This window comes from Rhizobium sp. Leaf384, from assembly GCF_001424065.1.
Taxonomy (GTDB): domain Bacteria; phylum Pseudomonadota; class Alphaproteobacteria; order Rhizobiales; family Rhizobiaceae; genus Ferranicluibacter.
The window spans coordinates 230,687-346,029 of the sequence record NZ_LMQE01000005.1; the positions used below are offsets into that span (position 1 = coordinate 230,687).

Annotated in this window: 88 protein-coding genes, 9 pseudogenes and 1 riboswitch (1 of these 98 cut by a window edge); of the genes and pseudogenes, 41 read left to right on the forward strand and 56 right to left on the reverse strand. The window is 63.3% G+C overall.

Annotation, left to right across the window (positions count from 1 at the left end; genetic code table 11):
• The first annotated feature begins 290 nt into the window (after positions 1-290).
• Both ASG25_RS09520 and ASG25_RS22210 read left to right on the forward strand, forming a co-directional pair.
• Complete coding sequence (locus ASG25_RS09520; protein ID WP_244479356.1) at positions 291-2,918, forward strand: response regulator; 2,628 nt, start codon at positions 291-293, stop codon at positions 2,916-2,918.
• A gap of 871 nt (positions 2,919-3,789) precedes the next feature.
• Positions 3,790-6,468 (forward strand): EAL domain-containing protein, encoded by a 2,679-nt coding sequence (locus tag ASG25_RS22210; protein WP_082480035.1) that lies wholly within the window; start codon positions 3,790-3,792, stop codon positions 6,466-6,468.
• Between the two features lie 235 nt (positions 6,469-6,703).
• Here the strand turns inward: ASG25_RS22210 and ASG25_RS09530 are convergent, their stop codons facing one another.
• The 12 genes from ASG25_RS09530 to ASG25_RS09595 form a co-directional block, all read right to left on the reverse strand.
• Positions 6,704-7,399, reverse strand: a complete 696-nt coding sequence (locus tag ASG25_RS09530; RefSeq protein WP_062472894.1) for a hypothetical protein — start codon at positions 7,397-7,399, stop codon at positions 6,704-6,706.
• A gap of 493 nt (positions 7,400-7,892) precedes the next feature.
• The gene (locus ASG25_RS09535; protein WP_062472895.1) at positions 7,893-8,711 is read right to left on the reverse strand and encodes a hypothetical protein; all 819 of its coding nucleotides are present in this window, start codon (positions 8,709-8,711) and stop codon (positions 7,893-7,895) included.
• Between the two features lie 488 nt (positions 8,712-9,199).
• Positions 9,200-11,110 (reverse strand): AAA family ATPase, encoded by a 1,911-nt coding sequence (locus ASG25_RS09545; protein ID WP_082480041.1) that lies wholly within the window; start codon positions 11,108-11,110, stop codon positions 9,200-9,202.
• 39 nt (positions 11,111-11,149) lie between these two features.
• On the reverse strand, positions 11,150-11,740 hold the full coding sequence (locus tag ASG25_RS09550; RefSeq protein ID WP_244479357.1) for a hypothetical protein: 591 nt from the start codon (positions 11,738-11,740) through the stop codon (positions 11,150-11,152).
• A gap of 861 nt (positions 11,741-12,601) precedes the next feature.
• On the reverse strand, positions 12,602-13,660 hold the full coding sequence (locus tag ASG25_RS09555) for a hypothetical protein (protein WP_062472901.1): 1,059 nt from the start codon (positions 13,658-13,660) through the stop codon (positions 12,602-12,604).
• A 507-nt stretch (positions 13,661-14,167) separates the two neighbouring features.
• Positions 14,168-14,593: a hypothetical protein gene (locus ASG25_RS22220; RefSeq protein WP_162242177.1), complete on the reverse strand. Its 426-nt coding sequence runs from the start codon at positions 14,591-14,593 to the stop codon at positions 14,168-14,170.
• 1,237 nt (positions 14,594-15,830) lie between these two features.
• The gene (locus tag ASG25_RS09575) at positions 15,831-17,117 is read right to left on the reverse strand and encodes a serine protease (RefSeq protein ID WP_082480043.1); all 1,287 of its coding nucleotides are present in this window, start codon (positions 17,115-17,117) and stop codon (positions 15,831-15,833) included.
• A 240-nt stretch (positions 17,118-17,357) separates the two neighbouring features.
• A complete protein-coding gene (locus ASG25_RS09580; RefSeq protein WP_244479358.1) occupies positions 17,358-19,058 on the reverse strand; it encodes a hypothetical protein in 1,701 nt (566 codons plus the stop codon).
• 494 nt (positions 19,059-19,552) lie between these two features.
• The gene (locus ASG25_RS22670; protein WP_210168461.1) at positions 19,553-20,158 is read right to left on the reverse strand and encodes a hypothetical protein; all 606 of its coding nucleotides are present in this window, start codon (positions 20,156-20,158) and stop codon (positions 19,553-19,555) included.
• Positions 20,155-20,649 (reverse strand): transposase, encoded by a 495-nt coding sequence (locus tag ASG25_RS22675; protein WP_062472911.1) that lies wholly within the window; start codon positions 20,647-20,649, stop codon positions 20,155-20,157. The genes ASG25_RS22670 and ASG25_RS22675 overlap by 4 nt, the downstream gene beginning before the upstream one ends.
• Before the next feature lie 708 nt (positions 20,650-21,357).
• Complete coding sequence (locus ASG25_RS09590) at positions 21,358-22,554, reverse strand: MFS transporter (RefSeq protein ID WP_062472913.1); 1,197 nt, start codon at positions 22,552-22,554, stop codon at positions 21,358-21,360.
• A gap of 298 nt (positions 22,555-22,852) precedes the next feature.
• A complete protein-coding gene (locus ASG25_RS09595; protein WP_082480131.1) occupies positions 22,853-23,935 on the reverse strand; it encodes an ABC transporter substrate-binding protein in 1,083 nt (360 codons plus the stop codon).
• A 178-nt stretch (positions 23,936-24,113) separates the two neighbouring features.
• Between ASG25_RS09595 and ASG25_RS09600 the strand changes: the two genes are divergently transcribed.
• Complete coding sequence (locus tag ASG25_RS09600; RefSeq protein WP_280136448.1) at positions 24,114-24,746, forward strand: TetR/AcrR family transcriptional regulator; 633 nt, start codon at positions 24,114-24,116, stop codon at positions 24,744-24,746.
• A gap of 226 nt (positions 24,747-24,972) precedes the next feature.
• Here the strand turns inward: ASG25_RS09600 and ASG25_RS09605 are convergent, their stop codons facing one another.
• Positions 24,973-26,520 (reverse strand): FAD-dependent monooxygenase, encoded by a 1,548-nt coding sequence (locus ASG25_RS09605; RefSeq protein WP_062474423.1) that lies wholly within the window; start codon positions 26,518-26,520, stop codon positions 24,973-24,975.
• An 805-nt stretch (positions 26,521-27,325) separates the two neighbouring features.
• On the opposite strand from ASG25_RS09605, the gene ASG25_RS09610 reads away from it, so the two are divergent.
• Positions 27,326-27,508, forward strand: coding sequence for a hypothetical protein (locus ASG25_RS09610; RefSeq protein WP_062472917.1), 183 nt, complete (start codon positions 27,326-27,328; stop codon positions 27,506-27,508).
• 428 nt (positions 27,509-27,936) lie between these two features.
• Here the strand turns inward: ASG25_RS09610 and ASG25_RS09615 are convergent, their stop codons facing one another.
• The 9 genes from ASG25_RS09615 to ugpC (ASG25_RS09660) form a co-directional block, all read right to left on the reverse strand.
• Entirely contained in the window at positions 27,937-28,911 is a 975-nt protein-coding gene (locus ASG25_RS09615; RefSeq protein ID WP_062472919.1) for a CBASS cGAMP-activated phospholipase, read from the reverse strand.
• Between the two features lie 47 nt (positions 28,912-28,958).
• Entirely contained in the window at positions 28,959-29,381 is a 423-nt protein-coding gene (locus tag ASG25_RS09620; protein WP_062472921.1) for a hypothetical protein, read from the reverse strand.
• A gap of 3 nt (positions 29,382-29,384) precedes the next feature.
• A complete protein-coding gene (locus ASG25_RS09625; RefSeq protein WP_062472923.1) occupies positions 29,385-29,783 on the reverse strand; it encodes a hypothetical protein in 399 nt (132 codons plus the stop codon).
• 516 nt (positions 29,784-30,299) lie between these two features.
• Entirely contained in the window at positions 30,300-31,160 is an 861-nt protein-coding gene (locus ASG25_RS09635; protein ID WP_062472927.1) for a YsnF/AvaK domain-containing protein, read from the reverse strand.
• A 921-nt stretch (positions 31,161-32,081) separates the two neighbouring features.
• Positions 32,082-35,048: a glycoside hydrolase family 2 TIM barrel-domain containing protein gene (locus ASG25_RS09640; RefSeq protein WP_244479359.1), complete on the reverse strand. Its 2,967-nt coding sequence runs from the start codon at positions 35,046-35,048 to the stop codon at positions 32,082-32,084.
• A complete protein-coding gene (locus ASG25_RS09645; protein ID WP_244479360.1) occupies positions 34,967-36,283 on the reverse strand; it encodes an extracellular solute-binding protein in 1,317 nt (438 codons plus the stop codon). The genes ASG25_RS09640 and ASG25_RS09645 overlap by 82 nt, the downstream gene beginning before the upstream one ends.
• Before the next feature lie 74 nt (positions 36,284-36,357).
• Positions 36,358-37,206 carry a carbohydrate ABC transporter permease gene (locus ASG25_RS09650; protein ID WP_062472931.1) on the reverse strand — a complete coding sequence of 283 codons (849 nt, stop codon included), beginning with the start codon at positions 37,204-37,206 and terminating at the stop codon, positions 36,358-36,360.
• Positions 37,207-37,208: 2 nt separating this feature from the next.
• Entirely contained in the window at positions 37,209-38,123 is a 915-nt protein-coding gene (locus ASG25_RS09655; RefSeq protein ID WP_244479361.1) for a sugar ABC transporter permease, read from the reverse strand.
• Entirely contained in the window at positions 38,120-39,235 is a 1,116-nt protein-coding gene (gene ugpC, locus ASG25_RS09660; protein ID WP_062472933.1) for a sn-glycerol-3-phosphate ABC transporter ATP-binding protein UgpC, read from the reverse strand. Before ugpC (ASG25_RS09660) ends, ASG25_RS09655 begins: the two co-directional genes overlap by 4 nt.
• Before the next feature lie 106 nt (positions 39,236-39,341).
• Here ugpC (ASG25_RS09660) and ASG25_RS09665 point away from each other — a divergent pair, with 106 nt between their 5' ends.
• Together ASG25_RS09665 and ASG25_RS09670 are read left to right on the forward strand one after the other, a co-directional pair.
• Positions 39,342-40,382 carry a LacI family DNA-binding transcriptional regulator gene (locus ASG25_RS09665; RefSeq protein WP_244479363.1) on the forward strand — a complete coding sequence of 347 codons (1,041 nt, stop codon included), beginning with the start codon at positions 39,342-39,344 and terminating at the stop codon, positions 40,380-40,382.
• Positions 40,383-40,636: 254 nt separating this feature from the next.
• Positions 40,637-42,277, forward strand: coding sequence for a cache domain-containing protein (locus ASG25_RS09670; RefSeq protein WP_062472937.1), 1,641 nt, complete (start codon positions 40,637-40,639; stop codon positions 42,275-42,277).
• Between the two features lie 245 nt (positions 42,278-42,522).
• Here ASG25_RS09670 and ASG25_RS09675 read toward each other — a convergent pair whose 3' ends face one another.
• A complete protein-coding gene (locus ASG25_RS09675; RefSeq protein WP_062472940.1) occupies positions 42,523-42,885 on the reverse strand; it encodes a response regulator in 363 nt (120 codons plus the stop codon).
• A gap of 696 nt (positions 42,886-43,581) precedes the next feature.
• Between ASG25_RS09675 and ASG25_RS09680 the strand changes: the two genes are divergently transcribed.
• Complete coding sequence (locus ASG25_RS09680; protein WP_062472942.1) at positions 43,582-44,823, forward strand: histidine kinase dimerization/phosphoacceptor domain -containing protein; 1,242 nt, start codon at positions 43,582-43,584, stop codon at positions 44,821-44,823.
• A gap of 7 nt (positions 44,824-44,830) precedes the next feature.
• Here the strand turns inward: ASG25_RS09680 and ASG25_RS09685 are convergent, their stop codons facing one another.
• The 3 genes from ASG25_RS09685 to ASG25_RS09695 form a co-directional block, all read right to left on the reverse strand.
• On the reverse strand, positions 44,831-45,217 hold the full coding sequence (locus tag ASG25_RS09685; protein ID WP_244479364.1) for a response regulator: 387 nt from the start codon (positions 45,215-45,217) through the stop codon (positions 44,831-44,833).
• A 483-nt stretch (positions 45,218-45,700) separates the two neighbouring features.
• Positions 45,701-47,716, reverse strand: coding sequence for a diguanylate cyclase (locus ASG25_RS09690; protein ID WP_082480048.1), 2,016 nt, complete (start codon positions 47,714-47,716; stop codon positions 45,701-45,703).
• Positions 47,717-47,856: 140 nt separating this feature from the next.
• Complete coding sequence (locus ASG25_RS09695; protein WP_062472946.1) at positions 47,857-49,587, reverse strand: PAS domain-containing methyl-accepting chemotaxis protein; 1,731 nt, start codon at positions 49,585-49,587, stop codon at positions 47,857-47,859.
• A 239-nt stretch (positions 49,588-49,826) separates the two neighbouring features.
• On the opposite strand from ASG25_RS09695, the gene ASG25_RS09700 reads away from it, so the two are divergent.
• Complete coding sequence (locus tag ASG25_RS09700; RefSeq protein WP_062472949.1) at positions 49,827-50,162, forward strand: hypothetical protein; 336 nt, start codon at positions 49,827-49,829, stop codon at positions 50,160-50,162.
• A gap of 11 nt (positions 50,163-50,173) precedes the next feature.
• Here the strand turns inward: ASG25_RS09700 and ASG25_RS09705 are convergent, their stop codons facing one another.
• From ASG25_RS09705 to ASG25_RS09745, 13 genes and pseudogenes are all read right to left on the reverse strand, one after another.
• Positions 50,174-52,450 carry an EAL domain-containing protein gene (locus tag ASG25_RS09705; protein ID WP_062472951.1) on the reverse strand — a complete coding sequence of 759 codons (2,277 nt, stop codon included), beginning with the start codon at positions 52,448-52,450 and terminating at the stop codon, positions 50,174-50,176.
• A 1,306-nt stretch (positions 52,451-53,756) separates the two neighbouring features.
• Positions 53,757-54,128, reverse strand: a complete 372-nt coding sequence (locus tag ASG25_RS09710) for a hypothetical protein (RefSeq protein WP_062472953.1) — start codon at positions 54,126-54,128, stop codon at positions 53,757-53,759.
• A gap of 392 nt (positions 54,129-54,520) precedes the next feature.
• On the reverse strand, positions 54,521-56,158 hold the full coding sequence (locus tag ASG25_RS09715) for an FGGY-family carbohydrate kinase (RefSeq protein WP_082480050.1): 1,638 nt from the start codon (positions 56,156-56,158) through the stop codon (positions 54,521-54,523).
• Between the two features lie 55 nt (positions 56,159-56,213).
• Positions 56,214-56,630 (reverse strand): SDR family NAD(P)-dependent oxidoreductase (locus ASG25_RS09720; protein WP_156466895.1); only part of this gene is annotated, 417 nt, incomplete at its 5' end.
• A 1-nt stretch (position 56,631) separates the two neighbouring features.
• Positions 56,632-57,055, reverse strand: a pseudogene (locus ASG25_RS09725) (SDR family NAD(P)-dependent oxidoreductase); the annotation flags it as partial.
• A gap of 123 nt (positions 57,056-57,178) precedes the next feature.
• Positions 57,179-57,489, reverse strand: a pseudogene (locus tag ASG25_RS23420) (sugar ABC transporter permease); the annotation flags it as partial.
• A 1-nt stretch (position 57,490) separates the two neighbouring features.
• A pseudogene (locus ASG25_RS23225) lies at positions 57,491-58,112 on the reverse strand (sugar ABC transporter permease); the annotation flags it as partial.
• Between the two features lies 1 nt (position 58,113).
• Positions 58,114-58,505 (reverse strand): annotated as a pseudogene (locus tag ASG25_RS23230) (sugar ABC transporter permease); the annotation flags it as partial.
• On the reverse strand, positions 58,481-58,798 hold the full coding sequence (locus ASG25_RS22235; RefSeq protein ID WP_082480051.1) for a hypothetical protein: 318 nt from the start codon (positions 58,796-58,798) through the stop codon (positions 58,481-58,483). The gene ASG25_RS22235 and the pseudogene ASG25_RS23230, both read right to left, overlap by 25 nt.
• A pseudogene (locus ASG25_RS09735) lies at positions 58,795-59,698 on the reverse strand (ATP-binding cassette domain-containing protein). The gene ASG25_RS22235 and the pseudogene ASG25_RS09735 overlap by 4 nt, the downstream one beginning before the upstream one ends.
• Positions 59,699-59,770: 72 nt before the next feature.
• Positions 59,771-59,899, reverse strand: a pseudogene (locus ASG25_RS23425) (ABC transporter substrate-binding protein); the annotation flags it as partial.
• 1 nt (position 59,900) lies between these two features.
• A partial coding sequence (locus ASG25_RS09740) for a substrate-binding domain-containing protein (protein ID WP_156466896.1) occupies positions 59,901-60,527 on the reverse strand: 627 nt, incomplete at its 5' end.
• A 1-nt stretch (position 60,528) separates the two neighbouring features.
• Positions 60,529-61,143 (reverse strand): annotated as a pseudogene (locus ASG25_RS09745) (substrate-binding domain-containing protein); the annotation flags it as partial.
• Between the two features lie 257 nt (positions 61,144-61,400).
• Between ASG25_RS09745 and ASG25_RS22685 the strand changes: the two are divergent.
• From ASG25_RS22685 to ASG25_RS09760, 3 genes and pseudogenes are all read left to right on the forward strand, one after another.
• Positions 61,401-61,553 (forward strand): annotated as a pseudogene (locus tag ASG25_RS22685) (LacI family DNA-binding transcriptional regulator); the annotation flags it as partial.
• Positions 61,554-61,633: 80 nt separating this feature from the next.
• On the forward strand, positions 61,634-62,014 hold a 381-nt coding region (locus tag ASG25_RS09755), incomplete at its 3' end, for a LacI family DNA-binding transcriptional regulator (protein WP_162242192.1).
• A gap of 1 nt (position 62,015) precedes the next feature.
• Positions 62,016-62,814 (forward strand): annotated as a pseudogene (locus ASG25_RS09760) (LacI family transcriptional regulator); the annotation flags it as partial.
• A 238-nt stretch (positions 62,815-63,052) separates the two neighbouring features.
• Here ASG25_RS09760 and ASG25_RS09765 read toward each other — a convergent pair.
• On the reverse strand, positions 63,053-63,952 hold the full coding sequence (locus ASG25_RS09765) for an EamA family transporter (protein WP_062472958.1): 900 nt from the start codon (positions 63,950-63,952) through the stop codon (positions 63,053-63,055).
• 121 nt (positions 63,953-64,073) lie between these two features.
• Here ASG25_RS09765 and ASG25_RS09770 point away from each other — a divergent pair, with 121 nt between their 5' ends.
• Positions 64,074-64,787, forward strand: coding sequence for a helix-turn-helix transcriptional regulator (locus tag ASG25_RS09770; RefSeq protein WP_082480053.1), 714 nt, complete (start codon positions 64,074-64,076; stop codon positions 64,785-64,787).
• Positions 64,788-64,968: 181 nt separating this feature from the next.
• On the opposite strand, the gene ASG25_RS09775 is transcribed toward ASG25_RS09770, so the two are convergent.
• Positions 64,969-66,588 (reverse strand): isocitrate lyase, encoded by a 1,620-nt coding sequence (locus tag ASG25_RS09775; protein WP_200942777.1) that lies wholly within the window; start codon positions 66,586-66,588, stop codon positions 64,969-64,971.
• Between the two features lie 125 nt (positions 66,589-66,713).
• Here ASG25_RS09775 and ASG25_RS09780 point away from each other — a divergent pair, with 125 nt between their 5' ends.
• The 4 genes from ASG25_RS09780 (at position 66,714) to ASG25_RS09795 (ending at position 71,258) form a co-directional block, all read left to right on the forward strand.
• The gene (locus ASG25_RS09780) at positions 66,714-68,114 is read left to right on the forward strand and encodes a helix-turn-helix transcriptional regulator (protein WP_062472960.1); all 1,401 of its coding nucleotides are present in this window, start codon (positions 66,714-66,716) and stop codon (positions 68,112-68,114) included.
• Positions 68,115-68,464: 350 nt separating this feature from the next.
• Positions 68,465-69,664 (forward strand): amidohydrolase family protein, encoded by a 1,200-nt coding sequence (locus tag ASG25_RS09785; RefSeq protein ID WP_062472962.1) that lies wholly within the window; start codon positions 68,465-68,467, stop codon positions 69,662-69,664.
• A gap of 110 nt (positions 69,665-69,774) precedes the next feature.
• On the forward strand, positions 69,775-70,092 hold the full coding sequence (locus ASG25_RS09790) for a hypothetical protein (protein WP_062472964.1): 318 nt from the start codon (positions 69,775-69,777) through the stop codon (positions 70,090-70,092).
• Positions 70,093-70,385: 293 nt separating this feature from the next.
• Positions 70,386-71,258, forward strand: coding sequence for a DMT family transporter (locus tag ASG25_RS09795; RefSeq protein WP_062472966.1), 873 nt, complete (start codon positions 70,386-70,388; stop codon positions 71,256-71,258).
• 105 nt (positions 71,259-71,363) lie between these two features.
• Here ASG25_RS09795 and ASG25_RS09800 read toward each other — a convergent pair whose 3' ends face one another.
• A complete protein-coding gene (locus tag ASG25_RS09800; RefSeq protein WP_062472968.1) occupies positions 71,364-71,963 on the reverse strand; it encodes a TetR/AcrR family transcriptional regulator in 600 nt (199 codons plus the stop codon).
• 151 nt (positions 71,964-72,114) lie between these two features.
• Between ASG25_RS09800 and ASG25_RS09805 the strand changes: the two genes are divergently transcribed.
• On the forward strand, positions 72,115-72,504 hold the full coding sequence (locus tag ASG25_RS09805; RefSeq protein WP_062472970.1) for a RidA family protein: 390 nt from the start codon (positions 72,115-72,117) through the stop codon (positions 72,502-72,504).
• Between the two features lie 22 nt (positions 72,505-72,526).
• Here ASG25_RS09805 and ASG25_RS09810 read toward each other — a convergent pair whose 3' ends face one another.
• A complete protein-coding gene (locus ASG25_RS09810; RefSeq protein WP_244479403.1) occupies positions 72,527-73,474 on the reverse strand; it encodes a LysR family transcriptional regulator in 948 nt (315 codons plus the stop codon).
• Positions 73,475-73,710: 236 nt separating this feature from the next.
• On the opposite strand from ASG25_RS09810, the gene ASG25_RS09815 reads away from it, so the two are divergent.
• Positions 73,711-74,583, forward strand: coding sequence for an aldo/keto reductase family oxidoreductase (locus ASG25_RS09815; RefSeq protein ID WP_062472972.1), 873 nt, complete (start codon positions 73,711-73,713; stop codon positions 74,581-74,583).
• 130 nt (positions 74,584-74,713) lie between these two features.
• Here the strand turns inward: ASG25_RS09815 and ASG25_RS09820 are convergent, their stop codons facing one another.
• Together ASG25_RS09820 and ASG25_RS09825 are read right to left on the reverse strand one after the other, a co-directional pair.
• On the reverse strand, positions 74,714-76,216 hold the full coding sequence (locus tag ASG25_RS09820; RefSeq protein WP_062472974.1) for an FGGY-family carbohydrate kinase: 1,503 nt from the start codon (positions 76,214-76,216) through the stop codon (positions 74,714-74,716).
• 170 nt (positions 76,217-76,386) lie between these two features.
• Complete coding sequence (locus ASG25_RS09825; protein ID WP_062472976.1) at positions 76,387-77,385, reverse strand: sugar-binding transcriptional regulator; 999 nt, start codon at positions 77,383-77,385, stop codon at positions 76,387-76,389.
• Between the two features lie 123 nt (positions 77,386-77,508).
• Here ASG25_RS09825 and ASG25_RS09830 point away from each other — a divergent pair, with 123 nt between their 5' ends.
• The 10 genes from ASG25_RS09830 to ASG25_RS09875 all read left to right on the forward strand — a co-directional run bounded on the left by ASG25_RS09830 (position 77,509) and on the right by ASG25_RS09875 (position 90,109).
• Positions 77,509-78,843, forward strand: a complete 1,335-nt coding sequence (locus ASG25_RS09830; protein WP_244479365.1) for a sn-glycerol-1-phosphate dehydrogenase — start codon at positions 77,509-77,511, stop codon at positions 78,841-78,843.
• Between the two features lie 4 nt (positions 78,844-78,847).
• The gene (locus tag ASG25_RS09835; protein WP_062472982.1) at positions 78,848-79,660 is read left to right on the forward strand and encodes an HAD-IIB family hydrolase; all 813 of its coding nucleotides are present in this window, start codon (positions 78,848-78,850) and stop codon (positions 79,658-79,660) included.
• Complete coding sequence (gene glpD, locus ASG25_RS09840; protein ID WP_062472984.1) at positions 79,657-81,294, forward strand: glycerol-3-phosphate dehydrogenase; 1,638 nt, start codon at positions 79,657-79,659, stop codon at positions 81,292-81,294. The genes ASG25_RS09835 and glpD overlap by 4 nt, the downstream gene beginning before the upstream one ends.
• A 155-nt stretch (positions 81,295-81,449) precedes the next feature.
• The gene (locus tag ASG25_RS09845; RefSeq protein ID WP_062474442.1) at positions 81,450-82,337 is read left to right on the forward strand and encodes a sugar ABC transporter permease; all 888 of its coding nucleotides are present in this window, start codon (positions 81,450-81,452) and stop codon (positions 82,335-82,337) included.
• 1 nt (position 82,338) lies between these two features.
• Positions 82,339-83,214 carry a carbohydrate ABC transporter permease gene (locus tag ASG25_RS09850; protein ID WP_062472988.1) on the forward strand — a complete coding sequence of 292 codons (876 nt, stop codon included), beginning with the start codon at positions 82,339-82,341 and terminating at the stop codon, positions 83,212-83,214.
• Positions 83,215-83,295: 81 nt separating this feature from the next.
• A complete protein-coding gene (locus ASG25_RS09855) occupies positions 83,296-84,792 on the forward strand; it encodes an extracellular solute-binding protein (RefSeq protein ID WP_062472990.1) in 1,497 nt (498 codons plus the stop codon).
• Between the two features lie 123 nt (positions 84,793-84,915).
• Positions 84,916-85,641, forward strand: coding sequence for an SDR family oxidoreductase (locus ASG25_RS09860; RefSeq protein ID WP_062472991.1), 726 nt, complete (start codon positions 84,916-84,918; stop codon positions 85,639-85,641).
• Positions 85,642-85,687: 46 nt separating this feature from the next.
• Positions 85,688-86,752 carry a sn-glycerol-3-phosphate ABC transporter ATP-binding protein UgpC gene (gene ugpC / locus ASG25_RS09865; protein WP_062472993.1) on the forward strand — a complete coding sequence of 355 codons (1,065 nt, stop codon included), beginning with the start codon at positions 85,688-85,690 and terminating at the stop codon, positions 86,750-86,752.
• Positions 86,753-86,890: 138 nt separating this feature from the next.
• Positions 86,891-88,939: a bifunctional aldolase/short-chain dehydrogenase gene (locus ASG25_RS09870; RefSeq protein WP_062472995.1), complete on the forward strand. Its 2,049-nt coding sequence runs from the start codon at positions 86,891-86,893 to the stop codon at positions 88,937-88,939.
• Between the two features lie 129 nt (positions 88,940-89,068).
• Positions 89,069-90,109 (forward strand): 2-dehydropantoate 2-reductase N-terminal domain-containing protein, encoded by a 1,041-nt coding sequence (locus ASG25_RS09875; protein ID WP_062472997.1) that lies wholly within the window; start codon positions 89,069-89,071, stop codon positions 90,107-90,109.
• 44 nt (positions 90,110-90,153) lie between these two features.
• On the opposite strand, the gene ASG25_RS09880 is transcribed toward ASG25_RS09875, so the two are convergent.
• Positions 90,154-90,858 carry a GNAT family N-acetyltransferase gene (locus tag ASG25_RS09880; RefSeq protein ID WP_200942797.1) on the reverse strand — a complete coding sequence of 235 codons (705 nt, stop codon included), beginning with the start codon at positions 90,856-90,858 and terminating at the stop codon, positions 90,154-90,156.
• Positions 90,859-90,913: 55 nt separating this feature from the next.
• Positions 90,914-92,206, reverse strand: coding sequence for an ROK family transcriptional regulator (locus ASG25_RS09885; RefSeq protein ID WP_062472999.1), 1,293 nt, complete (start codon positions 92,204-92,206; stop codon positions 90,914-90,916).
• 209 nt (positions 92,207-92,415) lie between these two features.
• On the opposite strand from ASG25_RS09885, the gene ASG25_RS09890 reads away from it, so the two are divergent.
• The 5 genes from ASG25_RS09890 to ASG25_RS23430 all read left to right on the forward strand — a co-directional run bounded on the left by ASG25_RS09890 (position 92,416) and on the right by ASG25_RS23430 (position 97,767).
• Positions 92,416-93,375, forward strand: a complete 960-nt coding sequence (locus ASG25_RS09890; RefSeq protein WP_062473001.1) for an extracellular solute-binding protein — start codon at positions 92,416-92,418, stop codon at positions 93,373-93,375.
• A complete protein-coding gene (locus tag ASG25_RS09895) occupies positions 93,372-95,381 on the forward strand; it encodes an iron ABC transporter permease (RefSeq protein WP_062473003.1) in 2,010 nt (669 codons plus the stop codon). The genes ASG25_RS09890 and ASG25_RS09895 overlap by 4 nt, the downstream gene beginning before the upstream one ends.
• On the forward strand, positions 95,371-96,435 hold the full coding sequence (locus ASG25_RS09900; RefSeq protein ID WP_062473005.1) for an ABC transporter ATP-binding protein: 1,065 nt from the start codon (positions 95,371-95,373) through the stop codon (positions 96,433-96,435). The genes ASG25_RS09895 and ASG25_RS09900 overlap by 11 nt, the downstream gene beginning before the upstream one ends.
• A 3-nt stretch (positions 96,436-96,438) precedes the next feature.
• Complete coding sequence (locus tag ASG25_RS09905) at positions 96,439-97,245, forward strand: inositol monophosphatase family protein (RefSeq protein WP_062473007.1); 807 nt, start codon at positions 96,439-96,441, stop codon at positions 97,243-97,245.
• Between the two features lie 243 nt (positions 97,246-97,488).
• Positions 97,489-97,767, forward strand: coding sequence for a sigma factor (locus ASG25_RS23430; protein ID WP_244479366.1), 279 nt, complete (start codon positions 97,489-97,491; stop codon positions 97,765-97,767).
• Between the two features lie 191 nt (positions 97,768-97,958).
• On the opposite strand, the gene ASG25_RS23435 is transcribed toward ASG25_RS23430, so the two are convergent.
• The 4 genes from ASG25_RS23435 to ASG25_RS09930 form a co-directional block, all read right to left on the reverse strand.
• A complete protein-coding gene (locus ASG25_RS23435; RefSeq protein WP_244479367.1) occupies positions 97,959-98,327 on the reverse strand; it encodes a hypothetical protein in 369 nt (122 codons plus the stop codon).
• A 115-nt stretch (positions 98,328-98,442) separates the two neighbouring features.
• On the reverse strand, positions 98,443-98,844 hold the full coding sequence (vapC, locus tag ASG25_RS09920) for a tRNA(fMet)-specific endonuclease VapC (protein ID WP_062473011.1): 402 nt from the start codon (positions 98,842-98,844) through the stop codon (positions 98,443-98,445).
• Positions 98,844-99,074: a type II toxin-antitoxin system VapB family antitoxin gene (gene vapB, locus ASG25_RS09925; RefSeq protein WP_062473013.1), complete on the reverse strand. Its 231-nt coding sequence runs from the start codon at positions 99,072-99,074 to the stop codon at positions 98,844-98,846. The genes vapC and vapB overlap by 1 nt, the downstream gene beginning before the upstream one ends.
• 83 nt (positions 99,075-99,157) lie before the next feature.
• On the reverse strand, positions 99,158-99,913 hold the full coding sequence (locus tag ASG25_RS09930) for a metallophosphoesterase (RefSeq protein ID WP_062473015.1): 756 nt from the start codon (positions 99,911-99,913) through the stop codon (positions 99,158-99,160).
• A gap of 400 nt (positions 99,914-100,313) precedes the next feature.
• On the opposite strand from ASG25_RS09930, the gene ASG25_RS09935 reads away from it, so the two are divergent.
• The 4 genes from ASG25_RS09935 (at position 100,314) to ASG25_RS09950 (ending at position 104,683) form a co-directional block, all read left to right on the forward strand.
• Positions 100,314-101,660 (forward strand): LLM class flavin-dependent oxidoreductase, encoded by a 1,347-nt coding sequence (locus ASG25_RS09935; protein ID WP_062473017.1) that lies wholly within the window; start codon positions 100,314-100,316, stop codon positions 101,658-101,660.
• Between the two features lie 132 nt (positions 101,661-101,792).
• Entirely contained in the window at positions 101,793-102,737 is a 945-nt protein-coding gene (locus ASG25_RS09940) for an ABC transporter permease (protein ID WP_244479368.1), read from the forward strand.
• Positions 102,738-102,839: 102 nt separating this feature from the next.
• Positions 102,840-103,841: an ABC transporter substrate-binding protein gene (locus ASG25_RS09945; RefSeq protein WP_062473019.1), complete on the forward strand. Its 1,002-nt coding sequence runs from the start codon at positions 102,840-102,842 to the stop codon at positions 103,839-103,841.
• 104 nt (positions 103,842-103,945) lie between these two features.
• On the forward strand, positions 103,946-104,683 hold the full coding sequence (locus ASG25_RS09950; protein ID WP_062474444.1) for an ABC transporter ATP-binding protein: 738 nt from the start codon (positions 103,946-103,948) through the stop codon (positions 104,681-104,683).
• A 194-nt stretch (positions 104,684-104,877) separates the two neighbouring features.
• Here the strand turns inward: ASG25_RS09950 and repC are convergent, their stop codons facing one another.
• From repC to ASG25_RS09970, 4 genes are all read right to left on the reverse strand, one after another.
• Entirely contained in the window at positions 104,878-106,089 is a 1,212-nt protein-coding gene (gene repC, locus ASG25_RS09955) for a plasmid replication protein RepC (protein ID WP_062473020.1), read from the reverse strand.
• Positions 106,090-106,466: 377 nt separating this feature from the next.
• A complete protein-coding gene (gene repB, locus ASG25_RS09960; RefSeq protein WP_244479369.1) occupies positions 106,467-107,744 on the reverse strand; it encodes a plasmid partitioning protein RepB in 1,278 nt (425 codons plus the stop codon).
• A gap of 86 nt (positions 107,745-107,830) precedes the next feature.
• On the reverse strand, positions 107,831-109,102 hold the full coding sequence (gene repA / locus ASG25_RS09965; protein WP_062473022.1) for a plasmid partitioning protein RepA: 1,272 nt from the start codon (positions 109,100-109,102) through the stop codon (positions 107,831-107,833).
• A gap of 494 nt (positions 109,103-109,596) precedes the next feature.
• The gene (locus tag ASG25_RS09970) at positions 109,597-109,875 is read right to left on the reverse strand and encodes a WGR domain-containing protein (RefSeq protein ID WP_062474447.1); all 279 of its coding nucleotides are present in this window, start codon (positions 109,873-109,875) and stop codon (positions 109,597-109,599) included.
• 155 nt (positions 109,876-110,030) lie between these two features.
• Positions 110,031-110,142, forward strand: a riboswitch (TPP riboswitch).
• Between the two features lie 89 nt (positions 110,143-110,231).
• Between ASG25_RS09970 and thiC the strand changes: the two genes are divergently transcribed.
• A complete protein-coding gene (thiC, locus tag ASG25_RS09975) occupies positions 110,232-112,073 on the forward strand; it encodes a phosphomethylpyrimidine synthase ThiC (RefSeq protein WP_062473024.1) in 1,842 nt (613 codons plus the stop codon).
• A gap of 298 nt (positions 112,074-112,371) precedes the next feature.
• The gene (locus ASG25_RS09980) at positions 112,372-113,190 is read left to right on the forward strand and encodes a transporter substrate-binding domain-containing protein (protein ID WP_062473026.1); all 819 of its coding nucleotides are present in this window, start codon (positions 112,372-112,374) and stop codon (positions 113,188-113,190) included.
• Between the two features lie 283 nt (positions 113,191-113,473).
• Here ASG25_RS09980 and ASG25_RS09985 read toward each other — a convergent pair whose 3' ends face one another.
• Positions 113,474-113,863: a RidA family protein gene (locus ASG25_RS09985; protein ID WP_062473028.1), complete on the reverse strand. Its 390-nt coding sequence runs from the start codon at positions 113,861-113,863 to the stop codon at positions 113,474-113,476.
• 209 nt (positions 113,864-114,072) lie between these two features.
• Between ASG25_RS09985 and ASG25_RS09990 the strand changes: the two genes are divergently transcribed.
• Both ASG25_RS09990 and ASG25_RS09995 read left to right on the forward strand, forming a co-directional pair.
• On the forward strand, positions 114,073-114,606 hold the full coding sequence (locus ASG25_RS09990; protein ID WP_062474450.1) for a TetR/AcrR family transcriptional regulator: 534 nt from the start codon (positions 114,073-114,075) through the stop codon (positions 114,604-114,606).
• A gap of 72 nt (positions 114,607-114,678) precedes the next feature.
• A protein-coding gene (locus ASG25_RS09995) for an MFS transporter (protein WP_062473031.1) crosses the window boundary here: on the forward strand, positions 114,679-115,343 show its beginning. 766 nt of this gene lie beyond the right edge of the window; 665 of the gene's 1,431 nt are visible here — the first part of the coding sequence; it begins with the start codon at positions 114,679-114,681; its stop codon lies beyond the right edge, outside the window.

Genomic DNA, 115,343 nt, shown 5'->3' on the forward strand with positions numbered 1-115,343 from the left:
CAGCGAGATTCTGCTGCTAGACCATGGTCAAGCAGTCATATGTCCGTTTCCCAATCCGATCCATTGCTGAGCTGCTGCTGGTTAAGCTTCGCGAGGTGTCGACGCTATGTCGAGCACGAGCGGCAGTTCGCTCTGCGAATTGTTCCGGCCCGGATCAGCCACCGCGCCGCACGTCGTAAGCAGGCGCGCCTCGGGCTTTCGCGAATTCCGGATGTCGCACCTCATGCGGTGGCCTTTCAATCTTCTCGTTTCCCTTTATAGATCGGTCATCCGCAACGACGACGCGACGAATGACCTACCAAACGTTCCCCTCCTCCACCGGACCGATGGCTGACCGGGTGCGCGTCTTTCCCTGGCAGGACACGGCTCTTGGTCCGATTGGCACTTGGCCAGCCGCTCTAAGGATAACCGTGGACGCGATGCTCGCGTCCAAGTTTCCCCAATGCCTGTTCTGGGGGGACGATTTGATCGCGATCTACAACGACGGGTATCAGCCGATGCTCGGCGAGAAGCCGGAGGCGCTCGGCATCCCGCTTCGCGTCACCTGGGCTGAGACATGGGAGTCGTTGAGGCCTATCGCCGAGACCGCGATGGCCGGCGAAGCAGTCTATTACGAGGACTTCCCTGTCGAAACCACGCGACATGGACATCGGGAGACTGCCTATTTCACATTCTGCTACAGCCCTGTCCGCGATGACGACGGCATGGTTCTGGGAATGATGGACACCGTGATCGAGACAACGGAGGCCGTACGCGCACGGCAGCGCATCGAGTCCGAGAGTGAGCGTTTCAGACAGATGTTCGAGAACGCGCCCGGCTTCATGGCGATGCTGTCCGGTCCCGAGCACGTTATCAGGTATGCCAACCCGGCGTATCAACGGCTCGTCGGTGGACGCGACGTGGCCGGGAAGTCCGTCGCGGACGCCATCCCGGCAGCAGTAGCCGAAGGTTACACGCGACTTCTCGATGAAATTCGTCACACCGGACAGCCTCACTCCGCGTTCGGAGCACTCTCGTCTTTCCACGACAGCGACGGCTCAGTGCGCGAGCGGTATCTGGACTTCGTCTACCAGCCGATCAAAGACGAAAGCGGAAGCGTCACCGATATTTTCGTGTCCGGGATCGACGTCACGCAAAGACAAATCGCGGACGAGGCCGTCCGCAGGTCCGAGGCCCGCTTGCGGTTCCTCGACGACCTCGCCAGGGAGACGAGCGATACACGTGATGCCGATGCGATATTGGCCACGACCACGCGGATGGTAGCGCAGCATCTAGGGCTTTCGAACTGCGCCTATGCCGACATGGACGAAGACGAGGACGGCTTCACTATCAGGGGCGACTGGGCGGCGGAGGGCTCGCCTTCCATTGTCGGCCACTACAGCTTAGCGGATTTCGGACAGCTTGCGGTCTCAAACCTAAGCCGTGGTCTCCCTCTCGTCATCAACGACAACCTCTCCGAACTCGCCCCCGAGGAGGCTCGGACATTCCAGAACATCGGGATCGCGGCGACGATCTGCATGCCGCTGATCCGCGCCGGCAGGCTCACGGCGCTTATGGCCATCCACGACAAGGTTCCGCACCATTGGTCGGAGGAGGAACTCGCTCTTATCAAGGAAGTGACCGAGAGATCGTGGGCGCACATCCAGCGCGTCAGGTCGGAAGCCGCACTGCGCGACACCGCGACGGCCCTTGCCGAGCTCAACAGCACCCTGGAGGCGCGGGTCGAAGAACGGACGGCGGCGCTCGCTCATGCGGAAGAGGCTCTATTGCACTCTCAGAAAATGGAAGCCGTAGGGCAGTTGACGGGTAGTCTGGCCCATGACTTTAACAACATCCTTGCCGGGATCGGCGGCAGCCTGGAACTGATGAACACGCGCCTTGCCCAAGGCCGGATCGCAGACATAGACCGCTACCTTTCCGGGGCGCAGTCGGCGGTCAGGCGCGCCGCCGGTCTGACGCAGCGCCTCCTCGCCTTCTCCCGACGGCAGACCCTCGATCCCAAGGCCTCCGACCTCAACCGCCTTGTCGCCGGCATGCACGAGCTAATCACGCGGAGCGTAGGACCGGCCGTAGACGTCCAAGTGATCGAAGCAGGCGGACTGTGGACGACGTTCGTCGATGTCGGACAGCTGGAAAACGCTCTCCTCAACCTCTGCATCAACGCCCGCGACGCGATGCCGGACGGCGGCAAGGTGACTATCGAGACAGCAAATCGTCTGCTCGACGATCGAGCGGCTAAGGAACGGGGCCTGGCGCCGGGAAGCTATGTAACCCTGTGTGTGAGCGACACGGGAACCGGAATGGCTCCAGACGTCGTCGCCCGGGCGTTTGACCCCTTTTTCACCACCAAGCCGACGGGTCAGGGGACGGGGCTGGGGCTTTCCATGGTGTATGGTTTCGCAGGGCAGTCTGGCGGAACGGTCCGCATCAAATCCGAGGTTGGAAACGGCGCGAAGATCTGCATCTACCTGCCCCGCCACACCGCCGGGTCGGCAGTCGATGAGGAGGCCGTTGACATCGGCGCCATGCCGCGCGCGAAGGACAATGACACCATTCTCGTCGTGGACGACGAGCCGCTGGTGAGAATGGTCGCAGTGGAGATACTTGAGGAGCTGGGCTATAACGTGCTGGAGGCAGACGACGGACCTTCAGCCATGAGAGTGATGCAGGCGAATGCTGACATCGACCTGCTCGTGACGGACGTCGGGCTTCCCAACGGCATGAATGGACGCCAGCTCGCTGACGCCGCTCGCGTCGCGTCTCCGAACCTGAAGGTCATTTTCATAACCGGGTACGCCGAAAACACCGTGCTGAATCATGGGCATCTGGAACGGGGCATGCAGATCATGACGAAGCCTTTCGCAAGCGACGCGCTCGCGCGACGGGTAAAAGACATCATCGCCGGAGACCAAGCTTAGACTCCTGGAATAAGAACCAGTAGATCACAGACGATGCCAATCAGATGATTGAGGAGAACGTCTAGCACAGCGGTCCTGAATGGCTTGATTGCGCCGTCAGTCGTTGAGCCTGCCGATCACGCTCTCCACTTTTGGAACGCTTTTGGTGGATCGGGGGTCGTGTGGGACGGAGGCTTTCCGATCGAAGCACGAGGAAATGCAGGCATCGGCGCCGCGCACGGCCACGGCAGCGCGAAACCAGTCGGAACGTCTTTGCCGTCGGCACACACGCAGCCTATGTGCCGCTCGTTTGCAGTCGCCCGTCTGGCCTTCGCTCAATAGCAGGATGTGAGGCCGACCGTCTCTGTCGAACACGGCGTGAAGCTTGGCGTTCAACCCGGCTTTGGCGCGCCCGATACGTGGGCGACCATTCCCTCCTCACGCAGACCAGCTGCGGTGTGACGAGCGTCGGCTGGAGGCAAAATTTTCAAAGGGGTCGGATCGGCCGCGCGTCGCGGCAAGTTCCGCACGGATACGGTACAACACGTCAAGCTGCCTCTGTCGGATAACGATTGTAGATCGTCCTGTGCGGCCTGTGTTCGCGAGGCATATCCTGCCACCGCGAGGTATTGCGTAGGACGAAGATGATACCGCTCTACACCCCCCGTCACCGACACGCGGCACGCCATCTGACAGACGGACGTAAGGATCGATCAGGCGCATCTGCGCGTCCGACGACAGCATCCGGTTACCCGTGGCAACGTCTCCTTTCCGCTCATGGCGATCCGAAATAAGGGACGCGCCGCGACGCTTTTGCTAGGTCCGGAGCCTGGTCTATCACTTTATCTTAAATATTGCCCGGCATGCTTCTCCCATTGAACTGGATCGGGACATGTTAGCTCGTCGTAAATGCACGCGTCCAAAGCGATCGAGGCCTTTCGCGGGAAAAGCCGCCGAAGGCACAGCGGGAGGTTCGGGCAGCAAGTCCCTCAGGCTGAAAACGCTGAAGCAGGCCTTGCTGACACCGGCGATCTGGCCGGCATTCCAGCCTCTTGTCGACTTTCAAAGCCAGGCGATCATCGGTTTCGAGGTCCTTGCCCGTTGGACCGACCCCGTCGTCGGCGAAATCCCGCCATGCGATTTCGTGCCCTACGCGGAGGCCAATGGACTGATCGATTCCCTTACGCGGAAGATCATAGTCGATTCGTGCCGTGAGGCAGTGTCTTGGCCCGGGGCCTTCGTGCTAGCGATAAACCTGTCCCCGAAACAGTTCGGAAACCGCGACCTTTCAGACCTCGTTATCGACGCGGTCACTTCCACCGCGTTTCCCCTCGCACGTATTCACATCGAGATCACCGAGAGCGCGCTTCTTGAAAACGACGAGAACGTTCGTCGGACTATTGCCAGGCTGAAGGCGGAAGGCATCGGTTTGGCGCTCGACGACTTCGGGACTGGCTTCTCGAGCTTGACGCAGCTCCACGCCTTTCCGTTTGACAAGCTGAAGATCGACATGAGCTTCGTGCGACAACTGGAACATGACAGCGGCAGCCGTAAGATCGTCGCCTCCGTCATCGGCCTGGGTCAGAACCTCGGCATGACGGTCGTCGCAGAGGGCGTGGAGACAGAGCAACAGGCCGTCATCCTCAGGAAGCTGGGGTGCGATGTCGGACAGGGGTGGCTATTTGGAAAGCCCCTCGACGCGTCGCGGACCGCTCGACTGCTGGTATCGCGACCGCAACAACCCCTTGCGCGCCGGGTGAACGGTTCCCTCTTCCAGCGAGTCCATCAGATGGACGCGCTGTACCAGGCGGCTCCGATCGGCCTTTGTTATCTTGACGCCGATCTGCGGTATATCAGCGTTAACGAGCGCTATGCCGAAATGCTCGGCTCGTGTCCCGCCCAAATGGTAGGGCAGCCGGTCGACCGGTTCATGCCGGATCGGGAAGCGCGCCATTTGACGAGAGACCTGCGGCGCATTCTCGATGGCGAGACGATGGTCGTGGATGAGTGCAGAATGGCGGGAACGGCGAACGCCTTCCTTACGATACATCAACGCATCGATGACGACGCGGGCCAAGCGATCGGCATATCTGGCACGGCCATCGACATCACGGACAGGAAACTGATCGAGAACGCCCTCCAGGAAACGGAGGATCACGCTCGCTGGGCCATCGAGTTGAGCCCGAACATCCCTTGGTCGAGCGATGCGGACGGCGCCGTCAACTACATGGGGCCGACACCCGATGACTCCATCAACACGGTCGTCGACCGCATCGCGGACTGGCAAGGCCGAATGCATCCCGACGACAAGCAGCGGGTTCGACAGGAGTGGCTTGCCTGGCTGCCAAGCGGCAAACCGTTCGAGACGATGTTCCGAATGCGGCTGCGCGACGAGACGTGGAGATGGATGCTAAGCCGGGCGCGCCCGCACAGGGACGCGGGTGGCGAGATCGTCAAATGGTACGGTTTGATCAGCGAAGTCGCGGTCCAGGAACGCCTTGAAGCGACCATGGCGAAACTCCATGAAATCGAGCGGAACGCGGAACCGGTTGCCGATGCGGTCGCATCCTCCGATATCCCCACGCTCCAGGCGATCCCGGAAGCGCTTCCAGACGCTTTGTTCGTGTCGATGCTGATGAGGATGTTCGAATTCGCTCCGATCGCGATGGCGATCACGACCAGCGACACCAGAACGTCCAGCTACCTGAAAGTGAACGACGCGTATCTCCGTCTGACCGGCTTGAAATGGGACGACATCCGCGGCAAGAAACTGACATCGGAAGGTGCGGCGATCGACAATCCCGCGCGCGACCGCCGTCATCGTCTCCTCGCCACGAACGGTGCCTACGAGCTGGAAGACGTAGACATCGCCTACGCCGACGGCACTGTGATACCGACGTTGATCTCCGCTCAGCGAACCGTGATCGACGGCACTTCCTTCGATGTTGAGGTCATCATCGACGTATCCGCCCGGGTGAGACAGCAGCGCGAGATAGAAAGCGCCCTGAAGACTTCTGCGCGTACCGACGCCCTTTCCGGCCTTCCAAACAGGGCGAGCTTCGACGAGGCCGTGGCCGAGGCTGTCGCCCGCAACCTCCGGAACGATCGCAAGCTCGCGCTTGCCTACATCGACCTCAACAAGTTCAAGATCGTCAACGACACGTTCGGACATTCGGCAGGGGACGAGGTTCTCAGGATCATCGCGAGAAGGCTGCGGGAAAACTTCCGCGCGACGGACTTCATCGCTCGAATAGGCGGTGACGAGTTCGTCGTGATGCTCGACATCGACCGCAAGCTCGCGGGGGATCTCCAGCTCTACCTTCAGAAAACGATGGAACGGGTATTCAAGCCGATTCCGATAAACGGCCAGGTCACGTTCACGGGCGCCGCCGTCGGCGTAACGTTCCTTCAGGAGAACGACGACGCCCAAAGCTATGTCGAGCGCGCAGACGAATACATGTATATCGCCAAGACGACCGGCGAGCGCGTCGCCGTTGTCTGCTTCGGCCAGTTCCTCGAGCCGCCGGAGATGCCCGCCCGGATATCGGTCAAGACCAACAAGATCTTTTAAGCGAAGCCGCTTCCGATGCTCCCGACAAGCGTCGTCGACCGGAGTTTCTACCAACGGAGCCGGTGATCCTTGCCGCAGGCGGAAGTATGCCCCGATGGCCCTGTTGGTTGCGTTGCGGCTGCCCGACGCCGTCCGGTTGGTTTTTCAAGTCAGAAAAGACCGACCTCCCCAGCGCCCGGGGGCAATCATGACGCTGACGAGGCTCAGAGCGCCGACTACGAAGACCAGACGATGTTCACACGGCGATCCTGTACGTTGATCCGGACTTCCCGGAAAGCCATTCACTGACATACCTGAACCGAGGAGCGACATCGTCCCTGTCAGCGCGTAGACGGAGTTCGGTCGCCTCGTGAGCAGTCCGGTTCGCTCCCGAAAACACCACCGGTTTGAACGACGTCGGCTTACCACTCGCGGTCCTGGACTGCTTGAAGAAAGTGACGCTTCCCAGCAGCAGCAGCTCCTGACCCAGACATACCTGATCGGGCAGCCGAGAATATCGATCGACCAGTCTCCCGTCCCGTAGACCGTATTCGGTGAGCTCGAGAATGACCTGGACGTTCTGCTCCCAGTTGACCGGCCATCCGAGACGCGCAAGAACTTCTGCGCTTTCGATAACTGCCTCGAGAGCCTCATGGTGCGCCGGAGTGAGACCGTCAATCGCGCCGGTACCGAACCGAACGCGTTCCATCTCGCCCAGCCGCTCGACGTAACGTTCCAGTGCCGCGCCCAGTCCCGAGACCCTTTCCCAACGCCCGGGAACATACGCGACTTCGGGATCGAGGCGGAACTCCACGGAGAAATTGGCGACCCTCGTATCCTGGCATAGGCCAGAAGCCTCCTCGAGTGTTTCGAACGCTGCCTCTTTCCTCATCAACGACGTCAGAAGCCTTTGATGATATCGCTCCAGCCGTTCAGACTGACCGTGTTCCATGCAACCTCCCCGGAAACTACGTTCATAAAAGGGTCGCTCCGTTTCGCGACGGCCGCAAGACCGCATGCGGATTGAGGCTTTGCTCACTGCCATGCCGCCACCTGTCGCGAAGTAGGTCGATCACGAGGCAGTCAGCGTCAGACGGCATTCGGTGCCGAGCAAGCCTTACTGTCGGACACTCGATCGACCCGCCCGGAGTTCGCATTGCGGCCAGGTTGAAAAGTAGACGCATTCGGCCGTTTGGCCCCGGTGCGAAATCACTGGGGTAAAGCGAACGAAATGAAGCTGACCGAACTGCGTCCGTGCGGCTCGACATCTGGGACCGCCATCTTTTCGCTTTCAGGCTTGCGACGGATTTCTCGTTTTCTTCTTGAGCATAAGAAACAGTTCGAGTGGGACCGAGCGGAGGGCTTGGCGGTCAGTGCGCGCTACCTGCCCGCACCTAAGTCCATGTTGCCCGACGACGACATCGCTGCGCTGAACGAGGCGGTGGCTATTCGTCACGGATGCCCAGTTCCTCTAGAAGCTGGTGGATCACGCCTATCTGAGCATCGTTGACCCGGTACTGCCTCTTTCGTTCTTGCAGCCAACTGACCTCTCGGGGCGCGATCTTCCATTCGCCGTGCTGCTTGTGGACAAACGCATAGGCATCGCGCCAGGTCATTTCGTCTTCCTGGCGGAACATGAAGCGAACCGCCGGAAGCATTTCCCACTCATGGACACTCGTCATGACCCCTATTTGCAAGCCAGACACACGGGAAGCGATCCGGCTTCCAGTCACCCTCCAAGCCGACTCCGCGAGGACCGTATCGATGTCCGAATGGTAATCCAAAACGAGAGGTGGGTGGGCGCCTGCGGCCCTCTTGCCTGCGGCGACGACGGCGTCTTTGCATTCCTGTATATCGTAGATGGAATCGTCGTCCCGTGGCACACGTGTCGCCACTTCTGTCTTTAGCGCACCTAGTGCTTCGGAGTATTCGGCCTCCGCGTTTGCGAGGACCAGGCTGAAACGCTTGGCGGTCTCGTCGGATGCCAGTCCAACATAGTCGTCAGTGGGATTGCGGTCGGAGCGTAGATAGACATCGACTACCGTCTGGTTGTCGCGCAGGCCAGCACGCGCGATGGCTGAGTTGCGATATGTCTGCGGCCGACCTTCTGCCGTGTCCTCGATCCAGAGCGCAGTGCCGCGGAGTTTAGCGAACCTACCTACCAGAGAGACGATTGCCTCGTCCAAGTCGCCGTCAACCGGAACGCTCGTAAAGACGAGTTCTCCCAGAACGAGGTACAGGTAGCTCTTGTCGTTCGCGTTCATGGTGTCTGCCTTTCATGCGGGCGAATATTTCGTCGAGGCCGTGGCCGCGCACGATGACGCCGCTGCAGCTTACGAGCCTGGACTGAACATTTTCTGGTTTGCAAAGGCCTGTCAGCCCTATGATACAGATATGCTCGCCGGAGAAATTCGCTGTGTCCAGAGTTATCTTGCAGTACCTGCAGGCCAGTGAGAGAAGGCTGAAAACGCGCGCTAGCCCGTCGGTCGGCCGTGAAAGCCGCAACGGCCCGAAGCGCCCGCGCGACTTACCGAGTTCGCTCCACAGATACTCATCAGTAAGTCCGACGTGTTCCCATCCGAGCGGAGCGACGTGAGCGAGCAACTCGTCAGGCCCAACGATGCCGGCGCTACGCAGGTGCGGAACGGCGCGATCAACAGCGCCTGCGGCGACGTGGTCACCTTATCAACAATCCATTAGCGTAGATGCCGGAGGAGGCATAAGGCGGCTATCAGGGATCAACTGCGACCGCCTACTCACGAACTAGCCTGGATTCAGGTTTGCAAAGCGCCCTCACCTCTGCGCCGTCTACCTGTCCTGTGGCAAGCAGTCGGGCGACGAGAAGGTTCATTTCGCTCCGCCTAACCGCAAGCAGCGCGGAGGCACGATCAAGCTGGGCCTGGAGCCGCCCGTCCACAAGGCGGCGAAGCTCGGGATCTTTGTCTCTCAAGTCCTCTAACGGACGGTCCCCCCTTCCCAACTGGACCGACAGCATATCGCCGAAGCCGTAGTGCCGCTCCAGCTGCGTGGCGATGTCGCTCGCCACCAAAAGGTCGGACCCGGCAGACCCGCCGGCTCCGTCCCCGTGCTTTCCGTAGGCGATCCTCTCGGCCGCGATGCCGCCGAGAAGCATTGCAAGATGGTCGTTGTAGTATTCGACTGTTCTAACCCTCCCCTTTCGCCGCTCGAATACGGTTGCCCCAGCGGACTGAGGCGACACTCCCAGTCGTACTTCGCGTTCGATCCGTACGAATTCGAGGACATCGCTTCCCAACGCCACTCCCACGATCGCGTGCCCTGCCTCGTGGACAGCCGTGTGGCGAAGCTCGTCCTCGCTTAGGACGTAGCGTGCTGGCATTGCCTCGAAAACCAGCTCCATCGTCACGGCCGCCCGCCGGCTTCGGCAGAGCCGCCTGGTGTCGCGTGCCAGCTTCTCGATGTCCGCGCCTGACCACCCGACGGTTCCGGCCGCGAACCGGGCGGTATCGCCGGTCAAGGCATCCGTCCCGAGATAGTGTCGCAAGATCGCCATTCGGGCATCGGCGTCAGGCAGCGTGATCTCGACGAGCGTCTCGAGTCTACCCGAACGAAGCAGGGCGCGGTCGATCGCCGACGGGTTGTTGGTCGCTCCCACGACCACCACGCCTTCCCGTCCCTCGGCCGGGTCCAGGCACTCCAGCATGGCGTTGATGACCTGACGCTTGTAGTCCCGATGGTCGTCGTCGCCGGGGCTGTCTCGGTCTCCGAAACTATCGAACTCGTCTACGAACAGGATGCTTGGAGCCTGTTTGGCCGCGAGCGCGAAGGCTGTGCGCATGGACTTCAGGTAGTCTCCCAAGTGCCCGGCCGCCTGCCATCGCGCAGCCGACGCGAGAACCAGTTTCACGCCGCAAGAGTTCGCGAGAGCCGTCGCGTAAGCGGTCTTGCCGGTCCCGGGCGGGCCGTGCAGAAGCGCTCCGCGGTCGACATCCTCCCATGCGATTTCTCCTGCCTTCCACGCGCGCAGGTCCTCGGCGAGCTGGAGGCCCCAAGTCTTCGCCGCTCCGTACCCGGCCAGGTCCTCGAGAGCCGGCCTTTTCGGTTTGGCGGGCGCGGGTTTCTCCGTATCCCGCTCGGCCGCCGCCCGTTTAAGGTAGCGGACGACGGTGGACAGAGGCCTTGTCTCCGTGATGGCCGCGGATAGAAAGTCGAACGAGAAGCCCGTCATCAGAGCGGCGATCTCCGGGGTCATGCCGGTCATCCCGATCTCACGCGCAGCCGCCTCGTAGTGTCGGGCGGGCGGAGGAGGAATAATGGCGACGACGTCGGCCGCCGCCCTGATTTCAGACGGAACATGTTCGAGACGCTCCGTCAGAAGCACGATCTGCCTACCGTGACGATAACGCCTGTACAACGAGCGTGGTTCGACGGCGACATCGTTGAGGGCGAGGACGACCGCCAGCTTGTTGCCCTCGTCATCGACGGGCATGGGATCCGCGATCAGCGCTTCGGCCGCTCGCCTGTAATATTCGCAGGTGTCCTGCGGGACATGGAGAACGACGACGAACGGCAGGTCTCGGTGGCGGCGGATGAACGGTCGCAGGGCGTTCCGAACTCCGTATTTCGCAGCGGTGACGACGAAGTCTGCCTGTCTCTCGCGTTGATGGATCGTGTAGGACGACATCTCGAATCTCTCTCTTGATCGGGGAACGGCGCACTCATGTCACGGTGCTATTCGTCTGACCGTCGTCTCGGGCCCGAGCGGAGCCTCGTCGAGATCGACTTCGAGGTATCGATTGAGGATAAGGGATGCCAGCCCGGCGACCGGTTTCACCTCCTGGAACGCGTTGAGGCATTCGAAGATCGACATCGAGCCGTTCGCGTCAAGGGCGCCAAGCAGCCGGAGCCGATCTCCGAGCGGGACGACGTAGTTGCCGTATCTCAGGAGGTCCTTGGCGTTCTTCAGACGGAAACCGTCGTACACCTCTTCGCGGGACATCTGACGATAGGAGAGGTTTCGGCGACGCGTCGCCTCTTCCATACTCGCAAGATCGGCTTGAAGCTCGCGGTCGTGGGCATCGACAAGGACCGTGGCCCCGTTGTCGTAGACCACCTCAAAGTCGGGAACGTGATCAAGTTCGACGATCCTGACGGTGGTGCACCTCCACAGAAGGACCGAAGGATCGAGATCGATCACGCATGCGGCGTCCCGAGCCGCCTGCGAGCGGAACACCCTTTTGCCATCGCAACGCATCGTCGATGACGGATAGTATGATCTAGCGTGTTCTGAATTTTTCTTGACCGTGTCCTGCACGGCCTGCACGTCGACATTCATGACAACCTCATACGCAAAAACGGTTGTTCGCCGCCGCGGTCATCGCGGCGAGCAGATCAACGTATTCGTATGAGCAGGCTTTTTTCCATGTCGGGAACAAAAGCAGAACGCGTAGCGGGAGTCAACCGGCCGGCCGACGTTTGTCGTTGAGATCGAACCTTGGACGACGCCGGTATCCATTCGGTCGGGAGGCTGGATCAGTACCAGGCTCATCGGTCGTAAACCGGACCGGCCGCTACCCTTTCGATGTGTTCGACCTGCGGTCTCGCGGCCGCGAGGGATCGTGCGACTTCTGTCTCGGCATTCGGAGACGGATTGGTTCCGCAGAATAACGTAACCGTAGCCGGTCTGTTTTACTGCGGCTTCTCCCCATGCCTATGGTCTCTTAAAGACCCTCGGTAAGCACGTACGGAACGGTCGATGCGGATGGCTCCGGTTATGACGCCCGACGGCGTCCTGTCTCCGTCGCCATGTCCTCGCACGGCGTGGTGCCGGAAGTCTGTGGCGGAGGTCGTTCCGCTTGCCAGACACAGCGGAACCCCTCCCCCGCGCGTGTATCGGCAAGATCTGCAAAAGTCGGTAGATCAGCAGGCATTGAAGAGCGCCGAAAACAGCGTTACGCGGCTGGCCGGATCATAATATTTCACTCGCTCCGTCGAAGCCCTATTTTGTCCGACTCCGCAGAGGGCGAACTTTAATCTGGAGGCGCTATCGAGGTTTACAGCTTCTCGCCTATTGGCGTTCTTCCTGCAAAACGGGACGACGCGGAACTTTTCACGGTTTGGTGGAAAACCCAGCCAAGAATGCGATTAGGTCCGTATGGTGCAAGGGGACCTTTCCCTATAGGGGATCTCGGTTTATGGACGGCGTTGTTCCCACGGCAAGGATGCGCCTGCGATAATTCGGCATCGAGCGCATTAGTGGTTGCCAGTCGCTGGCATACTGATTTCCATAGCTCCACGGGTCTGCCCCGCCGTCGACCGCCTTTAGTATTTCGTCATCGTGGTTCGTATCGTGGTGAAAACGGAACGCGGTGCTGGGCTCGTTGTCTCCGTTGAGGATCTGTATCCAGTAGCCTGCAGCGTCCGTGGAAGCGAATACCTCGGCGAGGGTCATCTCCGCCGGCCGATGCGTTTTGCGGTCGACCACTTCTCCCCTAAATGTTCCCGGCGAAGTCTTCAACGCGAGCCGTCTCGCGCGCAGTTCCCCGGCGAGGGTACCGTCGCCGACGTGGGCGAACGTGTTGGCTGGACCGGTCTCGCTGGCGACCTCGACGACCCTCGTCGGCGCGTCGATGCCGTTGACGTAGGAGTAGACGACGGGCACCCGTGGATCGTCCACGGGGAACCAGACTATGCCTTCGAGCGCGCACATTCCGTTTTCCGCCAAGAATTTCCCGGCTTCGAGCTTCAGTTCCGCCTGACCTTGTAGACTGGCGGCGTCGTCGGCGATTGTTCCCCTGCCTACGGCGAAGAAATCCGAGCCGTTGTTGTAGCCCTCGTCGTCCCAGTCGAAGATGTCCGAAGCGTAGCGCTGCGTGACGACGTTTCCGTCCGCGGCGACCAGGTGCACCAGATAGGCTTCGAACCGCGGATCCCGTTTGTTATCGACATGATGCCATTTCCCGGCGAAGACGATTTTCGTGGTATCGAGGCGTGCGAGCTCGCGGGCTCCTTTCACGATCGAGCTCTCGTAATTGTCGATCATGTCGGCAAGCTGGCCCTGTGGATGCGAAGCCGCACCGCCGACATAGCCTTTGACGCTACAGCCGACGACCTCGATAGCAGCGTCCGGGCCGGCGAAAACGAGCTGTCCCACGTACCAGCGTGTGTCCGGGTCTTTCACGCCCTCCGACGGGTCCGGCAAGTACTTCGAGATACGGTGAAGGTCGGTTGTCATGTGTCAGGATCCTAGTAGCCGCGTTGTGGCCAGTTGCCGGGGAAGTTCCAGCGAAGCCCCGCAGCACGTCGTTTGCAGAGAATGGCGACCGGGAGGGCCGATATCAAAATGCTGACGCCGAATTGCGACCGTGGCAACCCTGAAAGACGCTTTCTGTTTACAGCGCTTCGCGCGGCAGAGTCCGGCGTCTTGCGGATCGGCGGCGCGCACTACGAAGCTGATAGGGTTGCTGGCGTTCGCGTAGACGTCAAGTGTCAGCCCATGTTGCCGACGATGTCGCGCGCAGCATTGTTGAAAGCCGGGTCGCTCCTCGGTTCGTTGTAACGTTGTGGAGATTGCACATCGAACCTCCGCCTCAATGACTGTGCGGCTCGACTGTCTTCCTGTTCATGTGGCAACATTACCCGGGCGGCGAGCCTTTTCGGCAGCCGCCGCCATGGGCGTAGGCTGCGCTTATCGGTTCTGGAAAGGCAAATGCCAGAAAGGCGACTGTCAGATGTCGCATCGTCACCATCCTCCTGCTCGACGGTCAGCCGCGCGGTCGCCGCAGCGTCTGCCTCTGGCGTCTCGCTGCCACGAATACCGGCAGTTTCCCTGATAGCTTGGGTAGGATGGCGCCCCGCAGTTGTTGTTTGAGCAGACAGCCACCGCTGTTCCGATGAGCGCTACCGCAACTATGGCGGCGGCAGCCTGGTCCTGTTGCTGGACCATTGCAGGACAGTCGTAGGTTTGAATTCCCCTGCGGTTGAGTTCGACGGCAATCTGCTGTTGGAAAACCGGATCCATTGCCTGCAGGAAGGTTCGACACAAGGACGCCTGACTCACGGCCTTGGGATTTTTGGCAAACTCCGCCGGTGTGATGGTTGTGCAGCTTGCCAAGGCAAGCGTCATCAACGCGACGATTGCTGCCCGCGCAAAACGATTGATTTTCAACGCTGTCTCCCCCGAATTTCCGGGGATAATGTCACAACTATACGAAGAGTCGAGTCGACTGATAACGGAATGAAGGTTTTAATTTGGGATCATCCGCAGTCAACCGCTAGGCGCATGTGTCGTCGGTGATGGCGGGTCCGCCTCGCTCGTTTTAAGCCGTATCACTCGCACCAAATGTTCTAGGCGTTTGGCCATGACTGTGCGTGTCCCGCGCTGACAACGACGCGCCCAGCGCGACGTATGTCGGACAGCTTCGTTCGGACGAGTGATCTCCTATCGGATGTCCGATCCTCTGTGCCACGGTGGTTGATCCGGTAGCCTTGGGCCATCAGCTCCAACATGAGTGCCGTCACATACGCCGTCAAAGCGGCCTCGCCTTCCGTGGCTATCGTCACCGCCTCGCCTGTTGGTATGTAAACAAGGTCGCCGGCGCCCGTCGAAACCGGGAGCCGTCTCTCAAAGACAAACATGGCATCGCGGACGGCCATGGTCTGGGTCAGGGACTGGTCAGGAGCGTGACGGCCATACTGGATTGTTCACTTCTCGATGAAATACCCTGAACCGACGCCGACTGCCGCCGCTGCATCCGGCAAGTTAGGCCTGATGGTCGAAAGGGGCGCGAACAGCCGGGAGCGGCCCGCGGCCCGAAGTTGGACAATGCGCTGGACCTTGATCCCGGCTCTCCCGACGATCAGCTCGTCGGGGTCAGCGCTGGGGCTCAACGACGGCGCCGTGCTGCTCAGCCACGACACCAGACCGAATACTTCCGTGAGACTAGCGGGCCTCGAGGCTTACTCTCCCCGGACAGTTGGTTGCTTCCTAAGTAAGCATTCGCTGACAAGAAGAAGATTGGAAGACTCGAAGCCGATTTATAGAGGCTTCGGAACACCCTACCACTGTTGGAACTCGACTATACCGATGCTGTCGGTGAAGGGGACTGTGCCATTGGGATAGCCGCGTACGAGGTTCCACCGATCGAGCCGGAATAAGGCGGAACGTCTGACGCAGGCCTACCTGCTCCGACATCCCCACAAGGTCTTGACGACCAATTTGTCGCTCCACACCACGTCCATACGGGGTTCCGTTACGTTGGTGTCACCAGCAGACGCTGTCGCATCGATGACAAAACCTGGATGCACGACCGCGGAGGCGCGAAGCGAATGAACAATGGCGCTGATTCCTTTTGCGGTCAGCGTAGTCCGGTCATGCTCTCGGAAATTATTTCCCGTTCATTCACTCAGTCGCAACATACCTTCCGGACATAGGTATTCCCGAAGGTGACCATCGCGTCCGCCGCTATGAGGCCGCTTGCCTTCAGCGCGTTCGAAATGTCTTTCGCCTGCCGCTCCTCGTACACGTCATGCAGCGTGACGGCGATCCAGCCGCTGGCTGCCAGATGGGCTGCCAGCGGAACCGGGGATCCACTGATGAACGAACGCGCTTCCTTCAGCGTGCGGAAGCTCTTGACCTGGACGAACCTGCCGTTACCGCCCGGCTCTTCGAACTCGCTCACCCTTACCCACGAGTAGTGAAGGTAGCCCGTGGACCTCCCGACGGACACCCGGTACCAGTCTCCGAGTGGTTCTTCTATCTCGACGGGACTTCCGTTCGACGCGTACCCAAGCGTCTTCGCGTCACCGTTCGCCGCCTGCTTCAACGGGGCCACGCCCTTGGGATGGCGGACGAACCCGCTGCGGGCTCGGGGAACGAAAAGCGTCTCGTTTTCCGAGCCCGCCTCTTCGACCGGAAGGTTTACGGAAGCGACCGGGGGCAGCGGACCGACAACCGGTCGCGTATCCGGAGCGGCCGCGGACGCTGGATACGCCGCTGGATAGCAGAGGATCTGAAAAACCGACGGGGTGACGAGGTCGGCGAGATCGGCTGTGGAGAGCGTACTCGCGCCGACGGAAGCGGAGGCCGGCTGTGACGCCAGGCTCTGAGATTGCAGGAATAGCTCCGCTACGGATGCGCGGATGGCGAAATTGACGTTCTGCGCCGCGACCCCGATCTCGTCCTCTGTTTTTTTCGACAGCGTGGCGCTGGTGATGCCGATCAGGTTTCCCGAGCGGTCGACGAGCGGACCTCCCGAATTGCCGGGTTGGATCGGGGTCGAGATCTGGAGATACCGCGTGTCGTTCCGTATCCCGGCAAGCGCGTTGACGTTGCCGGTGGTGATCTTGACGGAATCCGCAAGAAGGGCAGCGAGTGGGAAGCCTATAGCGACGATATCTTCGCCGAGCCGCGTCGGCGAGTTGCGGAATGCAAGAGGTCGCAATGACTCCATCGTGGTGAGTTTCAACGCCGCCAAATCGTTCGTGGCGTCGACCCTGATGTCCGTCGCGTCACCTTTCCCTTTGACCTCGATCCGCCCGCACCCTTCGACCACGTGCGCATTGGTAAGTAGCCACCCGTCAACCGTGACTGCGAAGCCGGTCCCGGAAGAGGCGGGATCCTCGGCGAAACAGTTGAGGGCATGGGCGCTGGCCAGGCCAACGGCGACAGCGAAGCGGCATGCGATTTTCATTTGACCTCTTCCATATGCTCCGAGACCAAAGCCTTCGGGCTTGATTTCCAACCTCGGTTGCCAGCACTGACCAACGGGACCTGTCGTTGTTGCCGATGTTCAAACCTCGGCCACGCCTCGTTATGACGCGGGGTGTCCATCAGCGAGGAGTTGCGTCATACGGAGACAAAGTACCGTCTACGTCACCCTCATGGTAGCGCTCGAACGCGTGGGACCCACCGACGGCACCGATCCATGACATCAGTCGCCACGGGCCCGCTTGAGGTTTTCGTCGATGGCCCGGTAGCAGACTTCCACCGGGCCGATGTCGACCTTCCGCAACAACTTCCACTTCGATCGGTCGTAATCGAAGAACTCCGTGAAACAGCGTCCGGCCTCGTAGTCCAGCCATTGCGCCGCTAGGAGCCGGCTGTCGAGCTGGAACCGCAGGTCCAGGTACGTGTTGTCTTCGCCGCCTCGTGGAAAGCGCGCCGGTTGCCCGGTGCGGTTGTCGGCGACGACGACGTTGGAGCATCCGGAACCGCACCCGTACTGGATGACCGAGTAGTGTCCGGCAAAATCGGGTCCCCGCATCATGCTCTCCCTGATGCGGGTCCTGAAGGCGTTGAACTCCCTGTCGCGGCCCTTGAAGTCCGGCAACGACGTCTTCCCCTTCAGCTCCCCTCGGCTGGGATAGGCAGAGGGAACCGGCATCCGGACGTCGGTGGCCGGCGCGGATAGGGCTGTCGCCGGGGGTCCGCCCGTGCACGCGTGCCAGTCCATCTGATATCCGGCTTCGCCTTCGCGTCCATAGCACCAACCCACGCGTTGGAGCTTGGCGTCCGTCACCGCGCGACGGTCGCACGCGGCAAGCGTCTCGGGACTGTCGCCGCCGCCGCCGCGGCACTGCCCGTTCTCCTCGGACCAGCGCGCTATGACGCGCGCGGGCATCCTCACGTCTCTGTCGACCTCGATGACCTCTCCGCTTTCCGAAGAAGCCTTCCCCGTGACAGGGTCCCAGTTGAGCGAGAAACGCGCGGAACCGGATGATAACCGGCCGCCTGTATCCCGCCTCGCGAACCATTCGACGACGCCCTCTACCCGACAGGTTGCCGCGCATGCGACCTTCTCAGAGCCGCTCTTCACGAAGTACGCTCTTGCTGGCCACCGCTTCGCGAATGTGCGCTTCTCCTCCAGGACTTTAGCCTTAGTTGTCGCCTTGCCGTAAAATTCCACGAGGTCTTCGTATGCTCCGTCCATGAAAGCGAGCGCTTGGTCGTTCGGCATGGACCATGCGTCGTGGTAGGCGTACGCGAAAGCCATGGCCTTCTGTTCGGCCGTCTCGCTATGCTGCGCTCCTGCGCCTGTGACACGCGGGGCATCCGTCGCAGGAGCAACGCTCGGCACGTTCGCGCCCTTTTCGATGCGGGCCTCCTCCTCCCCGAAGTCACCTGAGATCACGCGATAGGTGCGCATTTCGCCCAACGTGAGGTAGCGCATGTCGTCGCTCGGGATGGAAAGGCTAAGTTGGAGCAACCGCGGATCGACGCCCATCTCGACGAGGTAGGTCATAATCTCGGCCGTCATGGACTGCACCGCCGTCACGGCCGCTTGCCTGTCGAGGGCGGAATCCGGCGCGAAAGACGACTGGTGGACTCCGATCGATCCCGCTTCCGCCTGACGGACGGCGCCGCCCGAGAAAGCCAGGGCACATGCGGACGCGCATTCCGCGGTGCGAAACTGCACGGTCGCGAGCCCAAGCGCCCGTATGACACGCCCGTAAGCGATGGCAGTCATGACGTTCCCGCCGCCGCTCTCGAACGTGACGATTTTCGCGCCGCTTGCCGCGACTTCTCTCGCAAGGGACTGCGGATCATCAGATGGGGTGAACGTGCCCTTCAGCAGGATGACCGTCGGGGCGTTTTCGATGGGAACCCGGTGGAGCGTGATGTCGGCGCGCACGGGAGCGCAGAAGAGCATGGTCGCCGCGAGCGCTCTCACGAAACAATAAAGAACTGACAAAGCACCCTCCACGGTGGATGCAGACTAGCCGATATCTCGAAGGGTGCAACATGCGCTGGACCGCTCTACGGCGGTTTCGGATCGCGACAGCTCAGTTTCATGTGCCGGCGGCCGCGTCGCAGAGGCCGGAGCGGGGGGATAACGGCCCGCCGAACGCGCGGTGCAGGATGCGGGAACAGGCTACCGTGCAGGCGCTGCAACGGAAGTCATCGCTGTTCAACGACGCACCGACCGTCAAGATCTTGAAGCTGCCGTCGCTTTCGAAATATGGCATTTCATAGTGTCTGATGCTTACCGCAACGCCTGTCATCCCGACGTGCCCGTGAGATGGCCGCGACTGGACGTTCATCAGAGGCGAGCAAGAAAAAATGGAGCTACGTGTGACCGAGCGCGATCGGATGTCTTCAGATGGAGAATGCGCGCCCTGTATTTTCCTAATTAGCAAACCGTCTCAGCATTTCTGAAAGCCAGTTGTTTTCGCTCAACAGGCGGGCTTGATACAGCTGCCTGAGTTCTTGATTTTCCGCCTGCAGGTTCGCCAGATCCTGCCGTGAGACCGGCAATGTCGTAATGGCTGTCGCGATAGTATCGTGAGATGGCGCGAACTGCTCGCCGACGACATCTTCGCCGGCTGAACTTGCCTGTGATCCGAACACCCGGGCTGCCGGCGAAGTCCGCGGTAAGCGGACGGCCTTACCGTTTGGACTTTCCGGTTTCAGTTCGAGGCCACTTGTGTCGCCGCTGTTTCCGGCCAGGCAAACAGTCCGTGCGTCCGGGAATGGCACCGCAGGTGTCGGCGCGACGGCTGATTGATCAATGCAGTCGCTGGGCATGCCGGGTTCGATTGCGTGTTCCGGCACGAGACGCGGGAGGACCCCGCGGGGACCTGTGACGGGTGCGAGATCTCGATCGTTCCCCCTGTCAAGTGTATTGAAGTCGATCTCGCCCCATATTGTCTTACTACGACCTTGCTTCCGGCGGCGACCGCCTTTGTATTCGACGACAAAGCTCGGCTGGGTTTTACGCATGTAGACAATCAATCCATCTCAAGGCGTCGACGCAGTTCCGCGTTTTCCGCTCGGAGCTTTTCGCCAAGAAGCTCACGAAGCCTCTGGTTCTCTTCCTCGAGCTTCAGGAGATCCACCAGCTTATTGCCGGGATTAGCGGCTGCAACAGGCGTGGGGAGCGAGCGAGCGGGCACCAATTCAGCTATCCCCGGGCTCGCGGGCTTGCTGGCTCGTTTCCACTGGTAGTAGGTCTGATCCGAAATCCCAACGGCTTCCACCGCTGCTTTCAACGACAACCCGTCTTTTGTCACGCTGTCCTGAACCCGTCGCAGCTTGTCGGCGCGCTCATCGGCTGTATGTCGTTTCACCTGACGCTTTGCCCGGACTTCGGTCCGGCCCTTCTCCGACCTGCTTTTCCTCGGCTTCTTCTCGACTCTGTCCGACTGCTGCGTTTCCCCGTGTTCGCTTGCTTCGGATGCTTTGCCCGTTCCAGATGGTGCTTGCTGTTCATCGTCGCCGACCATGGCGTTCTCCCAGCTTGAATTAGGTCGTCCGGCGGAGATCGAGTCTGCAACCGGTAAAGGCACGATAGGGCGAGGTTGACGAGTTAATAGATGAATATGACTGTTCGGTAAATAAGGCGGCATTCAATGCGCGGCCGCGGCAGGATAGAGCAACAAGTTTGTCTCGACACGTTTGATGGTGTTAGCAGCCTGTCACGGGAAACGGGAAGCAGCCCTTCTAAGGAGGCACCGGAAACTACCAAGGAGGCAACCCATCGTGAGAAGACGCGGAGGATCTCACGAGTAGATCCGAACGGGAACGGGTAGTAAAAGTCTAGCAGAGTCATCGCTCGAAAGCGTCTGCACGGCGCGGCAGGTCGTTGGCATACATCCGACGATGATGCCATTTGCTCTCGCCGGCAACCCAATGCTTGAACAGACGATAGATAGGGCGTCCAACCGTCCCGCCAAGTGACATTGGCAACCATCGTGACGACAAGCGATGATACAAGCATCAACCAACCAGCAGCTAGTAAAGCCATTCGCGGTTTGGCCGGAATGCGCGGCGACTTCCGAAGACACGCAATTTCCAGAGACCCGATCCGTTCGGTATTTGTAGCCAGCGCATTCGTGACGTGAAAACCGTCAGATGCCGCGCGACGGTCGCGATCGAAGCCTTCTGCACTAAGGCTTACATGCGCTGCGGCTCCCGCGAATGGGCCATTCCGATTATGGACACCCGGTTTGATCGTATCGTGGCGCTGGTCCTGGCCGAACGGTGAAACCGAGGTAGAGAAAGAACAGGAGTAGAGCAGCTACGAAAAGTGCTGCTCCGATGACCTCCAGTCCGAGGGTCCGCGTCAGAACCCCGACGACAGAAGTGAGAACCGCTCCGCCGAGCCCGGCCGCGGCGATCTGAAAACCTATGGCGCTATCCGCATGCGCCCGCCCTACGCGGTCCGGTGTCAGGCTGATAAGAGAAGCAAAAACCGGCGCGAAGAGAAAGCCCATCAAAAGCAAACCTCCAACGCTTGTGTATGTGTCGAAGTCAAGCCAGAACAGCAAAGCCCCGAGCACGCTTCCTAACAGGCAAACGCGCAGCGTCTCGATCAACGGCAGCCGGTTTGCCACGAAGCCGAAAGCTACCCTGCCGGTCATCAGACTAGCCCAGTAAAGGCCGACCACCGTTGCCGCCATACCCTCCGTGAACCCCCGGCCGAGTGAGAGAAGCGAGTAGCTCCACTGAGCCGCAGCGATCTCCACTCCGGAATAGAAGAAAAACACCAGCATGCCCAGCCAGACCCGCGGCAGCTCGAGGGTCCGCCATGCCGAGATAGTTTCGACGGCGGGCGTAAATGAAGTCGCGATATCCGCTGCGTCGGCCCAGCGCGCGCGCGTGAAGAAAAACGTCGTCGCTAGCGCGAGCTGGGCCGAACCGACAACCGCATAGCTCACCCACCAGCCGCCACCGCTCTTGAGGACGTAAGAAACGATTACGGGACCCATGGTCGTTCCCAGGCCGAAGAAGGCATGCAACCAGTTGAGTGCCTTCGGACTGAAGTGTTTAGCTCCGTAGGAGTTCAGACCCGCATCCACGGCGCCGCCGCCCAGTCCCGCGACGAACCCAAGCGAGACCATTACCTGCCAGTTGGTTGCGACTGAGAAGCCAAGCAGTCCGATCGATGCCGCCAACGTGGACATTGCCAGCAAGGTGCCGATCGGTACGATTCGCGATATGGGGCCGGTCATAAAACTCGAGGTCAGGTAGCCCGCGGTGGTTACCGTTACGAGCAAGCCAAGCCGATCAAGAGGGAGACCGAACTGAGAACGGATGGAGGGCCAAGATACTCCGAGAAGGCCGTCCGGCAAACCAAGGCTGGTGAAAGCGAGAAAAGCAAGAACGGTTAGAAACTTGCGTCTGGACATCCCGTCTCCTGATCACTTCAACGGACAGGAAAAGCAGCGACGTCCAAGGAGGTTGGTCCGTCTCGTTCAAGCCCCCGCGCCCGATGTCTTTTATCGTGGGCGTGACCGGTCAACAAGTTCTAGATCCCATCCTGTTTCCGAACGGTCCGTCTCGCACCGTCAACCGGCTTGTGGGTAAACGGCTGAAACAACACGCGAGCTGCGCGAGTCTGACATCACTGGCACAGCGCGACGATCGCGGGATGCCAGCTGGCGACGGTGGTGCGACGGCAAGGAAACCGGTAGCGGGGGGTCATCCTCAGATGAATTCACCAAGGATCGAAGATACCTTCGCGATTACGGCAGCGGTTCCGGGAATGCCCAGCCGCTCCTGGTCACGCGCCCAGGAAGACTGCACTTCTCGATAGTCGGTCGATGCTTCGAACCGTGACACCTCCTCACCTCGGAGGATCCGAGCGTCCGCCCCGGCATTCCGGAGTTCGGCAAGCTGCGCATCGAAGCTCGTTTCCATAACACCGCCGAGCATGGGATACGACTTGCGAGCCGCGCGAACGATGGCTTCTCTGTCTTCTTGTTGTAGATCGTGCCAGACCGATCTATTCATCGCCAGAAGGTAGAGATGGCCGAGCCAGAGGTTTTTCGAAACCAGCACGTGAGGTGCGGTCTCGTGGACTTTCAGCATATAACCGCTGTCCACGTTTACCATGAGGCCGTCAAGCGTCTTTGCTTTCAACGCCGCGGCGATCTCCGGACCCCAGTGCATCTTCACTGGCGTGGCTCCGGCGTTCTTCAGGTAATCGAGGTGCCAAAAGCTCGCGGACCGCCACTTTCCACCCCTCAGCTCGCCTAGATCAGCCAGGGGACTGCTGCTGAAAAACGCGACCGGGTATCCCGTACCGAAAAAGACGGGAACGATATCGTTCTTTTCCAGCTCGATCCGGAACTGCGGCAGTTCCGCGTACACCCGATTGAAGAAGTCCACTTGGCGCTGCCCTGCCGGCCCTCTGACAAAGCTCTTGAAAACCTGATGTAGCGGTAGTTCCTCGGCCGTGTATTCGGGCACGACGGTACCCATGTCGGAGGTACCGTTCGCCACTACTGCCAGGGCATCGTATGCCGCCGCGACCTCGCCGTCCCAACGGGCTTCGATTTTCAGACGCCCGCCGGACTCCCTTTCAATCGCCGGGAAAAGGACGTCTTGCAGAAAGCGCGTCCGCATTCCACCGAGAGGCTCGTGATCGGTAAAGCGCAGGACCCTGGGGAGACCAGGCTCCGACTGAGCCGCCGCCGGGAGCGACCTCATGGCCGCCATGCACGCCGTGGAGGTCAGGAACAACCTCCGGCTAACTCCGTCAATTGCTTCGCTGCGATCCTGGCTCATCTCGTCACTCTCCCACTGTAACAACCGGCGATGGGTATACTCGGCACGGCGGACAGGTGCCGTGCCGATCACTATCGCGTTCGACTGCGGCACGACCGCTTGACCGGACACCTTTCGGACTTATACCTGACCAAACCCTCAGCGAGGTATTCGCATTTTGACCGAACCCGTCCAGAGAGTGCCCTCGCGTCTCAGGCCTCGCAAACTCCCGGTTCAGTCACGGGCTGAAGCGACGGTCAGCGCCATCTACGAGGCAACCCTTCAGGTTCTTTCGGGTGCGGAGCTCGCGCGCCTGACGACTTCGAAAGTCGCGGAACGGGCGGGAGTTTCCGTGGGTACACTCTACCAATATTTTCCGAACAAGGAGGCGCTCCTCTATGCCGTTCTGATGCGGCATTTCGAGGATATGGCAATCGCCCTCGAGCGTATCGAAACATCAGGTTCAGGACGCTCGCTCAGGGAAGTGGCGGACGGCATCGCCGATGCCTATGTTTCCGTGAAGGCATCCCGGCCCGACGTGACGAGCGCGCTTTATCGTGTAGCCGGGACCATCGATCAGTCCAGGTTGCCTGAGGACATTTACATCCGACTGGAAACCGCAGTCTCCAGTCTGCTGGCCGGAGTGTCGGACGCTGCCTTCAATGACATCCGATGGACTACGTTCTCGCTTCTTTCCGCGCTTGCCGGCCTGTCACGCGGATGCTTCGGGACACTGGTGGCGCAGCCCGTCATCCCTGAAAAGTTCTACGCGGAGGCGCGCATACTGTCACGGGCATATCTCCACGCGTCCGCGACCGAAAGGCCATGCTGACAGTCCGGCGGACATCTCCGCCTGATCCCGGACGAGGTTGACTCTTCTCGTCGTTGACGGTTGAACGGCACGCTCGTCGACCCGGAGATCTGCAGGCGACCTTCCGTGACCCGCTCATAGGGAAGTGAAGGCCGGGCAGTCGGTCTCCGAAGCCTCAACCCGCCGGAGACCGCAGCTGGCGGAACCCGGGAAATTGGGTGTTGCCGAAAAACTGGCCGCGGACACTTCATGTTCTCTCCCTTCCGCCGTCGAGGCGGAACCAGCGCTGCGCCGCTTGTGAGAAAGTCTCGTAATCGGCAGCTCCCCGCGCCGCCCACGCAACGACACCGTCCGGCCTCACAAGTAGTGCCGAAAGTCCAAGGCGGTCCTCCACGTCGGCCCATAGATACTCGACAGATCCGCCGAGTTGATGTCGCGCGAGGGGAGAACCGGCATTGAAATCCAGCAAGACACCGTTGCCCTTTCGCAAACGGTCGCCGAGCCTGCCGCCGTCTACAAACTCGAAGTCCGGGGCGCTCGAGCCGATCAGCGGGTCGCCGCTGCCCAACTCGTAGCGCAGGCGCAGACCCCATACGCGTTCGGCGAAGTAGGTCGCGCCGTCACCGGTCTCGACCAGGTCGCGGAAGATCGCTTCGAGCGCTCTCGAACTTCGGCTTGGCCGCATGACCGCAACTTGTGCGCGTGACCAGTCGAGAACCCGCGCCCCGACCGGATGCCTTTCTGCCGTGTAGCTGTTAAGAAGGCCTTCCGGTGCGGTTCCGCGGACGGTGGAAGCGAGCTTCCAGCCAAGGTTCATGGCATCGCCGAGCCCCAGATTCAGGCCCTGGCCGCCCAAAGGAGAATGGATATGGGCAGCGTCCCCCGCAAGCAGCACACGGCCGTTTCGGTAAGACGTCACCTGGTAGGCGCGGTCCGTCCAGGTCGTCGCAAGGCGCAGGTTCGAAAGCGTGACTTCCAACCCGCTGACACGGCGGAGGACCGCCTGTACGTGTTCCAGCGTGATCGGCTGCGTGCGATGGAACGCGCCCCCGTCGAAGTCCGCGATCGAAATCGTGTCCGGCGCTTGGTAATTGAACATCCCTTCTGGCGTATAGTGTCTGCCGACGGGGAGCGGATCAGGGTGCGCGATTTCGGCGAGGAGCGAGTAACCGGTAAACTCGGCGTCGGTCCCGACGAACTCGAACCCTCCAACCCTGCGTACAACGCCACGGCCGCCGTCGCAGCCGACAAGCCATCGCCCCTGAAAGGTCGAGCTACCCGCCGTGACCACCACGCCGTCGGACGACTGCTGGAAATCGGTCACGGCGTGATCATAAAGGATTCTAGCGCCTGCTGACCGTGCGTGCGCTGCAAGGACGGCCTCCACCTGCTCGAGTGTCGTGCCGAGATGGATGCCGGCAGGACCTTCAAGACGATAGGGCCACTTGCGTGCGTCGATTTTATCCTGGAAGAACTGGATGCCGGCAAAATGGCCGGCCGGTGTCCGTGGCTGATGCAGCCGGTGCGCAGCGAGCGACAAGTCGACCTCGTTCGTCGGGTGATCCAATGGCTTCGCGATTTCCGAAAGCATGCCCCGGCGGTAGAATGCCTCCACACTGGGCGCAGAGAGCCCACGCACACCGAAAGGACGCCGTTTGAAGCTGTTGCGCTGATCGACGGTTTTTTCCAGCACCAGAACCGCGGCACCGCCAAGACAGAGCTCGTTCGCCAGAAACAGTCCTACCGGTCCCGCTCCCGCTATTACGACATCGTAGATTGAGTTGAGGTTGTTCATCAAGCGCTCCACCGTCGTGTTCCGACCGGAGCAGTTCGTCGATCCGACGACCGCACGGACGAACACCGGGATGCCGGGCGGCATCCGTTGCTCGTCGTGGGACTCATGCGCAACACATGGACAGAGCTTTCGTTTCCGAAAGGATTTGGGCTAGACCACACCAAATCAGCCTTTTTCGACAGCCCGGTCCTAACGGACTTGAACCGCCGGCACAAGCTGTCGCGATGTCTGTCACGGACAACGCATTGGGGTTTAGGTCCGGCCCGCCCGTTTTGAACGACGAACCCGCCGCATTAGATTTCGACCGATCGACCGCGGGCCCCGGCACGCGCCCACGGCTGCACGATTCAGCATTGCGGCAAGGCATGCGGCCTAGATAGCTTTCACGGACACTCTTGAACGCGCTGATGAAGATTGCTTTCGCATCGGCCTGCCTTGTTCAGCTGCGGCCGGGTCCGTCTACGGTGGCATCGCAGATTGCATGTTGATCCCGTCCATCACGGCGACACCCCCGAACGGGCGCCGCTCCGCGACGATCACGACACGACGAGGCCAACGGCAGGCGGGGTGGCCGAATGCCGAGCCTGGCGTGACGGTGCCGAAATTCGGTTCAAATGGCGCTTGACGTGGCGGGCCGGGAGCCTCGCGTATCGGGAGATCGATCCCTGCCATCAGCCGGTCGGGTATGGGACGGCAGCCACGTCGCCGCCCCTAAGTCTTCTCGCGGAATGCTCGGTTTTTGGATCTTGACGCACGCATCGGGCACGATAGCTTCTTGCCGCGTTGTAAGTTCTGAGAGACGGACATGACGGATATCCAGAAGAAGCGTAGGGCAAAGGGCCAGCCTGCACTCGGAGACATCTACCAGACCAAAGTCGTTGTCACGGCCATGATCAGCGACGAAGCGGAAGAACGTCGTAAGAAGACCGAGCGACTTCGAGCGTTGCGCGCAGCCGGTCCTGCCGACGACGGGCCTTCTGACGGATGATCAGACGATCTGTTCGTACCGTATGTGACGTGCCCACTGGTCACGCTAGACTCGGGAACGCTCAGTTCGGTCGGAGCCGTACGCCTTGAGTTCGTGTCGTGGCTTTGCCGGCCGATCGGGAAAGGGTCAGGACCAATATTGGAAATTCGTCTCGAGTGCCTGCAGTCGACCTGTTGAGTTCAAGCTTCGCCGCGCCCGAGAGACCGGTTGCGGACGGAAAAGTCCGGAATCAGGTAGCGACTGCCACCAGTTCCGAATTCCTGGATTCGGAACGAACGTAATGCGATCGGCCGCTTGGACTGCCGAGCATGCCCGCACTCCCTGCTCTCGCCTCATCGCCGGACCTTCACGCTTGGAAACCGCCGCCGATGAAGATGCGGGAGCCATGGTTGGGCGCTTCGAGTTTGGCCCGTGCGAGCAGAAAGCTGTCAATGTCCTGCCGAATGCCGCAGCATAGACTTGATCGTCCCCCCGTTAGCCCTGAATGCACTGTCGAGCGCCTGCACCGCCAAACCCCGTAGCGCGTCGCTGGCGGTCGAACCAGCCTTGTCGAGACCGATGACCTTGCCGCGGTTGTGGTCGGCCGCATAGTCGATGCGCACGGCCCGGTGGCTGAGGAGGTCGGACGAAAGCGAGACCGCAAGGTTTTGCTGGGCCGCCACGGTCAGTCCGAACAGGTTTCTGGCCATCGTCCAGCCGAGAATTCCAGACGAGCGGTTGGGTTTGTAGACCTCGCCCGTAGGGGCGCCCGTCGTTCCGATGGAAAGGAGCCTGATCTCGTCCGCCTTGCGTCCGAAAGTGGTCATGGCCTTGATGACCGAGACGATGTCGGGCGCGTTCGCGATGATGCCACCGTCGACGAGACTCCTGCCAGCGATGTGGTGCTCCGGGAAGAAGGTCGGCGCGGCCGACGTTGCGAATGCGACATCCCTAAGGGATACATCGCCGTTTGCTCCGGCGTTGCGGCCGCTCTCGAAGACGACGGCCTCCGAGGTCGTGGCGCTCACCGCGGGAACGATGAGCGGCTTGGAAAGGGTGGCGAGACTGATCTCGGCTTTGTCGCCGAGAACGCCGTCGACAGCCTCTTCAAGGCCGACGCGCGAGTAGCGTGCGGACAAGACGCCGAGAGGCGGCACCTCGAAGAGATGCCTGCCCATAAGAGACACGCGTTTTCTCTCGAACACGCGGTGTCCGAGGCGCTCGAACTCACTTCGAATACGCTCCGCTGGAACCCCGGTTGCGATGCCGCATGCTAGAATCCCGCCGATCGACGTGCCGGCGACGAGATCGAAGCATTCGCGGAGCGGCTTTCCTGCCTTGTTTTCGAGATCCTCGAGGATGATCGCGGAAAACAGTCCCCGATACCCTCCGCCCGAGAGCGAAAGGATTTGGAAAGGCGCCACGCCCGGGGAGGTGCCTCCACCTGTTCGTCGGAAGCGCCTCACAGCCTTCATCTGTATGGGTCCTCGACACGAAGACCGTCGATCTCACCGTGATATTGCTGCGCTCCCTCGATCAGCACGAGATTGCGGTCGATGGCCGTGGCGACGACCATGCGGGACATGTCGCCGAGATCCTCGTCGTCATCGACCCGGAGGTCGAGCTGGGCGATTCGTGAGAAGACGGACCCCGCCCCCTCATCGAAGAGTTCGAGGGCGTTGTTCCTGCGGGCGAAGGACACGAAGGCCCTGAGCGCGAGATCCATAACCTCTCGGCCCTCTTCGATTGGTGTAGAGAGGATCTCGGCTTGGACGTGGGCAACCGATACGACGCTAGCATGGATGTCCTGCGCCTTCACCGGGCGGATCCACGCAGTCACGTCGGGATCTTCGCAGATGATATCCATCAACGCCTGAGTCGAGAGCAGGAACATGCGTCAGAGGGCCATCTTCGCGCTGGAAGCGTTGCCGTTGCGCTGCAGGCGCTCGCGCTTGCGTCCCTGTCCGACGATGACGCGTCCACCGGAATACGGCTTGAAGCCGATGGCGTCGAGCGCCTCCCCGAAGGTCTCCTGCTGGCGCGCTGCGGTAACGAGTTCCGCTAGATCCTTGACGGAGATCACGACCGCGATATCATCGCCCTTTTTGATATTGCCGATGACTTGCGGAATGCCGTTTCGGGCTCTGCCGAGCACTGCGCTCAGCTCGTCCTTGGCCTTTCTGACGGTCAGAGGATCTCCCCCGATCTGGACAATGGTTTCCACGAGCCCGTCGGTGATTTCCTGTCTGCTGACATTGCGGGCCACCTGCACCTGTTTGAGTATCCTCGCGTCCATGTCAGCATCTCCACCTGTTCAAGGACACAATGGGATAGATGGCCACATTTGTCAAGAAAGATGGCCACGCGTTTAGGCGCAGTCTCGCGTCGTCTTCGCCCAGCCTGTTGTCGCGGGCGACAACATAGGCGAAATCCGCGGTCGTAATCGCCCGCCCAAATTCCTTGAGTGTCCGAAGAACGAATCCGCTGGCGGCCGATGCCTTTGCTGACATCCTCCAGTTTTCGTCGACTATCGCTTGCCGCTCCAGAACGGAGCTCGATGCACCTTGCCAGTCCGAACGGTAGCGTTCTGCTCGTTGCTTCTTCAGTTATTGAAGGGCAATGATCATGCGGAGGTGCTCCATAGGAACGCGGCTATTCTTTTTGTTCAGCGGCCAGACGTCCGATGGCAGTTGCACTCTAGTTCTGGTAATTCTTCGAGCAAAGACCACCGTCACGTTTTCGTAAAACGTGACGGTGGTCCAAACGTGATAAGATCTGCCGCAGCGGCAGCCAAGCCGCCGATGCGTTCGCGTTAGTCCTTACGGAAACCTACAGTGCCATCGGTCCGGCTGTCGTCGACTTCGATTTCAGTCTTGCGAATGGTGTCTGTGACGGTCTGCTCGCGCTGCTCTGCTGTCTTACGAAGCTCGATCTCCTCGACGACACGTGCTTCCTTGGAAATGACGGCTTCTTCGCGATGCTCTTCCGCCTCAATGGTGCGGTCAACGAAAGCATTCTCGGTACCCGTCACCGGACGATCGACCGTTCGACGGGTAACCTGCACGTTTTCGTCGCGGAGAGATACGCTCTCGGAGACGGGAATCTCGCGGGTGTAGGAACGCACGCGAACACGTCCGGCGTTTACGTCACGCTTGCCCACGCGCAGTTCTTCCTCGACTACGGGAATGACCTCTTCGCCATCCGCTTCGAGCGTGGACGTAGTGCCGGCCGAAGCGCGAGTCCCGGTATATCCCGCCGTCGACGTCGCCGCCGCTGATGCCGTGCGCGACCATCCTTCGGCTTCCCAGGCTTCCACGCGATTATCGAGGTCGATGCTGCCTTCGTCGTCCAGAATATCCAGAATACGGTCATGGTGAGCCGAGCCGTGTCCCGTCACCGTGACCAGATATCCGCCGCGGCGAATTCCTTCGGCGTAAACATGACGATCGTCGTCCGAGAAGAAGAAGTCGCCAAGCGTCTCCCAGAACCCTTTGTGCTCCGTCGAGCTCGCATCTGTCCCGGCACCATTTTCTCCGGCGACTATCGTCACGCTGTCCCGTGAAACGCCGGCGTCAACAAGACGGCTGACCGCATGCTCGGCCTCGGACCGCTCGTCGAAAAAAGCCGTGATCGTGCTGGTAGAGGCGTGGTTGGTGGTCTCGGTGTACGTCATGAAAGTTTCCTCAGTTTCCGGTTCTGTTGATTGGTGAAAGTGCGTCGTGCGCGGCGATGCGAAAATGCCCAACGTCGGGCACGCTGCCTTCCGAACCCGGGTCGAGCTCGCGCTGGCCCGTTCTAGACAGGCAGTGCGTCGCGTTCGCCGTCGAGTTGCGGCGCTCACCCGGCAGAAAAAGCAAGATCCACGTGTTCCATAACATCAATCCGCTTGTTCAGGCTCATGATGAGTAGCGGTGGACTGTTCGAAGGCCCCTTTCGCAACGATGGTTCGGTCTGCGATCAAACGAAGCCGCTTGCGCAAACCGCTCTGTCTTGCCGATCGAATGTACAAAAAGCCAAAGCATCGTCTTTGGCTCGTTGGACATGTCGCGCGACTGCTTCCGTCGGGACAAGTAAACCGGCGACGAATAGTTCCACTGCCACCTGCTGAAAGGATCGCTGAGCTCTCTCTCACTCTCTCTCGGATTATGCGGACGAATGGAATCGGACGCGTCTCCGTCCGCACTGAACGTTCTGTCGTGGCGTTCGCCATCGACCCTGCGTCAAATGCCTGGATTGGGTAGACGGCGATCGGTACGCGGAAGGAGGACACCTTCTTCATGCGCCTGCGCCGGTGGCTTTCCGGCGCATTGCGGTTCGACGACACCGAGCGATGTCGGAGAGCCTGTGCGTGTACTCGTAGAGGGCGGCGCAACGTATCGAGGACGCAATTCGGACTGCGGTTCACGGTCCGCAGGCAAAGACATATGCGATAATCGATTTGCGCCGCTTCAAGATGCACAGGCGGTTTTCAGGGGTACGGTATCGGTCCCCGGCGACCCTCGGCGGCTCCTGGCCGAACTCGCCTCTTCGACTGCTGTGCAAACGACGACAGCGTCAGCCGCCCGAGCTGGCCGGCTGACGCTCGTGGATCACATCACCCGTGCGATGCGAGGTCCGATAGAAGTGCCTCGAGAAGGACGGTCGCGGTGGGGTCGAAACCGGGACGGTCCTCCAAAAGACGGTAAGTCGTCGCCAAAAGCATTCCATCGCCATAGGGCTTTTCCAGGATGGTCGCAGCGGCCTTGTGAATCCATCCTGCCACCACCCCTGACTTCACCCGGGCATCGAACTCCCACGGCCGGAACCCCGTCATGACCGCTCTTGGAACAACGCGGTCGAAGGTCAGGTCCATCATGGGGCCGCCAGGCAGGGCTGCGTATGGCCCGGTCCGAGCCAACCAGCTGAATGTCGTCACCCAATCCCCGTTCCACATCGTACCCCTGCGATCGACAAGGCCGTGCCCGGGAAAGGAGAAATAGGGCGGCGAAGGAATACCGGGAGTTTCGTCGTGCAGCTTCAGGCCCGGAGGCTCTCGCGGCGGTGCGTCGGTTCGTAGATATCCGTTTGTGGCGTGCTCCGCGAGAAGGAGAACCTTCCTGCCGAGCCGTATCTCGTCGATGCGTCGCTCGTCTAGATTCCTCGTGACGAAGATATCTGCGTCCTCCGTGCCGAGGATGGCATATCCCAGTCCGGCGAAGTGGCCGCGAACGTTCTCGTCGTCGGACGCGATCGACACGCTGACAGCTGGCTTCGTTCGTTTCGGGTGAACCGCCAGCGCCAGGGAGTTGCGCGAAACGCACGTCCCCTGGCGATCGGTAAGCTCGAAAACAACTTCCAACATTCGAGCCCGGTCGACGTCTGGGAGGCTGATGCCCAGAGGCGGCAGCTTGAGGACCTGGAGGGGCGCCACCTCCGGCACTTCGACGCTCCCCCCGTCGTCGAGACCGGCGATCGTCCATGACAACGTGCCACCCCCGACCGATCTGCCTCCCGCCGCTACACTGAGGCTCACAGGCATCGCTTCGCCACACCACCATGAGAACCGCTCCACTTTCGGAACGATCACGATGTCGGTGTTGAAAGAAGAGAACCGATCGCTGAAAACGCGGAGATTGCGCTCCATGTCCATAAGACCGTTAGGCTCCCAGTGCACGTCGGTCAGTTCCGTCACTACATAACCCGCAATGCTGGCTTCGGCTCTGAGACTCTCGACCTCGTATTTGAAGTTCTGATACTGATACCACTGCGCCGCCTCGGCGAAATCGTCGAGCGTGCCGAACACCCGTCCGAGACGAAACCCGTTGAAGCGGGACAGCATTCCGTGGGGATAGGCGACCCCGTCGCTCTGACCCACTCCCGTTTCAAACCACCACGGTTCGTTACCCTCATCGTCGACGAGGTCGGCAATATGCGGGAGGCCCCAGACGCCGAATTCGGAGACGACCAGCGGCTCGTCGCCGCTGCGGACAGCGTCACCGTGGGGGGAATAGGTCCAGCCGGCGGAATTCGCGAATTCGTTCGTGAGCGCGTCCCACTCGCTTCGCAGCTCGGGCACCGTACGGTAGTAATGGTAGTCGTTGATGTCCGTCTTCACGTGATAATTGGGCCCGCATGCCGAATTGTCGACCACAAGGCGCGTCGGATCCAGGGCTTTCAACCAGTCGACCGTTTTCAGAAGCCACTGTCGGTGTTGGGGCTCCTCGCGGACGCGGGTTCCCCAATCCTCGTTGATGATCGTCCAGATAATGATCGACGGGTGATGGCGGTCGCGTTTGACCATGCCTTCCATCGTATCGAGAAGCCGCTGCGACGACTTCGGAGAGAATATCTCCACGTTCGGAAGGTCCGCCCAGATCGTCATGCCCAGCTTGTCGGCGACGTCGTAGTAGCGTGGATCCGGCACCTTGATATGCATGCGGATGCAGTTCAACCCGAGTGCCTTCGCTTTGCCGAACTGGTCTTCAAGGAACTCCAGCGAAGGGGGCGTACTGATTGTCCGCGGATAGTAGTCCTGATCCAAGGCGCCCCGCAGATAGAACGGCTTCCCGTTGAGAAAGAACTGACCCCCGCGCGTCTCGAACGTCCTGAAACCGATCGTCTTGCCGACGCTGTCCAAGAGCATGCCGTCGCTCCGCAGAGACACTTCGAAACGATAGAGATTAGGGGTGTCCGGCGACCACGGCAGCGCGCCTTCAACGACGACGCTTCCCTCGAACGCGGCTGTATCCTTCCCTATCTGGAAGTCGGCGGCTGCTACCTGCACGCCGCTGCCGTCGAATACCCTAGCCGAAAGACGCGTCGCGTCCCGGGGGCTGAGGTCTGCGCAGAATCCGACCGTACCGGCTTCGAGGTTCGGAGTGACATCGACATGACGGATGTGGCTGCGGTGCCTTGCTTCGAGGAAAACGGACTGCCAGATACCGCCGAGCATGCCGTACCAGCTTTGTTTGCCGTGCGGGATCTCCGAAAACGGAAACTCGGGATATTCCGCGGCGTCGCCTGTCGGCGCGACTACAAGGACCTCGAGCTTGTTGAGGTCTAGAAGGCAATCCGCAGGCAGCACGATCTCGAATGGCAGATAGCTTCCCTCATGGCTCCCCACCTCGTGCCCGTTGAGGAACACGGTGCAGAAGTAGCCGACCGCTCCAAAGGCGAGGACCAGGGTCCTGCCCTTCCATTCTTCCGGAACAGCGAACTCTCGGCTGTAGGCCGCCCGGCCCGCGACGTCGCGTAGATCATCGAACGCCGCCTGCCACGGAAGCGGCACCGTGATCGTCGTCCAGTCCGGGTGCTGTGCGTGCTTGAAGCTCCAGGTGCCGTCGAGGGATATGCGCGGGCGTGTTTCCACGTCGGTCATGGGTTCGCGGACCGTCGTATGGGTCGTCATATTGTCATCCGTTTTCTTTGAGAAGAGTTTGCCGCAGGCCGTGGGAGGCCGACCTGCGGCAGTTGCCGTCCTCCGCTCGGGACGGCGGGGCTTCAGCGGTTCCTGCGCAGGATCTGGTCGACGCGCTGCTGCTCGCTCGTCAGCGCCTCGCCGGGAGTTCTGCCCGCGAGCCACATCGACGTCAGTTCGGTGATCATTACATCCTGGATCGCGCGCTGGTTCTGTACGGCCGGAAACGCATGGGCGATCGTCGCGGTCTCGGCGTATTCGCTCCGATGCGGCAGCTTCTTGAACTCCTCGGAGGCGATGACGGACTTGCGTACGGAAAGATGCCCCGTGCGCGCCCACTGGAAGTTGTTGTCGTTCAGAAACTTGAGAAACGCGACGGCCGCCTCTTCGACCTCCGGTTTCCGTTCGGGGTTCGCCGGAACGGTCCAGAGGTGGCTATCCGACCAAGCCGCGGGAGTGCCGAACAGGTTCGGAAAATTGGCGACCTTGTAGCTTTTCAATCCGGCCTTTCCGCCCTTGGCCTGACTGTCGTAGTTGTCGACACCCCACGTCCCGTTGAAGAGCAGGCCCGTGTCGCCGTTCAGAAACGCCTGCTCGGATCCCGCGTAGTCCTGTTCCTTGTTGACCAGGCCGGCTTTGTACATCTCGTCGACGAGCGACGCGGCTTTGCTGCCGGCTTCCGTGTCGAGAGTGGCTTTCTTGCCGTCAGGAGCGATAAGATCCGAGCCCTGTTGCCACACGAGGCTGTTGAAGACACGCACGGTCATCGCGGCCTTGCTGTCGGATTCCATGCCGATGTACGTCTTGCCAGTGGCCTCCTTGAACTTCTTACCCTGCTCGATGAGTTCCGCGGCGCTTTTCGGCAGGATCGGGTCGCCGGCGGCATCCACCAGACCTGCCTTCTTCATGAGATCGACGTTGACGTGGACCAGGAGGGCATGGATGTCGAAAGGCATCGCGTAGGCCTCGTCGCCGACGGTGACCGCGTCCGCCGCCGCAGGCACGTAATCCGCGAAATCCACGCCAGCCTTGGTGAGCGGTCCCTTCAGAGGTGTCAGGAGGTCGCGCTTCACGAAGTTCGGCAGAATGCTTCGATGCATGATGGCGACATCAGGAATATTGCCCGTCGTGTACGTCGCCGACAGGAGGTCGTAGTAAGCGTTCCAGTCGACGGTCTGCGTGACGACCTTGGCGCCGATCTTGTTTTCGGCGTTGAACTTGTTGGTCAGCGCCTGGATGATGCCGCATTCGCCATTGGCCTTGCTCACGTCCGTGACACTGCCGTAGTCGCCGGCGCAGTCCCCGAAGAAGCGGAACAGCTTCACGTCTGCCGCGTGGGTCGGCGCGGCGGACACGAGCATGGTCGCGGACAGCAGCGAAGCGAGAGTCAATTTACGCACTTTCTTTCCTCCGGTTGTTGCCGACGGATTGATTCCGTCGTCGTCCGCCGCGTCCTCCGACGTCGGCGGAATTCCTACTTGGAGCTGCCCATGGAGACGCCGCTCACGATGTATTTCTGAAAAACGAGGTACAGGAGCACGACGGGCGCGCTTGCGAACACCGCGGCCGCCATGACGGAACCCAGGCCCTCCGTCTCTGCGAAGTTCCCCTGGATCGAGGCGAGGCCTACGGTGATCGTGTACATCTCTTTGTCCGTGGCGGAGACGAGCGGCCACAGGAAATCGTTCCAGGCATACAGGAACGTGAAAAGACCCAGTGTCGTGAGCGCCGGGTAGGATAGCGGCAGCATTATCTTGCGGAAGATGGTCAGCCTGCCTGCGTTGTCGAGTTCGGCCGCCTCCTCGATGTCCCGCGGGACGGCTCGGAAGAACTGGGTCATCAGGAAGACGCCCATAGGGACAGCGAGACGAGGTACGATCAGCGCGGTATGGGTGTTATGGTACCCCCATGACGAGAAAAGGGCATGCAGAGGGATGAACACCGCCTGTTCGGGCACCATAAGTCCCGCCAGCACGAAGACAAACAGGATGCGGCGGCCGGGGAACTCGAGGCGGGCGAACGCGTACCCGGCCGTCGACGCGAGCGCCAGCGTCAGCAAGGTCATGGAGACGGCGACGATGAGGCTGTTGAACAGCCAGTTCGGTGTGGCCGAAAGCGAGAGGAGACCGGCGTAGTTGTCGAGCGTGAACGGAATGGGTAGAAATCCCGCCGTCGAGCGCATCAGTTCGGAATTGGGTTTGAACGACATCGCGAGAACCCAGACCACGGGCATCAGCCAGAGGACCGCCACGACGACGACGACCGCAGCGAGGGCGTTCGAAACGGTGAACGCGCTTTTCCGGTCGGATGTAGCTGTAGCCATAGTCAATCCTCCTTGCTGCCGAGCCAGAGTTGAACCATCGAGATCGAAAACATCAGGACGAAGAGCACGACCGCCATCGCGGACGCGTAGCCGATCTGCCAGTCGCGGAACCCGGTATCGTAGATGTACTGAACGATTGTCCGTGTCTGGTCGGCAGGGCCGCCCTTGGTCATGAGCTGGGCTTGCCCGAACATCTGGAACTGCAGGACGATCTGGAGCACCAATACCAGGACGAAGGTGCGCTTGATTCCCGGAAGCGTGATACGCCGCAGCACTTTCCATCTCGACGCGAAATCCAGTTCGGCGGCTTCGTAGATGTCCTGGGGTATCTGGTTCAGCGCCGCGATGAACAACGCCATAGGGAGTCCGACGCCCCACCAGAGGGTGGCGACCGCCAGCGACGGCATCGCCCAGAAAGGTTCGCCTAGAAATCCGATCGGCCGAATGCCGACCGAACGAAACAAGTTGGCCAGCAGGCCGCGGTCTCCGTCTAGGACCATCCGCCAGACCAACGTCACGACCGACACGGAGAACACGGACGACGCGAAGAAGACGCCACGCAGTACGGCGTAAAGACGTCCCGGACGCCTGACGGCCAGAGCCAGCGCAAGCGCCAGAGCGGTCATGCAAGGAACCGTGATCGACGCGAACAACGCCGTGTTACGGATCGTTTTCCAGAACAGAACGTCCGCCCACAGATCCCGGTAGTTCTGAAACCCTATGTATTCGCGGAAATTCCCGACGAGTTCCCAGTCATGCAGGCTTATCCAGAATCCGCTGAAAAGCGGATAGACGAGAAAGACGAGATAGACGGCGAGAAACGGCAGCAGGAAGAGGTAGGCGACGATCCAGTCCCTCCTCGACCCGGTGTGCGTATTCATTTCGGCTGCGGCGACGGACGTACGAGCGGATGTCATGCCATATCCCCCATCGCCGCAGCCTTAAGAACGTGATCGACGACCGCCTCTCCCGACTTGTCGAATACATGGACCGCTCCCGCGTCCGCCATGAGTTCGACACGCTCTCCCGGCCTCGGCCCCTGCCCGCGCGTCTCGCAGACGATCGTCTCGCCGCTGGCGAGACCGATATAGACCAAAGACAGGTTCCCCAGGTTTTCGACGACTTCGACGGTCCCCGACAAGTTGCCTCCGGATGCGACCAGTTTCAGATGCTCTGGTCGGATACCCACCGTCACGTCCTCTCGGGACAGCTGCGCGTCTGCGCGGCAGAGCGCCTGGACGTATCCGGAAGAACCTAGCGAAATGACCGACACCGGACCGTTCGAGGCATCGACCGTGCCACGAAGCAGGTTCATCTTCGGCGACCCGAGAAAGCCCGCCACGAAAGCGTTGGCGGGCCTCTCATACAGCTCGAGCGGCGTGCCGACCTGCTCTATCACCCCTGCTCTGAGGACGACGATCCTGTCGGCCATCGTCATGGCCTCGGTCTGGTCATGGGTTACATAGACCATCGTCGCACCAAGCTTCCGGTGCAGCTTCGCGAGTTCCGTGCGCATCTGCACCCGCAAGGCGGCATCGAGGTTGGACAACGGCTCGTCGAACAGGAAAACCTGCGGCTGACGCACGATCGCCCTGCCGATCGCGACGCGCTGCCGCTGACCGCCCGACATGTCCTTCGGTTTCCTGTTCAGGAGATGCGTGATCTGCAGCGTCTCCGCCGCGGCGGACACGCGCCTCCTGATGTCGTCCTTCGCGGTACCGACGTTGACGAGGCCGAACTCCATGTTTTCGGACACCGTCATATGCGGATAAAGCGCGTAGCTCTGAAAGACCATGGCTATGCCGCGATCGCGGGCGCTGACGTCGTTGACCACCCGTCCGCCGATGGAGAGCGCGCCTCCGGTGATGGGCTCCAGGCCCGCGATCATCCTGAGGAGTGTCGATTTACCGCAGCCGGAAGGACCGACGAACACGACGAACTCGCCGTCGGCGATTTCAAGCGACGCGCCGTGGATCACGTCAAGCGCGCCATAGCGTTTCGTCACGTTTTTCAAGCTCACACCGGCCACCGCATCCTCCCAGAAGCACGTTGAGATTAGTTATCTTATGAGTTTCATAACTGATCGGAAGCGGTTATGCAATCGTCATCACCGAATAGCGATGTTGGAAGTCTCGATGAGCAGGAACGGCAAAAAGGCGACGATGTACGATATCGCCGCGGCGGTCGGCGTATCGCAGGCGACGGTTTCGCTGGTCATGAACAACGCACCGACCACCAGGATATCCGCTGTCACCAGGGAAAAGGTGATGCAGGCGGCGCGAGAGCTCGGCTACGAGAAGGTGCATCGACCGCAGGGCGGGATCATCGGCATGTTGATCAACGGTCTGTTGTCGTCTCAGCACTCGGCATCGCTGATTGAAGGAGCGCGAAGCGAAGCCGCCGAAACCGATCACCTTCTGGTCGCGATTCCGACGTTCGGAGACCCGGACACCGAAGACGCGGCCATCGAGTATCTGGGCGGCAGGCCGATGGTCGGCATCATCTACGCCCGCGTTATCACGCAGGCTATCGATCTGCCGAAGCGGCTGCAGGCCATCCCCACGGTTTTCCTCAACTGCTATCCCGCCAAAGGGCACGTCGCGTCGGTTGTACCTGCGGACGTCGCCGGGGGATTCACCGCGACCTCGGCACTGCTCGGGGCCGGTCACCGTCGTATCGCGATGATAAACGGCGAGGAGTGGATCGAAGCGGGGCGAGACCGGGAAAAAGGCTACCGTGAGGCGCTTACGACATACGACATAGCCGTGGATCCCGTGCTTATTCGATCAGGTGGGTGGACGATGCAGTCGGGCCGAGAGCAGATGGAGGCCCTTCTGGACCTCGCCGAGCCGCCCACTGCCGTATTCTGCTACTGCGACCGCATGGCGCTGGGCGTTTACGATGCGATCAAAGCGCGGAAGCTACGGGTGCCGGAAGACATTTCGGTGGTCGGGTTTGACGACGAGGTGTTCGCGAAGGACATGGATCCCCCTTTGACGACGATCAACCTGCCGCACGAGGCGATGGGTAGATGGGCGGTCTCGACACTTCTGGACGGCGCCGCCTCCCCGGCCGTCGCGGTGAAGCACCGGAAGATAAAGATGGAGTGCGAGCTCGTTGTACGCGGCTCGATCCGCAACACAGGATTTGATACAGGCAGGAAGAGCGGAACATGAACGGTCCCGTGCAGTCGTCGCCGGCGTGCCGCCTACCTGCTCGGTGGTCAACTCCGTCGGCAGCGCGTCAAGGAGTCGTCAAACACCCGTATCCGATGGTCCGTAGCGGTGTTCGGCAACCGTTCTATTCCCGTTCGCTTCCAGCGTGGGCCAGAGTCGATCGCGTACGTGGACGAGTTGATTAGGCGTTTGTGTTGCCAGGTTCCCGTGATAGCAGGTTCCCTGCGGTTTGTTGGCCGGACCTTGGGGGCTCGATGAGACGAAAACTTGTTGCAGTCGCTGCATCAGCGCTCCTCCCCGTCGTCGCGATGCTCTCATACAACGAGTACGCCAGTCGGCAGGAGCGGAACGACGAGGTTCGCGCGCAGGCTACGCAGGCGGCCCGCCAGGCTTCGTCCGAGATCGAACGCATCCTCGAAGGCCTGCACAGCCTTTTGATCGCCACTTCCACGCTGGACAGCGTGGAACGACAGTACCGCGCGGGATGCGTTGACGACCTGAAGGGCATCGCCACACAGGTACCGTCTATCAGAACGATTGTCGTACTGGATCCGACGGGCCACCTTGTCTGCGACAGCTTGGGCCGCCCAGCTGGGCTGGATCTTTCGGACCGCGCCTATTTCCAGACTGCGCTTCGGTCGACCGATTACGTGGTCGGCGGTTACACGCAGAGCCGCCTGTCGGACCGTCCGGTCCTCCCGGTGGCGTTGGCGCTTCGACGCAATGGGCGGGTCACCGGCGTCATCGTGACGGGCCTGAGACTTGAATGGCTGCAACAGCGTATCGAAGAACGCGGCACGAGCCAAGGTAACGCCGTTACTGTGGCGGACGGTAGTGGGATCATCCTCGCCCGCGAACCTTTCCCGGAACGCTTTGTCGGGACAAGGATTCCAGACCCGTATCAAAAGCTGATCCATGCCCCGAACCCTGGCGTTCTCGAGGTTACCAGCCAGGACGGTACAGAGCGGATACTCGGCTATCAGCCGATCGGCCTGCCTTACAACCGGCTATATGTCAGCGCGGGTATCTCGAAGATCGACGCCTTCGCACCTATCAACAGGTCGACGGTGATAGGTGTCCTGTCGATCATAGGCGGCGCTGTCCTCGCGTTGGCAGCCGCTTCGCTTGTAGGCGGTCGTTTCATACTCCGTCCGATACATCGTATAGCGAACGTGCTTGAACGTTGGCGCCATGGAGAGACCGACGCGCGGACGGGCATGACGGGCACCGACGAGCTGCACGTCGTCGGCGCGGCACTCGACAGGCTCCTCGACGAGTTGGAGCAACGTCGCCTGACCGCGGAACAAGCCGAACAAGCGCGCGCGCTTCTAGCGGGTGAGTTAAGTCACCGCGTGAAGAACACGTTGGCGATCATCCAGGCGATAGCGCGCCAGACCTTCAAACAACAGACACCCGCCGAGTACCGTTCTTTTTCCGAGCGCGTTGCCGCCTTGGCAAGCGGGTACGATATCCTCTTCGCAGAGCAGCAGCAGCAAGGCATGATAAAGGCCGTCATCGAGCGGGCGTTGCGTCCTCACCGGGCCGATCAGGACGTACAGTTCAAGTTGGACGGCCCGCCTGTGCTGCTTCCGGCGACACTCGTACTCTCGATGTCGCTGGTGGTGCACGAACTCGCTACCAACGCCGTCAAATACGGTGCGCTTCGCCACGAGACAGGTCGTATCGTCATCGACTGGACGAAATCCGGGAACGAGGTGTCGTTTTCCTGGCGCGAGGTCGACGGTCCGCCAGTCGTGCAGCCGGTTAGGGACGGGTTCGGTTCAAGGCTGATCCGCAACTCGTTCCCATCGACGGCCAGTCCCTCTGTGACCTTCTCATTCGACGAATGCGGACTCTTATTCCGGCTCACGTTCGTCATCGAAACGGAAGACTGATTATCGACAGCGAGTGGTTATACCAACCCATCTTCGTACAGGGCGAGGCAAGCCACATCCGCGCCCTCGCAACTGCCCGCGACACCTCGCGACGATTGGGCCGGCGACACTTCGGCGCGACCCCCGCTTGTCGGTGTCGAGCGATTGACACGCTCCGGCGGCATCGCTTCTGCCGTTGTCGGATGATGGCACGCTGAGTTTCCGGGCTCGACGTCCGGTACAGGCCGATCGACGAAAATCGAATATTACCCCCGCCGCAAAGCTCGAATGATCGCGGAATGTAGATAGGGTTTCGGGATGAAGCTCCCGCCGGGCGGTACGTCGTCCTGCGAAGCGTTCAATTTTCCGGAGATGACGACGATGGACATATCCGGATATCTCTCCCGCGCGCGGCGGGCGAGTTCCAACCCGTTCACGGAACCCGGCATGTCGATATCCGTGATGATGACATCGATATCGCGGTGATCCGCCAACGCTGCGAGTGCGACATCGGAGTTGGCGGCTTCGAGAGCCGTGAAACCCTCGTCTTCAACGAGATCGACGATATCGACCAGAAGCAGGGGTTCGTCTTCAACAACAAGAGCTTTCAAACGCTTCGCTTTTCGCATGTCATCACTCGTCATGGCTGGGGCGGGTTGTCTTTCCAGACCGACGCCGCGGGGCGATGTAGTCTGACCGAGCTCCATGGCGGACGGAGCAACGCACGTCGAAGAGATCGGCTTTCCGGGGGGTACCGTCGTGGTGTTGATGCCGATCACGATTGATCCGCCCTTTCGATGACGGAGGACAACGGCCTTTCGGCCTTCCGCCGCGTATGGAATCCCGCTTCCCAGGATCTGCTTCTTGAGGGAAAATTCGATGTCCTCCGCTTGTCACGCGCACGTAGGCACCCTCGACGCATTGGTCGACTTCCCCTGTTCGCAGGCGAACGCGCGTTACGCGCGCCCGCATCCTTTCGGTTCGGGTGCGGGTTGGAATCGAGCACGCCTTGCTTCTCGGGCATGGCATAAGTCAGCTTCGCCATAGGCCGAGCCGCTAGTTTGTGGTTGGTCACAGATAACAAGGTCAACCTGACCGGAGGCAAACGATTTGTGGCGAAGCGTTTCTTCGGTTGATCGCACACATGGTATCCTCTTGCGTCGCATTCAAAATGTGCGTATCGCGAAAGGGTTCCCGACAGCTTCCGAGGTTCAAACAAGCTTCCGACGGAACTTGCGAGTGAAGCCATATCCAAGCCACACCCTTCTTCGACGTCGTCATCATCTGCGTCGCGCACCGTTCATGAATCCGTCGAGGGACGCACGTTGGAAACACCTGACCTACACGAAGAACTCTCGCCTCGTCCTGCGCAAGTTCCGCCACAGGAAGAACTTGCGTATCGTCTAAGACAACAGCGCCTGCTGGCGGGTTTCGGTTACTTCGCGTTGGCCGCTCGCGCATGCGATACTCTGTTGCAGGAGGCGACGCGGGTAGCCGCGTCAGGTTTGAGGGTGTGCCATTCCAAAGTTCTCGAGCACCGCGGGGACGGTGCCGGGTTCACGGTGGTAGCAGGGGTCGGATGGCATGCCGGAGTGGTCGGAAAAGCCACGGTTGGAGACGACCTCGAGAGCCCGGCCGGGTATGCGTTTCACTCGGCCAAGGCCGTGATTTCCAATCATCTTGCGAATGAGCAGAGGTTCAGGACCCCGTCCCTGCTTGTCGAGCATGGCATCACCCGGGCGATCAACGTCATCATACAGACGGAACAGGCGCGATATGGCGTATTGGAAGTGGACAGCCCTATCGAGGGCAGCTTCGACGAGCACGACGTGACTTTTCTTGACGGGCTGGCAGCGTTGCTCGGCGTGGCTATCCAGCGTGACCGACGCGAGCATGAACTACGTGTCAGCGAATCCGCGTTGAAGGCCGCTGCTGCCTTCCAAGAGGTACTGACCCAGGAGGTTAGTCACAGGGTCAAGAACTCCCTGTCGATCGTGGCGGGACTGCTTTCGATGCAGGCAAGGACATCCGTTCATCCGGAGGTCGCGCAGGCGCTGCGATCAGCGGGAAGGCGTGTCGGCACCGTCGCTGCCGTGCATGACCGCCTGTGGAGAAACAACCAGAGCCGTGCCGTCGATCTTCGGGACTTCCTGAGCGATCTCTCGGAACAACTCACGGCGTCGGCGTCCGGGAGCGTCGTGGTCTGCCGTTCGGTCGGCGTGGAAGTTTCCACAGAACAGGCTGTCACGGTCGGTCTGCTCGTCAACGAACTCGTGACCAACGCGTTCAAGTACGCTTATGGAGAGGATGGAGGAGAGGTCATAGTAGAGCTGTCGAGGGAGACCAACGGACGGCTACGCCTGTCGGTCAGCGACTTGGGCAAAGGCTTGCCCACTGGTTTCGAAACCACGGACAGCGGCGGGCTCGGCCTCAAGCTCATCCGTTCTTTGAGCGCCCAACTCGGCGGACTTGGCCGATGGACAGAGGGCGATCCGGGAACTGTCTACGAGTTGGATTTCTTACCGGCACCCGCCGAGATAGTTCCATGCGCCCAGTCGGTGCCCTAAATGCGCACTAAACCGGCCTGGGCAACACGAGGCGTCGAAGGCTTTCAACGATGCGCTTGAACTCGTACGGTTTCTCGAAAAAAAGCGTGCGCTCGGGAAGCGACGTCTTGCTCGGCCTCATCATCCCAGAAGTGATGATAACTCCGATCCACGGCCACCGTTCCGCGACGCTCCGGCACAGCGCGAGACCGTCGAGACTGCCTGGCATGTTGATGTCGCTGAAAACGAAATCGATATCGCCGCGGCTTTCGAGAACGAGCAGCGCCTCGTCTGCCGAACCGGCTTCAAGGACTTGAAAGCCTTCGTCAGAGAGATAATCGACGGCGTCCATCCGTATCAGGATTTCGTCTTCTACGACGAGGATCGTCGACGTCATTTCCGGTTTCTGAGCCATGATGTTCCGCTGCAGTTCAGCCCTCTATATGGTCCGCGGGTCTCCGATAGCAACCGGAAAGACCGGATTTCCGCCAACATAATCGAGTGTCGTTAACGTGTAGCGCCTGAACAACCCGCCTTAGCCGCATCTAGCCGCGCGCGCGGTACTCGCATTCGGCTCCAAGCTCATCGCGCGAATGGTCGCTCCGTATATCGCAGGTACGGTCGATCACGCATTCGATCCGGAGGGCGCTCGCTTCAGCCTGCGCGGGCGCCTTCCCCCAACCGGTTCATCCAGTTCGACATTGTTGCCCTAGACAGGCCGTCCGCATGCCTTGAGAAAGCAATCGTACCGCCTCCTATCCCGTTGAGCCGCCGCGTTGAGACGGCAGGCCGGTCGAAGGCGGCATAGCGACGTCGCGCGATAAATATGAGGTCGCCGCCTCGCCGCTCCTCAAGGCGCAGCGGAATTGGACCCGGCGCGCTGCTGGATTTGACGCGCTCAAATCGAAACCGAACGTACGGGTACCTCCGCAGACAGCGGCATGTCGGACGGCGACGCGACAAAAGCTTTCGGGGCTTGTGCAGATCGCACCTGGTCGCGTCCGTGAGCTTTCGCTTCGTAAAGGCCTGCGTCCGCGTCTGCCAGAAGATCGCCTCTGCGACGTCCGGTACGCTTGCTCAGCAATGCCGATCCGACGCTTACCGTGACAATGCCTTTCTCGCTCGCGGCATGCGGCAACGCGCACGCCCTAACTGCCTCACAAAGCGAGGATGCCAGCGCCGAGCCCTGAAATTCCCGGACGCCCGGAACGATGACCGCGATCTCCTCGCCACCGTACCGCGCGATTACCGCACGCGGATACGTCGCCACTGTCCGAGCGAGAGCAGCCGAGATGGTCTTGAGGCAGGCATCCCCCGCGGGATGCCCGTAGGTGTCGTTGTATGCCTTGAACCAGTCCACGTCGATCATCAGAAGAGCGAGATCGTCTCCAGCTTGTAGACAGTCCCGCGTCAGATCGTCGAAAGCCGCGTCGAAAGCGCGGCGGTTCGCCAGGCCGGTAAGAGAATCGGTTGTGGCCAGTCCCACCAAATGAACATTCAAAGCCTTCAGATTCACCTCGTCTTCCTTCGCAGCCGTGACGTCGGTGAAGACAATCATAGCGCCGCCGTCTTGGCACTCCCTGGTTCGGGCTTCGATCCATCGTCTGTCTGCGAGCCGAAACTGACGCTTCCCCGCCGACATGAGCGACGCATAGGACCGTTCGACGGTATTTTCGGTGCATCCCGCAACGGCCTGCTCCTCGCCGCGTTCGATCGCCAACTTCAGGACGTCCTTCAAGCGGGACCCCACACCCCGGATATCGGCGGTCAACGGGAACAGCTCGAGATAACGCTCGTTTCGGAATAACAGAACTCCGTCGCGATCGAACATCGCCAGGCCGTCAGCCATACTCGAAACGGCGTCAGCAAGGCGCGTCTGTGCTGTCGCCAGGTCTAGCTCGGTCTGTTTCTGGATCGTGATGTCACGATTGTGGGTGACGATTCCGGTAACGGCACCCCTCTCGTCAAGGATCGGCGCTTTCAGTGTCGCGAGCCAAGTGTTCTGCCCGTCTGGGCGTCTGAATTTCTGTTCGACCATCAAGGGCGCGCCCCGGCCGATCAACTCCAGTTCCACCTTCCTGAATTCCGCGGCAATCGCCGGAGGGTAGAAATCCGCGTCGGTCTTGCCGAGAAGTGACGAAACGTCGGATACCTTCATCAAAGCGGCAGTAGCGGGATTCGCCGCGACGAAGCGTCCAGCCATATCCTTCGCGTTAAGGCAGTCCGGAAGCGCCTCGATGATCGCGCGATAAATCCTGTTCTCGTCTGTCACGAGCATGCGCCGACGCTCTTGTAGAATGGCCAAGCCCGCTATGGCAGTCGAGACGAACAGGAGGCAGGCAAACGGAATAAGGACCGGCGGAAATACTTCGCTCCACCGGTCGGCCGGGATGACGATGAAAAACCCGGCAGTTCCGCCAAGGCACACTGCCGCCGCGGCCACGGTCAGAGAATACGTCGAGACGCCTTTTGCCCGCGTCATTCGCCAGAGCGACAGACAAAGCCCCGCGGTAAGCAGGATGTGGGTAACGCCGAGCATGACGCCTGTTCCTCCAAGCTTGAACCGCATCAACAGCGCGGCCACGAGAGAAGGGACGACGGCTAGGGGACCGCCGAACACCGCGCTGATCCCGATAAACGTGTATCGTAAGTCCAGGAAGATACCGGTCATGAATTCGAAGGGAAGCATCATGACGCACACGACACCGCCTGCCATGATGATCCCCAAGGCAAGCGGAGACGCGTTCCGGTGCAACCGTGCGAACCGCCTGTTTCCGAAAGTCCAGAGCGACGTACAGATAGCGACTACCGCGAGGTTTCCGAGAAGGTCGTTCCAAAGCGTCATAGGCATCGTCCTAGTGAATAGACTTCTGGTACCCGATCGACCTCGACGATACGCCAACGAGTCATGCATCAAACAGGTCGTCACGCCGGGTCGACTAAAACGACCGAGCGGGAGGCGGACGTTCAGGGCTCACGCTCGTCCTGGCTCGGGCTCCGGTCACCTGCCCGGCCTATGCCCGCGCCAAGAGGGCGAACGTAGATTGGGAGCAGTCACGCGGCTCGACCACGTCCGGTATCCAGTGAAGCGGAGTTCTTCTGACCAGCCGGGAACGAGGTTCCGTCGCGTTGTAGCTCCCGACGGTTCAGCTTGAAGAGGGCAACCAGTTCGGCCAGTGCGTCCGCGCCATGCTCCAGCGTCGAGCTGATATCGATCGTTCGCTCGCTCATTCTTGCGTTTTCCTGCGTCATGAGGTCGAGATCGCTTACCGCACGGTTTATGTCCCGGAGTCCTGCGGTCTGTTCCTGCGACGCAGTCGCTATCGCGTCTATGTTATGGTCAATCGCCTTGACCAGTGTATCGATTTCGGCAAGGGCCTCGCCCGTCTTGCCCACCAAGCGCACGCCATCGAGCACGCGCTGTTCGGAATTGCCGATCAGCGTCTTGATTTCCTTGGCGGCCTTCGCGGATCGCTGTGCCAATTCACGTACTTCCTGCGCCACGACCGCGAACCCTCGGCCGGCCTCTCCCGCCCTAGCTGCCTCCACTCCCGCGTTGAGGGCGAGCAGGTTCGTCTGGAAGGCTATCTCGTCGATGACGCCGATGATCTGCGTGATTTCCCGCGAGGCAACCTCTATGCCGTTCATCGCGACGACTGTCTCCCGCACGACGGTGGTTGACGAGGAGGTAGACAAACGGGCTGTCTGAACCAACTTACGCGTCTGCTGAGCGTTCTCCGTAGACGACTCCACAGTCGCCGTGATTTCGACGAGTGCGGCTGAAGTCTGTTCCAGAGCGGACGCCTGCTTCGTCGACCGGTCAGACAGCTCGACCGCTGCGGAGCGCATCTCACGACTGCTGTTCGTAAGGTCTCCGGTCTGTCCGAGAACATTGGTGAGCGTTGTCTGGAAGGCTGCCAGCGAAGAATTGAAGTCCGTACGAAGCCGCTCGAGTTCGCCGACGAACGGGTGATCGAGCGTTATCCGGATGTTGCATTGCGCAAGGCGCTCGAGGGCGGCACCCAGTTCTTCGACCGCGTACATACGATCCGTGACGTCGATGGCGAACTTGACGACCTTGAACACCTTGCCGTGCTCGTCGAGAATCGGGTTGTAGGAAGCCTGAATGAAGACGCGTCTGCCCCCTTTGCCGATCCGCATGAACTGATCCGTCGCGAAACATCCGGATCGGAGATTCCGCCAAAACTCGTCATATGATGCCGACGCGGTATACTCCGTCTCGCAAAACATCGAATGATGCCGACCGACGATCTCATGTGCTTCGTAACCGAGAACGGCTAGAAAGTTCTCGTTCGCCGAAAGGATCTTGCCATCTGGAAGGAATTCGATAACGGCCTGGGCCCGGGAAAGTGCCGCGAGCTTGCCATCGGCCTCGGCGTTGCGCCTCTTCGAGGCCGTGATATCGGTGGCAAGCTTGACTACTTTGTAAGGCTTTCCGCGTCGGAATACCGGATTGTACGTCGCCTCGATCCAGATCTCGTCTCCGCCCTTCGTCACTCTACGGTACTGTCCCTGATCGAACTGGCCGGCCGACAACTTCGACCAGAATTCCTTGTACTCGGCGGTCGCGGCTTCCTCCTCGAGGACGAACATGCGGTGGTGCTTGCCCACTATTTCGGACAACCGGTACCCGAGAGTTTTGCAGAAGTTCTCGTTAGCGGTGATGATATTACCGCTGAGGTCGAATTCAATGATCGCCTGAGAACGATTGATGGCCTCGAGGAGCGGTCCGGCCTGGAAGTCGAATGGTTTGAAGCGCGGCATAAGACTTTCCCGGATCCCGAAAATATGTTGAAGAAGATGATGCGACTTCAAGGTTAAATACCTACTAAGCGCGACCCGTATTCGGTGTTGCGACGACCGACAGAAAAAAAAGGTCCAGCAGCGGGGGTGACGGTGGCGTTACAAGTAACGGCAAGCGCGAACTTCATTCGTCTTACGGAAAAGCTCAGTCAACCGAACGTCGAGCATCCGCACATGCTCGTCCGCCGGCGGGGAAGCGGATGGCAATAGAGATCGCGGTTCGCCTCATGCAGGCATCTGAAATCCCGGAGTTCGTCGAAGCGGTTATCGTCGCAGGATGCGATATCTGCGCATACGGCGACGAGTTTTACAGCATCGGCGACGCCGACCTTGGCCCCATAGCCTATGCGGCCGCAGCACCCCTGCTACGGGCTATAGTCAATAAGTTCGGCGAGAGAGACTTTTTGAGAAAGAAGATCGTCGCCCATCTTCGCGGCATGGGGCGCTACGTAGACAGTCCCGACATTGCGCATTGGAGTTACAGCCCAAACGCTCGTGGGCGCCATGGCGGAAGATCGCCTCCAGGTGATGCCTGACGCTACTGCCGCTATGCGTTGACACTCACCCTGCGTCCGCTTCCCTGCGTGGCGGATACAGGCGTTCGTTGCGTGAACGACTGCGAAAGGAAGGCGGTGAGATCGGCTTCGGGAACAGGTTTACTCAAGTAAAAGCCTTGCAGCTGATCGCAACGAAGCTCCTGCATTTTCCGAGCCTGCACCTGTGTCTCGATGCCTTCAACCGTCACGGCCATCGACAATGTATGCGCGAAGTCTATTATAGCACCGACCGTGTCGAGTGCGTGCCTGCCGCGGATGGTTCGGTCGCTTAGAAACGACTTGTCGATTTTCACCTTGTCGAACGGGAATTTCCAGAGGGACGAAAGTCCAGAGTAACCAGTACCGAAGTCGTCCATGGCGATGGAGACGCCGATTGCTTTCAGTTCATTCAGCTCGTCCAGCACGACCGTGGTATCCGCGAGGACAGCGCTCTCGGTTATCTCAAGCTGAAGTCTTGCCGGGGAAATGCCGCTATGTGAGAGTGCGATGGACACGTCGTCGACAAGTTTCCCTTTGGAGAGTTGGAGCGGAGAGACATTGACGGCGATCAAAACATCGGGCGGCAGCAGCGTCGCCGTCTTGCATGCTTGCTGCAGCACCCATCTGCCCACGTCTCCGATCAAATCCAGAGATTCCAGCACCGGGATGAACGCAACCGGGGAGACCGGATTGCCATCGCCGTCGTCCATCCGCAGCAACGCCTCGAACCCCGTAATGGCCAAACCGTCGGCACTGTACTGTGGCTGGTATGCCAACGAGAACTGCAATCTGGCCGCTGCTTCGCGAACGCGCTCTTCAAGCGCGACCTTGCGGCGCTGCTCTGCCTCCATCTTGGCGTCGAACACGCAGGCGCGGTCCTTTCCGAGCCGCTTGGCCTCGTCTAGAGCGAAATCCGCTGACTGCGTAAGCTTCGTCTCCGTGTCGCCGTGGTAGCCGAAGATTGCCGTTCCGACGGACGCGGTTAAACCTACCGGTTTGCCCGATATAATGAAGGGATCCCGCAGTGTCGTCAGGATCCTGTTCGCGAGGCTGTCGACTGTCCCGGCAGCGTAACCGTTCTGGAGAATCACGAACTCGTCGCCGCCCCGTCTCCCGACGATATCGCCGTTCGAGACCAGGCGCAGAAGACGCACGGCCACATCCTGGAGAACCTGGTCTCCGACATGGTGCCCCAGAGCATCGTTGACCGTCTTGAAACCGTCCAGGTCGACGGCGTGAATCGCGAAACCTCCTCCGTTTTCCTGCACCTTCTCGATGAGTTCTGACATCTCTTCGGAGAACGCCGCCCGGTTCTTGAGGCGTGTCATCGCATCATGATGTGCCAGGAAGACGATTTTCTGGTCTAATTCGACGATCAGGGATCTGAACACGCTCAGTCCTATGAAGAAGACCACGACGGCAGCGATACTGGAAAGAAGGAGCGCTAGGTTTCGGTGCCCTCGCAGACTTTCCAGTCGTTGTTCGATCAGCCGTTCCAGGCTGGTGCTCATCGCCTCCCAAGCCTGGACGGCGAGTTTCTTCTCGTCTTTTCCATCGCTTGGAACGAAATTTTCGCTTTTGCGGAACTGTCCCTCAAGAAGGTTTGCTCGGACCTTGTGTCCAGAGATGGACATGAGGTGAATAGAGCGCATCGCCAGCTCTACTTTGGTGGAAAGACTCCGCTCGAGCGAATTGTCCTTGTTGGCGGCCAGCGCACGGGTGTACGTCCGCCTCATACCTGCAAGCGCATCTTCCAGCCGCATCGTTTCGAGAAACAGGGAAGAGGCGTTTTGGGAAAGTGCCGGAGGAACCGCCTGGGTCGACGACATCAGCTGCGCGAGCGCGTCGACGGAAGCGATGACTTGAGGTGTCGCGAAAACCATCGTCTGAATGAGATAGTAACTGTCGATCTCCGGATCTACCGTAAGACCCGATCTGTCGCTGATGGTTGAAATCAACGCCAGGAGCGCGTAACGAATCGCCTCTGGGTCGACGCGTTGATCGCGGAGAGCAAACTTGACCGCGTTCGACAAAGGTCCAGTGCCAAACAGTGGATCCAGTTCCACGCGAACGGCATCGAACCGGGCGAGACGAAGAAGATCTGCGGGTGCGCTTTCATTCCCGAGGTTTTCCAATAGCGGTATCGCCGCTCGTAGGTACTCCACACCGGCACGCTCGCTCATGGCGAACGAAATCGCCTTCTGACTTTGCGAAACGAATAACCAGCCGAAAACGATGCTGGGAACCGCGAGCAGGGCCACAACAAGAAGAAAGCGATACTTGGTCATGCGCGCGTTCATTCAGTCTATGCCTTAATCAGTCCGACGGAGAAACAGCGTGTATCCCACGGCTCTGCCGGCAGTTTGCCCCATACCAGGCCCAAACACGCCGCAATTTGCAGCATCCACTACTTTAACGTTACCGGCTTACAGACAAGTTAATATATTTCGCCTGAAATTGCTTACAGACGGATCGTCAACGTCCCAATCACATAATAATATCAACTATTGGTCTCGACCAATTGCGAGTCCTAGCAAAATATTCCAACGGATTACGAGTTGTAGATAGCGCACGTCTGAGCACCGAACGCGGTCGCCCTTGCCGCATGCGGCGCAATCATCTCGGTTTCGGCGACAGCCAGGAACGCGGACCGACAGGCGAGCTTAACATTTTCGGATCTGGGGAATGGCACGACGGAAGTGGATCTCGCCGCATACGCCTCGGACATATCCGCAACAACAGCAGTGAACTCAACCGTCGTTCGAGTTGCGCGGCGCCACTCCCGGCGACCTGTCCGAGCGCGATATTCCGCAGATGCGGCGCCGTCGTGACCCCAACATCCATCCCCAAACTTCGATCGTCAACTGGAGCCGTCGATGGCAGTATCGTTCCGCTTTCGATAATCCCGCCCAAATAGGAACGATGTCCGTAATGCATCCTCCGCGACATCGTCGGTAGATTGCGTGATTTCAGGACGGTCATGGCATAGAGGCGGAAGGGGACCGAAGTCGATCGCTTCGGGGCCCTACTCGAAACTTTGGACGCCGTGCCAAGGCTTTGGCCAAATCACTGTCGGCATTCCCTATCCGCCGCGTACTGACGGCGTATTCGAAGCAGAGGCTCCGCCCGGCCGCGATACGTGTCCTCGTTGCCGTAGCCGTCATAGTCGGCATCGAGCTCGACTGGCGCGAATGGGGCCTTTTGCCGTGCGCCTCAGATCGCCGCAATTTGGACCGTGCAGTCGTGTGTGCGGATCGTAAGGACCAGAAGCGGTAATCTTACTTAGCACATATCTTCGAGAACACCTTTTTCGAGCGCTTACAGGACTGACGAGAGAAATCCCTGTTGCCTCCCCTAACCCTCGTTCCGCTTGCTGGTGGCAGCGGCATACACCATAGGGCGCTCTATACTTTTGCGCCGGTATCCGCATTTCCGCCAAGTGGGCGCGAACCGATGTGGATGAATGTCAACTGCCGTCACTCTCAAGACGCACCCATTGGTTCGCTTAAACTGACTTAGATCAGTGCATTATGAGACATCACCCAAAGTAGTGGTACCTGAGCCAGGGAGATTAGCCATTCCTCTATCGGGTGATCACCCGTCCTGCTCTTTCGGCCCGTCCATCACCGCGGTCGCAGGCGCATCGGTCACGGACAAACGCGAAGCGAGCGCATGTTCAGAGACCCTTACGACGAATTCAACGACTTCGTCTATTTCCCGGCCCACCCCTTCCCGCGCGCCGGAGACGTTGCTGTACAAGCCTTCCACCACTCCCGCGGCGGTCCCGGTCAGCCGCGCTCCGATCCGCATCAAAGCGTCGGACGGCGGCGGGTTGAGAAGGCAGATCTCGGTCAGAAGCATCGCGACAACGGTTTGCAGCGCCACAATCTGCTGTCCCTGCACGCGGACCTCCTGGTTCAACAACAGTAGAGCCTTTTGAAGGTCGTTGCCTGATCCGCCGTTCATGAGAAGCAGCCTCTTTCCTCTTCGAGCTAAGCCGATGTCGACGTGCCACCTACTTGTCGTCTGCAAGTGCCCCAGGCCGGCGATAGGCTTACGCTATGTTTCGATGACGGGTTCGACCTTACGTCGGGTCAGCAAGCGTTGGCTAGCGTAAAGGCAGCTTTCGCGACCTTAGGTATCCTGATGCGAATGATCGACGCCATGGGTCTTCGCGATACCGGATACTATCAATGCATCCGCGTACCTTGGTCGAGGCGCGTTATGGAGGCTTCCATTTGCCATCGAGTGCGTCCGCATTGTTTGCAGCTTCCCCATGTCGAGGACAAGTCGGCATGGGCGGTCGCTGTGTCCGGGGCGCGTTCCGCGCGATGCCGCCGACTAGATCCGGCGCGTCCTTAGACGTCTCTCGACTTCCGCGCCTGTTCCTGCAGGTCCCGAAAGATACCGTAGCGTCGTTGATGGATAGTGGCGATCTTACCATCGGCAGGCACATACGTACGATCGACATGGGCAAGAGCCTGCATAGCCGCGCCCAGGCTCCCGAACGCTCCTCCTGCTACCGCCCCGAGGATTGCAGAGCCAAGAAGTACCGGTTCTTCCGAGCGCGTGGCGATAACGGGCCTATCGCAGGCGTCAGCGAGGATCTGGCGGACGAGATCATGCTGGCCGGCTCCGCCGCTAATGACCACGCTGTCCACGGAAGCGCCGGCGTGTGTCTGCGCGTCGATGATCTGGCGCAAGCCGTAGCCGATGCCGGAGAGTCCGGCAATGTAGAGCGCAATGAGACTGTCTTTGTCGTTCTCCATGCCGAGCCCGGAAATAACGGCACGGGCGTGAGGATCGGCGAACGGCGCGCGGTTGCCGAGGAACTCGGGAACCACGTGCAGGCCAGCGGCGAGCAACACGGCCTGTGACGCCGATGTCGCGCATGAGGCGGCCGCGTCGGCGATGAGGACAGGCAAAGAGAGACCGGCGGCAGCCGCTTCCTGCTCCGCCGCCGCGGCCGCGGGATGAAACCTGAGAAGATGCTCGATCGCCGAGCCGGCCGCGCTCTGTCCGCCCTCGTTCAACCACATCCCCGGCACCATGGCGGAGAAGTAGGGACCCCAGACGCCGGGAACGAAGACCGGCTCGGTGGTCGAGGTCATCGTGCAGGAGGAGGTTCCGAAGACATATCCTAGATTCGCGCGCGGCCCCCCGTCAATACCAACAGTGCCGATCCCCCCGGCGTGAGCGTCTATCATCCCCGCGGCGACAGCGGTGCCGGTCCGAAGGCCGAAGGCGAGAGCCGCCTCCGTCGACAATCCCTCCGCGAGTGGAGTTCCGGGCGATACGATCTCCGTGCCGATCCGCGCGAAGCCTTCGTCTGCCAGCACGTCGAGACCGATCTCTCGAAAGTAACGGGGATCCCAACGATTTTCGTGCGCCAGATAGGTCCATTTGCAGGTGACCGTGCAGGTGGACCGGGCAAGGCTGCCGGTAGCCTTCCAGGTCAGGAAGTCGGCTAGGTCGAAGAACTGCCAGGCGGCATCAAATATGTCAGGTCGGTTCTCCCTCAACCAAAGAAGTTTTGGAGTCTGCATTTCGGGGGAGATACGGTTGCCCACATATCGCAGCACGTCGTGTCCGCCGGCGTTGATACGCTCCGCCTGCGCGACGGCACGATGGTCCATCCAGACAATGATGTCACGCTCAGGGTCTTCCGATGGACCGACGGGAAGCGACGTGCCTTCGTTCCCAAGTACCACAAGCGAGCACGTCGCATCGAAGCCGAGGCCAATCACCAGTTCCGGGTCGATGCCGGAGTTGGCGACGGCACCGCGGACCACGTCGCAGACCGCGGACCAGATTTCGGTGCTCGACTGCTCGACCATTCCGCCGGCGCCGCGGAACAGCGTGATGTCCTGTTTGGCAACGCCCAGCATCTGTCCTTCCATGTCGAATACACCTGCGCGCGCGCTGCCGGTCCCCACGTCCACACCGACGACATATCGATGGAATGGCTTCATGTCGGCGCTGTCTATATGGGTCATCGTCTTGTCTCTGGCTGCGTCTGTGGTTGTCGCTGTCGGGCAGATCAGATGCCGATCAGAGATCGACGCTGTTTGGAAGGATCACGAGATCGCGGATGGTAATGTTGCGCGGCCGCGACAGCATGAAGAGCACGGCATCGGCCACCTCCTTCGGCTGCATCAGGCTGCCATTGGCCAGCGCTTCATCCATCTTCGCCTTCGGCCAGTCGTCGAGAAGCGCGGTGACCACCGGACCGGGCAGCACCGCACCGACGCGAACGCCGTGCGGCGCGACCTGTCTGCGTGTCGCGTGGACGAAGGCCTGAACGGCGAACTTCGATGCGGTGTAGATCGGCTCCCAGATCACCGGCACGACACCGGCGATCGAACTCGTGAACAGGATGTCGCCGGACTTCTGGGCGATCATATGCGGCAGGACCGCATGGACCGACCGGAACGCGGCGTTGATGTTGAGGTTCAGCATCCGGTCCCANCGATCGAACTCGTGAACAGGATGTCGCCGGACTTCTGGGCGATCATATGCGGCAGGACCGCATGGACCGACCGGAACGCGGCGTTGATGTTGAGGTTCAGCATCCGGTCCCAGGCATCGGGATCGCCCTCGGCGATCGCGCCGCCGACATAGGCGCCGGCATTGGCGTGGAAGACATCAAGGCGTCCGGCAAGTTCGAGGATGCGCGGCAGTATGCCGGAAAGCTCGGCGCCGTCCATGAGGTCGATGACCAGCGGCTGGGCACGCTCTCCCAACTCCGCACAGAGCGTGTCGAGCTTGTCCTTGGCACGGTCGATCAGGACGACGGTGGCTCCCTCGCCGATGAGCGTTCGCGCGCAGGCGAGGCCAATGCCCGAGGCAGCACCGGTGATGGCGACGACTTTTCCGTTCATGACATCAGACATCAGATGGTTCTCCAGTTTCTTCTTAGGCGCGGCCGTGGCTGACGCGCGAGCGGCGCGCCAGCGAATCCACGATCACGGCAATGGCGAGCACGGCGCCGGTGATCATGTAGCGCAGCGACGAGNTAGGCGCGGCCGTGGCTGACGCGCGAGCGGCGCGCCAGCGAATCCACGATCACGGCAATGGCGAGCACGGCGCCGGTGATCATGTAGCGCAGCGACGAGTTCAGGTTGAGCAGGGTCAGGCCGTTGGAGATGGCCTGGATGACGATGATGCCGAGCAGCGCGGAATAGGCGCTTCCGCGTCCGCCGAAGAGGCTCGTTCCGCCGATCACGGCGGCCGCGATGGCGTTGAGGTTGACGTCGCCGGTGCCGGCCTGCTGGCTCGACGATGCGAGGCGGGATGCCGACAGGATCCCGCCGAGGGCGCCGAGGGTNGGCCGCGATGGCGTTGAGGTTGACGTCGCCGGTGCCGGCCTGCTGGCTCGACGATGCGAGGCGGGATGCCGACAGGATCCCGCCGAGGGCGCCGAGGGTGGAGCAGAGCACGAAGGCGCTGGTATAGATGCGGCGCACGTTGATGCCGGAGCGCCTTGCGGCTTCGCGGTTGCCGCCGACGGCGAACATGGACCGCCCCCACTGAGTGCGCGTCAGGCCATAATTGAGCACCATGACCAGCGCCACGAAGAGGCCGAACATCCACGGCACGCCGCGCCCGAGGTTGAGGTAATAGACGATCGCTTCAATCAGGAGTGTGAGGATGCCCGCCTTGACGAACAACGTGCTCAGCGGCTGGGATGACAGGTTGACGGCCTCGCGGCGCTTTCGAACGGACAGGCCAACGACGACCATGACGAGACCCGGCACGAGACCGAGCAGGGTCGACATCCAGCCGGGCATCACGAGGAGCTGGCCGAAGCGGACGAGCGGCGAAGCGTAGGGAAGGTTGATGCTGCCGGTCGGCCCGAGGATATAGAGCTGCAGGCCGAGCAGCGCGAGAAGGCCGGAAAGCGTGGCCACGAAGCTCGGCATGCCGAGCCGATTGTACATGAAGGCGTAGNGTCGGCCCGAGGATATAGAGCTGCAGGCCGAGCAGCGCGAGAAGGCCGGAAAGCGTGGCCACGAAGCTCGGCATGCCGAGCCGATTGTACATGAAGGCGTAGAGCGCGCCGACGACAGCGCCGGTGACRAGGGCGGCGCCGATGGCAACCRCSAGCGGCAGCCCGGAATTGACCCAGAGAACGCCGATGATGGCCGAGGCCAGTCCGCTCATCGAACCGACGGAAAGGTCGATCTCGCCCAGGATSAGGACGCAGACGATGCCGAGCGAGATGATCCCGACCGTGGCGCAGTCGAACAGCAGGTTGACGAGGTTGTTCGGCGCGAGAAATATCGGATTCAGAAGGCTGAAGACGGTGGAGATGACGATCAGGCCGATGGCGACCGGCAGCATGCCGAGGTCACCGGAAGGATGAGGACGCAGACGATGCCGAGCGAGATGATCCCGACCGTGGCGCAGTCGAACAGCAGGTTGACGAGGTTGTTCGGCGCGAGAAATATCGGATTCAGAAGGCTGAAGACGGTGGAGATGACGATCAGGCCGATGGCGACCGGCAGCATGCCGAGGTCACCGGATTTGACGCGGCCGACAAGGGTGCGCAGGGCACCCGACAGACCTTCGGCATGGACGACGCGGACATCGCTGCGGTCGAGCGCCGGGCCTTTTTCTGTTGGGTTCTGGCTCATGCGGTGCTCCCGCTGGTATGGGTGACGTCGGACTTGCGTTCGATGCGGCGCGACACGGCGTTTTCCGTCGCGCCGGTGATCGAGGCGACAAGCTCGTGATTGGAGGCATCGGGACTGAAGACACCGTTGTTGCGTCCCAGCCGCAACACGACGATGCGATCGGCGACGGCGCGCACGTCTTCCATATTGTGGCTGATAATGATGACGCCGAGCCCGCGCGCCCGCACGCGCTCGATGAGATTGAGAACCTCGGCCGTCTGGGCCACACCGAGAGCCGCCGTCGGCTCGTCGAGCATGATGATCTTGGGATCGAGCAGCAGCGAACGGGCGATGGCGACGGTCTGGCGCTGACCACCGGAGAGCGACGCGATCGGTTCGCGCACCGACGGGATACGGGCCGCGAGCTCCTTGAGGAGCGTCCAGGCGCGGACTTCCATGGCCACCTCGTCGAGGCTCCATGGCGACACTTCGTGGCCGAGAAAGAGATTGGCGACGACATCGAGATTTTCACAAAGCGCCAGATCCTGGAACACCGTGGCGATGCCGAGCTCCAGCGCCCGGCTGGGGCTGTCGAGACTGACCGGCCTGCCGCAGAACTCGATCTGCCCCGACGTCGGCTGGTGCGATGCCGAGCTCCAGCGCCCGGCTGGGGCTGTCGAGACTGACCGGCCTGCCGCAGAACTCGATCTGCCCCGACGTCGGCTGGTGCACGCCGGCGAGAACCTTGATCAGGGTCGATTTTCCGGCGCCGTTGTCGCCGACGAGCGCCACGACCTCGCCGGCCTTCACCTCGAGGTCGATATCGGTCAGCGCGGAAACCGCGCCGAAGTTCTTTGAGATATTGGTCAAGCGAAGGATAGGACCGCCCGTGACAGGGCCTTCCGTCTGTCTGTTAGACATGTTGCGCGCTCTCTATTGAGAAGGGTCGGCCGGTTAAGCGCGGTGCTCGACCGGCCGGTTGCTTCGAGGGGCCTACTTGATGCCGAGCTTGGCGCAGCCGTCGGCATATTCGCCGGTGCAGACTTCGGCGGCGGTCTGGATCTTCTTGTCGAAGATCTCGGCCTTGATGTTCTCGGCCGTGACGACGGCGGGAACGAAAAGNCTACTTGATGCCGAGCTTGGCGCAGCCGTCGGCATATTCGCCGGTGCAGACTTCGGCGGCGGTCTGGATCTTCTTGTCGAAGATCTCGGCCTTGATGTTCTCGGCCGTGACGACGGCGGGAACGAAAAGCTCCGAGGGCGTGTCRTACAGCGTGGTCTTGGCCTGCGGCGTCTCGCCCTTCAGGAGCTGGACGGCAACCTTGGCGGCGGCCGCGGCCACGATTTCCGACGGCTTGGAGATCGTGTTGTACTGGTCGCCCGAAATGATGAGCTGCAGCGCGGCGATGGTCGCGTCATTGCCGGTCACCGGGGGCACGGGGTTGACGCCGGCTGCCTTGAAGGCCGCGATCGCGCCGCCGCCGGTGCCGTCATTGGCCGCAACGACGCCCTTGATGTCRGCACCGAAGCGGGTGATCTGGCCAGCAGCCCACTCCTGCGCCTTCGGGGGCGCCCATTCCGGYGTGTCRAACTCGGCCAGCGTCTTGTAGCCGGAGTCCTTCAGGCCGCGATGGATGCCGTCCCGGATCAGGCCGGCCGCCGCATCCGTCGGCGAACCGTTGATCTGCAGAACGCCGGCACCCTCGGCAACGCCGCTCTTCTTCAGATGGGCGACGAGCGACTGAGCGATNCTCCTGCGCCTTCGGGGGCGCCCATTCCGGTGTGTCGAACTCGGCCAGCGTCTTGTAGCCGGAGTCCTTCAGGCCGCGATGAATGCCGTCCCGGATCAGGCCGGCCGCCGCATCCGTCGGCGAACCGTTGATCTGCAGAACGCCGGCACCCTCGGCAACGCCGCTCTTCTTCAGATGGGCGACGAGCGACTGAGCGATTGCGTGGCCGATGCCTTCATTGTCGAAGGACACGTAGAAGTTGGCCGGCTTGGCCGGGATCGGACGGTCATAGGCGATGACCTTGACGTCCTGCGACTGGGCGATTTCGACAAGCGCGGCCGCCGCTGCCGAATCCACGGGGTCGAGGACGATGACCTTTGCCCCCTGCGCGATGACCGAGTTGAACTGCTGCTGCTGCAGCGCGGTGTCGGCATTGGCATTCTGGTAGATCACGGTGCAGGCCGCGCAAAGCTTGGCCATCTCGGCCTTGAAGCCGGGATAATCGTGGTTCTCGTAGCGCGTCGACGCCTGGTCCGGCATCAGGAACGCGACGGTCGCGGCCTCCTGTGCAAAGGCAGATCCTGACAACATGGCAGCGACGGCGGTCGACACCAGCAGTGTAGAGCGAATAGTCATAGTCTCCTCCTTTTGAATCCGTCTGCATCACCGAAGACCCCGCCGCACCGCTCGCCGGCACGCGTCGCGCCATCAGGCGCGATAGCGCTTGCCGCCGGACCATTGTGGCCGGCGCCCGCGTCGCTCGAAAGGGGACTCCTCACCCGGCCGACCCTCCAGTCGACCAATTCATCGATTGCGCAAGCTTGCTCAATCGATGGAGCATATTTGTCACGAGATGGAATTGGTGTCAAGCTGCGTTCGGAATGGAGACAAGCGTGAATCAGGAAAAATCCGCGAAGAAGACCACGATCTACGATCTGGCGGAGCTCGCCGGGACGTCGGCCAGCGCCGTCAGTGCGGTCCTCAACGGAACATGGAAGAAGCGTCGGATCAGTGCCAAGCTGGCCGAGCGCATCACCACACTGGCCGTGTGCAAGTCTGCTCAATCGATGAAGCATGTTTGTCATGGGATGGTTTGCTGTCAAGGTGGGTTTGAATGGAGCCAGGCGTGAATCAGGAAAAATCCGCGAAGAAGACCACGATCTACGATCTGGCGGAGCTYGCCGGGACGTCGGCCAGCGCCGTCAGTGCGGTCCTCAACGGAACATGGAAGAAGCGTCGGATCAGTGCCAAGCTGGCCGAGCGCATCACCACACTGGCCGACGAGCAGGGCTATGCGGTCAACATGCAGGCCAGCCTGCTGCGACGGGAAAAGTCCAAGATCATCGGGATGATCGTGCCGAAATACGACAATCGGTATTTCGGCTCGATCGTCGAGACCTTCGAGACGATGGCGCGCGAGCGCGGGCTGTTTCCGATCATCACCTGCACGCGCCGCGATCCCGAACTGGAGGTGGAGGCGGCGCGGACCATGCTGTCCTACCAGGTCNCGTGCCGAAATACGACAATCGGTATTTCGGCTCGATCGTCGAGACCTTCGAGACGATGGCGCGCGAGCGCGGGCTGTTTCCGATCATCACCTGCACGCGTCGCGATCCCGAACTGGAGCTGGAGGCGGCGCGGACCATGCTGTCCTATCAGGTCGAATGGCTCGTCTCGACGGGCGCGACCGATCCGGACCGTATCAGCGACCTGTGCACGGCTGCAGGCGTCGGCAGTCTCAACCTCGATCTGCCCGGCACCAAGGCGCCCTCGATCATCTCGGACAATTTCTCCGGCGCGCGCGAACTGACCCGCCGCATCATGCTGAACAGCCGCATCAAGCTCGGAGAAGCCCAGCCGCTGCTGTTCATCGGCGGACGGGCCAGCGACCACAATACGGGGGAACGCATCCGCGGGTTCCGCGCGGCCCATGCCGATATCGGCGTGGCCGTCGACGAGAGCCATATCCTGGCGAGCGGCTATGCGCCGGAGAAGGCGGAGGCCTCGCTGGCCGCGCTGGCGGCAACGGAAGGATCGCTTCCGAACGGAATGTTCGTGAACTCCACCATATCGCTCGAAGGCGTGATGCGCTGGATCAAGCGCTCGGGCCACTACGGCACACGCTCGCCCGTCATCGGCTGCTTCGACTGGGATCCCTTCGCCGCGCTCCTCGGCGACGACATCGAAATGGTACGCCAGGACGTGAAGAGCATGCTGGACGCCGTGTTCTCGATCATCGAACAGGGCAAGGCAAAGGAAGCGCTGATCGAGATTCCGTCGATCTTCCGCGAGAACATCGCATTCTAAGCGCGTTGCGGGAAAAAGGATTCACGCAACGCGCTTGAAGGTCTTGTAGTGATGCATGTCGTTTCCCGAAACCGCTGCACACGTTCGGGCGACATGTATGAGCCCGACCCTGCCGCCGACACCGTTCCGCAAAAAGACGCGATCTCCGCAACAGGACGGGCCGCGCCGCGCGCACGGCAGAGACGCGCTTCAGACAAGCGGAATGACGGGGGACGCGAGTGGCGCCTCTCTCTCATTCTCACGCACCCTGTCGTCGCTGCGGCATCGTCATGGCGATCACGCTCGCCACCACGAACACCAGGCCGAGCAACGCGTTCGGACTCGGCGTTTCCCCCAGGAGGAGAACCCCGATACCGACGCCGATCGGCACGCGAAGATAGGCCTGGGCTGTGGTGCCGACAGAGCCGAGCCTCTGCAGCAGCGTGAAATAGAGGACAAAGGCCAAGGCCGTCGAAAAGACGGACAGGGCGACGAGAGCCGCGATCGACGACGGGGCCGGCGCCAGCGTCCAGGGCTGATCGATGACGAGACTGACGGGCAGAAGGATCGCGCCGCCCCAGATCAGGGATCCCGCGGCCGGCATCATCGGGTCGAGATCGCGGAAGGTCCGCCCGAACGTGACGGCGCCGCCATAGGCGACCGCGGCAAGGACGATGGCAAGCTGCGCGACGACATCCGTGCCGACGCCGGTCAGGGCCGCCGGACCGACCACGAGGCAGATGCCGCCGATCCCGAGGGCGACGCCGAACAGCTTCAGGCCGGTCACGGCTTCATGACGCGTGACGATGGCGTTGATCAGAAAGGCGAAGACCGGCGTCAGGGCGTTGAGGATGACGGCCAGCCCCGCATCCACATGCTGCTCCGCCCAGGCAATGAGCGTGAAGGGCAGGACGGCGTTCAGCGCCGCCTGGATGAGGAAACGGCGGGTGTTGCGACGGTCCGTCGGCAGTCTCAGCCCGCGCAGGCGCAGAACCACGAACAGCAGACTGCCCGCAAGGATCGTCCGTGCGGCGATCAGCGTGATCGGCGGGATCGTGGCGACGCCGATCTTGATGAAGGTATAGGAGCCGCCCCAGAGTGTTGCGAGCGCCAGAAGCATCAAGAGGCTGACGGCAAGGCGGGGCTGCGGTACGGGCATGTCGTGTCCAGATCGTTGATGGCGATGGACGAACCCTTACAGGTTTTCAGGCCCGGACGCTTCGGTGATCGCCGAAACGTCCGGGCCTGACACGTGGCCGGCAAAGCGGTAATCTTCCGCCATGATCGACCATCCCACCGGCAACATGATCGCGCGATCGGCCCATCTCATGGGTGACCCGGCCCGCGCCAGCATGCTCGCCGCGCTAATCGGCGGAGATGCCCTGACCGCCGGCGAGCTGGCCTCCCAGGCCGGCATCACGCCGCAGACGGCGAGCGGGCATCTTGCCAAGCTGCTCGACGGCCGGCTGGTCGTCGCCGAGCGACAGGGGCGCCACCGCTATTTCCGGCTGGCCTCCGCCGCCGTCGCACAGGCCCTGGAGGGGCTCATGGCGCTTTCGCCGCCTCCGCCCGCCTTTCCGGCCCGGCGCCACGGCCCGCGCGACGCCGCCATGCGGCAGGCCAGGACATGCTACGACCACATGGCCGGCCGTCTTGCCGTCGACCTCACCGCCGCCCTCGAACAGCGCGGTTTCCTGCACCGGTCCGACGGCATGGGCGTTGTCTCGGACGCGGGCCACCGCTTCTTCTGCGACTTCGGCATCGATCTTGCCCCGACCGGCCGATCGACGCGTCCGCTCTGCCGCCTCTGCCTCGACTGGAGCGAGCGCCGGCCGCATCTCGCAGGCCAGATCGGCGCGGCCCTTCTGGCGCGCACCCTTGCCCTCGGCTGGGTGGTGCGGACGCCGAACAGCCGGACGCTGACGATCACCCCCGCCGGCGCCCGCGGCTTCTCCGACACGATGGGCCGGACGTTCGACGGACGGAACGGATAACGGCATGAAGGGCCGGGCCGCTGCGCCTGCGCGCGCCGACGCTACCTATTTGGAAGAGGGCAAACGATGCTCATGGTGCCTGCGACACGTCGGCCTCGGCTCGTGCAGCGATAACGGCCGACCTAAAACGAGGGGACGCGGCAGCGCGCCAAGACGCGGCGCCGCGGCCCCCGTTGCGCCCTCAGGCTGCGAACTGGTTCATCGTGTTGTGCGAGCCGCCGGCCTTGAGGGCGGCGTCGCCGGCGAAGTATTCCTTGTGGTCGTCGCCGAGGTCGGAGCCGGCCATGTTCTGGTGCTTGACGCAGGCGATCCCTTCGCGGATTTCCCGGCGCTGGACGCCCTTGACGTAGCCGAGCATGCCGGCTTCGCCGAAATAGGCCTTTGCCAGAGTGTCCGTCGACAGGGCGGCCGTGTGGTAGGTCGGCAGCGTGATCAGGTGGTGGAAGATGCCGGCGCGTGCGGCGGCATCGCGCTGGAAGGTGCGGATCCGCTCGTCCGCCTCGCGTCCGAGCGGCGTCTCGTCGTAGTCGACGGTCATCAGCCGGGCGCGATCATAGGCGGTCATGTCCCTGCCCTCTCGGCTCCAGGCGTCGAACACCTGCTGGCGGAAGTTCAGCGTCCAGTTGAACGAGGGCGAGTTGTTGTAGACCAGCTTGGCATCGGGAACGACCGCGCGAACACGGTCGACCATGCCGGCGATCTGGTCGATGTCCGGCTTTTCCGTCTCGATCCACAACAGGTCGGCACCGTTCTGGAGCGCGGTGATGCAATCGAGGACGCAGCGATCCGCACCTGTTCCCTCGCGGAACTGATAGAGATTGGACGGCAGGCGCTTGGGGCGCATCAGCCTTCCGCCGCGGTTGAGGATGACATCGCCGTTCTGAGAGCTGAGGTCGGCGACCTCGTCGCAATCGAGGTAGGAATTGTAGAGGTCGCCGATATCGCCGGCGCGCGTGCTGACGGCGATCTGCTTGGTGAGGCCCGCGCCGAGCGAATCCGTCCGGGCGACGATGATGCCGTCGTCGATGCCCAGTTCGAGGAAAGCGTAGCGGCAGGCGCGGATCTTGGCGATGAAATCCTCGTGGGGAACCGTGACCTTGCCGTCCTGGTGGCCGCACTGCTTCTCGTCGGACACCTGGTTTTCGATCTGCAGGGCGCAGGCGCCCGCCTCGATCATCTTCTTGGCCAGCAGATAGGTCGCTTCGGCGTTGCCGAAACCGGCGTCGATGTCGGCGATGACGGGAACGACATGGGTCTGGTAGGTCTCGACCGCGTGCTGCAGCTGGCGCTCCCGGGCGATGTCGCCTTCCCTGCGGGCCGCATCGAGATCGCGAAACAGCATGCCGAGCTCGCGCGCATCGGCCTGCCGCAGGAATGTGTAGAGTTCTGCGATCAGGGCGGGAACGCTGGTCTTTTCGTGCATGGACTGGTCCGGCAGCGGGCCGAATTCGGAGCGCAGCGCCGCGACCATCCAGCCGGACAGATAGAGATAGCGCCCCTTCGTCGTCCCGAAGTGCTTCTTGACCGAGATCATCTTCTGCTGGGCGATGAAGCCGTGCCAGCAGCCGAGCGACTGGGTGTAGTTGGCGGGATCGGCGTCGTAGGCCGCCATGTCGCGGCGCAGGATGCCGGCGGTGTAGCGCGCGATGTCGAGTCCGGTCCGGAACTGGTTCTGCCGTCGCATCCGGAGGACGGCGTCAGGCGTGATGCCGCTCCAGCGCGGATGGGCGGCGATCAGGGCTTCGATCTCTCTTGCGTCGGGTCTGGTGGTCGTCGGGGTCGTCGGGTTCATCGGGGTCATCGGGATACTCCTCCATCGGATGGAGCCTGTGTACGGCAGCCCTCATGCAGCTGTCCGTCGTTTCCGTGTAGACTTGTCAAGCATTACAGAATTTGCTCGTAATGTTGTAAGGATGGAGGGGCACCGTGGCAGACAAGCAGGGGGTGTATGTCGGCGTGCGTCTGCGGCGGCTGCGCCGCAATCTCGGGCTGACACAGGCGGAGATGGCGGCCGACCTCGAGGTCTCGGCCTCTTATGTCGCCTTGATGGAGCGCAATCACCGGCCTGTCACCGCGGAGGTTCTGCTGCGGCTCGCGCGCGCCTACACGTTCGATCTGGCCGATCTTGCCGGCGATGGCGGTGCCGAGCATGCCGCCCGGCTGCAGAGCGTGATGAAGGATCCGATCTTTGCCGACATCGACCTGTCCGCAACCGAGACATCGGAGGTGGCCACCGGGTTTCCGGGGTTCAGTGAGGCCTTGTTGCGGCTTTACACCGCCTATCGCGAGGCGCAGATCGCGCTTGCCGAGCGCCTTCCCGGCCAGGGGGCACAAAGGTCCGAAGCGGTCGATCCGGTGGCCGCGACGCGTCGCTTTCTTGCCGCACGCCGGAACAGCTTCCCGACCCTCGACACGGTGGCGGAAAAGCTCTCGGCAACGGTGACGGAGAGAGGCGGCCTTGCGCCATACCTGCTCGAGCGCCACGGCCTGCGCATCCGCCGCCTCCCCTCCGCCATCATGTCGGACGCGCTGCGGCGGCACGATCTGCACCGCAAGCAGATCCTGCTGGACGAGTCGCTCGACATGGCAAGCCAGCATTTCCAGCTCGCCCAGCAGCTGGCCTATCTCGAATTCGGCACGGAAATCGCCGATGCCGTCGCCGAGGGGCATTTCCAGACGGAAACCAGCGCCAATCTGGCCCGCCGGTCGCTGGCAAGCTACGGCGCCGCGGCGCTTCTGATGCCCTACAGCGCCTTTGCCAAAGCGGTGGAAGCGCGGCGCTACGATCTGGCCGCCCTGTCCCGCCAGTTCGTCACCAGCTTCGAGCAGACGGCCCACCGGCTGACCACGCTGCAGAAGCCGGGACAGGAGCGGGTGCCCTTCTTCTTCATCCGGCTCGATGCGGCCGGCAATGTTTCAAAGCGCCTGGACGCCGCCCGCTTTCCCGTCTCGGCCTCGGGCGGGGGCTGTCCGCTGTGGACCGTGCATCAGGTGTTTCGCAGGCCGGGCGAAATCGTCACCCAGTGGCTGGAATTTCCCGACGGGCAGCGCTTCTTCTCCATCGCCCGTACGGTCAGCGCCGGTGGCGGCGCCCATGGCGTCACCCGGGTCGATCGCGCCGTGGCCCTGGTCTGCGACGCGCAGCATGCCGATCGCCTCGTCTACGTCCGGCCCGACAGCGACCGCACGCCAACGCTGGTCGGCATCACCTGCCGCCTTTGCCAGCGGGCCACCTGCACGGCACGCGCCGAGCCACCGATCGGCCGCCAGATCCTCATCGACGACTTCCGCCGAACCGCCGCGCCCTTCGGCTTTACCGACACCTGAGGAGATGCGACACCGGGGAAATGCGGCGGGGCGAGATGCGGCAAGGGGGAATGCGGCAGGGGGGAGATGTTTCACCGGGCCGGGCGCTGCCCGCGCGATGGACGATCGAGGCGCAAACCTCGGCCCGCCGTGCGGCGCCGCGTGGACATGCCGACGATTGCGCCCGAGCACGTGGTGGGGGGGCAAACGGCGAGGGGCACGTGGCGGAGCCGAGTGGCGGGGGCAAGTCGCGGGTGGGCGTCTTGCGCCGTAGCCTGCGGACGGGGTAACGAAGGCCGTTCTCCGCAACGCAGGCGAGACGATGCCCCAGGGCGGAGACCCGTCCCGACGCTGCACCTGAAAGGTCCGACATGACCCGATCCGACACGCTCTTTACCAATGCCCGGCTGATGGACGGCACGCTTTGCGACCTCGCCGTTACCGCTGGGCGGATCGTCGCGATCGCCCCGGCCGGCATGCCGTCGGACAGCGCCGAAACCGTCGACATCGGCGGCGCGCTGCTGGTCCCGGGCTTCGTGGAGGGACATATCCACCTCGACACCAGTTTCTACGGTGATCGCTGGATCCCGCATCGGCCCTGCACCAAGGGTTTCGACGTGAAGGAGCGGGTGGCCTTCCAGGCCGAAAACATGGCCTCGGCCGCCCCCATGGATCGCCGGGCGCGCGACCAGCTCGATCTCTGCATCGAGCAGGGCTCCTTGCAGATGCGCAGCCATGTCATGGTCGATGGCTCCGTCGGGCTGGCGTCGCTGGAAACGATCCTCGCCGTGCGCGAAGACTACAGGGACCTGATCGACATCCAGCTCGTGGCCTTTCCGCAATCCGGCATCCTCAAGAGCCCGGGCACGCCGGACCTGCTCGACGCCGCGCTGGCGCTCGGCGCGGATCTCGTCGGCGGGCTCGATCCCGCCAGCTTCGACCGGGACGTGAAGGGCCATCTCGCCGTCGTCTTCGGCCTGGCGCAGAAGCACGGCGTCGATATCGACATCCATCTTCACGAAGCGGGCACGCTCGGTGCCTTTACGATCGAGGAGATCTGCGCGCGCACGGTCGCGCTCGGCATGCAGGGGCATGTCGCGATCAGCCACGCCTACGGGATCGGGGACCTCCCACCCGATGCGGCGCGCCGCCTGGCGGCCCGCATCGCGCAGGCCGGCATCGCGATCATGACCAACGCGCCCGGCAACCACGCCTTCCCGCCGGTGGCGCTGCTGAGAGACGAAGGGGTCGTCGTCTTCGGCGGCAGCGACAACATCCGCGATAGCTGGTGGCCCTATGGCGACGGCGACATGCTGCGCCGCGCCGAAATCATCGGCTACCGTTCCGGCTTCTACACGGATGCCGAGCTTTCCGCCGCCTTCGACGTGGTCACCGCCGCAGGCGCCAGGGCGCTGCGGCTCGAAGATTACGGCATCGCAGTCGGCGCGCGGGCCGACTTCGTCACCCTTCCGACGGACCACGTGCCGCTCGCCGTCGTCTCGGTGCCGAAAGGGCGACGCGTGTTCAAGGGCGGGCGGCTGGTCGCGGCAGAGGGACGCGTGCTTCGCTAACCGCGCCGGCGGCATTTCGGCAGGGCGGCTTTACGGCGCATGCGGGCCGGCGCTGCCACAATGGCAACCATCCTCCACACTATGATCCCGTCGAATCGAGGAAAACATCCATGCGCCTTCTGATCCTGAGCCTGCCCGTCCTGATGACCGCGACCCTTGCCCATGCCTCGTCCGACGACGCCTGGGCGGCCTTCAACCTCAAGGTCGCAGAAACCTGTGCGACGGCAAGCGGGTTGAAACACGCCCATGTCTCCGAGATCGTCGCGTTCGACGATACGCTCGGCAAGGTGGTGACGCTGGTCAGTGGCGTCTTTCCGCAAAAGGCACTGAAGGGCGCGCATGGCAAGACGCTCTGCGTCTTCGACAAGGCCACGGGCAAGGCCTGGACGGACGAGGCCAAGGGCTGGAGCGCTCCGAACCTGCGCTGACGCCGAGGGCGTCGCCCCCGTTTTGCCGCAACAAGGCGTTGCGGTTCGTCCGCACAAGCCTTAGGCAGAAGACGGGCACCGAGGTGGAAAGCAAACGCTTACCCATCTGACGCCCGATCCCCTCCAGCCCGAAACGACGCCCGGATGACGCCCGACATGCCCGATATTCAAGACGTACCGACGGTCCCGATCGTCCCGGCGGCCCCGATCGTTCCAATGCCCCCGATCGGCGCAGCGCCCCTAATAGTCCGGGCGCCCTCGACAGTCCCGGCGCCCCGGGTGTCCCCATCCCCATGACCTCTAAGACCCGCGGCTACCTCTACGTCCTCCTCGCCGTCACGATCTTTGCGGGACAGGATGCCTTCTCCAAGCTGCTGGGCGAGAAATATCCGCCCATCATGATCGTCATGGTGCGCTTCTGGGCCTTTGCCGTCTTCGTCATGCTCATGGCGGCGATGTCGCCCGGCGGACTGAAACGCGCCTTCGTCACCCGCCAGCCGCTTCTCCAGGTTCTCCGGGGCGTGCTTCTGGTCGGCGAAGTCGTCGTTGTCGTTTTCGCGCTCATCACCGCCGGCCTTGCCATGAGCCAGGCCATCCTGCAGGCAACGCCGCTGATCGTCACCGTGCTGTCCGTGCCGCTGCTCGGAGAAAAGGTCGGCTGGCGTCGCGGCCTTGCGGTGCTCGCCGGCCTGTTCGGCGTGTTCGTCATTCTCGATCCGCTCTCGGTGCAGTTCGACCTCCGCCTCCTCGTGCCGCTGGCAGCCGCCTTTATGTATGGCTTCTACAGCATCGCCACCCGGGCGGTGAGCCGGCACGATTCCGCCATGACGAGCGTTCTCTATGCCAGCGTGTTCGGCGCCATTGCCGCAACCTTCGTCGGCCCCTTCTACTGGACGCCCATCGCGCCGGCCGACTGGCCCGCGATGATCGCGCTCTGCATCTGCGGCGCCAGCAGCCATTATTTCCTGATCAAGGCCTACAGCCTGCTGACGGCCGTCGAGGTACAGCCGCTGACTTATCTGCAGCTTGTGTTCAGCGGCGGTGTGGCCGTGCTCTTCTTCGGCGAGACGATCACGGTAAACATGATCATCGGCGCAATGATCGTGGTCGGCGCCGGGCTCTTCACCGTCTGGCGCGAACACCGGGTGAACCTGCGATCCGCCTAAAGCGCGCTGCGTGAAAAAGGATCGACGCAACGCGCTTCAAGGTCTTGTTGTGATGCATGTCGTTTCCCGAACCGCTGCACACGTTCGGGCGGCATGCATGCGCGTTCAGCGCGGGTGCGGCTCGGCGAGCAGCCCGGTCGCCAGCGCCCGGAACGCCTCGGTCGCCTTGGGAAGCCTGCCGGCCGCGTCGTCGCTCGCAGCAACGAACAGCGCGGCATTGAGCGCAGCACCGCTGATCAGCCGGGCGGCGGCCTCCGCATCGACCGGTTTGACGGTGCCAGCCTCGATCAGTCGCTCGATCGTGCGTCGCGTTACCTGCAGACAGGTATCCTGGCTCGGCCATTGCGACGGATCGCCCAGCACCGCCGGCCCGTCGAGAAGCACGATGCGCTGCACCTCCGGGTCGAGCGACATCTCGATATAGGCCGTGCCCTCGGCCAGCAGACCCGCCCAGTCGTCGCCCATCTCGGCGGCGGCCGCACGCGCCCGCGCTGCCATTTCACCGTCGATCTGGTCGACGACGGCCGCAAACAGGCCCTTCTTGTCGCCGAAATTGTGATAGAGCGCGCCCCGCGTGAGACCGACCTCCGCCGTCAGCTCATCCATGGACGCTGCCGCATAGCCCTTTTCGGCAAAGGCGCGACGTCCGGCGGCGATCAGCTTCGACCGGTTTTCCTCCATGGTTTCCGCCCGTGTTCGCGCCATGCCGTTCCTCTTTCACATACGAGACGTATCTGTAATTGACATACGCAGCGTATGCCATTAGGTATCTGCATACGCAGCGTATCTGAATTTCGTTGCGTCCGGAAGCCGTGTGCTTCGGCCACCACCCCGGCAACCCCAAGAGGATCACGCCATGACCACCCGCAAGGCCATCTTTCCCGCCGACCGCCACGCGCTCTACGAACGGCACGGCTATTCCGCCGCCATCCGCTCGGGCGATCTCCTCTTCGTGTCCGGCCAGGTCGGCAGTCGCGCCGACGGCTCGCCGGAGCCGGACTTCGCAGATCAGGTCGAACAGGCGTTCGAAAATCTGAAGGCGACGCTTGCCGCTGCCGGCTGCACCTTTGACGACGTGCTCGACGTCACGAGCTTCCACACCGATCCCGAACGCCAGCTGGCGTCCGTGCTGCCGATCAAGGACCGATATCTGGGCACGAAGCCCTATCCCGCCTGGACCGCCATCGGCGTCACCTGGCTTGCCGGCTTCGACTTCGAGATCAAGGTCATCGCTCGCATCCCCTGAACGGGCCCTCAGCCGACGGGGGTCAGACCGCCGTCGGCGATCGTCCGTCCGGCACGTCCTGATGGCGGCGCGCCTTGATGAAATCGATGAAGGCGCGCAGCGGGCTCGGCACGAGGCGGCGGCCGGGATAGTAGAGAAAAGGGCCCGGAAAGCTGGGCCACCAGTCCGCGAGAACCGGCTCCAGCGCCCCCGTGTCGAAATACGGCTGCAGCCAGCCCTCAAAAAGCGAAACGACCCCGAGACCCTGAACGGCAGCGAGAACGCCAAGATCCGAGCCGCCGCCGGCCTGCACGACGAGCTGCGCTGCCGGATCGACCCGGACCGTCTCGGTGCCGCGCTCGAACTCCCAGGGTGTGACGGACCGCCCGGCAAAGCGGCTGCGGATGCAGGCATGCGACAGCAGATCGCGCGGATGCACCGGTCGCCCCCGCTCCGCGAGGTAGGCAGGCGCGGCGGCCGTTGCAAAACGCTGGATGCGCGGGCCGATCGGCACCGCGATCATGTCCTGCTCCAGCCGCTCGTCATAACGGATCCCCGCATCGCAGCCGGCGGCGTTGATGTCGACGAAGGTCTCGTCGGTCATGATTTCCAGGCGGATCTCGGGATAGGCCTGCAGAAAGGCCGGGACGATCTGCGGCAAAATCAGTCGCGCCGCGCTCATCGGCACATTGAGCTTCAGGCTCCCGGCCGGCCGTTCCCCCAGGCCGACGACGTGGCGGAGCGCCGTATCGATCTCGCGCATGGCCGGGTCGACCCGCTCGATCAGCGCGCGGCCGGCCTCCGTCGCCATCACGCTGCGTGTCGTCCGGTTGAGAAGCCGGGTGCCGAGCTGGGCTTCGAGACGACGAACGGCATCGCTCAGCGCCGACGCGCTGCTGCCGGACACACGCGCCGCCTCGCGAAAACCGCCGGCTGCGGCAACCCGCAGGAACGCCTTCACATCTCCGATCTCGAAGCTTCCGTTTTCGATCACGCCTTCTCCTGCACGCCTGCATGTCGCCCGAACGTGTGCAGCGGTTTCGGGAAACGACATGCATCAAAACAAAAACGTAGAAACGCGGTGCGTGAATCCTTTTCACGCACCGCGCTTTCGAGGTCTGCGCCGACATGATTGTCCGCCAGCCCGCACAACCTGTGCGCATTGGCGCGGATTATCAAGCGCTGCCGCCGGCGCTATCTCATGCTCATCGTCACAAGGAGGGTTCCATGACCGATATCCACACGACAGGCACCTATCATCTCGGGGATCTCTCCGTTTCGCGTCTCGGCTACGGCGCCATGCAGCTTGCCGGCAAGGGCGTCTTCGGACCGCCGCGCGACCGCGCGGAAGCCATAGCGGTCCTGCGGGAGGCGGTGGACAGCGGCGTCGATCATATCGACACCAGCGATTTCTACGGCCCGCACATCACCAACCAGATCATTCGCGAAGCGCTCCATCCTTATCCGGATCGTCTCGTCATCGTCACCAAGGTCGGCGCCGTGCGCGGCGCGGACGCCTCCTGGAATCCCGCCTTCTCGCGGGAAGACCTGACCAGGGCGGTGCACGAGAACCTCGAGAATCTCGGGCTCGAGACGCTGCCCGTCGTCAACCTGCGTGCCATGTTCGACGTGCACGGGCCGGCCGAAGGATCGATCGCAGCGCCGCTCGGCGTGCTCGCGGAGCTCCAGGCAAAGGGCCTCATCCGCCATATCGGCCTCTCCAACGTCACTCCGGCGCAGATCGCAGAGGGACGCGGCATTGCCGAGATCGTCTGCGTGCAGAACCAGTACAATCTCGCCCATCGCGGCGACGACGCGCTGATCGACGACCTCGCAGCGGCCGGCACGGCCTATGTGCCCTTCTTTCCGCTCGGCGGCTTCTCACCCCTGCAGTCGGCAACGCTCACCGCGGTTGCGGCGGACCTCAGCGCGACCCCGATGCAGGTGGCGCTCGCCTGGCTGCTTGCCCGTGCGCCCAACATCCTTCTCATCCCCGGCACATCCTCCCGCACCCATCTGCGCGAGAACCTGGCGGCCGCCCACCTCACGCTTTCGGCCGACACGCTCGCCCGTCTGGACGCGATCGCAACGGCGGGGTGACGCGCCGGTCCGCAGAACCTCGATAGCGGAAAGTCGAACTGGGCAACGTTGATCTGGACAAGTTTGATCCGGGCAACGTTGATCCGGGAAGAGCCGGCCGTCCGCCAGACGACCGGCTCTCGTTTCCGGCTCAGGAATGCGTCGGCGCCGTCTGCTGGCGGGTCGCCGCGTACAAGCGGCCCTGCCGTTCGGAGAGGTCGTCCCAGAGCGGGCGGGCGGCGAGATCGGGCGGGGTTTCCTCGGCAAGGCGGGTCATGGCATCGGCGGCCTCCCGGAAGCCGCCATACCAGCCGGCGCCGACCGCAGCCGACATGCCGGCGCCAAGTGCCGACGCCTCGTTGGAAAGGCTGCGGATGACGGGCAGGCCCGTCGCATCGGCCACCATCCGGCGCCAGAGCCGGCTTTCCGCTCCGCCCCCGATGACGAAGAGGCGGTCGGCCTTGCCGCCGCTCTCGCGCATCTTGGCCAGCGAGCGCGCAAATTCGAGCGTGATCGCCTCCATCGACGCCCGGTAGAGATGGCCGATGCCGGTATCGGGCCCCATGCCGGAAAAGGTCGCGCGCGCCGTGTCGTCCCAGTGCGGGTCCATGCAGCCGACGAGATAGGAACAGACGGTGACGCCGTCCGAACCGACCGGAAGCCGGATCGCCTCGGATTCCAGCCGCTCGAAAATGCCGGGATCGCCCCGCCCGCCGGCAAAGGCGTCGAGCAGCCAGTTGAAGAAGTAAGCGCCGCCGCGCTGGCAGCTTTCCAGCAGATAGCCCTCGCCGCTCGGGGACACCAGCGTGCGCCAATAATTGCTGCGTTCGGGCGTTGCCGACCACAGGCCGCCGACGACCGCCGTGCCGAGATTGAGATAGACCGCTCCTTCCTGGATGGCGTTGACGCCGAGGCCCGCACAATTGCCGTCGCCGCCGCCTGCAAAGACCGGCGTGCCCGGTCGAAGGCCCGTTGCCGCCGCCGCGTGTGCGGTGACCTGCCCGATCGCGGATCCCGGCGCATGGAGCGCCGGAAGCTTGCTCGGGGGAATGTCGAGGTGGTCGAGGATCTCGCGCGACCAGGTCTTGCTGGCGATGTCGAGGATGCCGAAGGGATCCGCGCTCGTCCAGCTGGCCGCGGCCGCGCCGGTCAGCTTCAGCGTGAGAAAATCGTGAACGCTGAGGATGCGCGCCGCCGCGTCGAGAAGGGCAGGCTCATGCGCGCGGAAATAGCGCAGACGGTAGACGCAGGGAATGACATCCACCGGCTTGCCGGAAATGGCATGCAGGCGGTCGGCGCCGAGCTCGCCGGCCAGCACCGGCACGATCTCGTGGGCGCGCCGGTCGAGCCAGAGCGTCGCCGGCGCAAGCGGCCGATCGTCGGCATCGACGAGCACCATGGTTTCCCGCTGGTTGGAAATGGCGATGCCATCGATGCGGTCGCGGTCCACCTGCCGCATCAGCGACTGCAGGGCGGTGCAGGTCGCGGTCCACCAGTCCTCGGCGTTCTGTTCGGCGCGCACGGCGCTCGGCGTGCTGATCGTCAGCGGCGCGCGACCCTCCGCATGGCAGCGGCCATCCGGCGTCCAGGCGATCGCCTTGACCGACTGGGTGGACGAATCGATTCCGATGACGAAACGGTCACGATCAGGCATGCAGTGCTCCTCCCTCTGCCATGAGATGCCTTGCCCGAAGGATGTCGGCTCGGTCCGCACCCTCCGGGTCTCCTCCCCCGGATCGCGCACATCTCGTCTCAGCGTTTCAAATCGACATGGATCCTCTGTCCGGTTCGGCGCCTGCGGACCCGTCGCGCGTCAAGCCCGCCTCAGGCGGCGCCGGACGCGGCGATCAGGGCTTCGGCGGTCGCCATGTCCGTGATGAAATGCGTGACGTAGCCCGCCTCGAGCGTGGCGATGATCGCCCTGATCTTCGACGGGCCGCCCGCCACGCAGATCCGGCTCGGTATGTTCTTCAGTTCGTCGAGCGTGATGCCGACAATGCGCTCGTCATGCGGGCCTCCGACCGCGCCGCCATGGGCATCGATGAAGCGGCCGATGATCACGGCCGTGGCGCCCCGCGCCACATAGTCGTCGATCTCCTCGGGCTCGCCGATCCCCGCCTGGCGCACCGTGCTTTTCGGCCCGATGTCGCCGACGCCGAAGAGGATCCGGTTGGCCGAATGGACAAGGTCCATCTGCTTCAAGAGCACGGGTTCGGCCAGAAGCAGCGCCTTGAGGGCCTTGGTCGACAGCACGGCTGGCGCCAGCAGGTTGACGCAGCGCGCATGGATACGGTTCGACAGGATCGACGTGCACAGTTCCGGCGAGAAGTCGGCCTCGCCGGTCGAGCTGCCGGACACCTGCACCACCGTGAGATTGCGCACCGGCCGCGTCAGGGCGATCTGGTCGGCCACCGCCAGCACCGTGCGCCCCCAGGCGACGCCGATCGTATCGCCGTCTTCCATCTGGTCCGCCAGAACCCGCGCGCCGGCATCGCCGAGCCGCTGGACGAGCGCCTGCTCGTTCCCGTCCGGAATGACGAAGGCGCCGGCGAGCCCGAACGTGTCCATGAGCGCACGCGCGGCGCTCGTGCGGTTGCCGGCCTTCGGGTTGATGTGAACAGAAACGATCCCGCGCTCGCGCGCCTCCTGGAGATAATTGACGATCGTCGCGCGCGAGACGTTCAGCCGCTTGGCGATCTCGCTCTGCGTCATCTGGTCGGCATAATAGAGCCATGCCGCCCACATGATGGAATCGTCGAATTCCGTGGGCACGAGCGCGCCCTTTTCAACCTCGATGCGATCTGACGTCTTTGCCTTGGCCATACCCTATCTGACGCTGGCGCTGTCATTTGTCAACTTCCATTGTCTTGTGTATTGACATATGACACAAGCCGTTGTCATTTGAACGAAAGGCGAGGAGGCCCTGCAGGTATGGAGCACCGAACGATGGATACGGCGCCGCGCTCGGGCGCCCGCTGGACGGCCCTGATCGACGATATCGTCGCGGGCAGATGGACCAATCCCGAGACGGGCCAGCTCGCCAGCGTTCCCTATGAAACCATCGTGATCGACGAAAGCCTCGACGGTGCCGAAGCCGATCTCGTTGCGGGCCTCGGCCTCGGGGAACGTTTCACCGTCGTGACGGACACCAACAGCTGGGACGCGATGGGCGCGCGCGTCGCGACCGCGCTGCGGCGGCTCGGGCCGGTTGAAACCGTGGTTCTCGACCATCCCCATGCCGACATGGCGCAGGCGCAGGTGCTCGGCGAAAAGCTGCAGGGCGCCGATGCGGTGGTCGCGGTCGGGTCCGGCACGATCAACGATCTCGTCAAGTTCGTCACCGGCAAGGCCGGAAAGCGCTACGCCGTGTTCGGCACGGCAGCCTCGATGAACGGCTACACCTCGACCACCGCCTCCATCACCCTGGACAGCGGCCTGAAGGTGTCGCTGCCCTCGCAGGGACCGGCGGGCTTCTTCGTTGATCTCGGCGTCAGCGCTGCCGCACCGCGCCATCTTTCGGCGGCGGGCTTTGCGGATTGCCTCGTGCGCTCGGTCGCGCAGGTCGACTGGTGGATGTCGCACCGGCTTCTGTCCACGCTCTATTCGAGCGTTCCCTACATCATCCAGGAGACGGACGAAGCGGAGCTGAACGCCCGTGCCGCCGGTATCGCCGAGGGCGACATCGCCGCCAACGGCTATCTCCACCGCGTCCTCACGCTCTGCGGCCTCGGCGTCTCCTTTACCGGCATGTCCAATCACGGCTCCATGGGCGAACACCAGATCTCCCATTACATCGACTGCTTTGCCGGCGCCGACCATCCCGGCACGCTGCATGGCCAGCAGGTCGGCGTCGCCACGCTGACGATGGCCCGCCTGCAGCGGCATTTTCTCGACAGCGAGACACCGCCGGTGATCCGGCCGACCCGCATCGACCCGGTCGACATGGCCCGGCGCATGGGGCCCGACATCGCGGCCCAGTGCTTTGCCGAGCTGAAGGACAAGATCTTCGACGCGCACGGCGCGGCCCGCATCAACGAGCGGTTTGCGGAGCTCTGGCCGACGCTGCGGGCGGAGCTCGACGCCTTCGCCCTGCCGGTGACCGAGATGGAGACGCTTCTGTCGGACGCCGGCGGCCCGATGACCGCCGCGGATCTCGGCCTGCCCACCGCGCGCTATCGCGAGGCCGTGGTCCACAGCCGCGAGATGCGCAACCGCTATTCCTTCCTCGATGTCGCGGCGGATGCCGGCATTCTCGAGGATTTCGCAGCCGGGGAGGCCTGACCGGATGCGACCGATCCTGGACATGCCGGTCGAGGTTGCGTCGCGGATCCGGGTGATCTTCGCCGACATCGACGATACGCTGACCAATGACGGCCGGTTGCCCGCCTGCGCCTATGACGCGCTGGAGCGGCTGACGGCGGCGGGCATCGCGGTGGTCCCCATCACCGGTCGCCCCGCGGGATGGTGCGACATGATCGCCCGCATGTGGCCGGTCGCCGGCGTGGTCGGCGAAAACGGCGCCTTCTATTTCGCCTATGACGAGACGATGCGCCGGATGCGCCGCGTCTTCGCCGTGGCCGATCAGCAACGGGCAAACGACCGGGAACGACTGCAGCACATCAAGCAGCGCATCCTGCGCGAGGTGCCCGGCGCCGCCCTGTCGGCCGACCAGCTCTACCGCGAGGCGGACCTCGCCATCGATGTGTGCGAGGACATCCCGCCTTTGGCCGTCTCGGACGTGGACCGCATCAAGAGCATCTTCGAAGAGGAGGGCGCCGTCGCCAAGGTTTCCTCCATCCATGTGAACGGATGGTATGGCGCCTACGACAAGCTGACCATGGCGCGCCGCTTTGCCGCCGACATTCTCGGGATCGACATCGACCGGGAGCAGGACGCGATCGTCTTCGTCGGCGACAGCCCCAACGACGCCCCGATGTTCGGCTTCTTTCCCCATGCCTGCGGCGTCGCCAACGTGCTGCAGTTCGAAGGGCGCATGGAGGCGGATCCGACCTATGTGACCGCGGCGCGCGGCGGCCATGGTTTCGTGGAGGTCGCCGAACATCTCCTGACGGCCCGCCCGCGGAGGGATGCGGCATGAACGCGCCCGTCCTCGACCTTGCGATCGTCGGCGGCGGCATCAACGGCGCCGGCATCGCGCGGGATGCAGCCGGTCGCGGCCTGAAGGTGCTCCTGGTCGAACGCGGCGATCTCGGTGCGGCCACCTCGTCGGCCTCGACCAAGCTGATCCATGGCGGGCTGCGCTACCTCGAACATTACGATTTCAGGCTGGTGCGCCATGCGCTGGCGGAGCGCGAACGGCTCTGGGCCATCGCGCCGCACATCATCTGGCCGCTGCGCTTCGTGCTGCCGCACCGCAAGGGGCTGCGCCCCGCCTGGCTTCTGCGTCTCGGGCTCTTCCTCTACGACCATCTGGGCGGCCGCAAGCGCCTGCCGGCAACGGTGACCCGCCGCCTGCGCACAGACCCGGTGGGGTTGCCGCTGCGCGACGTCTCCGCCATCGGGTTCGAGTATTCCGACTGCTGGGTGCAGGACAACCGCCTCGTCGTGCTGAATGTTCGCGACGCCGCCGAGAACGGTGCCGATATCCGCGTGCGAACGGCCTGCGTTGCCGCGCGGCGGGAGGCGGACCACTGGCGGCTGACGCTTCAGGACGAGGAGACCGGCGAGCGGAGCGAGGTTCGCGCCCGCGCCCTGGTCAATGCCGCCGGCCCCTGGGTCGACACCTTCCTCTCGGGCGTGGCGGGTGCGAATGCGGCGGGCCGCGCGCGGCTGGTCCAGGGGTCCCACATCGTCGTGCGGAAACTCTACGACCACGACCGCTGCTACATCTTTCAGAATCCGGACGGCCGGATCATCTTCGCCATTCCCTATGAGGACGACTTCACGCTGATCGGCACGACCGATCAGGACTATCGCGGCGATCCGCGCGACGTGCACGCCACGCCCGAGGAGATCGCCTATCTGGTCCGCGCCGTTTCCTCCTACTTCAAGCGTGCGATCACCGAGGAGGACGTCGTCTGGACCTATTCCGGCGTGCGGTCCCTCTATGACGACGGCGCCGAGACCGCGCAGGAGACCACGCGCGACTACGTTCTGTCCCTCGATCCCGGGTCTGGGGCAGGACCCGGGCCCGGTTCAGGGTCAGCATCTAGGCCTCTGCCGGATGCCGCAGCGCAGGCCTCGTTCGGTCGTGCGCCGCTCCTGTCCGTGTTCGGCGGCAAGATCACGACCTATCGCTGCCTTGCCGAAGATGCCCTCGACAGGCTTGCCGCGGTGTTTCCTGGCATGTCGGCAAAGCGCGGCTGGACGGCGACGCGGGCTCTGCCGGGCGGCGATTTCGAGGCCGGAACGGCCGGCGACGTGGTGCGCGACCTCTGCCGGACCTACGGCTTCCTGTCGGAACGCGAGGCGCGCCGCCTCGTGCGCCATTACGGACTGGAAGCGCGCGACATCCTCGGCACCGCGCGCCGCGCGGACGATCTCGGGCGCGCCTTCGGCGGGTCGCTGACGGAACGCGAGGTCGTGTTCCTGATGGACCGGGAGTATGCCCGCGTGGCCGCCGATATCGTCTGGCGTCGCACCAAATCGGGATTGCGCATGACAGCCGAAGAGATCGCCGCGCTCGATGTCTTCATGGCGCAGATACGACGCGCCGCGCGGGCATCGGGTAGCGACACCGCAGCGGCGACGGCAGCCGCGGCCGAACCCTAGAGCAAACGCCGATCGGCCGCGCGCCGGTCGCACTGACCGCCTTTCGCATCATCGGGAGAATGGCTGCGGAAGACGGAAACCGGCTTGAGGGCCGGGAAGACGGGACGAGCATGCGGCGCGGCCTGCGCCGGTTTTTCTGGGAGGAAAGAACCGCAATGTCCATTGCACAGGTGAAACGCATCGCGATCTCGGACTCGCCGTGGCCCTGGCTGCTGCCGCTCGTTGCGCTGCTGGTGGTCTTCACTATCTATCCGCTGTTCTACAATATCTGGCTCAGCTTCCACGAATTCGTTCCCCGGCAGAGAACGCTCAAATTCGTCGGCATGGCCAACTGGGTGCAGCTCGTCAATGACGGCCGGTTCTGGGGGGCGCTCGGCGTCACCTTCCTCTATTTCGTCATCGCGCTGACGGTCGAGATCATCCTCGGCATGTCGATCGCGATGCTGCTCGATGCGGAGCTGCCGGGATTTGCCGCCCTGCGCGCCATCCTGTCGATGACGCTGGTCATCCCGCCCGCCATCGCCGGCATGATGTTCCTCCTGATGGAAGACGCCCAGTTCGGCGTCCTCTCCTATTTCCTCGGGCAGCTCGGCCTGCTCGACAAGTCCACGCCGATCCTCGGCACCTCCTCGCTCGCCCTGCTCGGCGTGCTCGTCGCGGAAATCTGGCAGTGGACGCCGTTCATGGTGCTGATCTTCATGGCCGGCCTGCGCTCGCTGCCGGCGGAGCCCTACGAGGCCGCCTCGATCGACGGCGCCTCGGCGTTCCAGATGTTTCGCCGGCTGACCCTGCCGATGATGTCGCGGGTGATCGCGGTCGCGGTCCTGCTGCGCGGCATCGATCTCTTCCGGGTGTTCGATTACGTCTTCGTCATGACCTCGGGCGGACCGGGAACGGCGACCTACACGGTCAGCCTCTACGCCTGGCAGCAGACCTTCTCGTTTCTCAAATGGGGCTATGGCGCAACGCTCAGCCTGACGAGCCTCGTGATCGTCATGGTCCTGGCCAACCTCTTCATCCGTGTCGCGAAGGTCAGGTGGTAACATGCATCAGAGCAAGCTCGTCCGCACCCTTCGCACCATCGCCGGCTGGCTGGTCGTCGGCGCCTTCTTCTTTCCGATCTATTTCTGGACCTCGGTCGCGTTCCGCGATTCCAAGGACATCTTCAACTGGCCGCCGATCATCTTCGACTTCCAGCCGACGATGCGCAATTTCGAGCAGGTCTTCGGCGTGTCCTTCGGCTTTGCCCGGCAGGAGGCCGTGGCTCCGGGCGGCGGCAACTTCTACATGGCGCCGCGGCTGTGGGATTCGATCGTCGTCGCGTCGATGTCGACCGTGCTCGCCATCACGGTTGCGACCTTCGCCGCCTATGCGCTGTCGCGGATGCATTTCCGCGGACGCCACGAATTCGTCAACTGGGTGCTGTCGACGCGCATGATGCCGCCGGTGGCCGTCGCCATCCCGATGTTCTTCATCTTCAAGCAGTTCAACCTGCTCGACACCTATATCGGCGTGATCCTGATCCACGGGCTCATGAACCTGCCGCTGGCGGTGCTGCTCCTGAAGAGCTTCTTCGACGATATCCCGGCCGAGATCGACGAGAGCGCGCTCCTCGACGGAGCATCCCGCTGGACGATCTTCCGGCGCGTCGTGCTGCCGATGGCGAAAGGCGGGATCGCGGCCACGGCCGTGCTCTGCTTCATCTTCTCGTGGACGGAATTTCTGTTCGTCCTCACGCTCACCCAGACGGGCCTGAAGACCGTGCCCGTGGTGTCGTCCACCTTCGTGACTTCGATCGGAACCGCCTGGGGCAACATGGCCGCCCTTGGCGCCGCTGCGATCGTGCCTGCCTTCTTCGTCGTCCTTCTGGTCCAGCGCCATCTGGTGCGGGGCCTGACCATGGGCTCGCTGAAGCAATGACTGCGGCGGGCCGGGAGGGCCTGCCGTTCGATCAACGACTTCCGCCGTCAATTCCGGCAGCGGATACTGGAGGAGAGAACAGTGAAAGAGAGCGATAGAAAATCATATCTGGCGTCGATCACCGACCGCTTCGTGAAAGGCCAGATGGACCGGCGCGCCTTCCTGCGGGCGACCAGCAAGCTCGGCCTGGGGGCAGCCGCCCTCGGCATGGGCATGGGCAGCCGCCCCTTCATGCTCAACAAGGCCGTGGCGCAGGAGGAGATGCAGCCTTCGGCCGAGGTGATGGCCTGGCTCAAGGACGTCGGCAAGCCCTTTGCCGGGACCACGCTGAAATTCGCGACGGAATCGACGCCCCCGTCGAACGCGATCAACTCCCAGCTCAAGAAATATTTCGAGGAGGCGACCGGCATCAAGGTCGAGATCGAGGTCCTGCCGCTCGAGCAGGTTCTCCAGAAGATGACGCTGGATGTGGCGTCCTCGCTCGGCACCTACGACCTCTACTACATCGACCAGAGCTGGGCGGCGTCCTTCAGCCAGGACGTCTTTGATCCGCGCGAGCAGATCAAGGCGAAGGCGGACCTTGCCATGCCCAACTACAATATCGACGACTTCCTGCCGGCCCTGGTCGACGGCATTTCCAAATACGAGGATCGCTGGGTCGGCGTGCCCTACGACATTCCGATCTTCATCATGATCTACCGTCGCGACATCTACGAGAAGCTCGGCCTCAAGGCACCGACGACCTTCGACGAGCTCTATACGAACTCTGCCGCGATCACGAAGGAGATGGGCCCCACCACCTTCGGCTATGCCGGGCAGATGAAGTCCGGCCACTACGCGCTGGAATGCGAATGGACCGCGATGCTTTGGGGCCATGGCGGATCGATCTTCAATCCGGACAAGGTGTTTTCCGGCAATGACGAGCGCGGTATCGCCGCTCTCGACTACTACACGAAGCTCCGCGACATCATGCCGCCGGGCGTCAACCAGTGGACCTGGGACGGTCAGGGCCAGGCGGTGGCGCAGGGCGTCGCAGCGTCCATGCTGTCCTGGGGCGAGTTCTTTCCGTTCTTCGACGACCCCACGCAGACCAAGGTGTCCGGTCTCTGCGAGGCCGTCATTCCGCCGCAGCCGATCGCGCTGCGCAAGCCCGAGGAATGCGGGTACGGCGAGATCCCCGGCGTCGGCCACCAGGGCGGCTCGTCGCTCGCGGTGTCGCGCTACTCCAAGAACCCGGATGCCGCCTGGCTGTTCATGCAGTGGGCGACCTGCGCCGATACGCAGGCGCTGGTGACGACGCTCGGCGGCGGCACCGGCCCCACACGCGCGAGCGTCTACGACGATCCGCGCGTCAAGAGCCATGCCCGCGTCGGTGCCGGCACCACCCGCCACCTGCCTGTCGTGCGCGAGACGATCGCCGAATACATGGGCTCCGAGCCGGACCTGCCGGAATGGGCGCAGATCTCCTCCGACACGATCCCCGTGGCGCTCGGCAAGTATTTCGCGGGCAGCTACGGCTCGTCCAAGGAAGCGCTCGACGACATCGGTACGCAGGTCGCAGCGGTCCTCAAGGGCTGAACCGCGCGCTGAAACCGGCCAGGGACCCTGGCCACATCATCGGACCCCGAAAGCCCGGAGGTCGCGGTCTCGCCGCGACCTCCGGGACGGGCCGCCGCTGACGAGGACACACTGGAGGAAACGATGGACACCAAACCCTTGATCGCCATTACCGGCGCCAGTTCGGGGATCGGCGAGGCCGTGGCCCGCGCCTTTTCGGACGCCGGCCACCCGCTGCTCCTGATGGCGCGCAGGCTCGACCGGCTGGCGGCGCTCGGCCTTCCCCGCGCCGTGTTGCGCAAGGTGGACGTTCGCGATCGCGCGGCCATCGCGGCTGCCGTCGCCGATGCCGAAGCCGAGTACGGCCCGGTCGATCTGATGTTTGCCAATGCCGGCATCGCCCGGCTCGGCGACATCGCCGCGCAGAACCCCGAAGAATGGGACGAGATGATCGACATCAACACCAAGGGTGTGATGAACAGCGTGCACGCGGTGCTGTCCGGCATGATCGGACGCCGGCACGGCACGCTCGTCATGATGAGTTCGATCGCCGGCCGCAAGGTCTATCCGGATCACACCGTCTACTGCGGCACCAAGTTCTTCGTTCATGCGGTATCGGAAAGCCTGCGCGGCTATCTCGCGCCCCACAATGTCCGCGTGGTCGTCGTTTCCCCCGGCATCGTCGATACCGAGGTGCTGGACCATGTCAACGATCCCCGGACGCTCGAGGCCTACAGGTCCAACAAGGCGGCCATCGGCGGCGGCATTTCCGCCGACATCGTGGCCGGCCTGATCCTCGACGCCTATGCGCTGCCGCAACGCGCCATCGTCCAGGAAATCGTCATCACGCCGACGCAGCAGGCCTACTGAACCGACGCCGTCCACCCACGGCACGCGACACAATGGAGCATATTCAATGGCGACCGTCGAATACCAGCGCATAGGCAAGTCCTTCGGCGCCTTCACGATCATGCGCGACATCTCCTTCCAGATCGCCGACCAGGATTTCGTGGTCCTGCTCGGTCCGTCCGGTTGCGGCAAGACGACCCTCCTGCGCATGACGGCGGGTCTCGAAAGCGTCAGCGAGGGCGATCTTCTGATCGACGGAAACCGCGTCAACACCCTGCATCCCCGGGACCGCAACATCGCCATGGTGTTCCAGAACTACGCGCTCTATCCCACGATGAAGGTCTACGACAACATCGCCTTCAGCCTCGAGGTGGCCAAGGTGGCGCCGGCCGAGATCAATCGCCGGGTGGCATGGGCCGCCGAGACGCTGAACCTCACGCCCTATCTCGACCGGTACCCGAAGGAGCTCTCCGGCGGGCAGCGCCAGCGCGTCGCCATGGGGCGGGCGATGGTGCGCGAGGCGGCCGTGTTCCTGTTCGACGAGCCGCTGTCCAACCTTGACGCCAAGCTGCGCGCCCATATGCGCACCGAGATCCGGCAGCTGCACAACCGGTTGAAGACCACCACCATCTACGTGACGCACGACCAGATCGAGGCCATGACCATGGCCGACAAGATCGTCGTGATGCGGGGCGGGAAGATCGAGCAGATCGGCTCGCCTGACGAGGTCTATGACCGCCCGGCCAGCAAATACGTCGCCGACTTCATCGGCGCCTCCGCCATCAATTTCCTCCCCGGAACGGTCGTCGTGGCCGACGGCATGCCAGCCGTCGACACGGCGACCGGACGGGTGGCGCTGGAGACGACGACGACCGCGAAACCCGGCGACAAGGTGGTCATCGGGCTGCGCCCGACGGATGTCGTGGTCGATGCCCAGGGGCCCCTGGCGGCAAGATCGGTCCTCGTGGAACGGCTCGGCCATGATGCCCAACTCTTTTGCGACGGGCCTGACGGACGCTTCGTCGTGTCGGTCGACAAGGCCGCCCGCTTTGCCGAGGGCGACGCGGTGCGCCTGTCCATCCCGCCGTCCAAGGTCCACGTGTTCAACGCCGAAACGGAGGCGCGCCTCTAGGACATTCAGCACCGGCGCCGGAGCGCTCCGGATCGCTCCAGAACCCGACACGGCATCCGATGCTGCCGCTGGTGCGCCTCCCCCCTTCCCTACCCTGCCGGCCTTCCCGAACGTGCCGGCGCAGAAAGGATCGTCATCATGAAATCCCGCTGGTCGGACACCGAATTCAAGAGCGTCGTCGATGCCTATGTCGCCAAGAGCATCAACCGCGACCTCGCCATCCGCACCTACACTACCCGCCTTCTGGGACAGGATCCGGAGCTGGTGCTGCATGGCGGCGGCAACACGTCGGTCAAGACCGTCTTTACTGAAATGGACGGCACCGAGGTTGAGGTGCTCTGCGTCAAGGGCAGCGGCTGGGACATGGGCACGATCGAACCGCAGGGCCTGCCCGCCGTCCGGCTCGCGCCGCTGAAGGCCATGGTCGCCTTCGAGACCCTGTCGGACGACGACATGGTGATGCTCCAGCGCCGCCTGCTGCTCGATCCTTCCGCGCCGAACCCGTCGGTCGAGGCGATCCTGCACGGCCTGCTGCCGTTCAAGCATATCGATCACACCCATGCCAACGCCATCGTTTCGCTGACCAACCAGCCGCAGGGAGAGGCGCTGGTGCGCGAGCTCTTTCCCGATGCGATCATCGTTCCCTATGTCATGCCCGGCTTCGACCTGGCCAAGGCCTGCGACGCGGCCTTCAAGGCCAATCCCGGCGGCGACGGGATGATTCTCCTCAAACACGGCATCTTCACCTGGTCGGAAGATCCGCGGACGAGCTACGAAGACATGATCGCCAAGATCGATGCGGCGGAACAGCGGATCGCCCGGGGACGCTCCAAGCCGTTCCTCGGCGTGACGCTGCCGCCGAAGATCGCCACCGCGGCCGAGATCGCGCCGATCATCCGCGGCGCGATCGCCCTCAAGACGGATATGGAAGGTGCGCCCCGCCGGTTCGTGCTCGAGCATCGGAGCAACGCGGCCATCCTCGACTTCTGCAATGCCGAAACCGTGTCGTCGCTGGTCCGACGGGGGAACGCCACGCCCGAACACGTCATCCACATCAAGCGGTTCGGCGTCGCCTTGCCCGCGCCCGAAGCGGGCCGGCTCGACGCCTGGGGCGAGAGGGTGACCGAGGCGGTCAAGGCCTACCAGGCCGACTACACCGCCTATTTCGAGCGCAACAACGCCCGCGTCGGCGGCGGCAAGCGCATGCTCGATCCGATGCCGCGCGTGTTCTACGTGGCGGGCGTTGGCCTGTTTGCCGCGGGAGCCGCCCGCAAGACTGCGCTGGTCGGGGCGGATGTCGCCGAAGCGACCATCGCCGTGATCACGAATGCCGAGGGGATCGACGCCTTCGAGGCGCTGTCGGAAACCGATCTCTTCGATATCGAGTACTGGTCGCTCGAGCAGGCGAAGCTGGCGAAATCGGTCGAGAAGCCGCTGACCCGGCAGATCGCCATCGTCACCGGTGGCGCAAGCGGGCTCGGGCTGGCCGTGGCCGAGGCGCTGAAGGCGGAAGGCGCGGAGATCGCGCTCTTCGACATCGCGCCGGAGGGTCTGGCACGGGAAGCCAAGCGCCTCGGCGCCTTTCCCGTCATGTGCGACGTCACCGATCCGCAAAGCGTGGATGCGGCCGTCGCGGCCGTCGCCGCCCATTTCGGCGGGGTCGACATTCTCATTTCCAATGCCGGCGCCGCCTTCCAGGGCAGCCTCCTCACCGTGTCGGAAGACACGTTCCGCAAGGCCTTCGACCTCAATTTCTGGGGACATCACTACATGGCGCGGGCCGTGGTGCGGGTGATGGAGCAACAGAAGACCGGCGGCGCGCTCGTCTTCAACGTCTCCAAGCAGGCGGTCAATCCCGGCGCGGATTTCGGCCCCTATGGAACGTCGAAGGCCGCCCTGATGGCGCTGATGCGGCAATATGCCGTGGAGCACGGCGCGTCCGGCATCACCTCCAACGCCGTCAATGCAGACCGTATCCGTACGGGCCTGATGACCGACGAGATGGTGGCGGCCCGCAGCAAGGCGCGCGGCGTGACGCCGGAAGCCTATCTCTCGGCAAACCTCGTCCGCCGCGAGGTCACCGCCGCCGACGTGGCCGCTGCCTTCGTGCATCTCGCCAAGGCCCGCACCTCGAGCGGCGCGGTCCTCACGGTCGATGGCGGCAACGTGGCCGCGATGATGCGCTAGACCCTGTCCCGCCGCCAAGGCCAAGCAGGGCAAGGCGCACATCGCGGGAAGAAACATCCCCACTCCGGGTCCGGCATCGGGCCCGGCGAAAACAGGCGTCCACCGCCGATCGGCAGAAGGAGACCGGGCATGGCGAACATACTCATCCTCGGCGCAGGCGTCATGGGCACGGCCCTTGCCGTGCCGGCAAGCGACAATGGGCACGCGGTCGTTCTTGCCGGAACGCCGCTCGATGCCGCGACGGTGGCGCAGATGCAGGCAGGATCGGGCCTGCATCCGAAGCTCGATGCGCCGCTGCCCGCATCCGTCCGGGTCCTGGCCGACGAGGCCCTGACGGCGGACGAGGCGGATCAGGCCGACCTCGTCGTCGTCGGCGTCAGCAGCCCCGGCATTGCCTGGGCCGTCGACCGGCTGAACGGGCTGCTGCGCCGCGAGACGACGATCGCCTTCGTGACCAAGGGGCTCGACCGCAGGGACGGCGCCGTCGTTACGTTCGCGGAGAGCGTGCCGGAGCGGATCGGCCGGCTCGGCACCTTCATCGGCATCGGCGGGCCCTGCATCGCGCGCGAGCTTGCGCTTCGCCTGCCGACCTCCAGCATCTATGCGGCGCGGGAGGTAGCGGCGGCCGAACGGGTGGCCGCCCTATTGCGCACGCCCTATTACCGCCTTGCCGCCACCGACGACCTGACCGGGGTCGAAGCCTGCGCGGCGCTCAAGAACTTCTTTGCGATCGGCGTGTCCGCCATGCAGACCCGCTATCCCGATACGCAGCGGGCCGACGGCCAGTCGAAAAACCCGACCGCTGCGGCCTTCACCCAGGCCGTGCAGGAGATGGCCGCGCTCTGCGAGCGGATCGGCGGACAGCGCCGCACCGCCTTCGACCTTGCCGGCCTTGGCGATCTCCACGTGACCGTCGGGGGCGGGCGCAACAGCCGCCTCGGCCACAGTCTCGGCCGCGACCGCACGGTCCGCCAGGCGGTCACCCAGGAGCTGGCGAACGAAACCGTGGAAGGGATCGACACCGCCCTCGTGGTCGCTTCCCTGCTCCAGACGATCGACCGGGACGCCGCCGCCCTCCCGCTCGCACGGGCAATCGTCGCGGCCGTCGTGGAGGATAGGCCGTTCGATTTCGATTTCGAAACAATCCCTGCGTCGGATGCGCACCGCTGAGATTGTCCTCCGGGGCAACTCGGCCTGCGGCCCGTTGACAGCTGTCAACGGGCGGTGCGCGCGCCGCGAGCGTCGATGACCGTCCATGTCTCAGAGGATGACGGCATCAGGCAGTCGGGTTCAGGCGGTCGGCCCCAGGGCGTCAGCGTCCGGCCCATGATGATCGACGGGGTGCGCAGACGTTCGACGAAGCCGAACCGGGCGTAAAAGGCGGCGACGCCCGCATTGCGCGGGTCGATGCCGAGATGCACGCCGATCACGCCCGACAACGCGAGCGCCTGCAGCTGGTGGCGCAGGAGCGCCGAGCCGTGGCCGCCTTTCTGCAGGGCCGGCAGGACGTTGATATGCAGATGGGCAGGGTAGGCTTCGGTCACGCTTTCGGGCGTCCGCTCGGGATCGCCGATATAGCGCAGGACCTTGTCGTCCTCCACACTCCCGGGTGCAAAACCGGCCAGCTCCTGCTTCAGCGCCGGCCACCACGCCACCGCCAGCCGATCCTCGAAGGCACGCGTGTCCGGCGTGGCGACGCAATAGCCCATCACGATGCCGTCGCAGGTCAGCACGAAGGCATGATCAGGGCAAAGGCGGACATAGGGAAGGGCCCAGACGAGGCCGGGCAGCCGCGGATCGCCGTAGAGCGCCGTGGCGTCATGACCGCGGTCCGCCGTTCGCAGGCCGATGTCGAGAATGGCCGCCTCGTCGGCGGAATGCGCCTGCCGGATCGCCACCACGGGGGGTGCGGCGGGCAATCGATGGAAGACATGGAGACCTCGTGGCAGACATCGGCAAAGTTCGAAAAGACGATCAGGACAGGGGCTCTGCGTGGGCGGGGTCGGCGTCGGCGTCGGTCGGGGCACCGGCGACGCGGTCGAAGCGGCGCTCGAAGTCGAGGGTCCGGCTGCGCCCGCGCATGAAGGACAGCCGGCGGAAATCCGGACTGCCATGGGCGATGACCGGCAGCATCGCAGCGCCGACCGCGGACGCGTCCGGCCCGAGGGCGCCGGCGCAGAGGCGCGGCCTGTCGCGCCCGCTTCGTGCGCTGACGGACGGCAGGAGCGGATAGGCCCGGTCGATCAGAGACGCGATCAGCACCGGCGGGAAATGACCGCCGACGAGGATGGTCTGGGGATCGAGGATGTTTTCGAGAAGCGAGACCAGCAGGCGCAGGCGCTTCGCGTTGAGGTCGAGCCAGTGCATCAGGATGCTGTCGCGCGCTTCGTAAAGCCCTTCGAGGCAGCCCGGCACCGCAAGCTCCCGGCTTTCCCGGCCGAGCAGGGCCGCAAGCTCGTCGGGGGAAAAGGGCGTCGGCGCGAGCCCGTCCGCTCCCGGTGATGTCCCCGGCACTGCTCCCGCGGCCTCCGTCGGCCAGGTCAGGAGGCCGATCTCCCCGGCATTGTTCCAGTAGCCCTGGAGCGGCATGCCGTCGTCGATGATCCCGGCCCCCAGACCATGGCCGGCAAAGATGTGCACATAGTGGGTCAGCCCCATCGCACGCCCGGCGCGCAGTTCGGCAACCGCCGCCGCCGTCGCGTCGTTCTCGATGATCGCAGGCAGCGCGCAGGCCGCCTCGATCGCTTCGGCGACGGGAAACCGGTTCCACGCACCCCAGCCCGGCGGGCCCACGGCATGTTCGAAATCGGCCTCCTGCAGCGTCGGCATGACGACACCCACGCCCCAGGCCGGCGCAGGGGTGGCGCCGCGCAGCCGCGTCGCCATCTCCGCCATGGCGCGGACGGTATCGGCGGGATCGTCGAGCGAGGCCCGGGCGGTCTCGCGCGCGAGAACCCGGCCGGCAAGGTCGCAGACGAGGCCGAGAAGGCCATCCCGGTCGATATGGATGCCGAGGGAGCAGCCCGCGTCCGGGCGGATGCGCAACTCCTTCTGCGGCGCGCCGCGCGCGCCTTCCTGACGGATCGTTTCCACCACGAGGGAGCGGTCGATCAGATCCTTGCAGATGTTGGACATGGTCTGCGGCTTCAGGCCGGTCCGCTCGACAAGACCGCGCCGGCTGATCCCGCCGCCCGACCGGATCAGGTCGAAGACAAGGCGACGGTTGTATCGACCCGAATAGGGATGATTGCTGCCCATGCGGGTCATGCGACGTGCTCGCTGTTTACTACGGAACATGGATTTTATCGTCGTTCTCAGCCGGCTGTCAAGCAAGGTGCTCGCGACATTATCCATAAGCATGTCATGAAATTGCAGCAAAACTCGTGTAGCTGACCGCGCAGCACGGCTTGCTTTATTGTACGCTTAATGGAATTAATTGTCCGCCGTCCTTCTCGGTGACTTAAAAGGGAACTGTCATGTTGAAATGGACCTTGCAGCATCTGGTCGCAGGCGCACTGGCGTCGGCGTCGCTCCTCAGCATCGCGCATGCCGGCGATCTCGTGGTCTACACCGCCCACGGGGAGGCCACCTCCGCCCCGATCCTCGAGGCCTTCGCCAAGGCGCATCCGGACGTCAAGGTCACCGTCGTGCGCGGCGGCACCGGCGAAATCGTCGAGCGGCTGCGTGCAGAGGCCGGCAACGGCTCCGCCGACATCATGTGGGGCGGCCCGACCCAGACCTTCGAAGAGAACGCCGCTCTCTTCCAGCCTTACGAGAGCGCGTCGGACGCCGACATGGTGACGGTCGACCCCAACCATCTCTGGCATCCCTTCACCGTTCTGCTGCAGCCGATCATCGTCAGCACCAAGCGTGTTGAGCCAGCCGCCCTTCCCAAGACGCAGGCCGACCTGCTGTCACCGGACTTTGCCAAGGATGGCGGGCTGATCATCCCCGACCCGGCCAAATCGGGCACCGGCTATACGATCCTCTCGGCTTTGGCCGGCAATTTCGGTTGGGACTTCATCGGCAAGCTCGCCAAGGACGCCCGCATCGCGCCGGGCTCCGACGACGCGTTCAACGCCGTGCGCGACGGCGAAGCCGCGGTCGGCTGGATCAACGAGGACCTGGGCGCCAAGTGGAAGGCTCAGGGTCTGCCGATCGCGATCATCTACCCGACCGATGCCGTCACCGGGCAGATCGATGCGCAGGCGATCGTCAAGGGCGCGCAGCATCTCGACGATGCGAAAAGCTTCATCGATTTCCTCGGCACGAAAGCCGCGCACGAGATCGTCCGCGACGCCACGGTCCGCCGCTCCGCCCGCAAGGACATCACGCCGCCGGCCGCCCTGCCCGACATGGCGACGCTCACGATCGTCTCCGCCGTCGACCCCCGCCCGGTGGTCACCGCACGGTTCCAGGAGATCCGCGGAAAATGAGGCCGCTGCGCGACACATGGCTGATCTTCTCCATCGTCGCGCTCCTGCTTTGCGGCGTGACCATCGTCATTCCGCAGATCCGCCTGATGGCGGCCTCCCTCTTCGATGAAGGGGGCCGCTTCACCCTGCTGCACAATCGCGACGGCCTGCAGGCCGTCCCGGAAATGACCAGCCGCTACGGCGTGGCGCAGACCCCGGAGGGCCTGGCCATCACGCTGGGGACGGCAGCGGGCCTGACGGTGGCGGCCGCCGACGACCGCACCCTGCTGATCACCGGAACAGAACCGCTCGAAGGCCGCCGGGATGCGGCCGGCGCGCTGGAACTGGCGGCCGGAGGCGCCCGCTTCACCCTCAGCCAGCAGGCGCCCCGCACCCTTTTCGGCACCAACACGCTCGCGCCGCTCGACCTTCAGCCGCAGTCGGACAGCGTGATCCGCCTCTCCCACGCCGCCAATGCCTACATCACCTTCGAGAACACGGCGCTCGCGCTGTCGCCGGTCCACTATCTCGCCTTCTTCACGCGTTCGGAAACCGTGTCGGCCACGATCAACAGCCTCGTCATCGCGCTCACGTCCACCGGCCTTGCGGCTGCGGTCGGCGTGTCGCTTGCCTATCTCGTGGCCCGCTACCAGATCGCCGGCAGCACGGCGATCGTCTTTCTCGTGACGATGGCCTCGGTTTCCCCGCCGTTTCTCGGGGCCTATGCCTGGCGTCTTCTTCTCGGCCGCAACGGCCTTATCACCACCTCGCTCGGGCTCGACGTGTCGATCGTCGGCCTGCACGGGGTCATCTGGGTCATCACCTGGCTCGTCTTCCCCATCATCTTCCTGCTCAGCCACAGCTCGTTCCAGAGTCTCGACGCCGGCCATATCGAGGCGGCGGAAAGCCTCGGCGCCGCCCCGGCGCGCGTCCGCTTCTCGATCGAGATCCCGCTGGCGCTGCCCGGCATCATCACCGGGCTCTATCTCGCCACCATGGCGGCCCTGTCAGATTTCGGCACGCCGCGCATCATCGGCCTCGACGTCAATGCGCTGCCGGTCCTGATCTACACCTCGTTTCTCAGCGAGGCCGGACGCAATCCGGCGCTTGCGGCCACCGGCTCGGTCGTGCTCATCACGCTGTCCAGCCTCTTCCTCATGGCGCAACAGCTTTATCTCGCCCGCCGCGGCTTTTCCGTCGTCGCCGCGCGGGCGCTCCCGCGCAAGCGGCTGTCGCCGGCCGCCCATGCGCTCGTCCTTGCCGCCGTCGGGCTTGCCCTGCTGATGGCCTTCACGCCGCATCTGACCGTGCTGGTCTCGAGCTTCATGGAATGGCGTGTCGGGCTGCCGCGGGCGGACTTCACGCTCGCCAACTATGCGACGATGCTGCGTTCCGGCCTGGGACCGGCCTGGGTGACGCTGTCGCTCGGGCTTGCGGGCACCCTTGCCGCCACCCTGCTCGGCCTCGGCATCGCCTATGTGGTCATCCGCAAGCGCTACCGCCTGATCGCGCCGCTTCTCAGCTTCACGGTGATGATGCCCTATGTCATCCCCGGCACGGTGCTCGGCATCGGGCTGATCATGATGTTCAACCAGGCGCCCGTGCAGCTGACCGGAACCTGGTTCATCCTCGCGCTCGCCTATCTCATCCGCAACCTGCCCTTTACCGTGAAAGCCTCGGAGGCCGCGCTCCGCCGGGTCCATCCGGCGCTGGAGGAGGCCGCGCTGAGCCTCGGCGCGCGGCCCCTGCGGGTGTTCGCGACGATCACGACACCGCTCGTGCTGGCCGGGGCCGTGACGGGGGCGACGCTGACCTTCCTGCACATCGTGACGGAGCTGTCCTCCACCATCGTGCTCTACAGGCCGCCGTGGAAGCCGATGACGGCGGTGATATTCGAAAACACCCTCGTCGATGCCGATTTCGGCGTTTCGGCCGCACAGACCATCCTTCTCATGCTGATCATCTACATCCCGCTCTATTTCATCGTGCGGTACGGACAAATCCAAGGAAAATCCGGTGGCTCATAGCGCAATCCAAGACGCCGAAGCGAAAGGCTGCAATGTCGTCATCGACGGCGTCTCCAAGACGTTCGGGCAGAATGCCGTGCTCCGCGATATCAGCCTCACGATCAAGCCCGGCGAGTTCTTTACCCTGCTCGGCCCATCGGGCTGCGGGAAGACAACGCTGCTGCGCGCCATCGCCGGCTTCCACCCGATCAATGGCGGCCGGATCCTCTTCAACGGACAGGATGTCAGCGCGCTTCCCGCCTGGGATCGCAACATCGGTTTCGTGTTCCAGAACTATGCGCTGTGGCCCAATAAGACCGTGTTCGACAACGTCGCCTACGGCCTGAAGCTGCGGAAGGTGCCGCGCGACGCGGTTGCCGAACGCGTGCGCGCAGCGCTTGCACAGGTCGAGCTGCAGGGGGTCGAAACGCGCTACCCGGCGGAAATGAGCGGCGGCATGCAGCAGCGCATCGCCCTTGCCCGCGCCCTCGTCATCGATCCGCCGCTCCTGCTGATGGACGAGCCCATGTCCAATCTCGATGCGCGCCTGCGCGTTTCGCTGCGCCACGAGATGCGCGCGCTGCAGAAGCGCCTGGGCCTGACCGCGATCTATGTGACGCACGACCAGGAAGAGGCGCTGGAGATGTCGGACCGGATCGCCGTGATGCAGCACGGCATCGTCCAGCAGCTGGCCGATCCCGAAACGATCTATGCCAGGCCCGCCAACCGCTTCGTCGCCGAATTCGTCGGCAGCGCCAATTTTCTCGAGGGCACGTTCGACGCGGACGGCTTGCGTCTGGCCGACGGTCTGCGCCTGCCGATGACGGACAGGCCGCACCGCGGACCCGGAACGCTGGTCGTGCGCCCCGAGCAGTTGCGCATCATCGCGGCCGGCCAGGGCCTCGTCGATGCGGTTGTCGAGGACCGACGCTATATGGGCAAGGCATGGTCCCACAACCTGCGCGTCTCGCCGTCCTCGCCCCTGATCTCCGTGGAGACCCGCAACGCGCTCGACCTCGGGTCACGCGTCGGCGTCGAGATCGAGACCGTGACCTTCCTTCCTGCAGAGGCCTGACCCATGACCGAGCTTTCCCCGGACGCCCTTCTCGATCTTGCGCGCGCGGCAGCCCTTGCCGGCGGCGAGGTGCTCGACGCCCACTTCGGCAAGATGCGCGACGACGCCGTCCGGCAGAAGGCTCTCGGCGACTATGCCTCACAGGCGGATCTCGCGGCCGAGGAGGCGATCGCGGCGGTTCTGGCCACGGCCGGCGATGCCTACGGTTTCCTCGGCGAGGAAACGGGAACGCGGCAGGCGGAGGCCGAGCGCCGCTGGGTGGTCGATCCGCTCGACGGGACGAGCAACTTCATCTGGGGCATTCCCTATTTCGCGGTCAGCATCGCGCTTTGCGACGGTGACGGCGAAATCCTGGGCGTCGTCTACGATCCCCTACGCCAGGAGATGTTCACCGCCATTCGCGGCGCGGGAGCCCGGCTGAACGGCGTACCGCTGCCGCGCCTGCGCGAAAAGAAACCGCAGGATGCCATCCTCTCCTTGTCCCTGCCGGTGCGGGGCCAGTTGAAGGCGATCGGCCGCGAGGCGTTCTTCAAGGGGCTCGACCGGGTGGCCGACATGACCGCGGGCGTGCGCCGTCTCGGATCGGCCGCGCTCGACCTCGCCTATATCGGCGCGGGACGGCTCGACGGCTATTTCGAGGACGGCCTCAGCTATTACGACTATGCAGCCGGCAAGCTCGTGGCGGAGGAAGCCGGAGCCCACGTGACCGACCTCTTCGGCAAAAGGCCCGGAGAGGGCTCGATCGTCGCCGGCCCGGCCGGGATCCATCGCTGGCTCCGCGAAGAGATGTTCGTCCCCGCCGCGACCTGAGACCGGGGGTCGCACTTTCACCGAGATCGCGGCCACAGGAGACGACCGGCGGTGCGACCTTTCACTCCCAGCCGACCGGTGCGCGGCAGGCCCGCGCCGCTACCTGCAGCGCGCCGACAGTGCGCCTCCATCGCGCCTGCCTCTCCCGTCCTCCAGGCCCTTCGTCTTTCAGGCTCTCACCCGGCCCGTGGGCATGCCCGGCCCGTCTGCCAGCGCGGCACGCCGGGCGGTCGCCGCGTTGTTATGAATCGCGTCTTCCGGGATCATCAGGGCTGGTTGACGCGCTGGCTCGGCCGCCAGCGCTGGACCGTCCACTCCGCCGAGGATGTCGCATCCGATGTGTTCCTCGTCATGCTGAGGATGCCGCATATCGCTGCGGTGCGCGAACCGCGGGCGATGATGACAACGATTGTCCGCCGGCTAATCTACGATGCGCGCCGGCGCAACGATCTGCAGCGCGCCTACGAGGCGGAACTCGCCAACCTTCCCGAGGCGATGACAGTTCGGCCGAGGACAGGCTGATTGTCTTGCAAGCGCTGCAGGCGATCGAAGCCATGCTCGCAACGCTATCGCCGAAGGCGCGCGCCGGCTTCGTCATAAGCCAGATCGGGCGCGTGCCATGCCTACGTGGCCAAGGCGCTGAACGTCTCGGTGAGCGTGGTGCGCAAATATCTCGTCCAGGGCATGCGTGCGGCCTATCTCGCCGGCGCGAGCTAGGAATGGCGGGGACACGCATGTTGCAGCAACTGGATGACCACCGGGCGGAAATCGCGATCAAATAGATAATCGAAATGTCCTCGGGCGGCATGTCCGAGAGCAGGGCCCGATCCTTCGAGGCGTGGCTCAATGCCGACGAGCGGAACGAGACCGCCTGGATCCGGCTGCAGGAAGGACGGATGCCCAGCGACGTGGCCGCCCGCGTCGACCTCACCGACGGCGCGCTGGGCCAGCGGCTCCTGAAGAAGCAGGCAAGCCGGCGGAAATTCCTGACGGGTATCGTCGACCTCGAAGGACGGGGCGCTCGCCTTGGCCACGGCCGACCACATGCTGCCGGCCGGCGCGCTCAGCAGGGACCATTTCACCCTGACGGCACGGCAGAAACAGGTGCAGCTGGCCGATGGCAACCGTTGGATGCTCGCGCACAGGCCCAGGGAACGGGCAAAGGGGGCGAGCTCGCGCTGAGGTGGCCGGAGCCGCCTATCCGGTCCAGTCCTCGACACGCAGGCCGGGCACCCGGTCGAATTCGCGCCGGTTGTTGGTGATGACGATGAGGCCGCGGGCGCGGGCATGGCCGGCAATCAGCTGGTCGTAGGGTCCGATCGGCGTTCCCGCGCGGGCGAGTCCGGCGCGCAGCTCCCCTGTGTGGCCGGCCGCCCTGTCGTCATAGGGCAGCACGTCGAGACGCGCGGCAAAGCCTTCGACCACCGCAAGATTGGAGTCGGGGCTTGCCGATTTCTCGGCCCCGTAGAGGAGCTCCATCAGGGTCACCGCGCTGATGCACAGCTGGCCGGAGTGGCGGTTGAACGCCTCCCGCACGGCCGGTGGCCGGTTCTTAATGGCGTAGATGCAGATATTCGTGTCCAGCATGTAGCGAAGCATTAGAAGGCCTCGCGCTCCTGCGGCGCCGGCTGGTCCCGGTCGTCCATGAAGTCGGCCGTCGCAGCCGGGCCCTCGAACCAGCTGTCCCAGACCTCGCCCGCCGGCGCGATGATGCGGGTGCGCCCCAGCGCGACGATATCGACGCGCTTGACGTCTTCCGGCAGGGCGACCGCCTTGGGCAGCCTTATCGCCTGGCTTCGATTGCTCTGGAAGACGGCACCCTGTTCCATGGGGAAAACCCTTCGATCCTGCATCGCCATATACACGTCGCATATCCCATGTAGACCGAGCAATCGGATCTGTCAATCGCCCGTCAGGGGCGCCAAGTGCCGACCTGGATTGCGCCCTCTTGGGACACCTCGGTCGAGACGAAATGGGACAGTGCGTCGTCGCGGATCACGGCGGCGGTCAGCCGGCCGGATCGATAGGCGCCGGTGTCCAGCGCGATGCGGTTGACGTGGATTTCCGGCCGCAGCGAGGCCGTGATCGTATGTCCGTGCAGGACCATGTGGCCGAAGAACTCGGTATGATCGAGAAAGCCGGCCCGGATCCAGCGCAGGTCGTAATCCGTCTGCCGGATGAGCTCCACCCCCGGCCGGATGCCGGCATGCACGAAGCAGAAGCGCCCGATTTCCTTGTAGGTCAGCGCGGTTTCCAGAAGCTCGACATGGTGGGGAAAGGTCGTGCGGATCTCCGCGGCGATGGCATCGAGATCGGGCACCGGGCGGTGCGAGTAGGCACTGAGCGTCGCGACGCCACCCCAGTCTAGCCAGTTGACCGCATCCTCCGCGGCCAGCGTGCCGCGCAGCATCTCGCGCAGATAGAAATCGTGATTGCCGAGGATCAGCCGCGACCCCGGGTAAAGATCGAGCGCCGCGCATACCTGGTCGAGCACCTTCGGGCTGTGCGGCCCGCGGTCGATCAGATCGCCGAGGAAGATGAGGACCGGGTTTGTGCCATGACGGGCCGCCTCGCCTGCAATGAAGCCGAGCAGGACCTCGAGGAGATCCGCGCGTCCGTGAATGTCGGCGATCGCATAGATCTCGTTCGGCTGGCTGGCTGTCGTCATCGCTGTCGTTCCCTGCAGAAGGCGTCTGCACCGTCTACGCGCCATCCGTCTATGCCTCATCCCGTCCGCCGCGGCCATGGTCCGGTCGCACGCTCTATAGGCCATCCGTCCCCCGGCACGCCACCAAAACCCGCGCAAGCCGGACGATTTCGCGGGAGCGATGTGGATGCGCATCGCGGTACTCCTATGCGCGCGTGTCGAGGCCTGGCGGACATCTGGGAACGGGCATCGCGGCTGCCCGCGTGCCTCTTCCGTTCTACCGCGCGACGTGCGCCAGGAATTTCCGTTCCCCTCCCCGCCGGAATTCGAAAAAAATACTCTATAAAGTCTGTAGACAAACTCTGATAATCGCTTCAACCCGGCCAGGCGCGGCCGGAATTGCAACGCGAAAGGGCATGTCATGACACGGCAGATCAAACTCGGAGCCTTTCTTCCCGGCGGTGGACAGCATATCGCGGCTTGGCGTCATCCCGACCAGCCGGTCGACGGTGCGACCAATCTCCAGTTCCACATCGAGCTGGCACAGACGGCCGAACGCGGCCTGTTCGACGCCTACTTCCTGGCCGATGGCCTGGCTGTCGCCTTCGGCGGCGGCGTGGAGGGCGGCAATGCACGGGTCGTCGGCTTCGAGCCGGTCACGCTGTTTTCCGCGATTGCGCCCTTCACTACCCATCTCGGCTTCATTGCCACCGCGTCGACAACCTATGAGGAGCCCTATGCGCTCGCCCGCAAGTTCGCCTCGCTCGACCTAATTTCCGACGGGCGCGCCGGCTGGAACGTCGTCACGACGGCGACGGAAGCGGCGGCCCGCAACTTCAACCGCGACACGCAGCTGCCGCATGCCGCGCGCTATCGCCGCGCGGCCGAGCACGTGGCGGTGGTCAAGGCGCTGTGGGAGAGCTTCGAGGACGATGCCTTCATCCGCGATCGCGACAGCGGCGTCTATTTCGATGTCAACAAGGTGCACCGCATTGATCACGATGGCGAGCATTTCAAGGTCGAAGGCCCGCTGAACGTGCTGAGATCGCCCCAGGGCCATCCCGTCATCGTCCAGGCCGGGCAGTCCGAGGACGGACGCGATCTCGCAGCCTCCACGGCGGAGGTGATCTTCACCGCCCACCAGAAGCTGGAGACCGCCCAGGCGTTCTACCGCGATATCAAGACGCGGGCAAAAGCCTTGGGGCGCGATCCCGCCCACATCCTGGTCATGCCCGGTGTCTCGCCCTTCGTCGGCCGCACGCGCGCCGAGGCTCAGGAGAAATACGAGCGGCTGACCGGCCTGATCGTCGAGGAAGACGGCCTTGCGCTCATCAAGGCGCTGACCGGCGGCGAGCTCGACCTGCGCGGCCTCGATCTGGACGGACCGCTGCCCCCCGTCGCTCCGACCGAGGGCATGAAGAGCCGCCAGGCGCTGATCCGCCAGATCGCCGACGAGAACCAGTTTTCCATCCGGCAGCTCTACCAGTGGATCGCCTCGGCGCGCGGCCACTTCACATTGGTCGGCTCGCCCGTCGACATCGCCGACACGCTGCAGGACTGGTTCGAGAACGAAGGGGCCGACGGGTTCAATATCCTGCCGCCCTGGCTTCCGACCGGTCTCAACGATTTCGTCGATCTCGTCATTCCCGAGCTGCAGCGCCGCGGCCTGTTCCGCACGGCCTATGAGGGCCGCACGCTGCGCGACAATCTGGGCCTGCCCTTCCCGCACACCCGCTGGAGCCTGCCCTTTGCCGCGGCAGCCGAATAGCGCCTGCCTTCGGCGACCCTTCACCCCCACGCCCTTCGATCGCCCACCCTCGTTACCGGGCCCTCTGTACCCCGCGGGCCTTTGACTTCGGGGCGATCGGCCGACCTCTCACCTTGCAACAGGGATGCCCCCATGACGCTCGAGACCCAGCAGCCCGTGATCCTGCCGCGCTATGCCGGCCCCCGCTTCTGGCATCGCCCGCCTCCTCCGCACAGGTCCGGTTCCGCAGCGCGCGCATCCGCCGTGCCGCTTGCCGATCCAGCGCCTGCGCCGGAGGTGCGTTCCGCGCCCGCGGCCGGCCGGGCGGCGCGCTTTGCCGCGTTTGCCCGGCGGGTCACCGCCCGGTTCGGACTGCTCGTGGCCTTCGCCGTGCTGTGGCAGGTCGCGCCCGCGCTCGGTTGGTCCAACCCGGCCGTGCTGCCACCGCTCGATGCGATCGTCCGGGCCCTGTGGACGGGGGTGACGGTCGGAACCTTCGCCAATGATATCGCCATCAGCCTGCAGCGCTCCGGCATCGCCTTCGGGGCCGCCGTCGGCATCGGCATCCCGCTCGGCCTCTTCATGGGCCAGATCCGCATCATCGAGCACAGCCTCGGCCCGATCCTGCAGCTCTTCCGCCAGACCTCGGCGCTCGCGCTCTACCCCGTCTTCATCCTGCTGCTCGGCCTCGGCGAGACGTCAAAGATCTTCGTCATCTTCTGGGCCACGCTGTTTCCGATTCTTCTCGCCACGATCGGCGGGGTCAAGCAGGTGGATGCAAAGCTCGTGGAGATGGCCCGCGTCTATGGCGCAAGCCGGCTCACCGTGTTCCGTCGCGTCGTGCTGCCCGCCTCTCTGCCGCAGATCTTCGTCGGCCTGCGCCTCAGCGCCACCACGGCCCTCCTGCTCTTGATCGCCGCCGAGATGATCGGCGCGAACTCCGGCATCGGGTTCCAGGTCATGAACGCGCAGTACAATTTCCAGATCCCGCTGATGTTTGCCGCCATCCTGCTGCTGGCCCTCCTCGGCCTGCTCGCCAATCTCGTGCTCGAGACGCTGCAGGCGCGGCTCTGCCGCTGGTCGCGGATCAAGGACTGATCCCGCCCGCTCATCGGCCGCCTTCGTCTTCCCTCCTCTCCCCTCCCCTCTTGGCCTCTTCCGGCCTCTCCCCCTCCCCTCCCCGAACCCACGGAGTCCCCCATGCCGATGTCCCGCCGTACCTTCGGTCAGCTCGCGGTCCTTGCCGCCGGCCTCGCCCTTGTCGCACCCGCCGGCGCCGCGCGCGCCGCATCCGAACCTGTCACCATCCGCTATCTGGCAAGCCAGGGTAGCCTGTCCGCCCATGAGCTCGCCGACGCGCTCGGCTATTTCAAGGATACCGGCATCACGCTCGAAAATGTCGGCTATGCCCAGGGTGGCCCGGCATCCCTGTTCGCCGTCGCCTCGGGTGATGTCGAGCTTGGCAGCGCCGCCACGGCGGCCGTGCTCAACTCGATTGCCGGCGGCAATGATTTCGTCGCCGCCTATCCCTCCAACGGCATCAACACGGGCACCGAGAGCGTCTTCTACACGCTGGAGGGCAGCCCGATCACCACGATCAAGGATCTGCAGGGCAAGACGATCGCGGTGAACACGCTCGGCGCGCATCTCGACTACACCGTGCGCGAGGCGCTGCATTCCGTCGGCCTGCCGGAAAATGCCGCCAAGCTCGTCGTCGTGCCCGGCCCGCAGCTCGAACAGGTCCTGCGCTCCAAACAGGTCGATGTCTCCGCCTTCGGCTACTGGCAGAAGACGTTTGAAGGCGCAGCCCTCAAGAACGGCCCGCTGCAGAAGGTGTTCGGGGACACCGATGTGCTCGGCGAAATCGCGGGCGGCTTCGTCGTGCTGCGCCGCGACTGGATTGCCGCCCATCCCGAGGCGGCCCGGATCTTCGTGGAGAAATCGCAGGCCGCGCTCGAATATGCCCGTCTCCATCCGGAGGAAACCCGCGCGCTCCTGAAGACCGCGCTTGCGGCGCGCAACGAAAATCCCGAGATCGCCCAGTATTTCACCGGCTACGGCGTGCGCGAGGGTGGCAAGGCCGTTCCCCGGGATCTGCAGTTCTGGATCGATACCCTGACCCGAAGCGGCTCTCTGCGCGAGGGCCAGCTGAAGGCGGAAGACATTCTCTACGAGCCCGCGGCCTTTGCCGCCGCCAACTGAGGAGCGCCATCATGGCCCTTGTGGAAACAGCCCTTGCAGAAGCACCGCAGCCCGAGCGTGTCTCGGACGACCGGGTTGCGGCGGGACATCGCGCCGGCGGCGCGGTGACGATCCGCAACCTGTCCAAGTCCTATGTCCTCAACGGACGCCCCTTCCCCGTGCTCGACCGCGTCAGCCACCATGTCGCCGCCGGCGAGGTGCTCGCCATCGTCGGCGCATCCGGTTCCGGCAAGACCACGCTTCTCCGGGTGATTGCCGGGCTGGAAGCGGCGGATGACGGCGCGGTCCTGATCGACGACAGCCCCGTGCACGGGGTCGGCGCGGACCGGGCGGTGGTCTTCCAGGAACCCCGCCTCCTGCCCTGGCTCACGGTGCTCGACAATATCGCCTTCCCGCTCGAAAACCGCGGGGCGACCAGGGCCGAGGCCCGCGAGCGCGCCCGCCACTATGTCGGTCTCGTCGGCCTGGCCGATTTCGCCGACGCCCTGCCGGCCCAGCTGTCCGGCGGCATGGCCCAGCGGGTCGGCATTGCCCGGGCGCTTGCGGTGAAGCCCGAAATCCTCCTGCTCGACGAGCCGTTCGGCGCGCTCGACGCCATGACCAAGCTCACCCTGCAGGACGAGCTGTCCCGCATCTGGCGCGAGGAAAAGGTGACGATGATCCTTGTCACCCACGATCTCGAAGAGGCGGTCTACCTGGCCGATCGCGTACTGATCCTGCCCCGCGAAAAGGGCGACAGCACCCGCGAGATCACCGTCGACCTCCCCCGTCCCCGCAGCCGCAGCGAACCCCGCTTCGTGCAGCTGCGTGCCGCACTTCTGGCCGCCTTCGGCCTTCACTGAGGCGCCCGGACGCCAAGCCGCCCAAACATTCGTCCGCGATCGGCTTGAGACGCATCATTCGGTGCGCCGAGCGATGCGTTGCATCCATCGAGGCCCCGCCCTGCTGCGGGGCCTTTTTGCGTTGCGCGAACCGCGGGCGGCCGGAACCCTTAGCCGGCTCACGGAAGGGCACCGGCGCTTGGAGGTGCGCGGCCTCATCCCAGCGCCTTCAGCATCGGTCCGATCGAGAAGCGCCCCTGCTCGGCCTTGGCGGTGAGGTCGCGGAGATAGCCGCCGGGCGAACGGATGGCCGTGCTGCGTTGCAGGATGGCGGCCATCACGATGGCTGCGGCGATCTCGCCCATGGCATTCCGGGCCGCATCCCAGGCGCTGGGGCTGATGCCGAGCATGGAGCGGACCACGGCTGCCGCCCCGATCACATCCGCCCAGCCGGAAACGCCGCCACGGGCGTAATCCGCGATATCCGGGCAGAGCCTCAGAAAATCCTTTAACGCAATGCCTGCCGATTTCCGCTCCGGCGCAATGGGATCGCTGGCCGCGCCGCTTTCTTTGACTCTTTTGCCGTTTTTATCAAAAGCTAGGTCTGTTTTTGAATTATGAATATGGTGCTCGGAATGAGCGTCATTGGCGCTCAATTCCTGTTCCGAGAAGGTTTCGAGATAGGCGGATTCCACCTCCGCCCGCAGCCGCAGAAGCGCGGCGTTGCGCGCAGACAGGTCCTCTTCCGTGCCGTTGCGCTGAACCCTGCCGGAGAGCCCCCGCAGCCGCTCGACGAAGGCCTGCCAGACCGGCGTCTCCAGCGTCGCACGCCCGTCTGCAAAGGCGGCCTCGATGATCTTGGCGATATCGCGCAGGTGCAGGGAGATCTCTGTGCGCAGGCGGGCGATGCGGCGGGCGCTGTCGCGCACCAACGCGGCGCCGGACAGGATGTCCTCAGCCCTAAGGGCCAGCGGCGCCAGATCGAAGCCAAAGGCGCTCTCGACCGTGCCCTGGTCGTCACGGCGGCAGTAACGCTTGCCGTTGGCACTGTCGCGCCGCAGGATCAGCCCGGCCTCAACCAGGCTCGCGAGATGGCGGCGCAATGTGGCCGGCGACATGCCGCGGGCGCGCAGGGACAGTTCAGCATTGGACGGAAAGACGATGATCGGCGCGCGACCGTCGAGATGACGATCCTGATGGAAGCTCGCCAGCGCCTCGAGCACTGCGATCGCCCGGTCCGAAAGGCCCCAGACGGCGCGCGCTTCGCTGAGCGCACGAATGATCCGGTATTTCTCGGCCTGGCCGGTCGCATTGCCGCCCTCGCCGGCGCAGAGACGCGCCTGTCGCTGTTCGAGGTCGGCCCGAAGCGCAAAATTGCGCGCAGTCAGGCGTGCGCCGCCAAAGGGCGTCGTTGCAAATCTCTCCATCTCTCCATCTCCGCTGGGAGGCAAGCCTGCCCCGGCACGGCACACGTCGTCCTTCGCCGAAACCCTTGTTTCCAAAGCCTTCGGGCGTCGATGGCCTCGAGATCAGAGGGCTTCGCCGCAGCACCGGAATGCCCCGGTCATAGCTCCGCCGATCGGCATTTCTGCCACTGACTCTTGACTTTGCTGGTCGGAAGTGATTCTCTTGAACTGCTTAGATTGAAGAGGGCTTCCATGACGGTGACGTTTTGGGGGCCTTTTTTCTTGCTCTCTTGGTCGTCCTTTTCTGGTTCAGATCCGATCGGCTCCCGGCTCTCCGGTCGCCTTCACCGCCCCCACCTTAAAACAGGCAAGGGCGAAACAGGGAATGCGCGTCGGGCTCAGCTGTCGCCGGCCTCCTCCTGCGCAAAGCGTTGATGTGCCTCGACGAGGAGCGCCGTCGCCGCCTCGATGAAGGCCGTCGGCGTGTCCTCGGCAAACTCGATCCGCGTTGCGCCCGCTTCCACCCTTAGTCGGGCAAAGACCCGGCCGCGTGCATCCGCCAGCGGTCGTGCGCCCTTGCCCGAGGCCGGGTCTGCCGGCTGGCCGGGGACGGCCGCGCTCCGCTTGACCTTCATAGGCTTGCCGATGGCGTCGAGGTGGGAAAAGAGCATCTGGAAACGCCGATCGCTGTCGGCCGCCCGGAACTTGTCGGAATAGACGACGTCGATGCCCTGCACCTGCCGGGCATCCTTGGAAAGGATCTCGCCGAGCTTCATCCAGCGCTCGCGGCCCACTTTCGGCGCCGGGCCGATGAAGCGGACGAAGTTGTTGGGCACGCTCTCGATCACCTGCATCAGGCGCGACAACTCGCTCTTCTGCACCGCCAGCGCTTCGCCGATCATCTTGCGATCGAAGCCGCGCTGGGCGAGGTTCTGGGCAAAGAGGGCCCGCTCGATGAAGGAGAGATTGCGGCGCTCGGCATTTTCCTTGCCCTGGGCCAGAACCAGCTCGTCATCGCTCAGCGCGCGAATGATCGCCTTGACCGGACGGCCGAGACGGGCGGCAGCGCGGATGCGCCGATGACCATAGGCGGTCTGGTAGACGCCCGGCTTCTCCGGATGCGGCCGCAGGAGCACGGGCACCTGCTGACCGGATTCGCGCACGCTCTCCACCAGGGTTTCGAAATCCGGGTCGGCCACGCCTTCGATCATCAGGCGGTCTTCGACGAAGGACGCCTCGATGCGGGCGGGATCGACGGTGACGACCCGCTCCCCTTCCGACAGCGCCTGGCGCAGCACGCGGGCTTCCTCGGCCTCGCGCGTGATGGCGTTGAGCGACAGCCCCATGGCCTTGACCGCGCCGGACGCACTGCGCGCCGGCGGCACGGGTGAAGCCCCCTCGGGCGTGGCGGCTCCCGATCCGCCCGGTCGCCCCTCGCCGGCAGCCTCGGCCGATTTCCGCTCGGGGGCCATGCCCGCAGACGTGCCGGACGACAGGCCGGGAGACATCCGGCCGTCGGTTGCGGCCGGGCCCGCCTCCCCCTTCGCCGCGTCTCCCTTCTGCGCGTCTCGCTTCTGCGCCTCCGCCTTCTGCGCCTCCGTCATGCGAGACGCATCGGCGGGGCTCAGGCCGCCGCCAAACAATGCCTTCAGTTCGCTCTTGCGGTTCGCCGCCATTCGTCCCGTCCTTTCCAAACCCCGACCCTCCGTCTCGCCCGCCATGGAGGCGCGCCGCAAGGGTCCGATCGCAGTTCCCGCCGCCATCAGCGGTTCCACACCGCATGCACCAGCGCCTCGATCTCGCTGTTGACGGCATTCATCGATTCCACCGCGCGGTCGTAGGTCGCCCGGGTGAAGTTTTCGCGCCCGACCTCGTAGAGCGTCTGTTTCGTCAGGCCCGCATCCGACACCGCGGTGGACTTCACCATCGGCGCCGTCAGCACGCGTTCGCCGAACAGGGACCGCATGAAGCCCACGATCTGGGCTTGCGGCCCGTCGTTCGGCTCGAAACGGGTGACGAGATAGCGCAGGAAGTCGAAGTTGAGCGTGCCTCCGGCGTCGCGCACCACCGACAGAAGATCCGCCGTCATGAACAGGAACTGGTTCATCGAGGCGATGTCCAGCATCTGCGGATGCACGGTCACGATGACGGAGGTGGAGGCACAGAGCGCCGACAGGGTGAGATAGCCGAGCTGGGGCGGGCAATCGATAACGACAACGTCGTAATCCGCCTCCACCGTGCCGAGCACCGCCTGGATGCGGGCAAAGAACAGGGGGCCGCTGTCGACGCCCCCTTCCCGGCCCGATTGCCGATCCGCCAGCGCCTGCGGCGTCACATGCTCGAATTCCTGCAGCTCGATATTGCCGGGCACGAGATCGAGCCCAGGAAAATAGGTCTGGCGGATGACGTCGGACAAGGGCCGCTGTTCCGCATCATAGCGGATTGCGCCGTAGAGCGTATCGTTGCCGGTCAGGTCCAGCTCGGGCTGGTAGCCGAACAGCGCCGAAAGCGACGCCTGCGGATCGAGGTCGATCGCCAGCACCCGGTGGCCGGTGAGCGCCAGATATTGCGCCAGATGCACGGCGGAGGTCGTCTTTCCCGAACCGCCCTTGAAGTTGGTGACCGAGATGACCTGGAGCCGTTCGCCGGCGTCGGCATCCCGCCGCGGCAGATAGCCGCGCGCCTTGGCGACATGCCCCTTGGCCATGGCCTGGTCCGACAGATGCACGCGCAGCGCATTGATGTCGGCCAGCGAATAGAACCGACGGCCGCCGACCCCCGTCTCGGGCTGCGGCCCCTCCCCGGCGAGCGACAGCTGGCGCAGATAGCCGTCGGACACGCCGATCAGCTTGGCCGCCTCGCCGGAGGAAAACGGCCGCAGCGTCTTTGTCGACGTCGGCGGAAACAGCCGCTCGCGCATCGCCTTCAGCTGCTCCGACAGCGCGGTCGCGTCCGCGGCGATCGTCAGATCCGCCGAGGGCGCCGGCGCCTCGTCTTTCGGGCCGGTGCGTGTCGTGGGGGCCGGTTGGGCCATGGTGTCTCGTTCCTTGCTGTCTGCCGGGTTGCGCAGGAGGCGCGACCGACGGATGATGCGTATCGGGCTCAGGGGTGGACGCGCCGCCGCCCTGCCAGCGATTCTCGACCTTCAGGGTATACGTTGCGCCGCCCTATATACAGAGGAGGCAGTCCGTTACGCCAGCGGCCTTGATATTCGCCATCTGGCGTTAGAAGCTGAGGCCGCATGCGAGTCGCGTCAAGCGATTTCTGCGCCAGCCATTTTTGCAAGCCCCTCCTGTCCACAGCACCGTTCCTTGCCTGTCTGCTTCCTGTGCTGCGAGGGTAAAGCGCCACCGCGCGCCGTGGAGAAAAAGCGTCGTCGCGTGTTGATCTGCATGGCATTTCTGGCATTCGCATCCCCGCAAACCGGACGGACTTTTGCGAGAGCGGGAAGTTGACAGCTGTCAACTTTGAACGACATCCCGCATTCCCGGGGACAAAGTTGACAGCTGTCAACTCGCTATCGCCGCGTCACGCCCGCCGCCGCTGACCCCGGCCGGCACCCCATTGCCCCACGGCATAGCCGCGCGCCCGTTTCTGCCGCAGAAGATCCATCATCGCGCAGACAGCTGCCTGCTCGTCCGAGAAGACATCCAACCGCGAGCGACCCACCGCACCGATCCGTCCCCATCGCCGCACAAGCACGACGTCGCCGAACAAGGAAGGCTCCAGCGACAGGGCGTAGAAGCGTGCCATGTTGCGTGCGGGATCGCAGCGCTCGAGATGCAGGTGGTAGCGGGACAGCGTCATGCCCGCATGCTCGCGCGCAGGGAGGCCAAGGTCCAACGAGACTTATGAATCGATCCGCCCTGTTTGATTCACGGTCGTGATCGAACGCGCTGCCCCCGCCCGTCTGGCGCTGCGGGGACGCCCTTGACGCCACGCGGGCTCCATGCAAGGTTGCGCATATTCACCAGGGGGGTCCCGGCAAGGGGCTGAGATACTGCTAGCGCGCGCAGGGACCCGTTGAACCTGATCCAGTTCATACTGGCGGAGGGACGGTGCGATGCAGGCAGACGTTCGGGCGGTTCTCGTCCGGCACCGGCTGTGGCGCCTCTTTCCCTTGCCGTTCCGGACCGGGTCTCCAACCCTTGGAGCGCCTTGCCATGACCTCTGTCGACCGATCCTGCCTTCCCCACGTCACCACCGGCCCGCTGCCCGCCTCGACAAAGGTGTTCACGCCGGGAACGCTCTACCCGGATCTTCGCGTGCCCATGCGCGCGGTATCGCTGCACGCCGATGCCGACGAGCCGCGCGTCACGCTCTATGATCCCTCCGGGCCCTATACGGATCCCGCCCAGAGCATCTCGATCGCGCGCGGCCTGCCGCGCTTGCGCGACGCCTGGGTACGCGCCCGGAACGATGTCGTCGCCTATGACGGCCGGGCCGTGACGGCAGCCGACAACGGCTTTGCCGCAGGCGATCGTCTGACGCCGGCCTTTCCGACGCCCGTCGCTCCCTTGAAGGCATCAGGCGGGCGGGCGGTCACGCAGCTGGCCTATGCGCGCGCCGGCATCATCACGGCGGAGATGGAGTACGTCGCCATTCGCGAAAACCTCGGCCGGCAGATGCAGGGGGAAGGAGCAGGCGAGGGTGCCGCCCGAAACAGCAGGGGGCAGGACAGCTCGGGGCAGGATGGCGAGAGTTTCGGCGCCGCCATACCGGACCCTGTCACACCGGAGTTCGTGCGCGCGGAAATCGCGGCGGGCCGGGCGATCATTCCCGCCAACATCAATCATGCCGAGCTTGAGCCGATGATCATCGGCCGGAATTTTCTCGTGAAGATCAACGCCAATATCGGCAATTCCGCCGTGACCTCGTCCATGGAGGAAGAGGTGGACAAGATGGTCTGGGCGATCCGCTGGGGCGCCGATACGGTCATGGACCTGTCGACCGGGCGCAATATTCACAATATCCGCGACTGGATCCTCCGCAACGCGCCGGTGCCCATCGGCACCGTGCCGCTCTACCAGGCGCTCGAGAAGGTCAACGGCGTCGCCGAGGACCTGACCTGGGAGGTCTATCGCGACACCTTGATCGAGCAGGCGGAGCAGGGGGTGGATTACGTCACCATCCATGCCGGCGTTCGGCGCGCCTATATTCCGCTGACGGCCAACCGGGTGACGGGCATCGTCTCGCGCGGCGGATCCATCATGGCGAAGTGGTGCCTGCATCATCGCCGCGAGAATTTCCTCTACACGCATTTTGCGGAGATCTGCGAGATCGCCCGGGCATACGACATGTCCTTTTCGCTGGGGGACGGGCTGCGACCGGGCTCGATTGCGGATGCAAACGATGCGGCGCAGTTTGCCGAACTGGAAACGCTCGGGGAACTCACGCGCATCGCCTGGGATCGCGATTGCCAGGTGATGATCGAAGGGCCGGGCCATGTGCCGATGCACAAGATCAAGGCCAATATGGACAAACAGCTCGCGGTGTGTGGCGAGGCGCCGTTCTACACCCTTGGCCCGCTGACGACCGATATCGCGCCCGGCTACGATCACATCACCTCCGGCATCGGCGCGGCAATGATCGGATGGTTCGGCACGGCCATGCTGTGCTACGTCACGCCGAAGGAACATCTCGGCCTGCCCGACCGCAAGGATGTCAAGACCGGCGTGATCACCTACAAGATCGCCGCCCATGCCGCCGATCTCGCTAAGGGGCATCCCGCGGCCCGGCTGCGCGACGATGCCCTGTCGCGGGCCCGCTTCGCATTCCGCTGGGAAGACCAGTTCAACCTCTCCCTCGACCCCGACACGGCGCGCGCCTTTCATGACGAGACCCTGCCGAAGGACGTCCACAAGTCCACCCCGTTCTGTTCGATGTGCGGACCCAAATTCTGTTCCATGCGCATCTCCCACGACATCCGCGCCGAGGCGCTGAGCGTCGGGTCTGCCGTCCCGGCGGCCGGCGGCGGGGAAGAGGGAAGGGGCGAGGGGGCCTGAGCGGATCGGCCGACACGCCGTCGACCGCGACGACGCTTGCCCGACGGTCTCCTCCGGCCGGGCGTGCGAGGCGGTTGGCCCCGGCGCGTCAAATCTGGCGCGTTACCTCTGGTGCGTTACCTGGCCGGCATGGATGGAGACGTCGGGGCGGCTGCGTCAGGTCGTTCGAAGTGCTGGAATATGAGCAGATCCGCATAGATTTTCGGGTTGATTTTTCGATTGCGTCGTGAACAGTATGGAAAAACACGGATCGGTTCACAACGGCGGACGGGTCCCGGCCGCATCACGGAGACACGGCATGAAACCCTCTCTCGTCCTCTCCACCGTCCTGTCGCTTCTCCTACCGCATGCTGCCCATGCAGGAGATTGTGCGGAAAGGATCGCAACGATCACGCCAGGCAAGCTGACGGTCGCCGCCTACGACTATCCGCCCTTCACCTTCGCATCGCCGGACGGGACGATCACGGGGATCGACCCGCAGATCGTCACGCGCTTTGCCACCGACCATTGCCTCGACGTCGTCACGCAGGTGATGGATCCGGCCGCGACGATCCAGTCGGTGATCTCCGGCAAAGCGGATGTCGCGATCGGGAGCTGGAACCGCACGGAGAAGCGCCGGCAGGTGCTGGACCAATCCGCGCCGCTCTATATCGACCATATGGGGATCTACTCGAAGGCGGGCGACACGACCATCGCGGCGACCCTCGGCAAGAGGGCAGGGACCGTCACCGGGTTCTTCTGGGTCAGCGACCTGCAAAAACTGTTCGGCTCGAACCTCAAGCTCTATCCGACGCCGGTGGCCTTGGCACAGGATCTCGCCGCCGACCGTCTGGACGTCGGGTTCCTCGGCTACAACGCCGGAAGCTACAATCAGAAGACCCAAGGGGCGTATCCCGGCATCGCCATCAGGATCGCGGAACCCGACGATCGCATCCAGGCGACCGTCCTGCCGCCACAGACCACCGTGCTCTACACCAAGGGCAACACCTCGCTCGGGACGGCCCTCGATCTCAGCATTGCACACCAGCACGCCGACGGTTCGATGGCGAAGGCCGTCCGGGACGTCGGCTTCGATCCCGCCATCCTCGACGTCGGTGCGCCACGATCTGTGAAATAGAGAATGTCCCGGGCCGGATGCGTGGAGCGACAAGCCCGGAGTCCAGGGCGCCGGCTCGACGTCGGGATCCGACACCGTGACGCCCCTGCATGAACGCTTGCCTGATTCTGGCCGGAATCGCCGGCCGGAGCTGTCGTTGTTGCCCGTCATCACCATGGTTGGCAGGAAACACTGCTCTGGCGGGCCGTCGATCATCCGTTCGTGAGCCGGGCCCCGTCCCATGCGGTAACGCCCCCCAGCAAAGCGGCGTTGCCCGCGCGTCGATCGGTGTGAACCCAAACCGCTATCGCTTCACCGCGACGCATTTCACCTCTGCTAGCAAGCCAGGATGCGCGAGTTCGGCGACGCCGATGCAAGTCCATGCGTAGGTTCCTTTTGGAAAGACTTCGTTCTTCGCCGTCCGGAAGATCTCCATGTGCTTCGACATCTCCACATGATAGCTCGTCATCTCCACCACGTCGTCGAAGGTGCAGTTCGCGGCCTCGAGGACGATGCGGAGGTTCTCCCACATGGCCCTGAACTGGTCTCGCGGGTCCTCAATCACCTGCAAGTCCTTCGTGCGGCCAACTTGCCCGACGACGTAGATCGTATCACCAACCTTAACCGCCGGGGCATATCCTGCGCGGGCGACGATTTCGCGCATTTCCTCCGGAATAATGACTTCGTGATCCATAATGCTGCACCATTTCCTGAAAAAGAGAAGCGGCCCCATTCGAAGAGGGCATCGCCACGACGTCACGGACATCTACCTAGCGTCAGGAAACAGCCCTTGCAATAGGAACTGAATGGTTCCATATTGCCGGTATGGTAAAAAGCACCCAGACATCTCCGTCCGCCGGCCGTCCTCGTGAATTCGAACTTGATGATGCAGTTCGCAAGGCGATGGGTGTCTTCTGGAAGCATGGGTATCACGACGCGTCTTTGCCCGATCTGCTCGAAGGAATGCAGCTATCGAGAGGTAGTTTCTACAAAGCTTTCGTGGATAAGCGCGGCCTGTATCTCCGCGCGCTTGATGTCTATATCGAGGATGCCATTCGCAAGCTTGGCGAAATCCTGCATTCCAACCCGTCGCCCAAGGCTGCAATCAAGCAAGCCTTCTTGCGACAGGTCGAAGAGTCTTCCGGCAAGGAGGGGCTGCGTGGGTGCTTCGTCGTGTTATCGGCTGTCGAAATGCTCCCTGCGGACGAAGAGGTTTCTGCTCGAATTGCACGACTCTTCCGGCGACTGCAGGATCTCTATGCGGCTGCCATCATAAGAGCCCAAGCCCTGGGCGAGATTGATCGGTTGCTGGACGAGCGAACTCTGGCGAGGTTCCTCGTGTGTCAGATCCAAGGAATGAGAGTTCTCGGGAAAACAGGAGCGGATCGCGACGACACCAAGGCGATGGTCGACGTCGCGCTGAAGCCGCTTGACTGACTCTAATTAGGAACCATTCAGTTCCGAATAAGCGCATTCTGCAAACCCGCTTGAGCGGTTTCGAGCCTCGAAATGGAGAGAACGTTGACACCATCCCATGACGCCATAGACTGCCTCGATCCACGCAGGTGGACGGCATTGGCCATCTTGCTGACCGGGGCTTTTCTGCCCCCGCTCGATTTCTTCATCGTCAACGTGGCGCTGCCCTCGATCCGGGAGGACTTCCAGGCGTCCGCCTCGACGATGCAGTTGATCATCTCAGGCTATGCAACGACCTACGCAGTGATGCTGATCACGGGTGGCAGGCTTGGCGACCTTTACGGTCGACGGAACATCTTTCTGGCTGGAATGGTGGCGTTTGCCGCCGCCTCTGCCTTGTGCGGTTTTGCCTGGTCCCCCTCGGTCCTTGTCATCGGTCGTATCCTTCAAGGGTTTGCGGCAGCCATCATGGCGCCGCAGGCTTTGGCATCCATCAATGCGATTTTTCCCGACCACGAGAAGTCGAGAGCACTCAGCTTTTATGCCCTGACATTTGGGGTGGCATCGATGGTCGGCCTCTTTCTCGGTGGTGCGCTGATTGCCCTGAATGTCTTTGGCCTTGGATGGAGAGCCATTTTCCTCATCAACCTTCCCGTGATCGCGATCGCCGCGCCAGCCGCGCTGGTAATGTTGCGCGAGACCCGATCGGAGCACGCGACGAAGCTGGATCTGGGTGGAGCGACGCTGATCGCCGGTGC

Excerpts from the sequence above, each read along its gene's own strand:
- vapB (WP_062473013.1), bottom strand. The coding sequence starts at position 99,074 with ATGGAACAGGGTGCCGTCTTCCAGAGCAATCGAAGCCAGGCGATAAGG.
- ugpC (WP_062472993.1), top strand. The coding sequence starts at position 85,688 with ATGGCGACCGTCGAATACCAGCGCATAGGCAAGTCCTTCGGCGCCTTC.
- ASG25_RS09935 (WP_062473017.1), top strand. The coding sequence starts at position 100,314 with ATGACACGGCAGATCAAACTCGGAGCCTTTCTTCCCGGCGGTGGACAG.
- ASG25_RS09830 (WP_244479365.1), top strand. The coding sequence starts at position 77,509 with ATGGATACGGCGCCGCGCTCGGGCGCCCGCTGGACGGCCCTGATCGAC.
- ASG25_RS09845 (WP_062474442.1), top strand. The coding sequence starts at position 81,450 with ATGTCCATTGCACAGGTGAAACGCATCGCGATCTCGGACTCGCCGTGG.
- ASG25_RS09870 (WP_062472995.1), top strand. The coding sequence starts at position 86,891 with ATGAAATCCCGCTGGTCGGACACCGAATTCAAGAGCGTCGTCGATGCC.
- ASG25_RS22675 (WP_062472911.1), bottom strand. The coding sequence starts at position 20,649 with ATGGTCGGCGACGATGAACAGCAAGCACCATCTGGAACGGGCAAAGCA.
- ASG25_RS09895 (WP_062473003.1), top strand. The coding sequence starts at position 93,372 with ATGAGGCCGCTGCGCGACACATGGCTGATCTTCTCCATCGTCGCGCTC.
- ASG25_RS09670 (WP_062472937.1), top strand. The coding sequence starts at position 40,637 with ATGAGACGAAAACTTGTTGCAGTCGCTGCATCAGCGCTCCTCCCCGTC.
- ASG25_RS09715 (WP_082480050.1), bottom strand. The coding sequence starts at position 56,158 with ATGACCCATATAGACAGCGCCGACATGAAGCCATTCCATCGATATGTC.
- ASG25_RS09815 (WP_062472972.1), top strand. The coding sequence starts at position 73,711 with ATGACCGATATCCACACGACAGGCACCTATCATCTCGGGGATCTCTCC.
- ASG25_RS09595 (WP_082480131.1), bottom strand. The coding sequence starts at position 23,935 with ATGAGCCAGGATCGCAGCGAAGCAATTGACGGAGTTAGCCGGAGGTTG.
- ASG25_RS09765 (WP_062472958.1), bottom strand. The coding sequence starts at position 63,952 with ATGCCCGTACCGCAGCCCCGCCTTGCCGTCAGCCTCTTGATGCTTCTG.
- ASG25_RS09860 (WP_062472991.1), top strand. The coding sequence starts at position 84,916 with ATGGACACCAAACCCTTGATCGCCATTACCGGCGCCAGTTCGGGGATC.
- ASG25_RS09775 (WP_200942777.1), bottom strand. The coding sequence starts at position 66,588 with ATGACCCCGATGAACCCGACGACCCCGACGACCACCAGACCCGACGCA.
- ASG25_RS09530 (WP_062472894.1), bottom strand. The coding sequence starts at position 7,399 with ATGGAACACGGTCAGTCTGAACGGCTGGAGCGATATCATCAAAGGCTT.
- ASG25_RS09990 (WP_062474450.1), top strand. The coding sequence starts at position 114,073 with ATGGGTGTCTTCTGGAAGCATGGGTATCACGACGCGTCTTTGCCCGAT.
- ASG25_RS09890 (WP_062473001.1), top strand. The coding sequence starts at position 92,416 with ATGTTGAAATGGACCTTGCAGCATCTGGTCGCAGGCGCACTGGCGTCG.
- repB (WP_244479369.1), bottom strand. The coding sequence starts at position 107,744 with ATGGCGGCGAACCGCAAGAGCGAACTGAAGGCATTGTTTGGCGGCGGC.
- ASG25_RS09850 (WP_062472988.1), top strand. The coding sequence starts at position 82,339 with ATGCATCAGAGCAAGCTCGTCCGCACCCTTCGCACCATCGCCGGCTGG.
- ASG25_RS09590 (WP_062472913.1), bottom strand. The coding sequence starts at position 22,554 with ATGTCCAGACGCAAGTTTCTAACCGTTCTTGCTTTTCTCGCTTTCACC.
- ASG25_RS09650 (WP_062472931.1), bottom strand. The coding sequence starts at position 37,206 with ATGGCTACAGCTACATCCGACCGGAAAAGCGCGTTCACCGTTTCGAAC.
- ASG25_RS09625 (WP_062472923.1), bottom strand. The coding sequence starts at position 29,783 with ATGGACGCGAGGATACTCAAACAGGTGCAGGTGGCCCGCAATGTCAGC.
- ASG25_RS09685 (WP_244479364.1), bottom strand. The coding sequence starts at position 45,217 with ATGGCTCAGAAACCGGAAATGACGTCGACGATCCTCGTCGTAGAAGAC.
- ASG25_RS09710 (WP_062472953.1), bottom strand. The coding sequence starts at position 54,128 with ATGAACGGCGGATCAGGCAACGACCTTCAAAAGGCTCTACTGTTGTTG.
- ASG25_RS09545 (WP_082480041.1), bottom strand. The coding sequence starts at position 11,110 with ATGTCGTCCTACACGATCCATCAACGCGAGAGACAGGCAGACTTCGTC.
- ASG25_RS09605 (WP_062474423.1), bottom strand. The coding sequence starts at position 26,520 with ATGAACAACCTCAACTCAATCTACGATGTCGTAATAGCGGGAGCGGGA.
- ASG25_RS09820 (WP_062472974.1), bottom strand. The coding sequence starts at position 76,216 with ATGCCTGATCGTGACCGTTTCGTCATCGGAATCGATTCGTCCACCCAG.
- ASG25_RS09610 (WP_062472917.1), top strand. The coding sequence starts at position 27,326 with ATGACGGATATCCAGAAGAAGCGTAGGGCAAAGGGCCAGCCTGCACTC.
- ASG25_RS09930 (WP_062473015.1), bottom strand. The coding sequence starts at position 99,913 with ATGACGACAGCCAGCCAGCCGAACGAGATCTATGCGATCGCCGACATT.
- ASG25_RS09805 (WP_062472970.1), top strand. The coding sequence starts at position 72,115 with ATGACCACCCGCAAGGCCATCTTTCCCGCCGACCGCCACGCGCTCTAC.
- ASG25_RS09835 (WP_062472982.1), top strand. The coding sequence starts at position 78,848 with ATGCGACCGATCCTGGACATGCCGGTCGAGGTTGCGTCGCGGATCCGG.
- ASG25_RS22235 (WP_082480051.1), bottom strand. The coding sequence starts at position 58,798 with ATGAGCCAGAACCCAACAGAAAAAGGCCCGGCGCTCGACCGCAGCGAT.
- ASG25_RS09655 (WP_244479361.1), bottom strand. The coding sequence starts at position 38,123 with ATGACATCCGCTCGTACGTCCGTCGCCGCAGCCGAAATGAATACGCAC.
- ASG25_RS09675 (WP_062472940.1), bottom strand. The coding sequence starts at position 42,885 with ATGCGAAAAGCGAAGCGTTTGAAAGCTCTTGTTGTTGAAGACGAACCC.
- ASG25_RS09700 (WP_062472949.1), top strand. The coding sequence starts at position 49,827 with ATGGCAATAGAGATCGCGGTTCGCCTCATGCAGGCATCTGAAATCCCG.
- ASG25_RS09575 (WP_082480043.1), bottom strand. The coding sequence starts at position 17,117 with ATGAAAATCGCATGCCGCTTCGCTGTCGCCGTTGGCCTGGCCAGCGCC.
- ASG25_RS22210 (WP_082480035.1), top strand. The coding sequence starts at position 3,790 with ATGTTAGCTCGTCGTAAATGCACGCGTCCAAAGCGATCGAGGCCTTTC.
- ASG25_RS09790 (WP_062472964.1), top strand. The coding sequence starts at position 69,775 with ATGCGCCTTCTGATCCTGAGCCTGCCCGTCCTGATGACCGCGACCCTT.
- ASG25_RS09945 (WP_062473019.1), top strand. The coding sequence starts at position 102,840 with ATGCCGATGTCCCGCCGTACCTTCGGTCAGCTCGCGGTCCTTGCCGCC.
- glpD (WP_062472984.1), top strand. The coding sequence starts at position 79,657 with ATGAACGCGCCCGTCCTCGACCTTGCGATCGTCGGCGGCGGCATCAAC.
- ASG25_RS23430 (WP_244479366.1), top strand. The coding sequence starts at position 97,489 with ATGAATCGCGTCTTCCGGGATCATCAGGGCTGGTTGACGCGCTGGCTC.
- ASG25_RS09770 (WP_082480053.1), top strand. The coding sequence starts at position 64,074 with ATGATCGACCATCCCACCGGCAACATGATCGCGCGATCGGCCCATCTC.
- ASG25_RS09520 (WP_244479356.1), top strand. The coding sequence starts at position 291 with ATGACCTACCAAACGTTCCCCTCCTCCACCGGACCGATGGCTGACCGG.
- repA (WP_062473022.1), bottom strand. The coding sequence starts at position 109,102 with ATGGCCCAACCGGCCCCCACGACACGCACCGGCCCGAAAGACGAGGCG.
- ASG25_RS09635 (WP_062472927.1), bottom strand. The coding sequence starts at position 31,160 with ATGACGTACACCGAGACCACCAACCACGCCTCTACCAGCACGATCACG.
- ASG25_RS09905 (WP_062473007.1), top strand. The coding sequence starts at position 96,439 with ATGACCGAGCTTTCCCCGGACGCCCTTCTCGATCTTGCGCGCGCGGCA.
- ASG25_RS09825 (WP_062472976.1), bottom strand. The coding sequence starts at position 77,385 with ATGGCCAAGGCAAAGACGTCAGATCGCATCGAGGTTGAAAAGGGCGCG.
- ASG25_RS09665 (WP_244479363.1), top strand. The coding sequence starts at position 39,342 with ATGAGCAGGAACGGCAAAAAGGCGACGATGTACGATATCGCCGCGGCG.
- ASG25_RS09620 (WP_062472921.1), bottom strand. The coding sequence starts at position 29,381 with ATGTTCCTGCTCTCGACTCAGGCGTTGATGGATATCATCTGCGAAGAT.
- repC (WP_062473020.1), bottom strand. The coding sequence starts at position 106,089 with ATGGAGAGATTTGCAACGACGCCCTTTGGCGGCGCACGCCTGACTGCG.
- ASG25_RS09690 (WP_082480048.1), bottom strand. The coding sequence starts at position 47,716 with ATGCATGACTCGTTGGCGTATCGTCGAGGTCGATCGGGTACCAGAAGT.
- ASG25_RS09785 (WP_062472962.1), top strand. The coding sequence starts at position 68,465 with ATGACCCGATCCGACACGCTCTTTACCAATGCCCGGCTGATGGACGGC.
- thiC (WP_062473024.1), top strand. The coding sequence starts at position 110,232 with ATGACCTCTGTCGACCGATCCTGCCTTCCCCACGTCACCACCGGCCCG.
- vapC (WP_062473011.1), bottom strand. The coding sequence starts at position 98,844 with ATGCTTCGCTACATGCTGGACACGAATATCTGCATCTACGCCATTAAG.
- ASG25_RS09705 (WP_062472951.1), bottom strand. The coding sequence starts at position 52,450 with ATGACCAAGTATCGCTTTCTTCTTGTTGTGGCCCTGCTCGCGGTTCCC.
- ASG25_RS09795 (WP_062472966.1), top strand. The coding sequence starts at position 70,386 with ATGACCTCTAAGACCCGCGGCTACCTCTACGTCCTCCTCGCCGTCACG.
- ASG25_RS09695 (WP_062472946.1), bottom strand. The coding sequence starts at position 49,587 with ATGCCGCGCTTCAAACCATTCGACTTCCAGGCCGGACCGCTCCTCGAG.
- ASG25_RS09875 (WP_062472997.1), top strand. The coding sequence starts at position 89,069 with ATGGCGAACATACTCATCCTCGGCGCAGGCGTCATGGGCACGGCCCTT.
- ASG25_RS09985 (WP_062473028.1), bottom strand. The coding sequence starts at position 113,863 with ATGGATCACGAAGTCATTATTCCGGAGGAAATGCGCGAAATCGTCGCC.
- ASG25_RS09940 (WP_244479368.1), top strand. The coding sequence starts at position 101,793 with ATGACGCTCGAGACCCAGCAGCCCGTGATCCTGCCGCGCTATGCCGGC.
- ASG25_RS09885 (WP_062472999.1), bottom strand. The coding sequence starts at position 92,206 with ATGACCCGCATGGGCAGCAATCATCCCTATTCGGGTCGATACAACCGT.
- ASG25_RS09980 (WP_062473026.1), top strand. The coding sequence starts at position 112,372 with ATGAAACCCTCTCTCGTCCTCTCCACCGTCCTGTCGCTTCTCCTACCG.
- ASG25_RS09555 (WP_062472901.1), bottom strand. The coding sequence starts at position 13,660 with ATGACAACCGACCTTCACCGTATCTCGAAGTACTTGCCGGACCCGTCG.
- ASG25_RS09535 (WP_062472895.1), bottom strand. The coding sequence starts at position 8,711 with ATGAACGCGAACGACAAGAGCTACCTGTACCTCGTTCTGGGAGAACTC.
- ASG25_RS09800 (WP_062472968.1), bottom strand. The coding sequence starts at position 71,963 with ATGGCGCGAACACGGGCGGAAACCATGGAGGAAAACCGGTCGAAGCTG.
- ASG25_RS09970 (WP_062474447.1), bottom strand. The coding sequence starts at position 109,875 with ATGACGCTGTCCCGCTACCACCTGCATCTCGAGCGCTGCGATCCCGCA.